Below are 115343 nucleotides of genomic sequence, written 5' to 3'. Positions count from 1 at the left end.
TTGCCGGGGTTACCGGTTGACCCATCGCTTGCTCGTACGACATATACTGGGGTGTGCCAATCACCATGCCATCGCGTGTCCGCGTCACGCTGGAGAGGACTTTGGCGATGCCGAAGTCGATGATTTTCACCCCATGATGCACCGAGAGCATAATATTCTCGGGTTTGATGTCGCGGTGAATGATCTTGTTCCGGTGGGCATACTCCAGTGCCAGCAAAATCTGCCCCGCAATGATCAACGCGGTCTCGATGGGAAGGGGGCGTCCGTTCAAGAGTTTGTAGAGACTGATCCCCTCGACATATTCCATCGCGATATAGGATCGGCCATTCACTTCACCAGCATCGTAGATCCGGGCAATATGCTGATGGTCAAGTTTGATCGCTCCTTCCTGGCGAAATTTCTGCGTCAGGTAATCGTCGGCTGTGTTGAGCAGTTTCAGCGCGACCAGGCGCCGGTCGCGCTGATCCTGGGCCAGCATGATCTTGCCAAAGCCTCCTTCCCCAAGGCTCCGTACCACGGCATAGTTGCCAAAGAGTTGATGACTGGTATTGCCTCCTGCGCCTCCGGTTGACGGGCCTGGTTTGCCCATCGGTCGGGATTGGGTGACAACCTGACTCGGGTTGAACCCGGCCGGTACCACGAGCGTGATCCGGGCCGGGCCAATTTCGATCATATCCCCCGGTTTGAGGCGCGCCCCCATAACCGAGCGTCCATTCAAGAAGGTCCCGTTGGCACTCTCGGTATCTTCGAGAAGCCAGGCATTGCTCTCGACCATGATGCGTGCGTGCCGACGCGAAACCAGATGGTGTTCAACGGGAAGCGTACAGCCTGCATCACGTCCAATCGTCACCACCCCACGTCTGGGCAGGGCGATCGCTCGCACTGGTCCATTGGCGAAAACCACCTGCAGGTGGGCGCGTTCGCCTGATGCTGCGCCTGCATGCGATGCTTTCTGGCTCATCCAGATCGCTACGCCTACCGCAGCGCCTGCGATGATAAGCAAGAGCACCAGAAGAATGACAACGACGGCTCCCATAAACTTCTCGCTCTCCACCAGAATGTAGTGGCTACGGTGTCGCCGGACTAATCTTGATCGTCAAAAGATAGCTGTGTTGCGACGCTGATCGTGTGTACTGCAAGACGCGTATGTAGTGCAATCGGTCATTGATTGTGTCCTCATAGAGGTAACTGACCGACTCGGTTGTTCCCTGTTCTCGGGTCACTGATCGAGCAACCGAAGTGGTATTGCCTGGCGTGTTGTTGTCATAGAGATAGAGATCGTAATCGGCATCAGCAGCTAATTCGCTGATACTAAATACTAAGATGTCCCCACTATTCAACTGTGTTGAGTAGTAGTTACTTCGCCCTACGTCACGATCCGCGAGGGTGCCTCTGCATCGCCATCCCTCAGTGCCAATAAGCTCTGTGCGGGGGATATACTTTGGTGCTTGAGCAGTACTGTTATTGATGTCCTCGCACTCTGGAATAACCGGTGGTGCAGGTGGTTCAGGATCAGTGCCAATGATTGGCATGTAGATCTGCTGAGTAACGACGGTCTGGACACTCCCCGTCGCCAGCACATCGGCATCGTAGTCGTTGTAGATGTCGATCAATTCAATCCGGGCCGTGACCTCGAAGGTGCCACCGATCAGATACTGATGGGTCGTGGTCATCGTGGTGGTACCTGTAAGAATCCTAAGCCGCTCGAAGCTATCGATGGCATCACCGTACTCGATCACGAGATTGTAGACCGCCCCCTCACTGGCACCGGCGGCGCGCAGTTCTGGCATCGTCACCACAAAGGTCGTCGGTTCAGCTGTCGACACAGCCGTGCGGGTAATATCGAGGGTGCCGGTCACTAGCACCTGACGGAAGGTAGTTGTCAGAATTTTGGTTCCATCGGTGAGTTTTGACGCAATGATAAACCGACCAAGCTCGCCGAAGGTGTAGGTCTGGGTGAAGGTTGCCGCCCCATCCGCAGCGGTCGCCGTATCCGTCAAGGTTGTTGTTCCATCAATCGTCCATGCATGCGTAAACGTGCCATCGGCAAGCCCGGTCGCACCGACCTCAAATGGCACTGGCGTATTTACTGTGGCACTTGTTCCTGGTGAGACCCAGTTCAACGTGACATTCGCCAGACTCTGGGCACTGGCGCTGCTCAGTACGATCCAGAAGAGCAAGCCAAGCCCGATCCCTGTGAGGGTGAAAATAAGCGCTGTCGGGTGCGCAAGCAACCTTCGCTGTCGGGTGTGGGTTGCCAGGTTATGGGTACTGTTTTTCATCGCTCTCTCTTTCTCACTTAACTAATCCACTGGCGGTTCCGGTTCCGGTTCCGGTTCCGGTTCCGGTTCCGGTTCCGGTTCCGGTTCCGGTTCCGGTTCCGGTTCCGGTTCCGGCGGACGGTTGGTTGGCAGTGGGCTTGCTGGCGGGTTGGTCGGCGGCGCGGCGGTCGGCGGCGCGGCGGTCGGCTGCGGTGGCGCTGCCGTCGGGTTGGTCGGCGGTACTAGGGTGGGCAAACTCGTTACGCCTGGTGCCTGTGTTGGGGGCACGCGGGTCGTCGGCACGCGCGTTGCTGGCACCCGCGTTGCACCTGGGACTCCCGTTGGTGGTGGTGGTGAAGTTGGCCTCGGTGGAGATGTATTCGTTGGAGGCGGGGTTGAGGTTGCCGGAAGGCTCGTTGATGTTGGCCGACGAGTCTCGCCAGGTGCCGGCGTTGGTTCTTCGATTGGGGGAACCGTCGCCCCAACGCTGCTCGATCCAGGAGTTCCTGTGATGGCGGGTGGTGTTGCGACGCGTGTCTCGTCATTGCCACCAGAAATAGCCAGGACACTGGCTGTGAGCAGCGCAAGGAGGACTGCTGCTGCGCCGCCGGCCAGCCAGATCCAGCGTGGCAAGCCGCTTGCTGCGCTGACGGGGGGGCCATACTGTACCACCACAGCGGTGGCATTATCAGTGGTGCGACGTGTCTTGGCCCGTGCGACAATCTGTGACGCAGCCTGTGAGGCGTCGCCATTCACTGCCAAGCGCGCTAATTCATGGGGTGGGACAACCCCAGAAACCCCATCAGAGCAGAGCACGAGCGCGTCACCTGGTTGCAGATCGACTTGAAAGCTGAATTTGCCGTCGGCCTGGCCGCCCAGCGGGATCTGCAGATTGGCCCCCTGCCCGAGCACATGGGTCAGCAGCGGGGCATTTTCATGCGCAAAGGCTTGCTCGGCGCTGAGTCGCCCCAGTTCGATCTGCTGATTGGCCCAGTTGTGATCCTTGGTCAACAGGCGTGCCTGCCCATCCCTGATCAGATAGGCCTGGCTATCGCCAACATTGACCAGATAGGCTCGTGAACCAACGATCGCCGCAGCGACCATGGTCGTGCCGACGGTGCCTGACTTGCGGGCATTGACCGTGAAGGCATAGACTGCGCTATTGGCCTGGTTGACCGCACGCTGCAAACTTTGCAACGGATTGTCACTCCCGCTCTCGAAATAGGCCTCACCAAATGCCCCAATCGCGATGCTGCTTGCGGTCTTGCCCGCTTCACCTCCGCCCATGCCATCGGCGACGGCAACGAGCTTGCCAAGATGTTCGAGGCCAGTGCGTGACAACGCCGTCTGCGTGCAGTTGTCTTCGTTGACTTCACGTCCTGCCGCATCGGTACAGCTCCCAATACGCAGGCTCTCACGCTTGTTAGGCAAGGGTTGATGTGGTTGTTGTTTGGCAACAGACATATATTCTTCCTTTCGCCAGATCGGTTCAGTACCAGAGGCGAAGTGTTACAGTTCTACTGGCGGCTCCGTTGGTGGCGGCGCAGCGGTCGGCGGCTGATCCGGTGGCGGCTCCGGCTCCGGCGGCGGTGGCGGCGGCGCGGCGGTCGGCGGCGGTGGCGCGGCGGTCGGCGGCGGTTCCGACGGTGGCGGGGCCGGCGGGTTGGTTGGCGGCGGTGCAGCCGGTGGGTTGGTCGGCGGCGGTGGCGCAGCTGTCGGCGGTGCAGCCGGCGGGTTGGTCGGCGGCGGTGCAGCCGGTGGATTGGTTGGCGGCGGTGGCGCAGCTGTCGGCGGTGCAGCCGGTGGGTTGGTCGGCGGCGGTGCAGCCGGTGGGTTCGTTGGCGGTACCAGGGTGGGCAAACTCGTTACGCCTGGTGCCTGCGTTGGGGGCACGCGGGTGGGCGGCACCCGCGTTGCTGGCACGCGGGTTGCTGGTAGTGACGTTGGCTCGCTGGTTGTGGTTGCCGGGATGGTTGTTGATGTGGCCCGTTGTCCTGGCGGATTGGTTGGTGCAGGGGCAGATGATCGTTCGGTTGGGAGCGTGATATTTGCCAGAGTGGTACTGGTCGGTCTTCGCGTCTCGACTGGCACGGGAATATCTGATGGTACCGGCATCTTGGTGGCGGTTGCGCGAACTGGCGAGGAGATCACGGTCACACCGACCTCTGCGGTCATCGTCGTGAGGACGATCTCGGTAGACCCCACGGAAGCCCCGCCATTCGCCTTCTGGTTCGCCGCGGCATTGACGCCTACTGCGGTCAGCAGAATGATTAACATCAGCACAGCCGTGCTGCTCAAGCCTGCAATCAGATACTCGCGGGTATCCTGGAGCAGCGGAACCTTGACTCTTCCGGGGCGAGGGAGGCCTTGGACGCGATCGAGATCCGCTTTGAACTCCTGGACTGACTGATACCGTTGGGCTGGTTCGGTCGCCAGCGCACGCAGCATAACCCGTTCAAGCTCAGGCGAGATATTGCGATTGAGCGCAGTTGGCCGTGAATGCTCCATAATCCTGGTGCCGGGCACCACGACACTGGTAAAGGGGGTACGCCCTACCAGCATCTCATAGAGCAATACGCCCAGTGAAAAGACATCATTCCGCGGATGGGGATCGCCGCCAGCGGCGCGTTCGGGGGCAGTATAGAATTGACTCCCATACACGGTCGGCAGTTGGCGTCGTTCGGTTGACCAGGCAATGCCAAAATCAGAGACAACGACCTGAGGTACCTGCTTCGACCAGCGTGATAGGCGGTTGCGCAAGAGGATATTGCTATCTTTGATATCGAGATGGACAATCTGGTGGCTATGAATATGGATGAGCGCTTCGGCCACCTGGTTGGTAATTTCTATCCCCTCGGCTGGGCTCAGGTGCTTACGCAGTTGGAGCAATTGCTCAACCGACCCCCCCTGCATATACTCCACAACGATGTAGTACGGTGACTTGGGATCTTTTGGTTCAGCTTTCGCAATATAGATGGGGCGGCCCTGGTTGGTTCCCGCATTGGGAATCGGCAACACCCGCAGCACATGGGGATGGCTCATCCGCTCCATATGTTCTACCTCATACTTGAGGAAGTCATTATGTGAGCCATAGGCCATCTTGAGCGCAACCAGGGGCGGGCTTGAACCGGCATACTTTGGCCGTGGACGAGCGAGATAGACGGCACCCATCCCTCCCTTCCCCGCCGGCAGGAGGGACAGGATCTCATAGGGGCCAATGTGAGTCCCGCGTGGATAAGTCTTCATTTAGCTGTTTCCATTTGCATGCACGACGGTTGATGATGGCTCGACACTATTGGGTGTCATGCTCGTAGGAACGCCCCCGCGCCAGATACATTCCAGGGTAATGCCACCGATCGTGAGTTGATCTTTGGCGTGGAGTTGGACGCGCGCGTTGGGGGTTAAGGGATTCCGGTTGATATATGTGCCATTGGTACTGCCAAGATCCGTCACATAGAGATCGTTCTCCTCGCGATTGATCGACGCATGGCGTCCTGAGACATGAGGATCATCGAGCACAATATCCACCAGGCTTGGGTCGGCTCCCACATAGGTATTCAAATTCGCGAGTGGATACTCGGTACCGGTGATACCACCCTGCTGCACGACGAGTACGAAGTCGGCATTGGCGGCACTAACGGCCGAGGTGGCCGAAATAGGGCGGGTCATCCGTTGAATGACCCCGGTGACCCGACTGGTCATCTGACTGGCGGCAGCCCGACCGCGAGGATTCACGAGCACCACAATGGCCAGAATAATGACGAGCAAGAGCGTGATGAGCGAGATAACGTTATTCAGGATAAAGCGATTGAGCTGATTCAAGAACGTTGGCTCTTCATCGGGTGGCAGCACAACAAACGGACGTTCAGGGGCTGGCGCAACAGGGATATCGAGTTCGATGGCGGCACTGCGGAGCGAGCGTTCGCCCCGTTGATCGGTTGCCTCCACGGCAATCTGTTGCAACCCTGGTTCGATCCCGCTCCAATCCAGGGCAAAGGTAGGTGGGTCACCAGGAAGGGGGACACTATTGTTATTGACGTAGTAATCGACGCGGGCCAGGGGCGACTGGCTATAGATAATCTCGGGCCGGATGATCAGGCGGTCGTTGCTCTCTTCAGCAATCACCGCAACCAGGGGCGGGATGCGTGGCTCTTCAAAGGTGGAGGCTACTTGCAGAGTGCCATCACTCACAACGATCTGGCGTTGTTGCCCGGCACTACCGACCTGCGATGCATAGCTGACCGCGATCTGGTTGCCACGACTGATGATGGGATCGATCATTTGGGTTTTGAATTCCTCACGGACGGTGGCTGACGCTGCTGGATCGGCAGTATAGAATTGGAAAAACCGACTATGCGGAATCTGTTGCGCATAGAGTTGCAAAAGCTCGAAGCGAGCAGCATAGAGAAACCCTGGCTCGGCCCGTTGGGGTGGTTTTGGGAGCGCCTGATTTTCAACTGGTGACCCGAGGCCAACGCTAAAGATCGAAAGGTTGCCGGATCGAACCACATCCTGCAACTTCGTCTGCACATCAAGCGGGATACTACAGGTCTTGCTGCCGCGGGCATCAAGCGTATCATCGCAACTATCGGCAAACACAATGATGACCTTTTGCATCAGCGGCAGATTTTCGCGAATATAGGCGTCGGACGTTTGCGGATTATTCAGTTCATCAATGGCCCGGCTAATCGTCTGAGAAAAAGCCGAGAAGGCTCGCTCGTCATTCCTCAGTTCTTCATCAGTCGGACGACGGTTTCCCGTTGGTTGGATTGGCATCTCGCCGAGGACGTCACTGGTTTTAATGCTATTTTCTACGGCACCGCCATCCACGCGTGAGAGAGGCATAATCGGCACGACGTCGCGGTGGAACGCGAAAATACTGATCAAATCAGTGTCAAAATCCAGCGCTTTTGCCAATGCAATGGCCTGTTCACGGGCATCTTCGAGGCGGTCGGCACTCTCGGGCATCCCCCGCCCGCGCATGCTGCGTGACGTATCAATAACCACGGCAACCGCGACCCCTGTACGCTCGGCATTGGCCTCGATTTCCTCAGCAGCAATTGCTTTCCGGTCTTCCGTGATCTGCAATGACGCGGGATCAGGAAGTGCTCCATTTGGCGCACTGATCAAGAGCTTGACTTGAGGGTAGGCGCTAGTATCAACATGGGTGATCGTCAAGACGGGCGATGTCTGGGTGTGTCCAATTGACAGAGGGAACAAACTGCCCAGGATGAAGAAGAGACCAATCCATCGGAAGAAAGCTTTCATAACCGCTGCTCCTCAACTCGGCCTTGTCAGACATGCTACAGAGCGGGCTGAACCGTACCGTTTTATTGCTCTGCTGGATCGCAACACAAAGAGTAAAGGCTTATGTCAGTACAAAAAAGAGTACCCCTGCTACAACACCTCCAATACCGAGACTCATCAAGACCCAGAGCATGACACGTGCCCATTGATGGTCTGGACGAACCTCTGTTTGCCCTAAAAACCCGACCCTTTTGCCGATAGGTGCATATTTCAAGACCATTACGGTAATATTGTCAGACCCACCATTCTGGTTTGCCAGTTGAGTAAGCTGTGCGACAGCTTTTTCAGGCGGTGTCTGGGTTGCGAGGGTGGCAATTTCGAGATCAGTGACATGGTTGTTCAGACCATCAGAACAGAGGATAAAGATATCTCCAGGTTGGAGGTCAGTGATATGCAACATATCGGGTGTCACAACGCTATCATTGCCCATTGCTCGGGTAATCACATTCTTGCGTTGATGCACACGGGCTTGTTCAGCATTCATCAAGCCAGCCTGCACTTGTTCCTGCACGAAGGAATGATCGAGCGTCAGGGGCTGAATCATCTGCTGACGAACCAGATACGCTCGACTATCGCCTACATGGGCAATCTGAAGCACCTGATCCTGTAACAGCAACGCAACAAGCGTTGCCCCCATCCGCTGGTCATAGCCCTTGACTTGCAACGCCTCGCGACGCACTGCCATATTCGCACTCTGGATGGCCTGGGGCAGACTCACAGTTTCTTCGCCATAGTAGCGAGTGTAGAGGGTCTCGATCGTCAAGGCACTGGCCTGCTGTCCATTGCCATATCCCCCTACGCCATCAGCGACGGCAAATAGATACCCTCGTTCTTGAAGCAGCAGAGGACTGGTCAACGGGAGGCCGTAATTGTCCTCGTTTTCCTCCCGTACCATCCCGCGATCGGTGCAGGCACCAACAATGAAGGGTCCAAAACGGGGCATATCTATTCCTCACTCGACCACACACAGCGAAGGATGCATGCTTTACTCACGATGAGTGCCTTATCCGCTCGTTAGCTGATGCTAATCTCTTGCTACCCGCCCCACTCGACTCTGTTTTACCCCCGACATCCTCATCTGTACCAATTCCCCCTTTTTGACTCTTGCTTTTTTTGGTTAAGATTTTTTAATCTTCGGAGTGGCGGTTGTATGCTCTATGGGTTTGGGGAATGTGCCCTCAAAATATCTGCGTGTGCTACCTAGGGCGATTGCATCATACGAAACCGGATGCAAACATATATGCTATTTGGTGGCATGTGCCTGCAACCAGCGGCGCAAACGCCGGCCCCCGGCCCTGTAGGGGCACCCCTTGCGGGTGCCCCTACAGGGCCGGGGGCCGGGTCCGGTGTACGGGCACCCCTTGCGGGTGCCCTGGTGGGGTGCATACACGGAAGATGCAATCGCCCTAGTGTGCTACCGAAAACGACCAGCAAAGCTGGTCGTTTTCGGTAGCACACGCATTGGCTGTAGCTTCCTCTTAACCCCTCCTTAACCACGGTTAGATTCTTGTAACCTTTTGGTCATATGTTGGTAATGGCTGACATATATGCTATGATTAGGTCTATGACGAGGTTGCGGTGCTGGCGTGAGCCGCCCTGACTCCTGGTACGCCACTCCTCCTGTCAGATGACTTGTTTCTGTTCACTCGATCCTTCTGTAGCAAGTCGGAGCCTCTGATGGAGCCGTGTGATTCCCCTGGTGTGCGTTGTCTCGCTGTGGTACGTCGTGTGGTGGTGGCTGAACAATGGCTGTTGACTGAGGCTGAGCAATTGGCGCTCGCTCAACGCGTGGCGATCTGTGTCTCACCTGATTGCAGCGATGAGGACGTGCGCTCGGTGGCGTGGAATGTCTATTGCGATGCGCCTCTCGTTGATGCGTTGCGTTCGCGTGATGCGACCGACCACGAAGCTGAGTGGTTGGCATGGTTTGGGCAGGCGCGGGCGATTCTTCACCATACGGGCCTCGATTGGGTGAGCGATGATGCCGTCGATCTCGATGATCTTGCGCAGGTGGCTCTGGTTGAACTGCTGCGCTCGCTTCCTTCGTTTCGCTTTGCTAGTCGCTTTTCGACCTGGGCCTATCAGGTGATTTCCAATGCGGTCAACCGCCATCTGCGCGATCTGCACGCACGCAAACGCTCTGGTACGTTTGATCGTACTGTTGATTGGATGACGCTGCCGGTGGAAGATCCTGATCCCGATACGCCTGAAAAAATGGCGCTTGGTCGGATGCTCGATCGTTTGGTTGAGACTGAATTGATCCGGACAATGGGTGAGCGCAATGCGCGGATTTTTCATCTCTGGGCGTGCGATGATCTTTCCGCTGAGATGATTGGCCATCGGGTGCATCTGAGTACGGCCCGCATCCACGCGATTATTGCCGAGGCACGGGCTTACCTCCGCGCCAGGCCTGATCTGCGCCATTGGCATGATGGTGGAATCTATTAAGCAACCGTGTCGTACACCGAAAAAAGCCAGCTAAGCTGGCTTTTTTCGGTGTACGACACGGTTTTTCGCCGTACACCCGTGGCGCGGTTCGGGTGTGACGAAAACAAGAGTCAATTGGCGCGATTTGGTACAGATAGGGTAGAATGAGTTACGTGTTTTTGTTGTTCGGGTGGTGTTGCACACTCGGACGAAGGTTATACTATGAATCTTCCCTCTTGTAACGATATCCGTGAGGCATTGCTGCTGACGCTTACCAGTACCCACAAGCCGCTGCAGACGCCCGCGATTGCCCGCCATATGCGTCGTTGTCCCGAGTGCATGGCTCTCCGTACTCACATTCTTGGCCTGTTGCTCCCCGGTGCCGATGAGCCTCGCGGCGGTTGTCAGGCGTGCCATGATGCCCTGGCCGCGTATGTTGATCGCTCGCTTGATGCCGGTGCCCGCGCCGCCGCCGTGGCCTTCCCTCAGGTCTGGTGGTATCTCTGGGAGTGCGCCGATTGTACCGAGGTGTTTGTTCGTACCGCTGCGCTCGCGACGGCTGAACGTGAAGGTCAGTTGCTGCCCCCTTTTGCCTCCCGCGTTCCGATACGTCGCCCCGTCCCGTCACCCCCACGTTCGCATCGTCTCCTTGGGCGCATCGCCGTGCCTTCACAAATGGTTGTGCGGATGATTCAGGCCCGTGAGGCGCTGAGTGTGGCCTATGGTGAAGATGAAGATCTCTTCATCACCGAGGTTGAGCAAGAGGGCTATAGTTTTCAGCTCAGCGTGCATCCCCAGACCGATGGCACCTGGGCGATTCGTGTCTGTGTTATTCCGCCCGTTGTCGGCCATGCCGTGGTGCAGCTCGGGGCTAATCGTTATCAGGCCCCCTTCGATGCGCAGGGCATTGCCCAGGTGATCGATCTCTCGGCTGAACAACTGCGCCAGGATCAGGGTACGCTGATGGTGATGATTGAGATGGAGGAGTGAGGTTCGGGTCAGGGTCTGATGCGCTCGAAGACTTTGTACTGGCTGTCTTCCAGGATCAGCCGGAAGGCACCACGTTCGATAACTGGCTCGTAGAGGCGATTCTCGCGTGCAAAACGCCCGACAACCAGGTAATCAGGGTCGTTCTTCAGCGGGTCATAGTCAATCACCACCTCTTCGCCCAGCAGGCTGCGCCGATTCAGTTCGACATGCAGTTGATCCGGCGGGAAGGTGTAGGGCTGGTTGAGCAGAAAGTGCAACTCACTCTCGTAGGTCTCGATGCGCGTCCCCGGTGGCTCGGCGTTGAGCAGCGCGGCGACCCGGAAGGCGGCCTGGTCTTCGCCGGGATAGTAGCGCACCATGGCCTGGATCGTCAGGGCCAGGGCCGTTGTCGTCATAATGATGGCAACCAGTGCCCCGACACCTTGCCAGCTCGGGCTCCGTAGCGTCACAAGATCAGTCAGGCGGCGCATGCTCTGGCCCAGGGCAAAGTTTGCGGTGAAGTCGCGGAGCATTGTCGCGACAAAGATGCTGCCGATTACAACGGGGGGGGCAATATAACGTGGCACCCCTACCGAAAGCAGCACAAACCAGCCGAGCCAACTGCCGATAAAGGCGAGTAACGCCAGCCGCATATACCAGCGGGCCAGGTTGTCATGCGTCGCTTGCTGGTCTGCTTCAAGCGTGCCGTACGTATCTCTTTCCTTGCCACCCGCAGCCATCCCTCGCTGCTGCCACAGGCTCCGTAGCCCCCATCCCAGCGCTACCAGCGTTGGCAACCCCAGAACAAGGAGGACGGTCAGGGCAAACTGGCGGTTAAAGGGGTTCAGGACAAGCGCAATGACCCCAAGGAGACCCTCAACCGGATCGAGGGGCAAAGCTGGATCAACTGGGAGCCACCCGCTCAATAGCCCAAGGAGGCGGGTCGTTCCATAACTGCCAAGCATGGCAAGCCCGACCATCCCGGCGACCCGCCACTGCCGCCAGAGCAACGCGGCGACCAGCGTTGTCCCGAGCGAAGCGAGCAAAAAGGGCGCGGTCTGCCCTTTGCTGATCCAGGCGAGCCCGAGGCCAAGCATGGCGGGCAGCAAGGCCAGCCAGTGGCCCCGCAAGGCCCACCAGAGTGCGAGATAGCCCGCCAGCAGATAGAGCAACATGGGCATCTCGGCGAGCACCTGGCGTCCCTGGAGCAACGGGTGGATCTGGGGATGCATCGTCAAAAGCAGTGCCGCAAAGACGGTTGCCCAGGCTACCTGTCGGCCAAAGAGCCGGTCGGCCAGCGCGGCAAGCAGTAGGATCACCCCAACCGCACAGAATACCCCGAAGAGGCGGCCCTGCCACAGACCCACTCCAAACAGCTTCATACTGAGGCCAACCGGCACCGTCACGACAAACGACGCCTCGAGTCCGCCGCGGGCCAGTTCGCCATCACGCAAACGCCCGTAATGATCCAGTTCGACCCAATGCCGCGCCACCGACAGCGTCCACTCCTCGTCCCACCACATCGGCGGCCCGTCCAGATTCCAGAGGCCAAAAGCGAGCAAGACGACGGTGAGGAGGAGGCATTGAAAGGAGGATGTCAGTCTGGTCTTGGCAGTGTGATCAGTTTGGTGCCCGTTGTTCATAGAGCGGTTTCACTAGACTGGTACAATAGAGTAAGTTTGATAGCGCTTGTCACGTTGTGCGCCCACAATAAGGATCCTGGTTGTGCCTTATTCACGATCAACTCAGCAAACCACACTGATGCGCTTAGTCGCAATGAGCGCTCTTCTGGTTCTCTCATGCGTGCATATCGTCCTTGTGATGCGCTATGCTGTGACTGTCATTCCTCTGGGTGGTGATGCTCGTTCGTATATCGCCGCTGCACGGGTCTTGCGTGAAGGTCAGAACCCAGTCGAGGTGCAGCTTGAACGGTTTCTTCCCGAGGCCGAGGCTGAGATTCCGGTGTACCTCTACCCACCCTTCCTGGCGCTGCTCTTGCTTCCCCTTGCGCAGTTGCCCTATCCTACCGCGCTTGCGCTCTGGATGATTCTGGTTGGCGTAACAACGCTTGTGCTCATCATTGTACTGCAACGTCTGGTTCCATGGTATGTCGCGTTTTGCGGTGTGCTCTTCTTTTTACCAACCTGGCAGTCGCTCTGGCTTGGGCAAATTAACGCGTTGATTGCGGTACTTCTGACGCTTGCGCTGCTGGCTTGCTTGCAGCATCAAGATGTGCGTGCTGGCGTTGCTTTAGCTATTGGTGCCCTGTTGAAAATCACACCAGGCTTGAGTTTGCTTGTCCTGGCTGTTCACCAACGGTGGCGTGGTCTGGTCGCTGCTGCCGTAACCGGATTGATCGTGGTGGTTGGCTCACTCCTTCTTACCACCATTGATGTCTGGTATACCGGATCGCTCTATGCCGCAACCAGCACGTGGACGTCACCCCTTTTGCTCTCGTGGACAGCCATCCTGCGTCAGCAGCCTGGAAGCGTAGCTACGGTTGGGCCACTTGTTGTGACCGCGATCATGCTGCTCGTCAGCCTGCTCCGCATGCGTCAGATCAGTCCGGCCATGGGTTTTGCCGTGAGCATCATTCTGCCCCTCCTGATCGCAGGGGTGGTCTGGCACTACTCGGCCGTCACGGTGCTCCCCGCTCTTGCCGTGCTGTGGCAGCATAATGGACGCGCACGCCTACTTGCGCTGGTCACGTGGGCTATGATCTCGCTCATAGGAGGGGTCTTTCAACCGATCATGCTTACGCTCTGCTGGCTTGTTTGTTGCTGGCCGGAACTGCTAGGGTCTGAGGCGTAAGTGAGTTGCTCGCAATGCCTTCCTCTGGATCATCGTCAAGCTCGACGTTGGCATTGAGGATACTACTCTTGGGCTATCTTCCTTGCCACAATCACCAGTTGCCCACAGGTCAGTTCATCACGGGTATACGCACTGAGTTCTGCCTCGAGTACGGGGGTGAGCCACTGTTCGCCTTCGCGTAGATTGCAGGATACCTTGAGTATTTCAAAATGTCGTGCAAAGGTTTCGAGATACTGGTGTTTGCGCCATTGGTTGAGAGGGACGGTAAACGGTCGTCGCCGCTGGCGTAGATGATCCCAGGGTTCGGCCCCTTGTGGGAGCGTCCGTAACGGGTATTGCGTGAAACTGACATTATGCCCACCCGACGGGCTCGTAAAGAGATGGATGCCAATCCACAGCATGCCTCCTGGACGCACAACACGGGCCAGTTCTTGGACGACCGCAGGTACATCCAGAAAATGCTCGAAGGCTGCTTGCGAAACAGCAAGATCAAAACTATCGGCAGCAAAAGGTAGAACCGTAACATCGCCTCCCACTAATCCTTGCGCGGCCATGGCCGCTTGGTTTAGACCCAATTGCGCCGCAAACATCCGCCGCAAAACCTGGTACGCACTTCGCTTCCAACTGCTACCTGGTCGATTGACATAATCAATGCCGGTCACCTGATGGTGTGCCTTGCGCAACAACGCATACTGTGGGCGCAAACTCCCGTTGCCAACATCGAGGATCGCACGCGGTTGACGGAGATCAAGCCAGGGCTCAAGGTCACGGATGCGCTGGGCATAGGTCTCAGCCTCTTTCGCGGCCCGTTGACCGGACAGCATCTGCCAGGCATAACGTGGGTAATCGCTGGGAAGGGGGCTCATAGGGGTTCCTGGTACAACGGTATCTCACTGCATACGGTACGTTACAAATGGCTGGCATATGTACCGCAAGAATCCATCGGGTTTAGGGTTTATGGATATCACGCATCTGCTCTTGGGGAGGCACCTGATTGCCTCGAATACCGAGGTGTAGCGCGAGGAGGCCCCCAAGTAAGCCAAAACCTATGATAAGCGTTCTGATCACGAGCGCAACCGAGAGCGCTGCAGCTGTTTGTATGCCATAGTTGACCAGGACGAGCACATAGACACTTTCCATTACCCCAAGACCATTGATGCTAATTGGGATCAGCATTGAAAGCGAACCCATGACAACGAGCCAGATGGCTGCTGCTGGCAAGCTTCCCTGATCAAAGGCTATGAGGATACACATATGGGTGAAGACTAGACAGAGAGCCGAAAGAAGAGCGAAGCTATAACCAAGGATGAAAGAGTGCGGTTGGATATCCGTTGAAAACTGTTTCAGGCTTTGCGACAAGGGCGTGAACCACAAGAATCGTGTCCACCAACTGGTTATGAGTCCCAGGATCAACCCGATCAGGATCAACCCTATGGTAAGGCTATAGGGGAGGCTTGAAAAAAATTTGGCAAAGTAGGCGGTTATGCCAGGCGGAAGACCAAACACGAAACCTGGTACGACGAATGAGAGCAACCCAACGAGGCCTAAGATGCGATCACTGCCAACAGATAGCAGGCTGGAGGAAAGCGAAGCCTGTCTGCTCAGCAGAACTGCGCGAACGCCATCTCCGCCGATGCCTGTGGGTAGAAAATTGTTACTAAAAATCCCCGCTCCATAGTAGCGTAAGAGTAAAACAAAAGAGACACCTGACGGAGGAATGAATAGTTTCCATCGAAATATATTAATCCAATGGCTTACCAGTACGAATAGTGTGCCTAAGAAGATCCAGTTCCACTGGGCATGACCTAGAATATGTCCAAGATCCGTCCAGTTTGCCTGCCAACTGAGCCAGACAATCAGCCCAAGGGTTACGATTACTTGAATGTTCCGAAGCCACCGTTTGCTGTGCATACGCTCCCACTAAAGTATAGAGTACTCCCATCCTGATTGTGAAACTTTCTCATGCATCAAACTTTCGTTCAGCCAAAATGAAAATTTCATCACCAATACGAGAAGAATTGAATAAAAAAACCATATAAATTAAATTCGAAATAATCTTTCTTGTTAATCCAAACTTGCCTGTTGTACCTCGCATATCAGTTAGATCGAGATAATCTCGGTAAAGAGGGGAATAAAATGGAAAGCCCCATTCTATGACCCGCTGCACCTTGAGACCAGCCTCTTCAACCTTGCGTACCAGTTCACCGTAGCCATAGTTACGGACATGTCCGACTTCGCCTGCCTCGAAGCCCCGCATGCGCCCCTGCACCGTTGAAATGACTACATACTTGCCCGTCATTGCGGCGAGATGGCGCAGTGCTGCCTCATCATCGACAATGTGTTCAAGCACCTCACTACATACAACGAGGTCAAATTGGCGTTGGAGATGATCGCGTTCGAGGTCGAACACACAAAACTTTCCATCAGGCACCTGTTGTCTTGCCATCAGGACAGCTGAAGTAGAAAAATCTGAGCCAAATACTTCGACATGTGGAAACTCGTGGTGGATTTCAGCTAGCAATGAACCTTGCCCACACCCAATATCAAGTACACTTGTAAATGCAAGTGATCTGATGAGCAGCTTGATATTTCGACGAATATGGCGTGACATTGGGCCATATCTTTTCACATCGTCCCATTTGGTTTCCCAACCATAACTATACTTATCCAAAGACATCGCGGGAAGAGGTTTGATATTTTGTTGTTTATTCATGTTTCTCGCTGGGTCAAGACTTCAGGTTGCTTTCCTATTCGGAGAGGTGCATCTTGTCAGGATGCAAGCGACTTATTCCTTATCGCCTTGCGTAAAAATAAATTCGTTAATTCCAGTGGGAGCTGAGTCTGATGCGATTTTGCGTAGATGGAAGCCAAGAGGTATAACGAAAATCTTAACTTCTTGAACTGTAGCATACTCATAAGGGTAGCCCCCCACCCAATCAATCACATCATACCAAAAATCCATACCGCGTTGCTTCTCTAGGGGGTTGCGTTGGGTGACCAGCAACTTGGCTAGATAGATAACAGCAGCGAAGAATGGAATCATAATACGTTGCATGAGAGGTGGTACTCGATTGTAGAACCATTTGATCCCCTTCCAGATGGGCGAGGTGCTGTGGCGCTTGTAGAGGCCCAGGACGAGCGTCCCACCTGGTGCAACTCGTTGGGCTGTGTTGGCAATTGCTTGCCACATTGCCCCAGTATGGTGCAACGACCCCCAGGCATAAACAAGATCAAATTGTCCAAGACCTGTCAGTGCATCCTGGTCAAGTGCCGACATCTGGTAGAAGGTAATCGGGGCTGTGGGGCTTAACCGGGCTTTGTTGTGTTCTGAAGCAGCAATTGAGCGCGGATTGATATCAATCCCAATAATTTCTTTGGCTCCAAGTTGATGTGCCGCAATGGCAAACAACCCGCTTCCACAACCGACATCAAGTACGCGCAGATCTTGCAAATTATCACGGCCAAGGAGTTGCTGAAGCGATTGAGCTGCGATGATAAGTCGTTCTTCATCAACATATTGAGCAGAGAACGCTTGCCAATTTGCGCCGAAATCAAAGGTAAGCATGACGTACTTCCTGATCCTGAGTCTTATCAGGCGAGGCAATCTCGAAACAGATACCACTACATACTCGTTGCGCCCTCGCTCTCCACTTGCCACACCGCCTCTATTGTAGCAGATGGGCATTACCGATGTGAGACCTTACTTAGAAAAGCCGCATGCGCATCATCAAAAACACCATAACCCGCTGCACACTTGCTTGTTGCCACAGCACGATGAGCAAGGCTGGAAGGTAGACGAACATCAAGAGGTATGGCTCGCTATACCACAGCGAAGGATGTTTGTGCCAGGTAGACAGGATGCCGATCCATGCCGTAAGGGTTAGAATGAGCATCTGCCGTCGTGTTTGCGGGATCATCCATAACAAGAGTTGGTCGTAGAAAAAGTAGTGCTGCGGGGTGATCGTCAGCAGAAACAAGATGCGCGCTTGCCGGTTACGCCAGAAGAAGAGGCTTGTGAGCAATAGGGGCCCGGCCCATGTGAAGACAGGAATGAAGCCCTGGTACTGGCCTGTCTGCGCAATCCAGCGCACCGGCCAGTCAGGCATCACAAGCAGTGATAGTCCCACAATGACCCCTGTGCCGATGAGCGCGTATCGGTTCCAGCGCATGGTCAGCGCGACCGGCAGCGCCAGCGTTGGCTTGGCAAGCAGCAGGGGAGCGAGCATCGGGAAGAAGAAGACCGCCATCAAGAGCGGACTCCACTGAACAGTTCTGAGTGCTAGAAAGTACGAAGGTGAGACAAAGACAATCAAGCGCCAGTACTGCCCATCACGAAGCAGACCATAGGCAAGGAGGGCGCTGCTACCCCCAAAGAAGAGCATGATGCCGAGGTTGTCGGGCAGCAAGGCCCATGGCATGACGACGATGGCGGCGGTGAGGGGGTAGGGTACAAGATTTGGTGACACGGGATGCCGGTAGGGATCACGGTTGGCAAGCAGATCACGGGCAGCTTGAAAGGCCCATCCGATGTCGGTCAAGACTTGGTCAAAGTTGGGGTGAATGGCATTGATGAGCAGGCCAGCAATGATTCCGATGCTGCAGGCAAGCCACAAGCGTGGTGAGGCCATCATGGTTTGTGAGGGGCTTCGCATTGTTCGTCTGTCACTATTTGATGATCAACCCGACGCCCGCGACGACAAATAAACCTATCAATACGGGCGTATGATCAATCGTTGGGTATAGGATCGCTGTCCACGACATAGTGGACATCAATGCTAACATCCACAATTGATTTGGGCCATGCCAAAGCAGGACTTGATCGTGCCAGGGCCGTTGGGGTGTAAGGCAAAAGATCAAAAACCAGAGCCGTTTACGATTCAATCCTCTGTAGTGTAGCAGAATGGCTAGTAGGCCTCCAAGAGCGAGTGGAGCATAAAGTAGGGGGAGAAATCCATCATATGAATCAACCTGTGCGAGCCAACGGGTCGGCCATCCAGGATCAGCGAGCCAGGTGAGCGCAAGAAAGAGGCTGGTGTACACTATTTGTCGCCATCGCACGTTGGCGAGAAAAATCCCCATCCCAAGTTGTGGTTTGATCGGTGCCAGCCACGTGAGCTTTGGCACCATCAGTATCGCAAGAAAGAGAATTCCCCATTGGGCATAGATGACGTTGTACCAGAAGGGCCAACTTGCGAGAACCCAGAGTTTTGCCAGGTTGCCACTTTGCACAATTCCATAGACGAGGACACTGGTTGACAATGCGACCATGCCTGCGCCAACAATATCCAGGGGCAACCAGCAAGCAAAGGGTAGTAAGACAAGAATGGTTGTCATCGGGTTGGAAGGCCATCCGTTGGTTGGATAATCATAGGGTGGTTGCCCTGCCCACCAGAGTTGGGCAGACCCGTACGCGAGCCAGAGATCATTTGTTTGCCATCCCTGGGTCAATCGGGTGCTGCCTACGATGAGTCCAATCGTAAGGGCAAATAATAGTTTTTTTATCATATTTTTAAGCTAATAAAAATTATTCTTATCGCCCAATCCCCTCACCACCATCCTGCCCTGCGCCGCCATGCTTGCGATGATGATCGATGAGGCGAGGCGATCCTGGGGCGAACGCGCCCTTTCGCGCTGGCCTCTATTGTAGCAGATGGGTAGAGGCGTGCGAATACGGGCCTGAGGGCTACGCTCAGGGCGATTGCATCATACGAAACCGGATACAACCATACGCGCTCTGGGGCAGCAGGTGCATGCAACCAGCGGCGCAAACGGCGGCACCCGCCCCTGTAGGGGCACCCCTTGCGGGTGCCCCTACAGGGGCGGGGGCCGAATCCGGTGTACGGGCACCCCTTGCGGGTGCCCTTGCGGGTGCCTTGGCGGGGTGCATACACGGAAGATGCAATCGCCCTGTCGCGCTCCCCGTTGCCTTTTTCGTAATGCGCCTCTGCTATGCTAGATCCAAGACCTTTCCAATAAGCTCACGCCAAGCCGCCAAAGCGCGAAGGATGAGCGTGCCTCCGCTCAAACCGTTGCGCCTTTGCGTCAAAAAAACTTTGCGCCTTTGCGCCTTTGCGTCAAAAAAACTTTGCGCCTTTGCGTCAAAAAAGCTGTGCGGAGGTGGTTCGATGCGGTCTGATGCGAATCCTCGTTTGCCCCGGCCTCGCCCTGGTTTGGAACACTTTAATCGTGATTGGTTTCATCGGCGGCGCTTCTGGATCTGGGGTGCCGTGGCTGTTATTGTTCTGCTCGAGTTGCTGCTGGTGCTGCGGTTGCTCTTTCCCGCTGCCCCCGGTGGCCTCGATGGGTGCCTTGCGTCGCCCGAGGGTGCGCCCGTGACGGCGATGGTGACCGTTGGTACGCAGCGCAAGGCAACCTATGCTGATGGCTGTTTCTTTTTTGCCGAGCTTCCGCCGGGTCGTCAGCAGGTGGTGCTTGAGCCAGTCGTTGGTGCGCCGGTGCGCTTTGAGGTGGAGATTGTTTCCGATCAGGCCCTGACACTTGGGACGCTGATGATTCCGTGATGCTGCGCAGAGGTGGTGTGTGATGCTTCTACATCCAGGAAAAACAGGCCAAGGCCAGTCGCTGGTTGAATATAGTCTGTTGCTCGCGCTGGTGGCCCTGGTTGCCCTCGGTGCTCTGGCGCTGCTGGGGCGCGGCGTTTCGCGGGCGTTCGAGCAGGCCGCAGGTGCGCCGTCGGTGCAAGATCTTACCGCCGATTTTCTCGGTCGGATCAATGCGTTTTATCAGCTGAATGATCGCTGGCCGCGTAGCTGGGGGGACGCCCGTTTTACCGATCTTGGGCTCGATCCGGCTGATTGGAGTCAGCCGGTGGCCGGGGTTGTCTGGAATCCGAATGGGCCGCGGATCGGGTTGGCGAATCGGCCCGGCGATAATTTGCAGATCTATGTCACTGATCGGGATAATAAGGTGCGGAAGCTCTATGATGGCTGGAATATCTGGTGCGAGGCGGCTGATGGCAAGTGCTATTACCATACTGTCGCCCCCGAAAATGAGGTCGATCTGAGCACACTGGTGGTGCGTGAGGAATAGGGTACGATATGCCAACAGGCCAGCTAAGCTGGCCTGTTGGCATATCTCTTACCGTGATACCTATTCGTAGAAGACGAGCGATTCGCCGTCAACGACGGTTTCACCGTTCTGGTTGACGACGCGGGTTGCGAGGGTGGCGATTGGTTTGTCTTCGCGTAGTTCGGTCACTTCGACGGTGGTGGTGATGGTATCGTTGATGTAGATTGGTTTGCGGAAGTTGAGACTCTGTTTGAGGTAGATGGTGCCTGGCCCCGGGAGCCGCATGCCAAGTACGGCTGAGATGAGCCCTGCGGCAAGCATGCCGTGGGCAATGCGTCGCCCAAAACGTGAGTCCTGGGCGGCGATATCGTCTATGTGTACCGGGTTTTGATCGCCACTTACGCTTGCAAACAGTACCACATCTGCTTCGGTGATTGTTTTGCGCATACTGGCATGTTGTCCGATATGCAGTCTGTGCTCCATTATATTCCTCCAGGATTGCCAGCCATGGGCTGAAGCAGAAGCCGGGGGCGTCAGCCCGTCCGCGCCCCGCCATGTGTATCGTACTCGGTGCAGTTACGTAGCGCGTGTACGGTTACATGCGGCGCATTGGCACGCCCTGTTCGCTGAGGAAGGCTTTGACCTGGGCGATGGTGTATTCGCCGAAGTGGAAGATCGAGGCGGCTAGGACGGCGTCGGCCCTGCCTTCGGCCAGGCCTCGGTACATGTCGTCGGGCGAACCGGCCCCGCCCGAGGCGATGACGGGCACCGGCACGGCGTCGCTGACGGCTTGCAGCAGTTCGAGGTCGTAGCCCTGTTTTTGCCCGTCGGCGTCCATACTGTTGATGCAGATCTCGCCGGCCCCGAGTTCGACGCCGCGTTTGATCCATTCAATCGCATCGAGCCCGGTCGGGCGCGGGTTGGCCCCGGTGTGGGTAAAGACCGCCCAGCGTGGCGGCTCGTCGGCGGCATTGATCCGCCGGGCGTCCACCGAGAGCATGATGCACTGGCTGCCAAAACGACGGGCACCGTCTTCGATCAGCTGGGGGTTGAGCACGGCGGCGGTATTGATCGAGACCTTGTCGGCCCCGGCGCGCAACATGCGGTACATATCCTCGACGGTGCGCAATCCGCCACCGACGGTGAGCGGGATAAAGACTTGGGCAGCGGTGCGTTCGACGACCTCGTACATAATGGCCCGCTCGTCGCTTGAGGCGGTGATATCGTAAAAGACCAGTTCATCCGCGCCTGCGGCATCGTAGTCCGCCGCGAGTTCGACCGGGTCGCCGGCATCACGGTGGTTGACAAACGAGATCCCTTTGACGACGCGACCGGCTTTGACATCGAGACACGGAATGATCCGTCGGGTAAGCATAGTGCCATTCTCCTGCGGTAATGCTTATTTAGGCCGTACCTGACCTTTGCGGCCTCGTTCTTCCCCCTCGCTCACCGCTGTCGGGCCACCGGTTGCTTCTTCCCGTCGCCGACGGGCTTCATCAACAAGCTGCTTGGTCGCTCGTGCGCCCCAGACGGCAAAGAAGCTGAAGGTGAGCATCAGCGGTACGATGATGAGCACCAGGCTTAACCCAAAGAACAAGCCCATCAACACCAGGGTTACCAGCGTATAGATCGGACGGCCCATGACCATCAAGAATGTATTGCGCACAAGCACACGCAGGGTTGGCTCCTCTTGCAGATGCACCAGCGCTGGCGCGTAGATCAGGGTGGCAAGCCAAAAGAGCAGCATGTAGAACCAGAAGACCACCATCAGAACGCTGAAGATGCTCTCACCACCATAAAAATTGAGGTTGAAGATAATCGTGACAAACCCGGTGAGCCAGATGGCGGCCATTATCCAGCCTGTGCGGGCGTAGCGTCGCATCCCCTCAAAATACTCGTTGAGCTTGACGGCGCGCCCATCAACGACCCTGTAGGCCACAAAGGATAACCCTGCCGTCGCAGGGCCGGTCGGCAAAATCCCGGCTAGCACGGTCAATCCGGCCAGCAGTGGCTCACCTTCGCCAAGCAAGAAGTTGGCAAAGATCCAGGTCGGGAGACAGAGCAGTGCCCAGATTAGGTTACAGACGGTCAGGACGACAATCTCGTCAAAGAAATCCCGCACCGCACTGCCAAAAGCTCGAAATGGGTTTGACATGCTTTCTATTATAACAGTTTCTCTAGTTGCGTTCATGCGATGGCCGTGCTAGAATCAGGAGATAGAGGATAAAACAAGCTTACTAATGGGCACCTGCCCCGACAATACGCCTTATGCCAGAGCAGACACTTCCAAATGAACGCCCGCAACTGATCCCCGGACTTGATCCTGAGGCGACGCCTCTGCTCGGGCTTGGGCTTGGATTGACCGGGTTGACCCTTGGTTTGCGCCCTCGTTTCGCCGCCGTGCCGCTTGCGCTCACCGCGCTGACCGCTGCCCTCTACCGCGACCCCGAACGCACCACGCCCTATGAGCCAGCGACGCTCTTTGCGGTCGCCGATGGCGTCGTGCTCAATGTTGATGATGTCTACGAGCATCGGTTTATCCATTCCGATTGTCTGCGGATCAGCATTGGCATCAGCGCACTGAATGTGCCATTTGTGCGGAGTCCGGTTGCGGGGATGGTGCGCCTGGTCGAGCATGTCGCAGGCGAGTTTCGCTCGGTTGGCGATGCCGAGGCCGGTGATCGCAATGATCGCATCTACCTCGGCCTGCACACCGAGTGGGGGCCAATCCTGCTGGCGATGATCGCCGGGCCAATTGGCCGCCGCCTCGTCTGTCGGGTGCGTCCTGGCGATCGGGTTGACGCCGGTGCGCGGCTTGGCACTGCCCGTTTCGGCACCCGCGCTGACCTCTATCTGCAACGCGATTCGGCGCGCCTCCAGGTGCAGAGCGGTGATCGCCTCACGGCTGGGACGAGTCGCCTGGGGATGGTTGTACCTCTGTGATTGTGCCGTATACGCTGCTTTTTGATGAAGACCGGGGCAGTGGCCCTGGTCTTCCTTTGCTTTTCCAGGCGCTGTACGGGAGCGATTGGCGCATGCCGCCCGCGCCCGCCGAACGTCCCTACATCTTCACCAATTTTGTGGTCTCCCAGGATGGACGCATCTCCTTTGATGAGCCGCACCGTTCTGGTGGGGGCGAAGTGAGCCGCCACGCTCCTCATGATGTCTGGCTGATGGCCTTGATCCGCGCCCGCGCCGACGCGATCCTGACCGGCGGCGGGACACTGCGGGTCGCTGAACGCCATCGCTGGACGCCGTGGGAGACGTTTCCGTCTGCCGAGGTGGAACTGGCGGCGCTCCGGGCTGCCGAGGGTCGTCAGCCGTTGCCGATGCTGGTGGTGATCAGTGGCCGCGGTGATCTGCCTGCCAGTGCGCCCGCGTTGCATGTCCCTGGTCAACCGTTGCTCATTGCGACCACCGCCGCCGGCGCGGAACGCGTGCGTGCCACCTTGCCCGACCATCCCAACCTGACGATCGTCGTGGCCCCTGGGGAACGAGTTGAACTCGCCCCGTTGTTCCAGACCCTGCGCGTTGAGCATGGCATCACGACGCTGCTGAGCGAAGGTGGCGCACGGATCTATGGCGAACTGCTGCGAGATCGCCTGATTGACGAAGTCTTTACCACGCTTAGCCCGATCATCGTCGGGAATCGTCCGCCGCCCGAGCCCCCGCGAACCAGCCTTGTCGAAGGCACCGCCTTTAGCCCTGACGATCCCCCGCGTTTGCGCCTGGTTAGCCTGCGGCGGTTTGAGGATTATCTGTTTCAACGGGCGATGATCGTACCCCCGGCTTCTTCGCTGATAAAAAAGCCAGCTTAGCTGGCTTTTTTATCAGCATTTACCCCCCGTGCCCACGCCACAATCACTTCGGCGACGGCTTCGGGTTGTTCCATCGGTACCATGTGGCCGCCGGCGACTTCGGCGAGGTGCGCGTGCGGGGCGTAGCGTTGTAGCTCGACCCAGCTACGATCGATGATCAGATCTGATTCTGTGCCCCGAATGATGAGCAGGGGGACGTGAATATGCCGCAGGGCGTTCCAGGCGTCAATTGGGGCCAGCCCAAAGATGTGTGATTCCCATGCACGCGGCCAGGCGAGTTCGAAGCCGCCGTCGGGGGCCGGGCGCAGGCCGCCTTCGAGGTAGCCGTCGAACGCCGCCGGGACAAAATTGGCAAAGGCGCCGCGCCCGGTGTAGCGCGTGCGGGCTTCGTCGTGACTGGCAAAACGATCCCGTCGTCGCGCTGCGCCCCGTGCCAGCGGGAAGTAGTGTTGCAAGCCGCGTTTGCGCATCAGCCAGAGCACCGGCAAGAGCAGGTGCGGCAGCAAGACCGGGTCGATCAGGACGAGGCCTCGAAAGCGCTCGGGCTGACGGGCGGCACAGTAGAGGCTCAGAATGCCGCCGAGCGAGTGGCCGACGCCAATAATTCGTTCGTTGCCAAGGTAATCAAGATCGGTGGACAGATCCGCTGCCAGATCGTGCCACGAACTGATACTTGCGGGCGGGTGCGTGCCTCGTAGTGGGCGCGGACGGTGGCCGATCACCCGGAAGTGTGGCGTCAGGGCTTCGGCAAACGGACGGTACGTTTCGGGTGGAAAGCCGTTGGCTGGGGCCAGGTGCAGGATCGGCCCCTGGCCTCCAAAGGCAAGGTGATTGGTTGGATGCATAGGTTTTTAGCGTCGCAAGCGACCTCGGCGCAGGGCGATTTCAGTGACCCAGAGGGCCAGGGCAAGACTCAGGAACCAGATCCAGAGACCCGCGCTGCTCGTGGTGCGTTCGGCAGGGGCCTCGGCAAGCGCGGGCGTCAGTTCTTCACGTATGGTACCACCAGTTATGTCAGCGATTTGCGCGAGGAGCGCCTGCCCGGACTCGGGGTTGGCGAGTAGCCGGTATTCGGCGGGCACAGGTTGCACATAGCCAATCTCGCGCACCTCGCGGGTGCCGTCGTATTGCAGGGCCACCGAGAGCACATAGGCGCCGGGGAGGCCGAGCGCCAGATCCTGGCTATAGCGCCCTGGCGCACTCTGTCGGATATCAAAGCTGCGCTGGCTGCCGTCGGGCAAGATCACGCGGGCATTGACGGTCGCCAGATCGAGTGGTTCGCCCCCCGGCAAGACCGCATCAACCACCAGGCGGCTCCCGCCGGGGCGTTGTTCAACGGCGACCTGAATCGGCCCGCTGTCGGGTTCGGGCAGGGTGTAGCGTACCATCTGCGCCCAGAAGCGTTCAAAGCCCTCCCAGGTACGCCACTCGCTGGCCCACGGCGTGCCAACGGTGGGGGTCCAGGCGACCGCACGTCCCAGGCCATACTGCCAGACGGCGAGCAGCGGATCGGCTTCGGGGGCCTCCAGCACCACTTCGGCGGTCTCGCGGGCGGTCGTGGCGACGTAGCCATTGAGGTCGGGCAGTTCGGCGGGCGCAAAATCGCGGAGCATCGGGTGCGGTTGGCCCAGGTTGGCTCGCATCAGCCCTTCGACCGCAGGATCGGCGCGGGCCAGTTCACTCTCGAGCAACGTTAGGCGCGGGATATCCTCGGGCCGATTGGCAAAATAGTAACGCCCACCGCCAAGCCGGGCCAGTTGATTGAGCAGCATCGCATCGGCGTCGTCGCCAATGGCAATCGTCGACAGCGTGATATCGTTGGCGCGGGCGGTTTCCATCAGGCGCTCATAGTTGGCGGGATTGTTGGTGAAACTACGCCCATCGGTGAGCAGCACGGCATGGCGCACGCCTGTTGGTTGCACCGCCAGAGCGGGCAGGCCCGTAGCGAGCGAGAGTTCGATATCGGTTCCCCCGCCAATGGGCAGGTTCAGGATTGCTTGCTGGATCTGTGAACGATTGGTGGTCTCGCCGACGGTCTGAAAATCAACGACCCAGAAGGTGCCGGTATCAAAGGATAGAATGCCAATGCGATCCTCTGGCCCGAGGCTCTCGGTCGCGAGGATCGCGGCTTCTTTGGCCATATCAAACTTGCTGACGCCAAAGGCCGAGGACATGCTGGCCGAGCGATCGACAATCAAGAGCAGGGCGATCTCGCCGCGCTGCGGGCGTGGGGGCGGGTCCATCTGCACGGGCAAAACCTCTTCGAGCGGGGTGCCTTTGTATTCGCCGAGGGTGAAGGAGGTTCGCCCGCCGACAGCGACGAGGCCTTTGCCCTCGCTGCGCACAAACTCGCGGATATTGGCCATCTGTTCGAGCGAGAGCGCCGCCGCCGGGACGTCGATGAGAATCATCCCATCAAAGGCCATCAGATCGGCCAGGCGGGTTGGCACTTCAAGCGGGCTGATCCGCTGGGTGACAAGCGCCTGCCGCCCGAGGGCGTCGGTGAGCAAAAGCGCCTCGTCGGCACTGTTGGCAATGACCAGTACGGCGGGTGGCTCGTTGACCACAGCGATGGTGCTACCGCGATTGTTGGCGTCAAAACTATCGCCTTCGCCCAGATCAAGCTCGGCACGTAGGCGCATCACCCCAGGGGTGGTTGCCTCGTGGCGGAAGGTGAAGCTCTCGTCGCCGGCAAAGAGGGTCACGGTCTCGTCGCCAAGCAGGATCTCATCTTGCCACAGCCGCAACTGGCCGGTCACCGAAGCGGTCGGGCCAGCGGTACCGGGATGGTAGCGGGTATTGATGGTAATCGGGAACTCTTCGCCGACACGGAGACGCGCCGGCGCACTGAGGTCAATGATCGCGGCGTCAGGCTGACGGAGTGGGGCCAGCGGTACGACATCAACGCTCACGCCAGCTTCGGCGGCCATCTGTGCTTCGCGCAGCGGATCAGCGCCGGTTGCCAGGCCATCCGAGAGCACAAGCACCTTGCCTCCACCGGGCAGCAAGGCCCGTGCGGCCTGCAATCCGGCGGCCAGATCGCTGCCCGATCCATCGGGCAGCACCGGCTCGTCCTGGGCGCTGCGCGGCCCACTCACCACATTCGCCCCGACATAGAGCACCCGCGCCTGGTCGCCTCCCTCACGCGCCAGAGTCTCGGCCTGGGCACGGAGCGTCGCACGTAGTTCGGCGGGCAGGCTGTCGGACTGGTCAACGAGCACGACCAGTGGCCCTGGTGGGGCCGGAGGCGTGCCGAAGACCGGATCAGCGAGCGCGACGATCAGACTGGCCAAGATCGCCAGCCGTAGCACCAGGATGACCGGACGCATCCGCCGCTGTTGCCGCCACCAGAAGAGGACGACAAGAGGGAGGAGCAAAAGCAACGAGAGCAACAGAGGGTTACGCAAAAACATTATGCCGTGCTTTCACCCGGCGTGCGCCGCCGGTTGTGAACATAGATCCATTCAAAGAGCAAGACAACCAGGACTAGCCCGAGCAGCCAGGGCCACAAGGGCTGACCAGTCTCATCTTCGACCAGCATCTGCTCAAGGCCTGGTGTTACTGATGCCGGGAGTGTCCGCGGTGTCAGATCTGACTCGGCAGGCGCACCTGCATTGACGGCCAGTTGACCAGTATAAAGCACTTGTTGATTGGCGTATTCTTGCAAGGTGTAGACCCCCGGTAGCGCGAGATCGAGCGCCTGCGTGGACCCTGGCTCGACCATAAACACCTCGGCGCTGCTATCCGGTCGCCCGAGTTCGATGCGGGTTGTCCGTGGATCGGGTGTGACCACCAGCGCTTCGCCGGCCAAGATTGCCCCGGGCAAGGCAGGCGGGGTCAGATCGCGCACCGTGCGCGTCAACAGCAAGGGAAACGCAACGCGGCTCGTCAGATTGCCGCGTTCCAGATCAAAGGCCCAGACCGCGATTTCGCTGGTTCCGGTACGACCGCGGAGCATCAGGGGTTGGTCGCCGCGCAGCAAGAGCGTTGTCGCCCACGCGGGGGGCTGGATCACCGCCACTGGCCCGAACTCGACGCTATCGAGACTCACCCCTTCAAAGAGCGTCGGCTGCGCTGCGGTGACGCGCAGCGCGAGTTGCCCTGGCACGGGTTGGCGTTGCTGCGTGCTCACCTCCAGCAAAGGCGTACCAGCAGGCGGGTTGATCACCAACACCCCGCCAGCGGGCCAGGTCGCGGGAAGGAAGCCATCAAAGATGGTCAGATCAGGCTCGACCGTCGCCAAGGTACGCCCATAGCTCGTCGGGGTCACGGTGCTCACGGTAAGCCTTGGCACAGCACGCAGCGCACGTTGCAGGATCTCGGGTTGCGCCGAGACAATGGTGACGGCGACTGGTCGCGTCTGGTTCAGGCTGAGCGTTGCCACATCATCAATCGGCAGATCATCGTTGCCGTCAAGCTCGGCGCGCAAGATCGCCAGGCCACGCGGCACCGTCCAGGTCAATTCGGTCTCACCGCGTGGCCTGAGCGTGATGACCTGGGCATCAAGCAATTGGTCATCGCCAAAGAGGCGCAAGATCGTCCGTTCTGGCTCATTGCCATAGTTGACGACGCGGGCATAGACTTGCACTGGCCCGTTGCTGCTGCGCGGGCGGGCGGTGAGCGTGACGATGGCGCGATTCGCGCGCGGGCCACCAACCGTTACCCATTCAACCGGCACGCTTGTCGTGCGGCTTGCCAGACTGGCAGCCTGGGTTTCTGGGAGGGCCGCATCGGTCAGGACGACCACCCGAGCCTCGGGGAAGCCCTGGAGCGCTGCTTCGGCGAGGGTCAGTGCCCCCGCGACATCGGTGCCGGTTCCGCCGGCCTGCAACTTATCGAGGGCCATCAGCAGGCGTGGCATGCTTTCGGGATTAGCCGTATCGAGCAGGCGCGCCTGTGGGCCAGCCTCAATCAACGTGATCCGCGTGGGTGCGGTTGGGCTACTGATCAAGCGTCGCGCCTCCTCGCGCGCCGTATCGAGGCGCGAACCGCCGAAGTTGGACGCAGGTGCGGCCATGCTGGTTGACGTATCAAGCACAATCGCCAGATGGTCGGCCTGGCCAAAGAGTGCAAAGCGCCAATGTGGTTGGGCCAGGGCGAGTGCCATCAGCAGGGCCGCCAGCAGATGCAGCAGCAGCAAGAGCGTCAAGGGCAACCGGCGGCGCCGTTGCGCCTCTTGCGGCTGGGGCAACCCTTGCCAGAGCAACAGCGAGGGAACGACAACCCGGCGGCGTCGTTCGCGCAGCATATGCAGCAAGAGAATAACTGGAAGCGTCAACAGGGCAAGTAGGCCAAGGGGCGCGAGCAACGACATGACAGCCTTTACTTTTCAAATAAGCTCACGCGAAGGCGCGAAGGGTTCGCTCACGTACGCTAAAAACGTTGCGCCTTTGCGTCAAAACAAGCGCCTTCTTTGCAAGGTAGTGGGTCTAGTGCAATAACCGACGGGTACGCAGGTAGGGTATCACCATCTTTTCAATCGGCCAGTGGCTCATCACCGGGGCATAGGTTGCGCCGCGTTGTCCACAGATCCGGGCTAGCTCTTCGCGCCAGGCGGCCACTCGGCGCTTGTAGTGGCCCAGCACCTCGTCATTCAGCGTCAACTCGATCCGTTCGCCCGTTTCGCTATCCTGCAATTCGAGCGGCCCATCGAGATCGGGTTGCAGATCGCGTTGATCAAGCAGGTGCAAGACAACCGTTTGCCAGCGCGGCGGCGCAACCCAGCGCAACGCTTCTTCTAAATTATCGGGTGATAACAGATCGGAACAGATGACAAGAATGCCGCCAAATGGCCGACTACGGGCATACTGCTTGACCACATGGGCCAGATGGGTTTCATCCTGGGGCGTAATCTGCTCGATAAACTTGAACATCCGCAGCATATTTGCCTTGCCCTGCACCGGCCCGAATGGGCGCTGGGTCGTTGGGCCAAAGGGCACGATATGCAGGCGATCACTATGGGTAAGCGCAAGGTAGCCGAGCGCACCCACAATCTGTTGCGCCAACCGCAGGCGGGACGGCTGGCCGAGCATCATGCTGCGTGACGCATCGAGCAGCAGATGGATATGCACATCCTGTTCGGCATCGCCGAGCTTGACCAGCACATGTGACTGACGCGCATAGGCGTTCCAGTCAACATACCGCAAGTCATCGCCGCTACTATAGGGACGATGGTCACTAAAAACGGTCGCAGGCAACCGATGGCGACTGGGGTGTTCACCACTCGCCGGGTTGCCACGGAGTGTCCGCTGGGCCTGGAGGCTCATCCGTTGCATGCGGCGCAGGAAGGCTTCATCAAAGAGTGGCCCGTGGGAGTTGGTATGGCCCTGCCCTTGGCTCGATCGCGCCAGGGCATCGGCAGTTCGCTGCTTACGGCGAAAAATAGTCTTGAACCACATCTCGTAGATCCGCCGGGATACGCAACGGGTCGTCACCAATTTCTACCCGTTGACTACTCTGACCGCCACGTTCAAACCCGCCACGCGGATTAGCCGTACCGGCCTCCGTTGCAGCTTCATTGCCACTGCCCTGGGCTGGCTGATTGCCTTCCCCCGCACCATCGAGTTCGAGGGGCACGCCATCCACCCCGAGCCGGTCGCTACTGCGCTCGCGCTGGGCACCTGGCTGCGCCGTCTGCCCAGCACCGCCACCCGCACCGGCAGCGGCGTTCTCCTCCTGCCCATTTGTTTCGCCCTGATTGCCCTGCCCCTGGCCGAGCTGCTCAACCGTATCGGCCAGTTGTTCAAAGCCTGCCTCCGGGGTAGTGCTCCCGGGCGCAAGTGCATCGGCACTTTCACGAATCTGCTCGGCCACCTCGGGATTGGTTGGCGCAAGCTGATCGGCAGCGGCGCGCAAATCCTGCGCCAGTTCGGCGCGCGTCTGACTCGTCAGACCGCTGGCCTGGGTGGCCAAATCGCGGAGTTGTTGGGCGGCCTGGGCCGGATTGCCCTGATCGATTGACTCGGCGGCTGGGCGGGTAAGACCCTGATCGCGCAACGCATTAGCGAGCGCTTCAAGCGCAGCGGCATTCGCAAGTTCATTCTGGCTGGCCTGATTCTGCTGTGCTTCAGCCGCCTCAGGAGGCTGCGGCTCGGGCGGGGCCGCCTCATCGGCAGGGCTACGCACAGGTGGAGTGACCAGCCCGGGCAGCGGTTCTGTTCCAGGTTGGGGAAGGGTAGCGCCCACGCCAGCCATGATCAGCAGGCCCCCGAGCAGCAACGCCAGGGCCACAACGAGGCCCAGTTCAGCCCAGGGAAAGGCGCGATGGGCCATCACGCGGCGCCTGATCTGGTTCATCGTACGGCGTGACTGCTCATTGAGATACGCCGCAACGCCTTCACTCGTGGGATCGACTTCGAGTGCCGTCGCCAGTTGATCGTGCAACTGAAAGCGTCGGTCGAGGCGCCGGGCCACCTCGTGGCTCGACATCCGTGGGCGTAAAACCAGCAAGGCCCCGACCGCCACGCAGATCAGCGTCAGCGTCGAGACCCACGTCCACATCAGCGACCAGCCGAGCAGTAACTGCAGCCCAAGGGCGAGACAGGCCACCGACAGAGCTAGCCCGCTTGCCCGCAGCAAAATCCGCACCCCACGGCGCGCCCAGCGGTCACTGGCGAGGCGTTCAAGTTGTGTCTGAAGGGAAAGGTTACTCACCGTAACAGTATACCTGTCCTGAGTAACTCACGTCAAAGCGAAAAATGCGGTCAAGTCACCAGACTAAAGAGCACGACCCCATATTGCCACTGGGCACGCAGGCGTAACCCGGCCAGGGCAAAGAGGCGATTCACTTCGGCCACTGCGGGAAAGGCTACCCCGCCGGCCCCGAGCAAACCCTGGAGGGCGCGGGCGGGCAATTCCTCAGCCTGGACGAGATTCATTAACACACAGCGGCCTGTGGGGTCGAGGACACGGCGCAGTTCACGCAGGGCGGTCGGAATATCGCCGATCTCATTGAGCGACCCGCCCATCGCCATTGTCGCGGCTGCACCGGGGGCAAAAGGCAACGCCTGGGCTTTGGCGCGCACATAGGTAATGCGCAGACCCTCGGCGAGGGCATACGCACGCGCCTGTTGCAACATTGCCAGCGAATGGTCAATGCCAATCACATGTCCGGGCGTCCCCTGGCGTGCCTGTTCAAGGGTGCGCGCATAGAGGCCATTCGAGCAAGCGACATCAACAATCAGGCCGCCGCGTTCGGGCATCGTCAACCCAACTAGCAGGGGCAACTCGCGGTTATAATCGAACGGCTCACCGGCGAGCAACGACAACGACTGGGGCCGCCAGGTACGCTCATAGCCCCAGGCCGCGACCGGCAGCACATTCGCCAATTGCGCAATGCTCTCGGGCATCAGCGGGGTGCCAATGACATCGACCAGACCCTCACGGACAGTCGCGCGCATCCCGCACGTCGGACAGCGCAACTCACCCGTGATCAGTTCACCCTGGTCATCGTACTCGGCTCCTTCGATCAACTCAAGCAGCACCTCGGGATGCTGCGGACAGGCCAGGTATTCCAACGCCTCAACATACATACAGCAACCAGTTTCCTCTCGCAATTGACCCTACGCGTCCATCAGCAACACACCAACTTCTTTCGGTTCCATCAACTGGCCTTCTTCGACCAGGGCCAGGAAGAGATCGAGCAACTGCGGATCCCATTCACGACCCTGTCCATCACGAAGGCGGCGAAGCGTCTCGGGGAGGCCAAGGGCTTTCCGGTAAGGGCGGTCGGTCATCATCGCATCATAGGCATCCACAATAGCCACAATGCGTGCCCCAATCGGGATCGCCTCACCGGCCAACCCACTCGGATAGCCGCGCCCGTCCCAGCGCTCGTGGTGATGGCGAATAATCGGCCCTACGTCAGCGGCAAAGCGCATCGGTTGAATAATGCGTGCCCCATATTCGGGATGCTTCTTGATCTGCTCATACTCTTCGCTCGTCAACTTGCCGGGTTTGCGCAGGATCGCGTCATCCACCGAGATTTTACCGATATCGTGCAACAGACCGCCAAAACGGATCGCCTTGAGCTGCTCGGCGGGAATATGGGCGGCAACGGCGAGTTGTTCGCTATAACTCGACAGACGGCGCAGATGGCTTTCGGTATACGAGTCTTTGGCCTCGACGGCGAGTGCCAGCATAAAAATGACGTGCTCGGTGCGTTCCAGTTGGTCAGTCAGCCTTTTGACCCGTAGTTGTGAACTGATGCGTGCGCGCAACAGGCTATGGTCAAACGGCTTGGTGAGAAAGTCATCAGCCCCAACTTCGAGACCACGTTGGCGATGCTCGCGATCATCGAGGCCAGTCAGCATCGTGACGGGAATGAGGGCGGTCGCCTCATTATCTTTCAAGCGTTGACACACCGCGAAGCCATCCAGCATTGGCATCGTCACATCAAGCAAAATCAGGTCGGGAGCCTCGCGTTCCACCATTTCGAGTGCTTCTAGCCCATTGGATGCGGTAATTGGTGTATAGTGATCGCGCTTGAGTGTACGTACCAGCAGGTTGACGATGGCTGGGTCATCATCAACAACCAGAATCTTGGCTGACACGTCCGTCCCTTTCTCGAAGGTGGCAGGGAAGCCGCCCCCTACTGCCTGATGAACTTTCCGAAGATCTAGCCGGTATATGTGAGTCTACCATCAGGGTAAGAACATCGGCAACGATATGCTGTATTGTACCCTATGATAGCATGCTCATGATACCACGCTGTAACAGGGAAGCTTCCGGGAAGCTGTTAATGCTCTATGCGGGGAAAGAGGCCAGCCTGGGAGCGCGGGCTTCCTGCTCTCGGGGAGCGTTCGAGGGCGAGGGTAGGGCGATTGCATCATACGAAACCGGAGACAAATATACGCGCTCTTTGGCAGCATGTGTATGCAACCAGCGGCGCAAACGGCGGCCCCCGGCCCTGTAGGGGCACCCGCAAGGGGTGCCCGTACACCCGGCCCGATCCCCGACCTGTAGGGGCACCCGCAAGGGGTGCCCGTACACCCGGCCCGATCCCCGACCCTGTAGGGGCACCCGCAAGGGGTGCCCGTACACCCGGCCCGATCCCCGACCCTGTAGGGGCACCCGCAAGGGGTGCCCGTACACCCGGCCCGATCCCCGACCCTGTAGGGGCACCCGCAAGGGGTGCCCGTACACCCGGCCCGATCCCCGACCTGTAGGGGCACCCCTTGCGGGTGCCCTGGTGGGGTGCATACACGGAAGATGCAATCGCCCTCGCTTCTCAGGCATGTCGGAAAACTTCATTCCCAGATCACTGAACAACCATCAGCACGGGTGGGGCCTCCGATGCCCCGTCATCGAGGGCGTCCATCGCCTGACGGAGCTTGACGAGATCAAGGCCCTGATAGTGACGCGGCAGGCTCAGGAGCCGCTGACGGCTCTTGGCCCAGTTCAGCGCGAGGCCACGTCGGTTGCCCTGTTGCCATTTGACGAGGGCCGCGGCGGTCTGGATGATGGCCTTGTAAAACGTCGCCGCTTCGCCCTCGACCCGCAGCCAGCAATACTCCCACTGTTCGTGGGCATGCCAGTAATGGCCGGCATTGAAGAGCCTGAGGCCCTCACGGTAAGCAACTTCAAGGTGCTCGGTGTCCTCACGCATCGGGACGATCCTATGAATCAGCCAGGGGAAGGCGAAAGCCTTCCCCTGGTATCTGCGTACCCTGGCCGGTCAACTGCGCACTTAGCCGCTACAGCTGCCGCAACCGCCCCCGTTGCTTTCCTCGCCGCCGTCATTGGCCGTACGGAACGAATGTCCACAGCCACAGCTCGAAACTGCATTCGGGTTTTCAATCTTGAAGCCACCACCCATCAGACTATCAACATAGTCAATGGAAGCGCCCAGCAGATAGTTGGCGCTGATCGGATCGACCAGAACCTTCAGGCCACTGGCATTAAACTGACTATCGCCTTCACGTACTTCGTCGTCAAACGTCATCCCGTACTGCATCCCCGAGCAGCCGCCCCCCGACACAAAAACGCGCAGAGAGTATCCCTCGAGTTGCTTTTCGTCCATCATTGCCAGCAGACGGCTTGATGCGGTCTCGCTCACCACGAGCATCGGAGCGGCCTCGGCCACCTCGGTCAGGGTGTGTTCCATCGTTGCCATGTGCAACTCCTCTTCAACCTGATATTTTATGCCACTACCATTGCTCACATGTTTGAGCAGGGAGGTTCGAAGGGAAGTATACCAGAGATCCGCCGCTATTGCTAGAGGTTTCTTGTGAAAGTCGTCGCATCTTTCCTCGTTAGCCAGGGTTTCAGGCTACTTTTCAGTCCCGAGGCGCACACCGTATCCAGATACGCTTGAGCTATTTCCTGTTTTCTATCTCCTAAATCCTTGCCTTACGGCGTCACGACGATGTAGATTCGGCCTCTGGTTGGCTGGGCGGCGTCCATCTGGGCGGTCAGGTTGGTAAAGGCCGCGCCATACTTCTGCTGTAGCGCAGCGATGGCAGGTGCCTCCTCGTGCGGTTCTAGCACACGGGCGTGCCCTTGCAAGGCTGGCCCCTGGACATTGCCGACCTGGTCACTCGGCGCAACCAGCACCGATGGGTTGGCGCGGAGCCGTTTTGCCTTGCCCGCCTGTGCCCCAGTGGTGACGTAGAGTTTACCCCCAGCCTCGGCGAACCAGACGGTCGTCGGCACTGCGGCACCAGTGCGGCGGTAGGTCGTCAGAACGATAAATTCTGCCCCATCCAGGGGCGTAAAATAGGCGTGGGGCGCGGATGTCTCAGCCATACAGTCACTCCTTGTTTAAGCTTCACGGCATTGGTTGCGATGCGCCACGATGGTGCAGGCGAACGATAGGGATCGTGCGTGCCGTGCGACTGCGGTAGCGCTCATAGTTTGGATTCTCGGTCGTCAGCAAGGCCCAGAGCCGCTCGTACTCGGTGCCTTCGACGACCGCAGCGATCACGGGCAGAGTCTGCCCGCGATCGGTCACGAGGGCGTGCGCTCGCGCCTGGAGGTTATGATACCATGCCGGGTGGGCATCGGCACCACCGTACGAGCCGATGACGACATAGGCGTCGCCGTCATGCACACTATAGAGCGGCACCGTGCGCATCTGCCCACTCTTGCGACCAATCGTGGTGAGCAGAATAATGTGGTCGCCGACATTGAGCAGCCGACCGTGCGACAATCGGTAGATCAGTGTGTGGATGAACATCGCCAACTGCAGCAAACGCTTGCTGAAAGACGCCATACGGAAACCTCCAGGTGTAGGGTGAACCTTGCGCTTGATTGCGCTGAAAGCGAGAAATACGCTTGGTAAGGTCAAGGCATATAATATAATTTCAGAAGAAGCAGACCTTTTACGGTCGCTGAGGTAAGAAGCACCGCAGGAGCAAACAATTAAAAATCCGCTCGACCAGACCGGTGAGGTCTGGTCGAGCGGATGATTGAAGGCAAACATCGCTGCAACTACCAGGCCATCACCCGGTCAATGACCATGACGACAAACAAAAGGGCGAGATAGAGCAGGCTGTACTTGTAGAGGCCCCAGATGCTGGCTTGATCGCCGCGCTTCCAGACGTGCCAGGCTGATTGTAGAAAGAGTACGCCGAGCACCGCGGCCCCGCCAAAGTAGATCCACCCCATCGCTCCGATGGCCGTGAGCAAGAGGCTGAGGGCCACCAGGATGACCGAATAGACTAGGATCTGCCACCGGGTCTCGCCTTCACCGGCGACGACGGGCAGCATCGGCACCCCTGCCCGCGCATAGTCCTTTTGCTTGACCAGCGCCAGCGCCCAGAAATGGGGCGGCGTCCAGTAAAAGACAATCGCAAAGAGCAGCAGGGCGGCCACACTCAACTCACCTGTCACGGCGGTCCAGCCAACCAGGGGCGGTAGCGCACCGGCCCCACCACCGATTACAATATTTTGCCAGGTGCTCCGCTTGAGCCACTGGGTATAGAACCAGGCATAGTAGAAGATGCCGAGGGTCGAGACCAGCGCTGCCAGCGGGGTGGTAAAGACGAGCATCACCACAACCGAGAGCGCACTCAAGACGAACCCGAAGATCATCGCATTGCGCCGCGAGATTCGTCCTGAAGGGACGGGACGCCGACTGGTACGTCCCATATTGATATCGATATCGCTATCGAACGCGCAGTTGATGGCCCCGGCCCCGCCTGCTGCCAGATAGCCGCCGATCATCGTCCAGAAGACCAGCCACAACGACGGTGAGCCTGCCTCGGTAAGATACATCGCCCCTGCCGTCGTCACCAGCAGCAACGAGATGACTTTGGGTTTGGTGAGGCTGAGATAATCTTTCCAGAGCGGTGGCGCTTCATCAGTCGCTGGGCGTGCAGCAACCACCGGCATCGTTGCAGGCAACGGGCGGCGCAGCGCGAGCACAGCCAGGGCAAGGGCGGCCCCCCAGACAAGTGCGGCGAGGCCGACGCCCATGCCAGCGGCGGCTGGAGGCAACAGGATCAGCGGTATCTCAATGAGGATCAAGAGCAGCACCGCCGCAGCGACGCCAATAAGCAGGGAGTCGCCTCGTCGCGAACGCCACGTCTGCCAGAACGTCCCGCTGGCAAGCATGCCAGCCATCGCCAGGGCACCCCCGGCATTGATGGGCAATGCTGAAGCGGCACTGGCGGCTGGGTCACCAAGAATACGCGCACTCAGCGCCAGGGCAAGCACCCCCGTAGCCCCTGCCGTCCACCAGGCGAGGCCGCTCAAGCGCCGCGCCTCACGCGTAGCCCGCCCACCTGCGCGTGTCGCAGGCACAGGCTGGAGCAGTGCCGCCGTCCCGACGGCTTGCGCGCCAAGCATCAGCAGTGCGAGCCCCAGGTGGGCCAGATTGATCGCCTCATAGAGACCCAGGGCGACCATGATGCCACCAGCAGCGACCTCGACCAGCCCGAAGAGTGGCGCGATCAGCAGGGGAAGCCGCACCCAGCGCTCCAGGTCAGGACGACGCCAGACCATTGCGGCAATGAACAGCGCCACAACCATCGCAAACGCAACAATGATCCGATGCCCAAACGCGAGCCAGAGGGCCGGCGTCGCCGGGCTGGTGAATAACTCGGCACAGAGCGGCCAGCCGGTACAGACGGCGGCACTTTCGGTGGCACTGACCAGGCCACCCGACACGATGGCGACCAGGGTCAACAAGGAACCGATGACCGCGCTTCGACGTAACAACGTATCTGGCATATTGTCACCGTGGGGAATTACGCGCTGAGCGCAAGAAATGAGCCGTACAACAGCACCCCGGTCAACACGGCCGTTCCGACTGTCCAGGCCAGATCACTGGCCCCGTGGCTCTGTGGAACACCGGCGGGCAGTTCGGTGGTTTGCCGACGTAGCCGCCAGGCGGCGTGGATCAGCAAGGCCTGTCCAATGAGACAAACGGCCACGATGGCCCAGAAGAGAAGAATTTGCATCAGGCTTGCTCGCTTTCTTGTTGTGCGCAATGCGCCGAGGCGACACAGCCCTACCAGGGGAAGGGGTGCAAGTTTGTGGAGTTATTCACAAATTACTGATTTGTTGCGATTATACCACATTTCAGCCAAAATGCCAGCATTGCTGGCATTTTGGCTGAAATGTGTGCTGCGCTTGTGTGCCGCGCTACTTTTTCGCGATGAAGGCTCCCGCAATGGTCATGATGCCACCGACAAGCGCCGTGATCCCGAAGACGAAGGGCAGCACCACCACACCGGCCAGCGGTGACGATAGGATCAAGATACTCAACACAATGGTGAGCGCCCCCCAGATGCCGACCCCAATGCCCCCGCCCTGGAAGGCCTGCACGATGCGGACGCCGCCCATAAAAAGGCCCGTAATGCCCAGCATAATGATATAAAAGGTCGCCACAACGATGCCACCGAGCAGCGGTTGGCTCAAGACGGCCAGGCCTGCCCAGATGCCAATCACGCCACTGAGCAGCGTTAAAAACCACCGCTCGCGACTACGGAACAGACTGATCAGATCTGCGATCCCCGAAATCAACCACGAGGCTCCAATGAAGAGCACAATAAAGAGCGTTGTCAGCAGGGGTTGAAAGAGGAGCAGCAGGCCCAGGATGACATAACTAATACCGAGCACCAACACGAGCCAGAATGGAACCTTCTCTTCTTGCGCAACCGACGGCATCTTCAACATCGCTCTCTCCTAATCCTATAGCATATACACGCTCTCGCACCTTGCTGCTTCGCTAGAAACAAGGCCATAGCAATCCTAGCCGATGTGCGGCTCAGGAGTGCCGGCTTTAGTCGGCTAATGGTTTTTAAGCATGACATCAGCCAGCACTGCTGGAGACAACCCAGATAGCAGTGCTCTAGCTATGCTTGCCTTGTCTCCTGCGAAGCAAAGACTATGTCAGGCTGACTGTGCTTCTATTGTAGAACCAGGGTGATTCAGTTGCACCTATGTTTAAGGATAGTTTTTCGGTTGCCAACAGGACAAGGTGCTGATCATTCGGGGGCGTAGCGATTCATCATGGCGTTGGCGGCCTGTTCAAAGTAGGTGCGCATGACTGAACGAGCCGGTTCGTCAATGCCTACCTCATCAATTGATGCAAGCATATGCTCAAGCCAGGCATTACGTTCAACCGGGCCGATTGGGTAGGGGGCATGCCGCATGCGCAAACGCGGATGGCCGCGGCGTTCCCCATATTCGCCAGGCCCACCAAAATATTGCATCAGAAAGAGGAATTGATGCTCTTTCCCGGGCTCTAGGTCGTCGGGAAACATCGGACGCAACCGCGGATCGTGTTCTACGCGGGTATAAAATGCCTCAACGAGTTGACGTAAAACATCGGCCCCGCCAATTTGCTCGTAGATCGTTGGTGCGTTTTTTTCATTCATAGGATCCATTATAATAGAAATCTCTGGTGTTGGGGCACGGCGCCGCCGTGCCCGTACGGGGGCACGGCGGCTGTAGGGGCACGGCTGGCCCGTGCCCGTCCGGGGGGCACGGGCCAGCCGTGCCCCTCCTGGAAATGGTCTTGTATGTCATTAGGTCGTGGGATCGTCTGGCTCGTTTTTCTTGTGAGCCTGGTTGCGTGTGGGGCTGCACAACCTCCATCGGTTGATCCGGTTCTAGAGGGTGAGCGTCTCTTTCGGGTCTGGTGCATTGGCTGTCATAGCCTTGACCCTGATGGCCCGACGGCGCTGGGGCCGAGTCTTGCGGGGGTCGCTACGCGTGCGGCGAACAATGACGAGGGTCTGACGGCAGCCGAATGGCTCTACCGTGAAACGGTCAATCCCAATGCCGTCGTCACGCCGGGTTATAGCCCGGGGCTTATGCCGTCTGATTATGAACGAGCGCTGCGACCTGATCAGCTTGAGGCGCTTGTGGCCTATATGCTGACGCTCGAATAGGTAGGAGCATTGGACATGCCAAGAGGCGCGGCATTGCCGCGCCTCTTGGCATGTCCACGTTGTTTTTCGCTTTAGTCGTTTTCGATGCCGACACCGAGGAACGGATAGAGCATATCGCCAGTCAGGGCTGCGTGGGCCGATGAGCCACTGCTGAAGCGGTACGCGCCGAGCACCTTCATATAGTTGGCCCGTTCGAAGGCGGCTGGTTCGGCGACGGCTTTCTGGCTCATACTGCCCTGCATCATGGCAATTGATTCGTATTCGTGCTCTTCCATCCAGGCCTGCAGGTCGTGGAGCATATCGCGTACATGCGCTGTCGCATTGCCCACCAGCAGTGCTGATGCCATCATGGCGACCCGTGCCCCCGCCATCATTGCTTTGAGCACTTCTGAAGCCGAGTGGATGCCACTCGTGATCGCAAAATCAACGGGCACGCGCCCGTAGAGGATAGCGACTTCACGCAGCGGCAGCCGCACTTCGTCAGGCGTGCTGAGGGTGAGCGATGGGACGACATTGAGATTCTCGAGATCAAAGTCGGCCTGATAGAACCGATTAAACAGGACAAGGCCATTCGCTCCCGCGTCAGCCAGCCGCATCGCGAGATTGGGCAGGGCGGTGAATTGGGGGCTCAACTTGACGGCGAGCGGGATCGTAATTTCGGCCCGCACGGCCCGCACGAGATCGACATACGTCTGCTCAAGATCGGCACTGGTAATCGCGGGATCCGTGGGAATATAGTAAATATTGAGTTCAACCGCATCGGCACCAGCCTCTTGCATCAACTGGGCATAGTGAACCCAGCCGCCTGGCGAAACACCGTTGAGACTGCCGATGACGGGAATATCAACCGACTTCTTCAACTTGTGCAGTTGCTCGATGTATCGTTCTGGGCCGATACTGTAGCGCCCGGTATCAGGTAGATAAGAGAGCGCCTCGGCAAAGCTATCGGCACCGTGGCTCAATAGGTAGTCGATTTCGAGGCTTTGATGGATGATCTGCTCTTCAAAGAGCGAGTACATCACAATCGCTGCGAGGCCCGCCTCTTCCAGCCGCTTTACCTTATCAACCCGCTGGGAAATAGGTGAGGCCGAAGCCACCAGTGGCGTGCGTAGCGGGAGGCCGAGATAGCTAGTGGTCAGATCGACCATGGGGTGCTCCTGGTTCAGAGGTTTGTAGACACTGCATGTTATATCATACACAATCTGGTTACACATAAACATTCACGCTGTGTGGAGGCGGTAACGCCTCCACACAGCGTGAATGTTTGCTCAACTTTCTTCCTTGGACATCATCTGAAGCAGGCGATGGTAATGCTCGGCATTCGTCCGTTGGGCTTCGCCGATCAGATAATCGGCGCGTTCTTGATCGCTGCGTACCAGGATCTGGAAGCGTCCCTCGCCGGCGATATATTTCTCGGGGCTGATCGAGGGGGGCTTCGAGTCGATAATCAGCGGATTCTTGCCCGCCATCGCCAGCAGCGGATTGTAGCGGTAGAGGGTCCACATCCCTGATTGTACCGCCAGTTTTTGTTGTTCAAGACCACGGCGCATATCAATGCCGTGCGCAATGCAGTGGCTGTAGGCGATGACGAGCGATGGTCCGTCATATGCTTCGGCTTCTTGGATGGCCCGCAGGGTCTGCACATCGTCATAGCCCATCGCGATCCGGGCGACGTAGACATTGCCATAGGCCATTGCAATCAGGCCAAGATCCTTCTTGGGAGTGGCTTTGCCGCTGGCCGCGAACTTGGCGACCGCGCCGAGGGGCGTTGACTTGCTTGCCTGGCCACCTGTGTTGGAATAGACCTCGGTATCGAGCACGAGGATATTGATGTTGCGGCCCGAGGCGAGCACATGGTCAACCCCACCATAGCCAATGTCGTAGGCCCATCCGTCACCACCGATGATCCAGACACTGCGGCGGGCCAGGAGATCCGAGAGTGATCGCAGATCCTTGAGCAGCGACGCATCGCTGCCGACATTGCCTGCCAGGGCTGCATCGATCTGTTGATTGAGCAGTGCAATGCGTTCGCGCTGGACGTTGATGCCGGCATCAGTCTGCTGATCTGCGGCGAGCAGATCTTTGATCAGATCAGGGTTGATATAATTGGCAAGCCTGGGTAACAATTCACGGGCATACTCAGCCTGCTTGTCAATCGTTAGCCGCATCCCAAGACCAAATTCGGCGTTATCCTCAAAGAGCGAGTTGGACCAGGCCGGTCCTCGTCCCTGTTTGTTTGCTGTCCAGGGTGTCGTGGGCAGGTTGCCGCCATAGATTGAGGAACACCCGGTGGCATTGGCAATGACCGAGCGATCGCCATAGAGTTGGCTCACCAGTTTGATATAGGGCGTCTCGCCACAGCCACCACAGGCCCCCGAGAACTCAAAGAGCGGCTCGAGCAGCTGTGAATTCTTGATGCTATTGAGTTGGATCAGCGTCCGATCAACTTCAGGTAGGTTCAGGAAGAAGTCCCAGTTGGCTGCTTCACTCTCGCGCAGCGGTGGCTGCAGGGTCATATTGATCGCCTTGCGGCCTGTCTGGCGTTTATCCTTGACTGGACATGCTTCGACACAGAGGCCACAACCGGTGCAGTCTTCGGGCGCGACCTGGAGGGTAAAGAGTTGTCCTGGCAATTCCTTAAAGCGCGCCGTCGTACTCTTGAAGGTCTCGGGCGCACCCTCGAGGGCGGCAGGCTCATAGACCTTGGGCCGGATCACCGCGTGGGGGCAGACAAAGGCACACTTGGCGCACTGGATGCAGAGATCTGGCTCCCAGACGGGGATTTCCAACGCAATATTGCGCTTCTCCCATTTGGTCGTTCCGGTTGGATAGGTGCCATCAACCGGCATCGCACTGACCGGCAGATCATCGCCGCGCTGGGCAATCATTGGGCCAAGTACGTCGCGAACAAACGCGGGGGCGTTAGCGGGCACCGGGGGCTTGAGATGCATCCCATTGGCGGTGTCATCAGTAGTGGGGATCGTCACCTCGTAGAGATTTTCGAGGGTGCGGTCAACCGCCATATAGTTCTGCTTGATGATCGCATCACCGCGCTTGCCATAGGTCTTCTTGATGCTCCGTTTGATTTCAGTGATCGCCTCATCGCGGGGCAGCACCCCACTGATCGCAAAGAAGCATGTTTGCATCACGGTATTGATGCGCCCGCGCATCCCGGTCGCGGTTGCCACGGCAATAGCATCAATCACCCAGAGGTGCAGGCCCTTCTGCCGGATCGCCTTACGCACCTCGGTGGGCAGATGCCCCCAAATCTCATCAGGCGCATACGGGCTGTTGAGGAGCAACACGCCATCGGGGCTGGCATAGCGCAGCATATCAATGCGTTCAAGGAAATTGAACTGGTGACACGCGACAAACTGGGCCTGCCCATCGCCAATCAGATAGGGTGCACGGATCGGTTGAGGGCCAAAACGCAAGTGTGACGTGGTGATCGACCCCGACTTCTTCGAGTCATAGACAAAATAGCCCTGTGCATCATTCGGGGTCTCTTCGCCGATGATTTTGATGCTATTCTTATTGGCTCCAACCGTACCATCGGCCCCGAGGCCAAAGAAGAGACAGCGTACCGTCCCGGATGGCTCGACATTGAACGATGGATCATAGGTCAGACTGGTGCCACCGACATCGTCGTTGATCCCGACTGTAATCCGCGGACGAGGCTGTGCCTGGCTCAGTTCATCAAAGACGGCCTTGACCATCCCGGGGGTGAATTCTTTCGAGGAAAGCCCGTAGCGCCCGCCAATAATCTTTGGTAACTCACGCTGTTCAGTGGCCCCGCTCGTCTGTGCATCAAGGAAATGGCTGCCACCAAAGGCGTAGACCGCCGAGACGACATCAAGGAAGAGTGGCTCGCCGGTGCTGCCTGGCTCTTTGGTACGATCGAGCACCGCAATGGCGCGGGTCGAAGCGGGCAACGCATGCACAAACGCATCGGCGGTAAACGGCCGATAGAGGCGTACGCGCAGCACACCAACCTTCTCGCCCTGTGCTGCCAGATAGCGTGCCGTCTCTTCAGCGGTCTCACCGCCGGAACCCATAATAATAATGACGCGCTCGGCGTCGGGGGCACCGGCATAATCAAAGAGATTGTAGCGACGGCCAGTCAACGCATAGAACTTATCCATTGCGTCCTGGACAATACGAGGACAAACATCATAAAACGGATTGACACTCTCACGCGCCTGGAAATAGACATCAGGGTTCTGGGCGGTCCCACGCAATACCGGATGTTCAGGCGAAAGCCCGCGCATACGGTGCGCACGCACCAGATCATCGTCAATCATGGCCCGAATGATCATCTCATCAACGGGCGTGATCTTATTTACCTCGTGCGACGTACGGAACCCATCGAAGAAGTGCATAAAGGGTACCCGCGCCTTGAGGGTGGCTGCATGGGCCACGAGCGCGAGATCCTGGGCCTCTTGAACCGAACCCGACGAGAGCAGCGCCCAGCCAGTGGCCCGGGTTGCCATGACATCGGCGTGGTCGCCATAGATCGAAAGCCCCTGGGCGGCCAGTGAACGGGCGGCCACATGAAAAACCGTGGCGGTCAACTCGCCAGCGATCTTATACATATTAGGGATCATCAACAGCAGCCCTTGCGAGGCCGTAAACGTCGTCGTCAGCGCACCGGTCTGCATTGCCCCGTGGAGCGCCCCGGCGGCCCCGCCCTCGGACTGCATCTCATAGACGGTCGGGACTGTTCCCCAGAGATTCGGTCGCTTCACGGCTGCAAACGCATCAGCTGACTCACCCATCGGGGTGGATGGCGTGATCGGATAGATTGCGATCACCTCACTGAGCGTATAGGCAACATTTGCGACAGCCTCGTTGCCATCAATCGTCACCTGTGGGATCGGCTCTATAAGGCCGGTCGCACTATCACGTGCTTGGCGTTCATCCATAACTCGAACGGCTCCTCTCTGAACTTCTCATGTCACATGCTGATAGACTCAGTATATATTGCGCCTGCCGTCACTAGGTAAAAGCAGAACAACCTTTGGTAGCGATTTCTTTTCTTGCGCAACTATTATGAGGGCAAAGCAGCGGGGGGATGTCTGTGGCGATGGTTCTATGCCAAGAAGAGGGTTTGTTTGACGCCAAGGCGCTGAGGCGCGAAGGTTTGATGGCGCTCTATGCGTAGCCTTGGGCCTTGGCGTCAAGTAGGCGAGCGTTAGAGCTGCCGAACGACGCGGGCTGGCATCCCGGCGGCGAGCGAGCGCGGCGGGATGTCACGCGTCACAACACTGCCTGCCCCGATCACACTGCCTGCCCCGATCCTTACACCGCGCAGGATCACGGCACGCACGCCAATCCAGACATTTTCTTCGAGAATGATCGGCGCTGAAGGGGGCATCTCCTCACGGCGTTCAGGTTCCAGGCGGTGAAAATCATTGTCCATGATAATCACATGTGAACCAATGCTGCAGTTTGCGCCGATATGCACGAGCTGACTTGCCGCAATCGAGCAGCCATAATTGACAAAGCTGCCCTCGCCAATTTCCAGGTGCCCATGATGCCCGATAAACAATTCCAGAGGGACAATGGTTGAAACGAGGCGGACGCGGTTCTGTACAATGAGTGTGCCACTATTGTTGATCGCAGGCTTGCCCCAGAGACGTACCCGTCGCCCGACAAATGTCGCGTGGCGCAAATACCACGAAGCGCGTAGCAGCGCCCTCGCGTTCGACCAGATCTCTCTGAGTTTGTAGGATTGAGGTTGGCTTGATCCGGGTAAAAAGACTTCCTCTTCAGGGGTTTCCATAGGCTTTTTTGATCGTATTTTACAGACTGGTGGATGTCTCCAAAAGATAGTAGCTCTTGAACACTAGTCAGCGCTTACCGGTCGCTTTCCAGTAGATTTGTTGCATTGGTTGTAAAAGAGGACTCTCGAAACGCCACATATGGATCGGCTTTGTTGTTGGGGCAAAGCGTAGCTTGTAGGTTTGGACACCTTCTTTGTTTCCACTGGTATTGAAATCAAAGTAACGGTACCCGCGCTTGATTGCATCACGGATAATTTCGGTATCGCCGACGGGCATGACATCATAGCTGAGAAAGTCTCGATGGGCTGTTCCATTCCAGGCTGACGCTACTGCTCCCCAATAGAAGATCAAGGTGCCGCCAACAATCTGCTCCTCTAAGGTAAAGACCCAGAGCTTGATCTCTTCTGGATAGTTTTGGCTAAACTGATAGAATAATTCAAACAGATGCCATTCGTAGCTGGCAAGGGTGCCTTCACTCCAACGATCAAGGGCATCCTGATAAATGCCATAATAGATCCGATATTCTTCAAGGGATTGCGCAAGACGAACGGCAACCCCATTTCTTAGACCACGTCGGTAATCTTTCCGCTGTGTGCGTTGAAAACGACCAAAGACCGTCTCAAAATCGGCGTCAAGCTCAACTAGATACGTTGGCTCGTTATACACATCACTACATTGCGCCTGGATTTCTTCAGGTAACGCTGGTCCAAGTGGGTTGTCAATATTGTAGAAGGTGTAGGTGCTCCAATCAAATATATGTTGATAGATCGCAGTTGCCTCGTGTGGTTCGACGGGTCCATCAGCAATGAAACCACCATAGCAGTTTTCAAATGTAGCCTGAAGCCAGCGGAAAGAACCTAGCTGTCGCGTACTGATCATGGGAAAGACGACACGAACGCCACTGGGAAGAACGACAGCAAAGGTTTCATCACGATGAGCTTGGGGGTTAGCTTGAAGGGCAATATCTCGCCAGAGGGGGGTATGATAAAACGTGGCATATTCACATTGACGCGCTACATTCCACCAAAAGTCTTCGGGTACCGGTTGCATGATTCGCAATGACAATAGGTTCTCCTTGTATTAATCAACGTTCGTGGTATTTATCGATAGGCTGGCATCTTTAATAACTCAGCGACGGTCACAAACTCATAGCCCTGATCGCGCAGCATGGGCACGAGGGTGCGTACTGCCCGGGTTGTCTCGCGTTTCTCCCAGATCTTTTCCCAGGGCTTGGCATCGTGAAAGCAGAAGATCGAACCTGGCTGGGTAGCGTGATACGCATCATGTGCGAGTGTCATTCCGTCAACTTCGGGGATTACCCAGTCGAGCGTGTAGACATCCCACCCGATAATAGTATACCCTGCTTTTGTGAGGCGTTTGCCTTCCCAGGGCGTTAGCCAGCCCCAGGGCGGGCGATAGAAACGAGGCCGTACGCCGATCACTTCGCGGATCGCTTCTTCGCCAGCGGTGATATGGCTGATATTCGAACCGGGCATCAGGCCGGTTTTGCGGCTATGCCATCCCGAATGATTGCCGATTACATGGCCTGCCTGGTACATCTGGAGCAGCAAATCAGGGTGGTAGCGCACATTCATCCCGAGACAAAAGAACGTCCCCTTGACCTCCAGCGCATCCATCGCTTCGATCAACTGCTCGGTACAGGGGCGACTCGGGCCATCATCAAAGGTCAAGGCCACTTTGCGCTGGTCGCGGGGGCCATGGTTCACAAAGTACCCAAACCCCGTTGCCGGCGGGCTGAGTAGTTTGGTGCCTGCGGTGTCAAATAGTTTTACGGCGGCCCGTTTTGGATTTAAGATCGACATAAGGCTTTCTTCTCGGCCCATATGTTGGGCAAGGCGCTTGCGGCTTGCTGCGGTTCTTCAACGCACCATGGTTTGCGCATACAAGTCACCGAGTACCTCTGCGACGCGTTGGGACGAAAAGGACGTTTCAACCCGTTGGCGTGCCGCGTCACTCAGTTGCTGTTGGAGCGCAGGATTCTGGAGGATTTGGGTCACAAAATGGGCAATCGAGGCAGGATTGCACGGTTCGGCACAGAAGCCACTTTCGCCATGGATAACGGCTTCACCCTTGCCCCCAAAGGTAATCACCACCGCACGCCCCATCGCCATCGCTTCGAGGAGACCGATCGACATTGAACCAACGGGCACCGGCAAAACAAAGACATCCATCAACCCGAGAAAGGGCCGCGGATTCGGTTGAAAACCGGTGAAACGCACATAGTCGGCCACGCCAAGCTCGCGGGCCTGCTGTTGCAACGCTTCACGTAGCGAGCCGTCGCCAACCATCAACAGATAGGCATTGGGACATGCCTCGCGGATGGTCGGGAACGCCGCCAATAGGTCGTGCAAGCCTTTTTCTGGCTCAAAACGCACGACTGTCCCGATGATCTGAGCCTGATCGGGCAGATCATACTCTCTACGCAGATCCTGCAAAACCTCTTCGGGCACCGGAGTAAATTTGTCAACATCAACCCCATTGACCACCACGGTCGTCCGTTCGTGGGGCGTATAGAGGTGCATCCCCCGCGCACGATAATTTTTTTCCGACACACAGATAATGCCATCAACCTGGAGGCTGAAGAGATCGCGGAGGAGGCGCATCGGGAGGGGCAGTGGCTCGTCGGGGGCGAGGTGTTCGGTGAGATAGATCTGTTGCACCCCAGCGAGGCGTGCCAGGATTAGCGCCAGCAACTGACCCTTGTAGCCGGTCGAGTGCATGTGCATCACGTCGATTGACCACGTGCGCAGTTGCTTGAACATCCGCCACCCTTCATACACCTGTGCCCAGCAACCATAGCGTCGATCAGGTGAGATCTCACTGACATGATCTGCGGCCAGATGCAGCCTGGTGGTGAGATCTTTCGTCTTTGACCAGTTAGGGCAGATCGCAAAGACCTCAAAGCGGGTGCGATCAAGCTGATGGGCCAGCAAAACGACGTGTTCTTCCATCCCGCCCATTGCCACGCTATTGGTAAAGAGCAGGACGCGCTTGCGGGGTGAAGGTTGCTCTTCGGGAGTCTTGGTGTAGGGCGTGTGTTCAGGCGATGCGATTGTTGCCTGATCCTCGTCGCTTGTCGCTGCTACCGTTGAAGGTTTGTCTTTGGGTTGCATAGATGCCTTTTCCGGTCTTCAGTTCATTCGCCAGGAATCTGCTTACAGCAATACCTCGGTCAGCATTGCGACGACATACTCTTGTTCTTCATCCGTCATCTGTGGATACATGGGCAAGATGATGTTGCGATCCTGGGCACGCTCAGACTCGGGTAAATCATAGCCGTCGTCACGCTGGTACGGTTTTTCGCGGTGGGCGCACATAATGCCGCGGCGTGTCGCCACCCCACGGTCGAGCATGCCCTGCATCACTTCGCGCTGGTCGAGGTGATCAGGCAGGCGCACCCAGAAACTCTGCCAATTAGTGCGTGCCCATGATGGTTCGTGGGGGAGCGTCAGGCCAGGAATGGCGGCGAGCAACTGCTGATAGCGTGCACCGAGGCGGCGGCGGGCCGCCACAATCGTGGGCAAGCGCTTGAGTTGTTCGCGCCCAATGGCGGCTTGGACATCAGTCATGCGGTAATTGTAGCCGATCACCGCGTGTTCTTCAAAGATGACCTGGTTGGCACTGTGGCGGACGCGGTCGTTCACGCTCATTCCGTGCTGTCGGAGCAAACGAAACTGCGCGTTATACTCAGGGTTATTGGTTGTGATCATGCCACCATCGCCGGTGGTGATCACCTTCCGCGGGTGAAATGAAAAGCATGCAATGTCACCGTGGGCCTGGCCAATCTTTTGCCATTTACCCTGCCACAGGATCTCGCTGCCACTGGCGCAGGCGGCATCTTCGATCACGGGTACCCCGTGTTCCTGCGCGATCGTGAGGATCGCCGCCAGATCGCAGGGCATCCCCATCTGGTGAACGCAGAGGATCGCCCGGGTCTGCGGTGTGATCGCGGCCGCGATCTTCGTCGGATCGAGATTGCTCGTGGCTGGTTCGATATCAACAAAGACCGGGGTCGCGTGGCAATAGCGCACCACATTGGCCGTTGCCACATACGAGTGGCTCACTGTAATGACCTCGTCACCGGGGGCAACGCCAAGGGTCAGTAACGCCAGATGCAGGGCGGTCGTACAATTCGACACAGCGGTCGCGTAGGTGGCCCCAGTATAGGCCGCAAACTCTTGTTCGAACGCCGCCACCTCGGGACCCTGGGTGAGCCATCCCGACATAATTGGGCGACGTGACGCCTCGGCTTCGGCCTCTCCGACGAGCGGGCGGGTGAGCGGGATGGTCATCTGCTTCGCTGCGGTCGTCATGCGATCACTCCGCTCTTTTGGCTTTTCCACCAGGCGACCAGATCGCGCAGCCCTGCTTCAAGCCCGACCTGAGCCACGAAACCCAGTTTCTCGCGGGCGGCGCTGATATCGGCGAGGCGGCGGGGCACCGGATTGACCTTGCGCTCGGGGCCATACTCAATCGGCAGATCGACGCCCATCGTACGCATCAGGGTCTCGGCAAGTTCCTGCAAACTTGTCTCGACCCCAGAGGCAACATTGAAGACCTCATCAGAGACATCGGCCTCGGCGGCAAGGATATTGGCGCGGGCAATATCAGGCGCATAGACAAAATCCATGGTCTGGGTACCATCACCAAAAATCACAGGCGGCTTGCCCTCGATCAGGCGATCCATCCAGCGGATCAGCACTTCGGTATAGGCCCCATAGATATCCATCCGCGGCCCATAGACATTGAAATAGCGCAGGGCAACATACTGTAGGCCATACATCTCGTTGAAACTGCGCAGCAGCGCCTCATTATAGACCTTGGTCGCCCCATAGATTGTGCGATTATTGTAGGGATGGTGGCGTTCGGTCGTCGGAAAGATCTCAGCGAGACCATAGACCGAGGCTGACGAGGAAGCAACGACCTTCTTGACCCCCGCCTGGACAGCGGCTTCGAGCACATTGAACGTCCCGGTTGCCAGCACATCGTGGGCCAAGCGTGGATCTTCGGCACACTGGGTAATGCGAATCGCGGCGAGGTGAAAGACGAGATCAACGCCTTGCATCACCTGGTGCATCAAATCACGATCACAAATATCGCCTTCAACGAGCGTGACCTCGCCACGGGCGCGGGCCTCGGCCAGATTCTCGAGGCGACCACGGACAAAGTTATCAACGACAATGATCTCGCCGTACTTGCCCTGGTCGCGGCCATCCATCAACTGGTCAACAATATGCGAACCAATCAAACCGGCGCCGCCGGTCACAAGTACGCGCTGTGGTTGGGGGTTACTCATACGTGATCTTGTCTCCTTACACACTAATTATCCCTGATCGGCCCACATATGCAAGCCTGTCACCACGACATCCTGCTGGATGTGGGTCAATTCGGGGTACATTGGCAGCGAGAGCACCTCGCGGGCGGCTGCTTCGGCGTGCGGGAAAGCCCCCTCGGGGTAGCCCAGTTCCGCGAAGGCGCGTTGGCGATGGACGGGAATAGGGTAATGGATGCCGGTGCTCACACCGTGGTCATGCAAAAAAGCCTGGAGTTGATCGCGTTTCGGCTCACGGATCGCATAGACATGGTAGACATGGCGGCGATCCGGCAGCGTAGCGGGGGTAGCGATGCCGCGTGGAGGTAACTGCGCATCATAGCGTGCGGCCACCGCCCGGCGCGCTTCCGTCCAGGCCTCGATATACTTCATCTTGACCTTGAGCACAGCCCCTTGCACGCCTTCGAGGCGATAGTTAAAGCCCTTGAGATCGTGGTAATACTTGCGTTCGGCCCCCCAATCGCGCAGCATACGCAGGGTACGGGCAAACTCAGGATTATTCGTAGTCACTGCGCCACCTTCGCCATAGGCCCCGAGGTTTTTGCCAGGATAGAAGCTAAAGCAGCCCATATCGCCAATCGATCCAACGCGTTGCCCCTTATACTCGGCCCCGTGCGCCTGGGCGGCATCCTCGATCACGAGCAAGTTGTGTTTACGGGCGATCGCTATGATCGGATCCATATCGGCGGGTTGCCCATAGAGGTGGACGGGCAGCAAGGCTTTCGTCCGCGGCGTAATGGCAGCCTCGAGCAAAGCGGGATCAAGCGTAAAACTGACCGGATCGATATCAACGAAGACAGGCGTCGCACGGGCATAGTCAATCGCCGACACGGTCGCAATGAACGTATGTGGTGTCGTAATGACTTCATCGCCAGGGCCAACGCCACCGGCGAGCAGCGCGAGGTGCAGCGCACTCGTGCCGCTATTCACGCCAATCGTATGGCTCGTTTGCGTATAGGCACTGAAGAGCTCCTCGAAGGCGGCGACCTCTTTGCCCAGCACAAACTGCGTGCTTGCCAGCACCCCCAGCACAGCCTGATCAACCTCTTCTTTTATTGAAAGATATTGAGCCTTCAGATCAACAAACGGTATCATAAAACGAGCTCCTTCTGATCCTCAGGGACAACGCATGGTTGTTGCTACAACTTGATCGGCTGACCGTGCTGAGCCATCGAGCGTGAAGCGGCCTCAAGGATACGCACCACACGAAGACCAGACTCGCCACTCGAGAGCGGCCGTTGCCTGGTGGCAATGCACTCGACAAAATGATTCGCCTCGATCTGCAGCGCCTCCACATTATCAATGCGGGGAGCCCACATATCGCCGGTACGATAGCCAACATGGCGCTGATAGATCTCGGCCTCATCTTCGCTGACGATGATGCCCTTGTCATAGACCTTGATCTTCTCACTGAGCTCCATATCATCGAACACAATCATCTTTTCCGAGCCACCGATCAGCGTCTGACGAACCTTCACCGGGGCCATCCAATTGACGTGGAAGTGGGCGATCAAGTTATCGTCAAAGAAACAGGTCAGATACGCCATATTCTCGGGACGCCCTGGCACGTGGGCCATGCCTGTTGCGGCGACCATCACGGGTTCCTGTTCCACCAGATATTCCATAATCGAAAGATCGTGAACGGCCAGATCCCACAGCACATTGACATCGCTCTGGAAAAGGCCGAGATTCACGCGCACAGAGTCATAATAGTAGAGTGTGCCCAGTGATCCATTCGTAAGCAACTCTTTGATCTTGCGCACAGCGCTCGTATAAATGAACGTATGGTCGACCATGAGCGTCAACCCACGTCGTTCGGCCTCTTCCAACAATTGCTCGGCCTCGGCCACGGTTGACGTGAGTGGCTTCTCGACAAACGCATGTTTGCCGGCCTGAAGAATTTTGAGGGTGAGCGGGAAATGGGTATGGACGGGGGTGGCGACGGCGACGGCATCAACCGCAGGGTCACGCAACATCTCGTCCACGTCGGCATAGGTCTTGATCGCTGGATAGACGCGTTCAACTTTGGCGCGTTGTTCGGCCCGTTGATCGCACACCGCGACGACCCGTGCCCCTTGTGCTTGTGAAAAATTCCGTACGAGATTTGGTCCCCAGTAACCATAGCCGATGACACCGATACCTAGCACAACATACCTCCTTGGCTGTGTGTGGCGAGTGAGCGTAGTGGATTGAGCATGAGCTTGTTTCGAGGATTATGACCAGTGGAGTCTGATGCGGGCATGAGCATGTCCCAATTATGTCTTTGTACCTATCCTATCAGGTGCATACAAAGATCAATATGACAAATCGGTGACATTCTGATCTGTCAATTGTTAACTACTTGGTATGTTTTCCCTCTTCCCCTAGGAGCGCGGGCGGGACGCCCTCACTCGCAGGTTTGCCTGTTACCCCAATAGGGCAGGCGCCTTGCCACATTGTTTGAAGCAGGGCCGTGCCTTGTTATCAAGCGGTGGTTTTGGGGCTATCCTGCGGTTATCTCTTGCTCCGTCAGGGCCTGGGCCTCGGCCTGGGTTGCGCAGCGTACGCCATTGGCACTCACCCAGCCAATTATACGGCCAGGGTTGCCTACGACCAGGGCGTGATCAGGCACATCCTTCGTGACGGTGGTGCCCGAGCCAATCATGGCCCACCGCCCAATGGTGACGCCGGTGACAACCACACTATGCGCCCCAAGCGCAGCCCCATAACAGAGGCGCGTCTGCCCAACCTGCCAGTCGGCGGCACTCTTCAGGCTGCCATCAGCATTGATCGCTCGCGGCAATTTATCATTGGTAAAGACGACATGCGGCCCGATGAAGACACCATCTTCGACCGTGAGCCCATGATAGAGCGATGCATTATTCTGGATCTTGACGTTATCGCCGATGTGAACATGAGAGTCGACATAACTGTTGCGACCAATGATACAGTTCGCGCCAATCCGTGCCCCTTCACGGATCTGCACATGGGCCCAGATCCGTGTTTTGTCACCGATGATCGCTGCTGATGATACATCAGCGGTTGGATGAATCGTTGTCATAGTGCTCTATTTTAGGGTTGCTACCCTAAAATCTATGCGCGTGTTGGTAGCAACGCCCCGTTTTGCTGTTCGTCGCTGCCAGCACGCACGAGATGCTTGGAGGCTGTAGCCCCTGATCGCCCCGATCAAGGCTGATGGTACATTTCAGTACGAGTATACCCTTTTTTCGTTGATTTTGCTAGCCTTGCTGCAGGGTCCTTCAGGGGCGATTGCATCATACGAAACCGGATAAAAAATACACTCTCTGTGGCAGCATGTGCATGCAACCAGCGGCGCAAACGGCGGCACCCGGCAACAACGAGGCACCCGCAAGGGGTGCCCCTACAGGGCCCGGCTCCCGTCCCTGTAGGGGCACCCCTTGCGGGTGCCCCGGTGGGGTGCGTGCATGCACGGAAGATGCAATCGCCCTGCAGGGTCCTGGGTGGGAACGTAGTACAATAGACTCATCAATCAAACAATGAGGAGGCACCGCCTATGCTTGAGAAAATCAGCCTGATCCCAACTTTGCAGCGACGCAAGCATACGCTCGCATCACCTGAGGCGCAGCGCCGGGTACTGGCCCAAGTCCCCGTTCCACGCTTTAGTATGAGGCTCGCCGAGGCGGATCTGCCAACCTTGCGTGCAGCACCGCAGGTCGAGGTTCTGCAGATCAATGTTGGACGCCGCTGCAACCAGACCTGTCACCATTGCCACGTTGATGCCGGCCCTGATCGCACCGAGGTGATGCCTCCTGAGGTTGTTGAGGCATGTCTTGCGTTTTTGGAGCGGGCCGCGATCCCGACGCTTGATATTACCGGTGGGGCTCCTGAATTGCATCCGGCTTTTGATCAGATGGTGCGGCGAGCGCGGGCGATGGGGAGGCATGTGATTGATCGGTGCAATTTGACGATCACACGCTTGCCGAATTATGCCTATCTGCCGGCCTTTCTCGCTGAACACCAGGTAGAGGTGATTGCGTCGTTGCCCCACTATGCGATCGAGGGCACCGATGCGCAGCGTGGCGATGGGGTCTTTGCGCAGTCCATCGCAGCCTTGCAAGAGTTCAATGCGCGTGGCTATGGCCGTGATCCTGCCTTGCAACTCAATTTGATTGTCAATCCGCTTGGCCCCGAGTTGCCGCTTCCCCAGGCGTCGATTGAGGATGAGTGGCGGCGTGAGTTGTTGCAACGCTATGACATCCAGTTTACCCGGCTCTATACGCTCACCAATATGCCCATCAGCCGCTATCTTGAGCATCTGCTCGCCACAGGTGAGTTGCACACGTACATGGAATTGTTGGTCAATAACTTTAATCCGAGCACAGTTGAAGGGCTGATGTGCAAGACGATCCTGTCAGTCGGGTGGGATGGGCGCCTCTACGATTGTGACTTCAATCAGATGCTGGACATGGCCCTGCCGCAGACGATTTTGGCGCTTACGCCTGAGGATCTTGCCGGACGGGTGATCCGTACCGGGGCACACTGCTATGGTTGTACCGCCGCAGCGGGCTCTACCTGAAGTGGTGCGGTTGTCTCGCCGTGAGCGAGCTCTTTACCACTGATCACATTCATCGGCGGCAGCGGCCGTTGCGATGAGTAATGCGGCCCCCCCCAGGCGCGCCAGGGCGGGGGCCGTTACTTCGAGGGTGCGCAGGATGGCCTCGCGCCCATAGGCTGATGTGCGCAGAATACTGGCGAGGATGGATCGGGCCAGCCTGGGATGTTCGTCGGCGAGGGCATAGATCAGCGCGGCAGACGCACGGGCGCGCTCGGCTGGTCGCCGGATTGAGGCGATGACCGTGGCAGCGTTGATCGTGTGGCCCTGTTCGGCCTGGGCTATCCCAATGGCGGCCAGGTAGCGGGCGCGATCTTCGCCAGGTGACAGCACCGATGGCTCGTTGGCAAGGGCAAGCGCCTCGTCGTTGGCTCCAGCGGCGATCAGGTGCGGTGCCATCACGATCAGGGCACGGGTACGCTCGACGGACGAGGTGATGGTCAGCGCTTTTTGCATGGCCAGGCGTGGATCGTCATTCCGGGCCTGTTCGATGCTCAGGTTGGCAAGGGCATGGGCCTGTTGGGCTGGGTCGGGGATGCGTTGGCACAGGGCCATGGCTTCGTCCCAGTGCCCGGCAAGCCCCAGATGACGGGCCCATTCAGTGTAGACCCAGGCCTGCTCATCTACGTCCTCGACCTTTTCCATGAGGCGATAGGCGGCTTCATATGCGCCGGTCTGAACCAGTGCAACGGCGACTTTTGCCATGGCCCGATGGCGTTCTTCGCCTGGGGGCAAGGTGTCAGCGAGCGCGAGCGCGCGTTCGGTACGCCCCAAGGTGGCGAGGGCGGCGGCGAGCGCTACGAGCAGTGGGGCGCGTTCGGCCTCATTCACCGCATCGATTGCGCGGGTTGCCTGTTCCAGGGCGAGCATGGCGACCAGACCGTTCAGGGTGAGGCGCAGTTCGATGAGGGCCGCAATCCGTGTCTCGACGCCAACGATGCTTTCGGCGGCACTGAGCGCAGCCCCATCATTGCCAAGCGCGGCCAGGGTGCGTGCGAGCGCGGCGAGCCCGCGGTCGCGTTGGCTTTGCGTGGTGAGGCGGGCGATCCGTTGACGGGCGGCGGCTTCATTGTGCTCGGCTTCGCTGCATGCGAGTTCGATTTCGGCCCAGGCAACAACCGTTGCGAGGGTGCTTGTGTCGATCAAACGTTTTCCATCGGGGTGACCAGCCCGTACCAGGGCGACCCCGACTTCGGCGCGCGCCCAGGCGCCCATTGTTTCGTGCATCATGCCACAGGCCAGAAGGCGTGCCTCGTCCCAGGCTCCGAGGGTTACCAGATGGCGCACGACCTCGGTCTCGACCATGGCCCGCCGCTCGAGGTGTTCAATCCGTTCGGTAATTGCCAGCGTCGCTTCCACGTCACCGAGCCGTAGGGCTGCCTGGGCAAGGGCCATATGCAGCGTTGCGCGGCTCTCGTGCCAGGTGCGTGAAAAGGGATTGGCTTCGAGATCGAGAGCCCGCGAGAGCAAGCGCATCGCGGTTGGACGCATCCGGTTGGTGTAACAGATCTCGCCGAGACGCCGCAAGATGACAGCTTTTTGGAACCCATCGGGAAGCCGTTCGACGTGTTCCATGACCTGTTTGAGGGCTACCTCCCGCCCGCTGTGCCCGATCGCTTGCACAAACGCTTCAGCGGTCATGGCCGGATCCAGTGTGCGTACGCGGCTGGCTAAGGTTCCCGTACGCAATGCCGTGCTGATCAGGTCGCCTAGCGATCCCAACTCGTCTGTCTGGTGGGTATTCGTTTCGACCAGCATCCGCAACCACCAGCGCACTTCATCATACGCATACCAGAGGGTGCCGTTACGTTCGTGGGTGCTTACCCAGGCCTGGTCTGGCTCAAGCCTGAACTCATGCTGGCTTGCCGCTGGTGGAGGGGCACTGGCTGGTCTAGATCTCACGGTGGGCACTTGTCGTTGCCCAGAGGGAATGGTTGCTGATGCCAGGGCGGCATGTCGTGCATACGCCTGGCGCAGATATGGCCCGGTTGGTTCATCGTGACGGACGGACTGGTGCCCTGACTGATGGTGGCGGGGAACGGTGACGTTGCGTTGTACCGCAAACTCAGCCAGGCTCTGATGCATGTGGGCGACTTCGGTCGGGGCGATGTGGGCAATCAGGGTAGGGATCGCCCGATGAACAAAACGGACAGTGCGCACCGGTGGCAGGGGGGGGCCATTGACATCAAGCCCGACCCGCGCCTCGCATGAAAGCGTAAGTAGCTTGCTTTGTTGCCACCTGGCAAGCAGCGGGATGGGATTATGCTTGAGCACGAGTGCGGCGAGGCTCGGTGGCACCGGTGCATCGGCGGCGGCCAGCAACAGCGCCAACTGACGCTCGGCTGGCGCGAGCCCCGCCCACCAGTGCCGCAACAGGGCCTCCAGGCCCTGCGGCAAGGTCTGAAGGGCGAGCTCTTTTGTTTGCAACATGGCAACGGCCAGCCGAAGATAGAGGAAATTGCCCTGGGCGGCGAGCAGCAAGGGGCCGATCCAGCTTGAAGGGCAGCCTGTGGCCCGCAGGGTCTGGGCCTGCACCAGGGTCGAGTCAGGATCATCACCAGGTAGGCACAAGCGTGCAATCGGGCGCCAGGGCGGGACAGTCCCCGGGCTACAACCAAGCAGGATGGTCACGCCCGGGGGAAGATCGATGAGCAAGGGTAACGGGCCAGGATAGCGAGGTTGGCCGGGCGGTGTAAGCTCATCGAAGGCCAGAACCACCGGGTGGTGAGGGTTGCACCGCACGAGATCGGCGAGCAGGCGTTCGAACGCAGCGGGATCGGTCGTGACGCTTGGATCAACGAGCGGCAAGCTTGGGCGATAGCACGCCACCAACTGCGCATAGAGCAGATGCAGACTATGCGCACCCGCCACATCGGCCCGCCAGAGAGGTAGGGGGCGACGTACCGCGAGTTGGGCCAGCAGGGTACTGACACCGCTGCCAGGTGGTCCTTCCACGAGGATCAGGCCACCTGGCGAACCATCGAGATACTGTTCAAGCCGTGCGCGTAGCCTGCCCCGCTCGTGGGTATGGGCGAGCGTTGTCTTGAGGGCCTCTTTGTGTCGCTGTAGCTCATGCTGGAGGGGGGCTGCCAGCATTGGCAACCCCTCGATGGCGACAAGTGCCGGAGCTACTGGAGCCACAACGCGACCTCACTGCGCTGCCTGGAAGAGGCGTACCGCCCTATGCTGATTCGCCCTTGACGGCCTCTTTCAGCGTACTGCTGGCGCTAAAGCCGGGCGTTTTGGTTTCAGGGATCGTGATCTTCTCACGTGTCTGTGGATTGACGCCTTCACGCTGCTGACGGTGACGAACTTCAAAGGTTCCGAACCCTGTCAACGTCACCTTTTCGCCTTTGGCGAGTTGCTCGGTGATCACATCGAGCGCCGAGTCAATGACCAGCTTCGTCTCCTTCTGCGACACCCCGGCTTTTTCGGCGACGGCCTTGATAAAATCAGTCTTCTGCATCGGTGCAGTCCTCCTTAGGTCTAGCAATGATAGTTTCCACGTATTCTACGGACGTACGATTTTTGCCCTTCGGGACGCAGTATACCGCACTTGTCAAGCCCCATGTCGCATTGTAATGCCTTGAACCCCTTTTTTGACTATACCATGCCTGTTCTAGGGCTTTCTAATGCTGAAAAAGCTACCTGACAATGGTGTAATCAGAAGGAAAGCTTTAACATAAAAGCACAGCCCATCGTATTCTAATACGACAGACTGCGCTTGCGGTGTCAATCTTATTGGCTAGGGAATGAAAGGCGGCCCCTGACGCCTGGTGCGGCACCTTCCCCATTCCCAGACCTATCTCTGTACCGCATTGCTATTGTACGCTACGGCAGGCCATGCTGTGAATAGCCCACAAGGAGGGGAATGGCTTAGTACCAGGAGTGCGGGCGACTAGCGCAATCGGGCTATTGGGACTCCGCACCCCTCACCACCCACCGAAAGCCTGTTCATCGCGGAGCAGCGCGAGGCGATTGGCAAGGCCGGTATAGCGCTCGGGGCTAAGGGCCAGTAGTTCGGCCTTGACCTCTTCGCGCACCGTCAGGCTGGCCACAAACTCGCGGAGCAGTTCCAGGCTGAGGGGCCGCCCGCGGGTCAGAGCTTTGAGGGCTTCGTACGGTTCAGGATAGTTCTCACGGCGAAGGATTGTCTGGACAGCCTCGGCGAGCACCTCGGGGTGAGCCATCAAGTCAGCCTGCATGGTCTCGTGGCGCACGGCAATCTTATGCAGGCCACGCAGAGTGCGCTGATAGCCGAGGAGGCTATAGCCAAACGCGACTCCGAGGTTGCGCAGCACCGTACTGTCGGAAAGATCACGTTGCAGGCGCGAGATGGGCAGTTTCCGGCTAAAGTGTTCGAGGAGGGCATTCGCAATGCCAAAGTTGCCTTCGGCATTTTCAAAATCGATGGGATTGACCTTATGCGGCATGGTTGATGACCCGACCTCACCGGCTTGCAGGGCCTGGGCGAGGTAGCCATCACTGATATAGCGCCACATATCCTGACACAGATCGAGCATGATGATATTGGTGTGTTTGAGTGCATCGCAGAGCATCGCGAGCGTATCGTGCGGTTCGATTTGGGTGGTCAGGAGCACCGGTTCAAGGTCGAGCGAACGTACGAAGGCTTTGGAAAACTTGAGCCAATCGACCTCAGGCAAGGCGGCAACCTGGGCCGCAAAGGTACCGGTCGCACCATTGAGCTTGCCGGTCAGTTTGATCTCTTTGCATGCATTGCTCGCACGCCGCAGACGCATAAAAAAGACATTAATCTCTTTCCCGAACGTCGTTGGCGTTGCGGCCTGCCCGTGAGTGCGGGCGAGCATCGCGGTCGTTGCCTCGGTATCAGCCAGATGGCGCAGGCGCTCGATGATCCGCCCCACCGCTGGCCCCATCACCATATCACGGGCATCCCGCACCAACAGGCTATAGGCCAGATTATTGACATCCTCAGACGTCAGCGCAAAGTGGACAGCCTCCTGCACATGCGTCAACCCGAAGCTTTCAAGTTGTTCACGCAGCCAGTACTCGACGGCTTTGACATCGTGGTTGACCTTGCGATCCCATGCGGCAATGGCTTCGGCAGACTCGTCGGTGAACTCGCGATAGAGGGCACGTAAGCGTGCCTGTTGGTGCGAGTCGAGGGCGGGGACAAAGGCGATCCCCTGGGCCCGGGAAAGAAAGATCAGATACTCAACTTCAACGCGTACCCGATAGCGAAAGAGGGCCGCCTCACTGAAATACCCAGCCAATTCGGCCAGATCACGACGATAACGCCCATCGAGGGGCGAAAGAGCGGCCATAGGAGCAAAAGTTGTAGTCATTCTTGCTGGCTTTCTTGCGACATTAGCCCTTTTGCATGGTTTGCAGCGCGGCGGCAATGCCGCTCTTCAAGCTGCCCTGCATATCGATGTCACTGAGATCAACATCAAGATGCACCAGGGTTTGGGCAATCTGTGGTTTAATACCGGTGAGCATGACGCGCGCCCCGAGCAGTTTCACGGCCCGCGCTGCCTGGATCAGGGTCTGTGCGACTTGGGTGTCGACCATGGCGACCCCGGTGATGTCAACAATGACCAGGGTCGCCTGGTAGCGCGCTACCCCTTCGAGCAGGGTCTCCATGACCTGGGCGGCCCGCTGACGGTCAATGGTGCCGATCAGTGGCAGAACCATAATTTCGTCGGCAATCGGGAGCAACGGGGTTGAGAGTTCACGCAGCATCTCGTGCTGGCTGTTGAGGATCTGTTGCTGGATCTGCTGGTTGTGCAGCGCGACGCCAAACATGACCGCGAGGCTCCGCAAGGTTTCGGCTTCGACTGGTTCCCAGATATGGCTGGTTGTGCAATCATCGAAGCCCATAAAGCCCCACCAGGTGTCGTGGACAAAGATCGGGGCCACGATCAAGGATTGGATATCTTGCTTGACCAGGAGTTCATGTTCATCAACGGGAAAATCGGCCACAATGCCGTACAAGAGTTGATTCTGGCTCAACAGGGTTTCCCATCGGCTATACCCAGCAGCTTCGTAAGGCATGTCTTGCAGATCGGGGTTGTCAATCTGCGGGGGGAAACCTGGGGCTGACCACTCGGCGCACTGGCTTATGGTGCGTTCGCCAGCCTCGTTTTCACCGTTGACAAAGATATAGGCACGGCTCACTTCGAGGGCGCGCCCAATCAATTCTAGCATCCGAGGGGCCTCTTCAAGCGGATCAAGGTGAAGTGAGAGCAGGCGTGATACTTCGGCCATCGCCGAGAGAACGGCGTCTCGTCGGTCGACAAGATGCTGGAGGCGTGTCAGTTCATTCTGAAGTTCGTCTGGAGATAGTGACATAGCTTGGTTCCTCGAATGACGTGTTTATCCGCTCCCTCGTTGGAGCGTGAAGATCGTGGCCTCGGGCGGGCAACCGAGCCGTAAAGGGAGCCCGCCTAGCCCGCGACTGACATAGAGTTGCGTCTCGTTGACGTGAAAATGGCCGCTTGCATAGTGCCAACCAAAGCGGGGTAGGCAGAATGAGCCTAAGCCTGGCAGACACATATGCCCCCCATGCGTGTGTCCCGAAAGCTGGACATCGATCCCGTGCCCACTGATGTAATCAAGCGCGTCGGGACAGTGCGCCAGGAGGAGCCGTACGCTTGCGCCAGGGGCGTGTTGCAGGGTAGCCTCGATATCGGGCACGCCGTCCCACATATCATCAAGCCCGGCCACAACCAGGGTCTCTTTCCCGATTGTAACCGGACGATGCTCGTTGATCAATATTTCGATGTCGAGATTGGTCAGGGTCTGTTTGATCTCGGGCACGCCTTCCCAGTAGTCATGGTTGCCAGGCACCGCGAAACGGCCCAGGGGTGCCCTGGGCAAGCCCTCGAGCACAAACGGGAGTTCGGCAATGGCGTGTTCGTAGCTCACGAAATCACCGGTAAAGACGAGCAGATCAGGCTCTTCGGCGGCCATCTGGTGGACGGCCCAGCGGCTATTTTCGGTCGTATACCGTAGGCCCAGGTGCATGTCGCTGATCTGACCGATCCGGAGGCCGTCAAGCGCCAAGGGAAGTCTGGGTAGGTTCAGGGTGATGCGTTCAAGCTGCGGGCTGCGCGGCTCGTACAAGGTAGCATACGCCAGACTTGTTGCGCCGATGCTTCCCAGCAAGGCGGTGGTTTTCAGGTGACCGGTTGCTAGCGCGGCGGTGGTGAGCACGCCCCCCGCGACTGTTGCGCCGATCCAGCGACGTGAATAGCGGATCTTGCCCGGGCTCGGGTCAAAGCGACGCCCCTTATGGCGGGGTTTTTGTGCAGTATGTGTCATCGTTTTCCTGGGGCATGCGGCCCCATGTGCTGTATATTCAGGGCTGAGGCTCTACAACCTATGTTTGTGCTGGCGAAAACGGCCTGCTTCGCTGGCCGTTTTCGTCAGGACAAACGAGATTCCTGGGGTCTGTAGCCCCAATCCCCATAAAAGGCTCTGTTGTAAGTATACTCGAAATAGATGACAACTCGGTGAAAAGCTGCGGTACAATAGATCATATGCCAGACTTTTCATCTACTGCCATTGCTGATCCAGTCGCCTTTGATGAGCGCCTGCGCCTGGTGCCCGACACCCCCGGGGTCTATCTCTGGAAGGATGCCCAGGGCCAGTTGATCTATGTCGGCAAAAGCAAACGGCTCCGTGATCGGATGCGATCTTATTTTGGGGCACCCCGTGGGTTGAGTGCCAAAACACGGCGGATGGTCAGCCATATCGCCGATTTCGAGATCATTGTGACGCAGAGTGAGCTTGAGGCGTTGCTCCTTGAAATGAATCTGATCAAGCAGCATCGCCCGCGTTACAATATTCTGCTAAAGGACGATAAGTCCTATCCCTATATCAAGGTGACGCTGCAAGATACCTGGCCGCGGGTCTTTTCGACGCGGCGGGTGGCTGATGATGGGGCGCGCTATTTTGGCCCCTATGCAAGCGCTGGCTCGGTGCGCAAGACGCTCGATCTGCTCAATCGGCTCTTTGCTTTTCGCCCTTCCTTCGAGTGCAAGGATGATAAGTTCAAGCACTATCGCAAGCTGGGCCGCCCCTGTCTCTACCACCAGATGAAACGCTGTCTTGGCCCGTGTGTGCCTGGTCTCGTCACTGAGGCCGAATATCGCGCTACGATCGAGGCGGTCTGCCGTTTTCTTGAAGGCAAGACTGATCAGGTTGTGCGCGATCTACGTCGCCAGATGGAGCAAGCCAGCGATGCGCTGGAGTTTGAGCGGGCGGCCTATGTGCGTGATCGGTTGCAGGCGATTGAGAAGATTTCGGAGCGCCAGCAGGTGCTGCGTACGGTGGATGAAGACCAGGATGTCATTGCTTTTGCCCGTGAAGATGGCAGCGCCGTTGTGCAGGTGCTCTTTATTCGTGGCGGCAAACTGGTCAATGCCGAGCCCTTCACGCTGCAGGGTACCGACGACGAGACTGATGCCGATTTGCTTGCGTCGTTTATTACGCAGTTTTATGATCACGCGCCCAACGTGCCGCCGACCCTGCTGCTCGCCGATCATATCGAAGAGCCGATGATCATTGCGTCGTGGCTCGAGCAGAAGGCGGGTCATCGGGTCGAGTTGAGTGTGCCGCGTCGCGGTGAAAAGAAGCAGTTGATCGAACTGGCGGCCACAAATGCCCACCAGAAGCTCGAAGAGGTGCGCCAGCAGTGGCTTAATAGCGAACAGCGGGCGGTGGCTGGCCTCAGTGCGTTACGTGATCTGCTCGATCTTGCGGCACTGCCCCAGCGCATCGAGTGCTACGATATCTCGAACACGCAGGGCCAGCACTCGGTTGCGAGCATGGTCGTCTTTGAACGCGGCGAGCCGCGCCCGTCGGCCTATCGGCGTTTCAAGATCAAGACGGTGGTCGGGGCCAATGATGTTGCCTCGTTGCACGAGGTGCTGGTGCGTCGCTTCAAGCGTGCCGCCGAAGCGCTCTCCAGCGAAGAGTCTGCGACCACCGACGAAGTTCAGCTTGTTCAGGCTGATCTTTTTGGGGGAGCGCGCACCGGCGCAGGCGACCCCGATGATGCTGCAGACAGTGTAGCCTCACCCGGGGCCAGCGATGCCGAGCGCGACGAAGCCTTGGCGAAATGGGCGGATCTTCCCGACCTGCTGCTGGTTGATGGAGGGCGCGGCCAGGTCAATGCGGCCCTTGATGCGCTCAAGGGGCTCGGCTTTGACCGCATCCCGCTTGCCGGTGTCGCCAAAGGCCCTGACCGCAATCGGTTTGATCTGGTGCTTCCTCATCAGCCCGAGGTGATTGTGCTTGAGCGCAATAGCCCTGTGCTTGGCCTGGTGCAGCGCATTGATGAAGAGGCGCACCGGTTTGCGATCACCTACCATCGCAAAGTGCGCAGCAAAGCAAGCCTCAGTTCATCGCTCGATACGATCCCTGGCATTGGCCCCAAACGTAAAAAAGCCCTGATCAAAGCGTTTGGCTCGCTTGATGGCATCCGTAAGGCCAGTGTCGAAGAGCTGGCGGCTGTGCCGGGGATGAACCGCAAAGCTGCCGAAGAGTTGAAGGGGATGTTGTAGCCTTTGGGGATTCTGCGGCTGCCCCGCCTCAGCGGGGCGTGTTACGCCCACGACGACCGGAGGGCCGAAGCACCGCGCTCATGGCCGTGCCATGCACGGCCATGAGCGCGGTGCTTCGGCCTTACGAGGGGCCGGTGACGCCATCGAGCGGCGCCGCAGCACCAGGGCAGGGAGGGGATGGCGGTCGCGGTCGCGGGTATCCAGGCCGTTCCATGGGTGGACGTGGGGGTGAAAGCCTTGAGTGGTGCGGGCCATACTGTGTTGGGCGCAGGCTGGCCCAGTGGCCCTGGGTTCTCACGTGCGCGAGAACCCAGCACGCTAGCGAGGGCTAGCCGAGGCAAGCCAGCAGCGCAGGATCGACGTTGCCGCCGCTGATGATGACACCGATGCGCTGACAAGTCGGGGGAACCACGCCCGTCATCACGGCGGCGAGGCCGACAGCACCGGTTGGTTCAACGACCAGCTTCATCCGCATCAGCAAAAAGCGCATGGTTTCCAGGACGGCGGTATCGGGTACAACCAGGATTTGCTCGACATACTGCTGAATGATTGGAAAAGTGAGATACCCAGGGGCGGTGGTGCGGATGCCATCAGCAATGGTGGTAGGCGGATCGATCGTCACCCGTTCACCGCAGGCGAGCGAACGCCGCACATCGTCGGCCCCTTCGGTCTCGACGCCAAAGATACGGAGCGTCGGGTGATGGGCTTTGGCGGCGATCGTGCAGCCACTGATCAGCCCCCCGCCCCCAACCGGCATGACCAGGGTATCAAGCTCGGGAACCTGGGCCAGCAGTTCGTGGGCAGCGGTGCCTTGCCCGGCCATAATCTGCGGATGGTCATAGGGTGGGATCAGGGTGAGGCCACGCTGTTCGGCAAGGGTACGGGCAAAGGCCTCACGGTCGGTAGTTGCCCGTTGATAGATCACCACCTCGGCCCCATAGTCACGGGTTGCGGCCAATTTGACGGGTGGAGCATCGTCGGGCATACAGATCACGGCGGGCACCCCGGCGAGTTGGGCCGCAAGGGCGACACCCTGGGCATGATTGCCACTGCTAAACGCGATCACGCCACGTTGCCGTTCGTGCGCACTCAACCGGCTGATCGCATTGTAGGCCCCGCGGAACTTGAAGGCCCCACCGCGTTGAAATTGCTCACACTTGAGAAAGATCGCCCGCCCGGTCACTGCATCCAGCGTACGACTCGTCATCACGGGGGTCACATGGGCCACCCCGTGCAACTGCGCGGCGGCCTGTTCGACATCAGCGAAGGTAACGGCAAACATCAAAAAACCAGCCGCTTACTACGGAGGGCAATGCTCTGGAGCAGACCAATCGAGATAAGCGTAATGATCATAAAACTACCGCCGTGCGAGACGAGGGGCAAGGGCAGACCGGTGACGGGCAAAAGACTCATATTCATGCCAAGATTGATCACCAGATGGCAAAAGAGCATGCCAAAGATCCCAAGGGCCATCAGGCGACCGAAGGTATCACGGGCCTGGTTGGCAATCGAGAGTGCCTGCCAGAGCAGGAAGGCCTGGAAGGTAATCAGCACGACGCCACCGAAAAAGCCCATCTCTTCCCCAATGACTGCAAAGATGAAATCGGTATGTTGTACGGGAACATAATTACCTTGACTGAAGAGCCCATTGGTCAAACCGGCCCCAAACAAGCCGCCCTGCGTGAGCGCGTTCATTGCCTGCACAACATTATAGCTATCATTGAAATCAACGAGTGACGGATCGTTCAGCAGATAATAAAAGGTGAGCAGGCGACGTTTCTGATAGTCATCAAGGAACGAATCAGATTGCCAGCCGATGTAGACAAGGGGCAGCATAATAACGGTGAGCGTCAGGATCTGTTGCCAGCGGATACCTGATCCCCAGGCCATCATGACCCAGATCGACGCGATCACAATTGCCCCGCCGAGATCGGGTTGTACGAGTACCAACAACCCGAGCAGCCCTGCAATCACCAACCCCCCGAGTTGCACCAACCAGCGGTCGTTGATCTGTTCAAAGCGCTGCCAATAGGCGGCAAGCACAATGATCAGTGCGAGTTTGGCGAGCTCAGTTGGCTGAAACGTACGGGCACCAATCTCAATCCAACTGCGTGCACCTTCACTGGTACGCCCAATAAAGAGTACCAGGATCAGCAAGAAGACTCCGATCAGATAGATCGGGCGCGCCAAACTCGAGAGCAACTGATAATCAAAGAACGTAAACGCGACCATCAAAGTGAGCCCAAGGCCCATATTGATCAAATGATCGGGATAGATGATATGCAACGGCACCCCTGTGCCGGTAACCGCCGTGAGGGTGGCGCTATAGACTGCCAGTGCGCCGAGCACCAGCAAGACAATCACACAGACCAGCAACGGCCAGTTATACTGACGCCAACGACGTATTTCCATACACTCACAACGTAACGATGCAAGCCATCTCAGGATGCCATTGGGCGCTCCATCGCGGTAGCGATGCGGGCGACCTGTTCCATCATGGCGACAAAACGATCAGGTACCAGCGACTGTTGCCCATCACAGAGGGCAAAGGCTGGATTATGATGCACTTCAACAATCAACCCATCGGCGCCGGCGGCAATGGCCGCCCGTGCCATTGGCAATACCTGATCCCAGCGTCCACTCGCGTGGGAAGGATCAACAATGACGGGCAAATGCGAGAGTTGCTTGATCATCGGCACTGCACCGAGGTCGAGGGTAAAGCGGAGCGTATCATCAAAGGTACGGATCCCGCGCTCACAGAGCACGACATCGGCATTGCCTTCATTGAGCACATACTCGGCGGCGAGCAACAGATCTTTCACGGTTGCGGCAAAGCCTCGTTTGAGCAACACCGGGTAACCCGAGCGTCCGACGGCGCGGAGCAGCGGATAATTCTGCATATTGCGGGCCCCGATCTGCAGCATATCGGCATACTCACAGACCATAGGGAGCGTTTCGACATCCATCACCTCGGTGATGACGGGCATGCCGGTCGCCTCACGTGCCTCAGCGAGAATACGCAACCCCTCTTCGCCGAGCCCGTGGAAGGCATAGGGTGACGTACGCGGCTTGAACGCACCGCCGCGGAGCATTGTTGCGCCGGCCTCACGGACAGCGTGGGCAATCGTCAGCGTCTGTTCACGGGTCTCGACGGTACAGGGGCCAGCGATGATGGTCACAGCGGGGCCGCCAAAAACAACCGGGCCGACCTGGACAAGGGTATCGCCTTCGTGAAACTCACGACTGACCAGTTTATAGGGTGATGTTACGCGAATAAGCTGGGCGACCCCGGGCATACGCTGGAGTCGGGTTGCCTGTTCAACCGGGCCACGATTGCCGGTGATGCCGATGGCGGTACGGGTTGGACCGGGCATTGGATGGGGGACATAGCCCATGGCCCGAATTTCAGCACAGACCGCCTCGATCTTGGCCGCATCGGCATGGGCTTCCATAACCACGAGCATACAATTTCTCTTTTGCAGCAGCGCGGTTTGCGCGAGAACTACCTCCGCAAACCACGCTTCTTGACGGGCAAAAAAGCCAGGGCAGTTCGCTTTTTGGCCCGTCCAAGCTTATTCGTGAATCCAGATATGGATGGCGCGCTCCCATTGACCTATGAGTTCTTCAGATTTGAAGAAGATCTCCGTTTCGCGCTCACCGTTTTCGGGCGAGTCAGAGGCGTGGATAAGGTTACGCCCGATTTCGAGGCCAAAATCACCGCGGATGGTGCCTGGTGCCGCTTTGGCCGGATTGGTTGCGCCAACCATGGCCCGCACCAGTTCGACGGTACCGGCTTTGCCTGTGACGACGAGCACCAGGACTGGTGCTGAGGTGATATAGGTGATGAGGCCGCTAAAAAAGCTTTTGCCTTCGTGCTCGGCATAGTGCTGGCAAGCCATATCTTTCGTCATCTGAATCAGCTTGAGCCCCTGAAAGCGCAGCCCACGTTGCTCGAGGCGTGAAAGGATTGGCCCGATCAACCCACGTTGGACTGCATCAGGTTTGAGAATAATCAATGCACGTTCCATAAGTTCCTCATTCTGTGTAGCAAGAATAATCGAGACCAGTATACCACACCCAGAACACACGGGGTAAATCTCCCTGCCTGTTCTGGGTATAATATCATGTCGCGGTGCGCCCAAAAGCCAGCATTGCTGGCTTTTGGGCGCACCGCAGGATTGCATTGGAGGGCGCTAACTTTTAGATCGGCACCGCTTCGCTGATGCGCTTGGCTGCCCGGCGCATCTCCATTTTCACGAGGCCGAGATTGACGGTACGCTGGGTAATGACGACCAGGATCAATTCCTTGGCTTCAAGGAGCAGTATCGAGCCATCTTTGGCGTCAATGATCGAGTCGACCAGCGTGCCGATGCCAATGCGTTTCGTTGCTTTGTCAATCTCACCAAAGACGGCGGCCGACATGGCACCAAGAATTTCGGCATCCTCTTCGTCGAGCAGGGTGCTCGAGACGACAAGCCCATCTTTACCAACCAGGAGGCTTCCAATGACCCCTTCAACGCGTAGCAGGTCTTCAACGATGCGGCGCATACCTTGACCTCTCGTAAACTTATGTTGACCAAACATGTCTGTGCTCTAGACAGGCGGCCTGATAGTGGATCCTGTTCATTGGGTGAACGTGGCGCCATACGCTTGCATGGCGTCGGTATACCGACCTTGTTTGGAATAGGCATCGCCTAGCAAGCGGGTCAATGGTTGTTTGATCGCCGGTTCTTCGATGCTTCCCATCAAGGTTTCGAGTTCGGATACCATCTGTTCAAGGCCTTGCCCGGCGCGAACAACGCGCTTGAAGGCCCGGGTCATAATTTCTGGCCGGTTCGTTTGTGCGCAGAGATGACCGATTGCCATTGCCAGGCCGTAGTTGTCTGGTTCTTCGTCGAGTTGTCCAAGATAATCATCGAGCAAGGGATCACCAGTTGGCACAAAGCCAGCAAATTCGGCGGTGGTAGCCAGGGCTGCCGTTGCTTCGGCTTGCCGGAAGCGCCGAGGTTGCCGCTCTTCCTCACGGTAGCGCCGTGGCGCTCCTTCTCGTCGGGCATACCGCTCTTCATCACGACTCAGTTGAGGCGATGCAGGTGGCACGGTAGGCGTGATACTTGCCGGACGTGGCGGCGGGGGTGGTTCGGCAAAGCGTTCGCTCATTGGTGGCAAGATGACGCGCGCCGGTGTGAGAAGTTCGGCTTCCTCTGTCGACGCGTCCCAGATATCATCCAGGTTATCGAGTGGCTCGGGCTCAAAGTCAGTATCAGCTGGATCTGCCTCGGTCACTGGCTCTTCAACCCGCGGCTCGGTGCGTGCGGTGACTCTTTCAACTGGGGTTGCTTCGGCCAGATCGAAGTCGAATTCGTCGTCGTCAACAGCCTCGGTTGCGCCTGGCCCGTCTTCGCCTGTCGCGTCAACCGTCGGGGCTACTGCCTCCTCATCACTAGATACGCCCAGGAGGCTAGCCTCCTCGACACTCGCTTCGAGCATAGCGATCTCATCGGGGGTGAGGCCAAGATCGCTGAGCGAGAAGGGTTCCAGTTCGGCTTCAGGCTCGCCTGTTGGTGCCATAACCGACCCTGGTTCCTCGGTTTCCTCAATGATATCGGCCTCGAAGAGTGCGATCTCATCGGGGGTGAGGCCCAGGTCAGCGAGTGAGAAGGGGGTCAGATCGGCCTCTTCGCCCGCTGGTGCGCCAGGTGCAGCGGCTTCTGGTTGACCGAGACTATCGAGCCCGAGGGCGGCAAGTTCGTCATCGCTCAAGCCGAGTTCGTTGAGCGAGAAGGGTTCAAGCTCGGTGGAAGAGGGTTGGCTTGCGGCTAGCCCAGCTTCGGCGTCAAAGACATCACCGATGGCTTCAAGTGCTTCGCTTTCGGCTTCACCTTCGAGGTCAATGACCTCATCGCCATCACGAATCTGGATGCCAGCATGATGGAGTGACCACGCCATCTGTTCGATCTGGTCGGCTTCGGCTTCAGGATCAGAGACCATGCTGATAATATCGGTCAGATCCACATAGCCTTGCTGCTGACCCAGGGTTGTCAGATGCCCCAGGGCAGCCTCTGGATCGTCGGCGATCTTGAGCGACGGTCTTTCGCCTGTCATTGACTCGAGGTTGCCAAGGTCAAGACCAGCCAGTTCTTCGCTGGTTACGCCCAGTTTCCGTTCTTCGGCATCGGGGGCAAACGCATCAAGATCACCGAGATCAAGATCATCCAGCGAGAAGGGCTGTACATCGCCACTGATGCCTTCGTCGTCGTGCTCGAGCGTGCGTGGCTCACCTGTCTCAAGGTCAAATTCATCAAATGAGAAGGGTTGGACGTCGCTTTCAAATATGTTGGTGAAATCAGTGTCGCTCTCGGTGGGTAGTTCAGCTGCTGCTTGATCTGTCTCAAGCATGTCTGGCGTTGCCTCTGCTGGTGCTATCGGCGGTTCAACCTGGGGGCTAAACGGGATTAATTCTGGTTCTTCACCGCGTGACCACCCGGGCACGATCGTCTCACCAGTGACTGGCAGATTGAACTGTTCCTGATTTGCTGCTTCGAGCGCGGCAATCTCTTCGGGTGAGAGGCCCAGATCGGCGAGCGAGAAGGGCGTTAGATCCACGTCCTCCCCGAGCGTCGCTTCAGGCAGTTCAACGCCCTCAAGCGCGGCAATCTCTTCGGGTGAGAGGCCCAGATCGGCGAGTGAGAAGGGCGTTAGATCCACGTCCTCCCCGAGCAAGCCCATTTCACCACTGGCAGTCATGGCTGCCCCTTCTGCAGCTTCGGCTTCCAGGGCGGCAATCTCTTCGGGTGAGAGGCCCAGATCGGCGAGCGAGAAGGGCGTTAGATCCACGTCTTGCTCAGGTGGGGGTGAAAGGGTGAATGCGGCAGGCTCGACCTCGGCATGTGCTTCAGCGGCGCGTTCTTCACCTTCACGAGGCAAACGAAAACCTGAAACGAAACGCTCTGGCTTGCCCGACGTCTCTTCACGCAGGGCGACATCATCATCCGAGAAATACCCAGCTGCTTCGGCCTCTTCATCATCAACCGGAGCCAGTGGTGGCGGTTCATGAGGGGGCCGCTCGGCGGCTTGCTGGGCCAATTTGCCAAAGATGCTGACGCCTGATGGCTCTGGTTCTTCTTGTTGACCAAAGCTCGTCCGTTCACGGGCTGCAGGTTCTTGCCAACTGAAGATTTCTGGCTCGTCACGCTCTGGAGCCTCTTTGTCGCCTGGCGTGGCCGTTGCCTCGTCTAACGAGAAGGGCTGTAGGAAGGATGGTAGTCCCTCAGGGTTCTCTTCGAAGTTGCTGAGGTCGAGATCATCAAGCGAGAATGGCTGCAGATCATCGAAGTTAAGATCAAGATCGGTCATCTCACTGAATGCTGCCGTTCCCTCTTCCTGAGAACCTTGGGTCTGGCGCATTTCCTGCCCTTTGCTTGCCTCTTCCGCGGCGATGGCAGCTTCAAAGTTAGCGAGGTCACCTTCGCTGAAGCCGAGGTCATCGAGCGAGAAGGGGGTCAGGTTGACGTCGTCCTCGGTGGCGGGGGCGGCGTCTTCGGCAGGGACGGCGGCTTCGAGTTGCGCGATTTCGTCGGCACTGAGGCCAAGGTCATCGAGCGAGAAGGGGGTCAGGTTGACGTCGTCGTCGGTGGCGGGGGCGACCTCTTCGGCAGGGACGGCGGCTTCGAGTTGCGCGATTTCGTCGGCGCTGAGGCCAAGGTCATCGAGCGAGAAGGGGGTGAGGTCGACGTCCTCGTCGGTGGCGGGGGCGACTTCTTCGGCAGGGACGGCGGCTTCGAGTTGCGCGATTTCTTCTGGGCTGAGACCAAGGTCATCGAGCGAGAAGGGGGTGAGGTCGACGTCCTCGTCGGTGGCGGGGGCGACTTCTTCGGCAGGGACGGCGGCTTCGAGTTGCGCGATTTCGTCGGCACTGAAGCCGAGGTCATCGAGCGAGAAGGGGGTCAGGTTGACGTCGTCCTCGTCGGTGGTGGGTGCGACCTCTTCGGCAGGAATGGCGGCTTCGAGTTGGGCGATTTCGTCGGCGCTGAGACCAAGGTCATCGAGCGAGAAGGGGGTGAGGTCGACGTCCTCGTCGGTGGCGGGGGCGGCGTCTTCGGCAGGGACGGCGGCTTCGAGTTGGGCGATTTCGTCGGCGCTGAGACCAAGGTCATCGAGCGAGAAGGGCTCGAGGTCGACGTCGTCTTCGGTGGTGGGTGCGACCTCTTCGGCAGGAACGGCGGCTTCGAGTTGGGCGATTTCGTCGGCGCTGAGACCAAGGTCATCGAGCGAGAAGGGGGTCAGGTCGACGTCCTCGTCGGTGGCGGGGGCGGCGTCTTCGGCAGGGACGGCGGCTTCGAGTTGGGCGATTTCGTCGGCGCTGAGACCAAGGTCATCGAGCGAGAAGGGCTCGAGGTCGACGTCGTCTTCGGTGGTGGGGGCGGCATGCTCTACAGGAGCAACATCTTCCGTAAACGCAAAGGCTGATGTTGACGGCTCAACATCAGAAGGTGCAACAGACTCAGCCAGAGGAGGCTGCTCATCAAAACTGAACGGCGTCACCCCACTCGCTTCAGCGAAAGCGGTCTCTTCTTCAAAGCCAGCCTCCATCGCCAGCAGACTAGCGAGGAAATCATCTTCATCATCAAAATCGCTGACAGCAGGGGATGGGGGCAGTTCCGGCAGCACCTCCTCAGCGGTCTCGACCGGCTCTACTGGGGGAGCGGCTTGCGCGAAGATGGCATCGGGTTCTTCGCCGAGCATCGTCTCGGGCATTGCTTCGGCCTGATCACGTCGAGCGAGCCAAGCAGCCTCGTCCCATGCGGGCACAACAAGTTCTGGGCCAACGATCCCAGGCATCGGATCAAAGAGCGCATGGGCGACCAGTTCATAGGGGTCGAGGGCCTGAGCGCGCTGCCAGTAGGCTTCACCGGCGGGATCGCCGCCAGCGAGGAGGATATAACCAAGGAGCAGATTTGCCTTGAGCACCTCGGGACGCTGGGCAAGGATCGCCTCACACAACTCGACCACGGCATCTTCCTGCCCATCGCGCCAGAGAGCCTCAGCGAGGCCAACGCGGGCATCGAAGCGATCGGGATGCTCCTCAATCACGCCACGGAACTCTTGAATAGCCTGAGGGAGCATATGGCCCTTGGCATAGAGGCGTGCGAGCCCGGGGCGGCTCAAGCGGAGGGTTGCGCCCTCGGCCCCCCAGAGATCGGTATAGAGGCGAAGCAACTGCCCGCGCAATTCGGGCATATCGGGCCGAATCTCGAGGGCCTGTTCAAACTCAGCGATCGCGTGTTCAAGCTTCCCCTGGCGTTCAAACGTAATCCCGAGGCCAACGTGAGCGGGAATGCTCTCGGGATCAACAAAGAGCACGCGGCTAAAGGCAGCCTCGGCCTGATCGAACTGACGTCCAGCGAGATAGGCCTCACCAAGAACCCGGTGAGCTTCAAGATTTTCAGGAAAGTGGTCAAGGATCTGCTGAGCCACACCAATCGCCTGATCGACCTGATTGGCCTCAAGATAGTTGCGGGCCTGATCATATGCGGCTTGCAGGCTCATCGTAGCCATGCGAACGCCTCCTGCTATACTTTGCAGAGCGGTGGGGGAGGAAACATCCTGAAGGTGAGCAGGGTACAACACCAGCTATCAGCATACTACCCCGCCTTTCATGCGTTAAAGTATATGCTGAATACAAGGCTGATGTCAAGGGGAAGCGAGCGTACGCCAAAAGACAGCGGCCATGAAGATACGACCGAGGGACGTGAGCACAAAGAGGAACGCGAGACCGGTCACTGTAACCAGCCCGAGACTGAGATGGATCTGGGCAAACCAGAGCGCGAGGCTTCCACCGAGGAGGCCAGCGATCAAGGTTCCGAAGCCAGTCACGGCCCCATAGCCAGCGATAGCGGAACCGCGATGGGCGGCGGGAGCGCATTCCATCAAGACATTGGCGAGTCCTTGGGTCAGGCCGGGCCAGAAGACGCCTGTAAAGATCGCGGCGAGCCAGATTGGCAAGAGATTCGTGGGGGTGGCGACGACCCATGCCAGGGGCAGCGGCACCGTCCCGATCATACATCCAACGAGCACCAACCGCGAGCCGAGGGTATCCTGCAGCCGTCCAATCAGCGGATTAAAGACGAGCGAAACCGCGCTGGTGACAATCACCGTGAGGCTAAGGGTAGCAAAACTGATGCCAAGGACGGTCAAGCCATAGGCAAAGAAAAAGGGCGAGGCAATGCCAGTCACGAGTGCCCAGCCGACATTCGCCATCACAAACGAACGAAACGGACGTTCCTGAAAGGGCGCACTGAACATCTTGGTGAGGCGCATACGAGGTTTGGGTTGCACAGGTGGTTCAGCCTGGCGATGGATCAGCAGTGCGGCACCGATGGCCGCGAGCACAGCAACCGCAAAAATCAGGGCATAGCCTGTTGCCTCACGGCCTTGAAGGCGAAAATGGTCAATCGTCAGGCCAGCGAGGAACGTGGTAATCATGGCCGACAGCGTCGCAACGGTATTGCGGATCCCAAAGTAACTCCCACGGCGACGAGGGGGCACAAGATCGGTCATCCAGCTCAGCCAGGCATTGCCGGCGATGCCATTGGCGGCATACGAACAGGCTAGCAAGGCGAAAAAGGTCAACAAGCGCGTATCTTCGGTCAGCGCGAGGAAGGGCAAGGTCAGGAGTGCGGCCCAGATCAAACGACCGACGAGGGTGCCGGCCAGCACTAGGCGGCGGCGATGCCCAAAACGATCTTCGAGATAGGCCGCGACAAACTGGGTCAACTGCCCAATGAACGGTAGCGCACCGAGGATCCCGATGTGCAAGCTATTGGCGCCGAGCAACACGGCAAACCCGGTCAAAAAGACACTGCCACCGATGGCCCCGGTGATGGCAAGGTGGACATTAGCGACCGCGCCTTCAATGGTTGAAAGGCGCAGGGCCTCCCGCACTTCGGCCTGAGAGAGGCTTGAAGAGGGAACTGATGCAACGCTCATAGTAGCCTGTTCAGGCTCGGAAGGGGCCGCAGCGAGGTTGTCGTGCGGCATCGCTGCGTGATCTACCCGATGCAGCGGTGGCAGTTCGGTTGGCGCATCAATCAACGGGGGCACGGCAACCGAAGGATCGATCGGAGGCTCGTCGGTGAGGAGATTGGCCTGAAGTGCTGGCTCGACATTGAGGGCATCAGAGGGAAGCGGAGCGGAACAAGATCCCGTGGCAAGGGCGCTCATAGGTACATATCCCCGAAATCAAAACCCTGGAACCATGTGTGAGAAACAAAACCCGCATGAGGTCTGACGGGCGCTCAACGGCACATGGCATGAAACCATCTCTTCTATGGTAATACCTGGGCGAGCGGTGTCAACTGTCTAAAGACTGAGATCGGGCTGAGGAGGCGCTATGTTATAATCCTTGCGCACATACCTACCCGATTAGGGAAGAGGAGCGCGGCATGAATTTTATCGATCTGGTACTGATTCTTCTCTTCATCGGAGCGATTGCGGCTGGTTTTTTTCAAGGCATGATCCGTCTCCTCATCGTCATTGTCTCGCTCTATCTTGCCATTGTGCTTGCCAGTCTCTATTATGCTCCGCTGGGAGAATTTTTTGTGCGCAGCTTTGGGACTGAGCGTTTTGTTGGTCAGTACATTGGTTTCACGATCGTCTTGATGCTTGCCTTTATGTTTCTCACGGCGGCCGGGATCTACACCTTTCGGTACGCCCAGTTACCGGGGAGCCTGGAATACGTTGATCGCATGGTTGGCACACTGCTTGGCATGCTCTTTGGCATCATCCTGATCGGGATTTTATCGACTCTGATGTGGAATCTGATGATTGCGCGGGGTGGGCAAGATATCGGACTGCCCATCTTTAGCATGCTTGGCAACAGCATTGCGAACTCATTTGTCTTGCGCTATTTTGCGACCGTGTTATTGCCATTGACGTACAGCTATATTGACCCCATTTTGCCTGAGGCGGCGAATTTACTGTTCATTGTCAGGTGAAGCTTGCTGAGGCGCTGATCCGCCCACCAGCAACGCTGGCGGGCGGATCAGCGCTCTTTACCCCTGGGCATCGACCGCGGCAAAGGCGGCGAGGTTGACGATATTGCGCACCTCATCGTCGGGGAGCAAAATATGCACCGAGCGATGCATGCCCATCAAAATCGGCCCAATCGCCTCGGCCTCACCGAGGCGCTGGGTCAACTGATAGGCGGTATTGGCGGCATCGAGATTGGGGAAGATCAGCACATTGGCCTTTTTGACGCGACTGAAAGGATAGAGTTGCTCGGTAATCTCAGGGACGAGGGCCGAATTGACCTGCATTTCGCCATCGACGGCGAGATCGGGGTGGCGTTCTTGCAGAATGCGGGCAGCCTCGGCCATGCGCTGCGGACCTTCTTCGTGGGGAGCGCTGCCAAAATTAGCAAACGAGAGCATCGCGATGCGTGGCGTGATGCCAAAGCGGGTGGCGACTCCGGCGGCAAGTTCGGCAATATTGGCAAGTTCTTCGGATGAGGGCGTGACATTGATCGCGGTATCGGCGAAGAAGACGACGCGGTCGTGAACGATCATCATCTCGCAGCCTGCGGCGCGGCGGACACCGGGGCGGGTTCCAATGACCTGGAGGGCGGGGCGCAAAGCTTCAATATAGTTCGAGGTAAGGCCAGAGAGGAAGGCATCGGCTTCACCGCATGCAAGCATCAGCAGGCCGTGATAGTTGGCCCGCATCGCCAATTGACGGGCCTCGATATGGGTTAGCCCCCGGCGTTTCCGTCGCTCGAAGAGCACCTCGGCATAGTGTTCGAGGCGGGGTGACTCACGGGGGTTATAGACTTCGGGCTGATAATCAAGGCCAAGGCGCTGGATATGATTGGCAATGACCTCGGGCCGACCCAGCAAGATGGGCCGACCAAGGCCCTGGGACTGAATCGCAGCGGCGGCGCGAATAATGCGATCCTCCTCACCTTCGGCAAAGACCAGGCGTTTTGGATTGCTGCGCGCCTTATTAAAGATCGACCGCATCAACGTCCAGCCCTTGCCGAGACGGCTTTCGAGAGTATCGCGGTAGCTCACAAGATCAACGTGACGGCGCGCCACGCCTTCTTCCATCGCCGCCTCGGCAATCGCCGGGGGAACCCAGAGCAAGACACGGGGGTCAACAGGTTTGGGGAGGATATACTCTGGACCAAACCGCAGACTATCGAGGTGATACGACTTGAGCACCGAGTCGGGGACATCCTCGTGGGCGAGGGCGGCGAGGGCGTGGGCGGCAGCGAGTTTCATCTTATCGGTAATGCGGCGGGCCCCGACATCGAGTGCGCCGCGGAAGATGAAGGGAAAACCGAGGACATTATTGACCTGATTGGGATAATCGCTGCGTCCGGTAGCGACAATCGCATCAGGTCGGGCGGCCCTGGCCTCGGGATAGGGGATCTCGGGGTCGGGATTAGCGAGGGCAAAAATGATCGGTTTTGGGGCCATGCCCTGGATCATTTCACTGGTGACGGTATTGGCAGCCGAGAGGCCAAGAAAGACATCGGCCCCGACGAGCGCATCGGCGAGCGTCCGGGCTGTTGTTTCTTGCACAAAGCGTGCTTTGAAGGGATCGATGGTGCCGGGGCGACCGGCGTAGATCACGCCTTTGGTATCACAGAGGGTAATATTGCCACGGGGCAACCCAGCGAGCACCAGCAGTTCGGCGCAGGCAATGCCAGCGGCGCCGGCCCCGGCAATGACGAGACGGGTTGCGGCCATGGTGCGGCCAGTCAACTCGAGGGCATTGATCAGGCCTGCGGTGGCGATAATTGCGGTACCATGCTGATCATCGTGGAAGACCGGAATATCGAGGAGTTCGCTGAGGCGTTGTTCGATATAAAAACACTCGGGAGCCTTGATATCTTCAAGGTTGATGCCGCCGAAGGTGGGGGCCAGGGCCTGGACAACCTGAATGATCTGGTCAGGATCGGTCAAGTCCAGCTCAAGATCAAAGACATCAATATCGGCAAAGCGTTTGAAGAGCAGTGCCTTGCCTTCCATCACAGGCTTGCTCGCCAGGGCACCCCGGTTGCCCAGACCGAGCACAGCGGTGCCATTGGTGATCACGGCGACGAGATTACCTTTCGCGGTATACTCGTAGGCGAGTTGCGGATCGTTGGCAATCTCGAGGACAGGAATGGCAACCCCTGGCGTATAGGCTAGGCTCAAATCGTACTGGGTTAAACTTGGTTTGGTTGGGACGACAGCGATCTTGCCCTTCCGTCCTTCGGAGTGATAACGCAGCACTGAATCACGCGAAATATCCATAAGATGGCTCCTGATCCTGATCATTGGCACGTACGTGTGGTAGTGTACCACGCCTTGGTGACACAAAAATGCGAGGCAAGCCATGCTTGCCCCGCATTGTGTGCGGACGATGGGGAATTATACAGCGATCAGGAGCTACGCATACTCTTCTTCAAACTCACGCCAGCGCAACGCACCGATGCCAACTGTACCTGCCGTTGCCCGTTCCTGGAGCATATGCACCAGGTTGAGATCTTCGGCCTCGCGGAGGGAGTGCAACACTTCGCGCCACAGATCAGGGCTCAACACAACCGAGGTGATGTTGTTGCGGGAGTCAACAGTAAACTGCACGTTGCGGGCGAGTTCTTCCGTTGTCATGAGAGCTACCTCCATGGTAGAGAATATGGGACGGCGCCTGGTAAAAGTGAAGACGGGTCGGGCTATGATGCAGGCTGTGATTATATGGTGCGCCGCTGTTTCTCATTGTAGAGGGGCGAGATACAAAGAAGGTTCAAACATTTGCGCTCACGACAATTGGTCCTCATTGGCTTGATGTTTGTCGGTTTTATCAGTCTGGGCCTACCTGATGGTCTGTTGGGGGTCGCGTGGCCTTCGATTGCCGCCACCCAGGAGGTTGGGCTTGGTGCGCTGGGGTATCTGCTTGCTGCGGCTTCAGTTGGCTTTTTGACGGTGAGTATGTTGAGTGGCCGCATCCTGGCTCGGCTGGGGGTTGGGGTCTTATTGGCCGTGAGTTGCCTGGTGACAGCGCTGAGTCTGCTTGGCCTGGCGCTGGCCCCGGCGTTCTGGATGCTCTTGCCGATGGCGATGTTGCTGGGGGCGGGGGGCGGCGCGATTGATGCCGGGTTGAATACCTATGCCGCCGCCGCGACCAGCCCGCGGGTACTGGCCTGGTTGCATGCCTGTTATGGCTTGGGGGCAGCGGCGGGGCCATTCTTGATGACGGGCCTGCTGGTGCGTGACCAACCCTGGCAGATCGGGTATCTGCTGGTGGGAGGTGGGCAACTGGTGCTGGCGCTCGCCTTTTTCTTGAGTCGGCAGCGCTGGGTTGCTGATGGGCCGGTCACACACGCACACGCTGTGCGTAGTCCCGTCGCGTTACGTACCACTGCCAAGTTACCGACAGTCTGGTTGAGCATCCTGGTTTTTGCGCTCTACACAGGGCTTGAGGTGAGTGTTGGGCAATGGACTTACACCCTGTTTAGTGTCGGGCGCGGGTTTGACCCGGCCAGTTCAGGGCAGTGGGTTGGTTTTTACTGGGCTGGGTTGACGTTAGGACGGGTAGTCGCGGGCATCGTGGCGGGGCGTTTCAGCCAGACGACCCTGCTCTGGGCGGGGAGTTTGGGGGCCACGGTGGGGGCTGGTTTGATTGGCTTGCTCGCGGTGCCGTGGGCGGGCTTGATGGGCATGCTCTTGATGGGTTTTGCGCTCGCGCCGATCTTTCCTGCGTTGATCGCGACGACGGCGCAACGTGTGGGGAGCGTGCATAGTGCGAATACGATCGGCTTTCAGATTGCGGCAGCCAATCTGGGGGCGGCGTTGCTGCCGTGGGGGATTGGTTTAGCCGCAGGGCGTTATGGTGTCGCTCTGATCGGCCCATTGATCGTAGGCGCGGCGCTCATCTATCTGGTCGTTTTTGGAGTGATGATGCGGAGCGGGGGTGGTGAGCGCCCCGTGGAAACGTCCGTGGGATAGGTCTGGTTAAGCCACGGGGTCGCTGATGGTTGGCGTGGGATGGGCCGGGGGTGCCTGGGCGATCTTCAAGACGGCTGTGACGCGCTGGTCGCTGGCGGCCTCGGCTGATCGCCTTCATGGAAGCGACTGGTTGCCACATAGTAACGTAACAAGGCTTCGATCGCTAGCTCGAGGTGGGTCACGGTGTCGCCCCTGGCGGCGTGATGCCAGGCCGCCCGGATATTCGCGAACTGGCGGCCCAGTTGCTGAACGGCATCACGAGGCGCGGGTCCAGCAAGGGCGTCCAGGCTTGCAATGAGCAACTTGAGGTAATAGCTACTATGCGCCATACGTACAGCGCCCTGTTCTGGGTCATTGGCGAGTTGTTCGTTGGCGTAGTAGCGCAGCATCTCGTGCAACTCGTAGTAGCCCTGATCGCTGGTACGCAACAGCGATTTGCCGAGGAACAGATCGAGCGCATAGCTTGACGTACCGGCAACGCTCCGCGCCGCTTCGGCGGTGAATGATCCAGAGAAGATCGCCAGACGACGGTAGCTACGTTGCTCAAAGGGATCGAGCCGTTCCCACGAGCGTTCAAACACCGTGCGGAGGCTCTGGTGACGGAGCGGGGCATCGTGGAGGGTGGATTGCAAGCGATCACGATCATGTTCAAGGAGGGCGGCAATCGTTGTGCAATTGAGGTGTGGGGTGAGGCCGGCCGCCAACTCGATGCCAAGTGGCAACCCTTCGAGGATGTAGCAAATCTGGCTTATCGCGAGCAGTTCTGAGGAAGGAGGTGGGTCGGCATATTCAAGGTGAGCGAGACGGAGGAAGAGTTGGATCGCGCTATAGGTTGTGATGGTGACGGCTGGATCGACCTGTGCGAGGGGATAAGCGAGCCCTTCAACCTTGAGGCATACCTCGTTGCTCAAGCTCAGGCGTTCACGTGACGTAACGAGGAGTTGCACGCCTGGGGCAGCCGCAAGAAGCGCCTCGACGAGCGCAAGGCCCTCATCCCGGACGTGCTCGAAATTGTCGAGCACCATCAGCATCTCGCGGTTGGTCAGGAAATTGAGGAGATCCTCGTGCGGGTTGCGTTGGCCAGAGAGCGGAAGTTGGAGCACCTCGGCGATCGCCTGCCCCAGATCGGCCCCACTGGTGAGATTCGCGAGGGGCACAAAGCAGACTCCATCGCGCCAGGCGTAGTGCTGGTGGGCGGCCGTTGCCAGGGCGATGCGTGTCTTGCCAACGCCTCCTGGCCCAAGCAGCGTGACCAGGCGAAGGGGGGCAACAACCAGATATTGGTAGAGCAGACCAAGCTCATGTTCGCGTCCGACAAGGGGAAGGGTTGAGGCAGGGAGGGGCGGCGGGCCACGCAGGCGCGCTATGCTGATGCGTGCATAGAGCGCATCAGTCTCGGGCATAGGGGTCAGCCCCATCCGTGCATGCAAGATCGTCTGGCAGGTCGCGTACTGTTCGAGGGCCGCCGTATACGCGCCTTGCTGGGCGAGCAAGTGCATCAGTTGGCGATGTGCCTGTTCGCGGCATGGATCAAGGGCAAGGAGCTTGCGGGTGGCCGTAATAGCCCTGGGCCAGGCACTGTGGCGGGTTGCCGTGGTGATCAGAGCATCGAGGGCACCGAGCACCCGCCCGTGGTACCAGGTGCGCCGTTCGTAGAGCCATTCAGCAAAGGCGAGCTCGTGCTCGATCGCAACTCCGGCCATAAACTCGCCACGATAGAGCTGGATGGCCTGATCGAGCGTGTCAAGACTAGTTGGGTTGTCGAGATCATGAACAGTGCTGAGGAGTTCTTCAAACTGCTCGCTATCAAGTTTGACCAGACCCTTGGGATCGAAGGCCACACTCTTGCGATCGGACTGGACATACCCGGCGGGGAGCGTTTTTTGGAGATTATAGAGCGCCATGCGCAGATTAGCCTGAGCACGTTCTTCGGCCATGTCGCCCCAGAAGAGCCCGGCGAGGGCACGGCGCGAGTGCATACCACGATGAGCGGCCAGATACCCCAGGAGTGCAAGGGATTTTTCGGGGGTAAAGAGGGCTGCTTTGTGTCCATCCACCACAAGTTGCATGGCACCCAGCAGAAAGAGCATAACAGCATTTTAGCATGAGTCTTGCTTGTATTGACGTTGCGTTGACGGAACCTCCGTAAGATAGAAAGCATCCACCTTTTCTCGGCGTGACGCTTCATGCAAGGCATGAGTAGTGTGTGAAGTAAGTTTTCTGCTCTCGGTATTGGCTTCGACAAACTCAGCCAACGGCGGACGATGGGCGTTGCGAACGGACGGAGGCTGAGCTTGTCGAAGCCTAGTGCCGACTTCAGTTGGCTGAGCCGGAAGCCGACTGAAGTCGGCACTACCTGGTTTCATTCTTAAAAGCCATGAGCCGGCTGAAGCCGGCACTCCCTTCGGCAGCAGAGCAGAAAACGTACGTTACAGACTACTAATCAGAAGGAACATAACCTATGCGCTTGATTATGAGGTTGACCCTGGCGAGTCTGTTCTTTTTCACGCTGGTGGGCAGCGTGCCACTGGCACCACCTTCGGCTTCAGCGCAACAGGGTGGCTCGATTCCGTTGCATCGTCCTGGGCAGCCTTCGAAGTTGACGAATCTTGAAGAGGTACTGGCCCAGAACCCTGGGCTTGATCCGCTTGCTGGCAGCGCAACGCTCCTTGATGCGGCCGACATTGTGTTGTTTTGGAATGGACCGACGCCAACAAGCACGACGCCGGATGATGTTGCCTACCACACCTTTTACGATGCGGCAGGCCCGGTCTTGCCGGTGACAAGTCCCTTAACGAATACGATCGACGCTGGATGGGCGATCACACCAACCGAGGCCCTGAGCCGTAACGTTGGCCCGGATGTTGGTCGTTTCCAGCGTAGCCCGATGGATGTGGTCACCTTCAACCTTGATGGCAACCTGCGCAGCAATGTGGTTGGTGCGTGGCCTGATCGTGAGCGCCGGGTGATCCTGTTTGTGCCCGAGTTGCAGGGGGGCGAGCAGGCTTTTACCTGGGAGCGGGCGTACACTGCTACGTCAGGCATTACACTGACGCGGTGGAGCGACGAGATGCGGCTGGCTGCGGGCGATCTTGATGCTGATCGTTCTGACGAAATTGCGCTGGCGTATCAGGGGGAAGACGGGCAGTTGCATCTCGAGATCTTTGATGGCAACGGGGGCCTCGAACTTCGTCGGCGTGCGGCGATAGCGGTGCAGGCTCCCGCCTCCACTTCCTCTAATATGCTCAATTTTGATCTGGCGGTTGGCGATTTCAACGGCAACGGGCAGAGCGAACTTGCGCTTATTGCGGTCGAAGAGAATGTGAACGAGAGTGGCTACTGGGGTATTTATGTTCAATTCTTCACCCTGGTGAACGATACGCTGGAGCCGCGCCTGAAAACGTATCTGGTTGGACCAGAGGTGGTCGAGACGCTGGTGTCGAATGCTTCGCCTGGCAATCTGGCGGTGGCTGCCGGCAATTTCGACGACGACGTCGCGCTGGAGCTTGCTTTTGGCTATGGGATCAATAGCAGTGACAAGCGTGAGAGTTTCGCCGGCATTTTCGATGTACGCGCCGATCTTGGGGCGGTCACGGAACGTGATCGTCAACGGGTTGATCAGAATGGAGCCTCCTTTCGCACGATCGCCGTTGGTGATATGAATCTCGATGGCAAGGATGAACTTGTTTTTTATATTGAAAACAACCTTCGGCTCTATCGGATCGATGATCAAGGCAAGCTTGCCCTGGTTGATAGTCTGACGTCGCTTGGAAATCGGGGGAGCAGTCGTCGCCCGGTGGCAATGGCCGATCTGAACCGCGATCTGCGGGCTGAAATTGTCGCGGTGAACTATCGCTACAGCACTGGCAACCAGCGTCAAGAGACCCAGGTTATCGTCTATGGGGCCGACCTTGACGTGGGAGGCAACATCAGCAGGGTTGTCGAGCGTACGCAACTTACGCATGCGACGGTCAATCAACCTTGTTGTTCAACGGAATATGCATTGGCGCTTGGCGATTTTGATGGCGACCGCGTGCGGCTCGGCCCGCCGGTCTATCGGCGTGAGACGAACGTGGGCCAGGTACTGGCGATCATCAACGCGCCGCCGAGTCATTTTGACATTCTGCCTGACGGCACCGAAATCAGCGTCAACGTCTGCCAGAACCCGAACATCCCCAGTGAGTGTGCGACCAGTGTCTATTACGAGACAAGCACCGCGACCAGCGAGATTGCGGTTGACATTCAACGGAGTTGGACCCTGGGGAGGAACAGTACAGAAGATGTGCAGGGACCGTCGGTGATTGACGAAGTCATCAACGAGATCAAGCGGATCAATGCGGCCCTCGTCCCACCAACTGATCCTTCGGCTGAAGATCTGATTCGTTATATTGAGCAAAATGTGATCAATCTGAACGGGCCTGAAATTGTGACGCGGATGATTGATCTGCTCAACAGCGGCAACAACGTGCTTGGCTCGCATGTTGCCACGAGCATCGAGCGCAGCTATGGCACCAACTTTGAGAAAGCCACCACGAGCATCGAGACGGTACGCCTGCGGCAATCGATTCTGGCGGGGCGTGACGACGTCATCATTCGTACCGAGAGCGACTATGACACCTGGGAATACCCGATCTACACTGATGAAAGCAACACCGTAGGCGGGCATTTGCTGGTCGTTTGGCCGGTCTGTGACAACAACCAGTGCAACGTCAGCGCCGAGACGATTGTGCCGGGCAAACGGCTTGCGTCGGGCTACATCCCTAGCCATGAGCCACTGAATCTCTTGTCGTACCCTCGTGAGGCGCCACCGAACTATCGCCTGTACAACCGGATTGCGCAGTTTCGGCGGGTCAGCGTGGGCGAACAAGTCACCGAATTTGAGTTGACATTGAGTAAAATCCGCGAAGACCGGGGCAGCAACAGTCGTTCGCAGAACATCGTCAACGGGCGCGAGGTCCAGACAGGCGGTGCCGAAGGCTCAGTCGAAGTGAGTGCCGGTTTAGATTTTGGGTTCTTTCAGATCGGCGGCTCGGCCTCGTCAGATTACAAGCGGCCCTACTTTGTCGAGCGCTACAGTGATGAATACGGGTCGGAGCGGATCTCGAACCACGAATTCCGCCTTCAGGAAGATACCGTCGTGCGGATCAGGATTGGTGCATTGACCGGCGAGGCGGTGCGCTTCCCGTATCGGGTCGAACCATTTGTCTACTGGTCACCTGGCTTCAACGCCTTTGTGATTGACTACGCTGCCGAGCCCATTGTTGAGCCGGGCAATGGCTGGGATCAGTATTACAACCAGCCTGATCCGGCCTTCAACCTCCCGTGGAGGCGAGGCGATCAGGGCGATGCGCTGCGGCGCTACACCCGCGAGATCCGAGTGCTACCGGCCTTGCCTGAACCGAGAGAACAGGTACGTGTGCAGGTACCGATCCACAACTATGGCCTACAAGATCAGAATCAGAGCTTCAGCGTAGCCTTCTATCTTGCCGACAGTGGTTCGACGAACCCACAGAACCCGCCTGGCCCGGATCGCCTGATTGGGCGCACCGTTGTTGACGGCATCCCGGCGCGAAGTTCGGTGAACGCAGAGGTGAACTGGATCACCCCGGCAGAGCGGGGGCTGTATACGATATACGCCGTGATTGAACCTACCGCAGGGCAACTTGTGCAGGTTCGTGACGACAATGATGCGGCCTACGGGTTCATTAGCGTTGGCAGTAGTGGACAAGGCCCCCTGGTGCCACAGGCTTATCTCCCGTTTGTGCGGCGCTAGAGACGTTGTCATACTTGCAAAAACGCGATGATAAAGGCCAGCTTCGCCGGCTTTTATCATCGCGTTTTTGCATATAAATTCTAATCAGACTTCTCCATCAGCCAGCAGGCATCTACGGGAAAATGGATCGCGAGCGTCTCACTGATGCGCGGCAGCTTGAGCGTATGTTCGTTGAAAACATCGAGCGAGAGCGGATGATGCTCGATGCGTAGACCGATACGAACAATTGACCCCAGGTAGGTGACCGATTCCACCTCGCCGTTGAGGGTATTAGCGTCGGGCTTTGCCCCAAGATTGATCTCTTCGGGGCGGACAGCGAGTTGCACTGGTCGCCCATTGAGCTGACCAAAGCGCCCGGCGCGCAGGGTCTGGCGACCGAGGCTTACGACCCCATTGGCGGGATTGAGCACGGTGACCGGCAGCAAATTGATATGCCCAACGAAGCGAGCGACGAACTCGGTCGCTGGTGCATTATAGATTTCAGTTGGGGTACCGACCTGTTCAATCTTGCCCTTGCTCATCACCACAATGCGATCGGAGAGCGAGAGGGCCTCTTCTTGATCGTGGGTCACATAGATTGTCGTAAGGCCCAACTGGCGTTGAATACGGCGGATCTCGTGACGCAACTCGAGGCGAATCTTGGCATCAAGCGCCGAGAGCGGCTCATCGAGCAAGAGCAACTTTGGGCGAATGGCGAGGGCGCGGGCGAGGGCCACGCGTTGCTGCTGACCGCCTGAAAGTTGGAACGGATAGCGCTGGGCAAACTCCTCCATCTGGATCAGCGCGAGCATCTCGTGGACGCGCTGCATCATTTCGGTTTTGCTTTTGCTCGTGATTTTCAGGCCATAGCCTACATTGTGCGCGACCGTCATATTTGGAAAGAGCGCGTAGGACTGAAAGACCATCCCCACATTGCGTTTATTGGGAGGCGTATTGGTAAGATCGGTGCTATCAATCGTAATGGTGCCTGCTGTGGGTAATTCAAAGCCGGCAATCATACGCAAGGTGGTTGTTTTGCCACAGCCGCTTGGCCCGAGGAAGGAGATAAATTCCCCCTGGGTCACCGCCAGATTAAAATCCTCGACGACAACAGCTGGGCCAAACGCCTTGCGGATATGGCTGAGTTCAAGATGAGTCATGTCTTCTCCCGCACCTTATCTTCCAGTCAACTGTCGGGTTGTGCCGCCCCGACTAACGAGCTGGAGCAACCCGAGGCTAACCCAGGTAAGGGCGTAACTAATAATGGCCAATGCAGCCGGCTCATAGGCTTTGGTCAACCCCAAGAGCGCCATATAAGGAGCGAGGGCGGGGCGTACCAGGAAACTGGCGAGAATAAGTTCACCCATCACCGTCGCAAACGAGATGAGGGCCCCACTGAGGATCGCAACGCGGAGATTCGGCACAATCACATAGACCAGCACCTGGAACCAATTTGAGCCAAGGCTTTGGGCGGCTTCGGTGAGGGTTCGCACATCAAGAGCGCGCATGCCGACATCAATCGCCCGGAACATAAAAGGCATCGAAATCACCACATACCCAGCCACAATCAGCATATCAGTCGTCAAGGCATGGAGCGTCAATTGGAAGGGAGGGCGTGAAAACGTCCGAATCAACCCGAAGACATAGACGATGGTCGGAATGACAAAGGGCAAAATCGTGATAATCTCCATGATGGGACGGGCCTGGGGCACCTTCAGATACATCCAATAGACGGTTGGCACAAACAGGATAATGCTGACAATAATCGTGATCAGGGCCATAAGGGTCGAGTACCGAAACCCCTGCCAGAAGCGAGGATCGGCAAAAACGATTTCATAGGCCTTCAGACTAATGGTATTGCGTTCCATGCGCAACGAGAAATCGAGCGTTCCATACATCGGCAAGAAAAAATAGAGTGCCGCCAGCACGATCCAGAAGATTGCCCACCAGTTGATCGGTTGTGCTTTCATACTTTCATCCACCGTGACGCCTGACGCTGCAACATACTGTAGGCCACGATGGTGATGGCCATAACGACCACCATGCCTATCGCCATCGCATACCCTTCGTGAGGATTGCCGAGTACATCCCCACGGATCTGTTGACCGACAAAGATTGTGACCAGCGGAATGCTACCGCCCGTCAACGCCTGAGCGGTCGCGTAGGCGCCAAAAGCATTGCCAAAGAGCAGAATACTTGCCCCGAGGATCGAAGGGGTGAGCACCGGCAGCGCAATATCGCGCCAGTACTGCCAGGTAGAAGCCCCCAGATTCGCCGCCGCTTCGCGCCATTCTTTGCGCATCCCTTCGAGCGCGGGCGTGATGGTCAGCACCATCAACGGGAACTGGAAATAGGTATAGGCCAAGACGAGGCCGGTCAGACTATAGAGACTGAAGCCGTGGTCATAGGGATTAAAGGGGCAGATTTGCGTGCCATCCGGGCCAGCAAAGCAGACCTCTTTGAGCAGCGCCGTCACAAAACCAGTGCGTCCGAGGGTGGCAATAAACGCAAAGGCCAGTGGCACGCCACCAAAATTGGCTGCCAACCCGGAAAAGGTCATAATCAGACTACGCATCCAGCGTGGGGGATGACCAAGGGCCACGGCTGCCGCTACGAAAAACCCAAAGAGGCCGCCGATCACGGCGGTGAGCAAACTCACCTGGAGGCTCGTCATATAGGCTTTGAGCACAAGAGGATTGCGGAAAACGCTGAGATTTTCGAGGGTAAAGAGACCTTTATTGGTGACAAAAGCACCAGTAAAGAGATTCAGCGAAGGAATGATCAGAAACAAGAAAATGAAAAGAAAAAACGGCACGAGGCCGACCCAATTCCAGAGCGGATGCTCGCGCCAGGCATTGTTACGATAGCGCGGTGGGGGGGAAGTGCTCATAGCAACGTTTGTCCCTTTGCAACGTGGAGGCACAGCAAAACACAGAAGGACACGGATGGACGAAAACCGCCCCATCCGTGTCATCCGTGGATTGTCACCAACACGATCTACTTGATATCGAGACCAACAACGCTATCCCACTGGGTCTTGATCAACTCACGGGCCGCGTTCAACTGGTCGGCATTGGGCACCACAGCGCTACTAATGATCGCGGGGTCGGGCAGTTTGGCTTTGAGGTCATCGGGTACGACCCCACGTTCGAGCATATCGGCAAGGCGTGCGGGGGCGCAGTAGCCCTGCATCCAGATCGTATGACCTTCGTCTGAGTAGAGAAACTCTTGCCAGAGGCGGGCCGCAGCGGGGTGGGGCGCATACGCGCTGATCGCCTGGAGATAGAAACCGCCCCAGTTGACCGACGCAGGATAGATAATTTCGAGCGGCGGATTGCCGTTAAAGGACTCGGCATTGGCGAGGGCCAGGTAATTCCACTGGAACGTGATTGGTGTTTCGCCCTTGGCGATCGAACCAGTATTCGCTATCAGAGGCAGCAAGTTGCCATTGGCATTCAATGTTTTGAAAAACTCCAGACCAGGCTCGATATTATCGAGCGAACCGCCATTCGCAAGCGCCGCGGCATAGACACTCTGGGCGGCCTGGTTGGAGGCGCGAGGATCGCCAGCGAGGGCTACCTGGCCCTTATATTTCGGATCGAGCAAATCGGGCCAATCCTGGGGCACATCTTGAATCACATCCAGGTTGACCTCGAAGACCATGACGCCGTTGTAATCGGTGTAATAGTAGCCATCGGGGTCTTTGAGCCCATCAATCGTATCCCAGGTCATGACCTTATATGGTGAGAGGAGACCTTCATCCTTGGCGAGCGGGCCGAAAGCCGGGCCAACGTCAAGCACATCGGGGGCCTGGGGGCCTTTGTTTTCGCGATTATCGCGGACAGCCTGCAATTCATCAGCGGAACCGGCTTCGGGGTTGATTGAATTGACCTTGATGCCATACTTTTCGCTAAACGTTGCCATCATCGTGCCATAGTTGCACCAATCATCAGGCAAGGCAATGACATTCAATTCGCCTTCTGCCTGTGCGGCCGCAATCAGAGCCTCCATCCCACCACCTTCCGTGGCAGAGGTCATGGTGCTCCAGTCAATCGCAGCAGGGGCGTTTGTTGAGGCAACCGGGGCGGCAGGAGTTTGTGAACCACAGGCTACGAGGAGGATCGTAGCTACCAGCAGAAGGGCCAGGCCATGGGCGAAACGGGCGACTTTCATACGCTCTCCTTAACTTGGATGCAAGTGAGGTTTCTCACCTTGCAATTGTAGTGATCTTGTAGATCAGATGTGTTAAGGAGGCATGGTTTTTCGATTAAGTCTTGATTAACCTTTGGCTGGCGAACGATGGTGCCATCGTTCGCCAGCCGAACCTTGGCGTAGGGCGGCCGCCCTACGCGTTACTACGCCAGCACTCCTCCCAAGGCCAGTCCTGCTAGCACCAGGATGGCAAGCATCGTGATGATGCAGAGACCGATGATACGGGCTTGTTGAGCGCGTTGCCGCCGTGCAGTGCGCAGGTCGACGGCTGGCAGGGTTGGCACTGGTTGCGCACGGCGGCGACGGTTGCGTTGGGCGATGTCGACAACCCGGCGGATATCGGCAAGCCCTACCCGGCGTCTGGCTTGCAGTGGTTCCTGGGCCTGAGCCAGGACGACATGCACGACCTCGGGCACATTCAGGTCGGCAAAGAGATCGGTCAGCACCAGGCTCAAGGCATAGATGTCGCTCGATTGGTCGAGCGGCAACCCGGCATACTGTTCAGGGGCAGCATAGCCGGGTGTACCGATACCGCGCAACTCGGGCGGGTCGCTGGCACATGGGCGGGCGAGGCCCATATCGAGCAAGATCACGCTGCCATCAGCCTGAACCATCACATTGCCGGGATGCAGGTCGCCGTAGATCAGATTGGCCTGATGGACGAGGCTGAGCGCCTGGATCAGCGACGCGGCGATGGTGAGGGCTCTGGCTTCGGTGAGCGATTTGGCCTCAAGGATTGCATCAAGCGTCTGGCCTTCGATATAGGTTTGCACCATATACCAGTGAGCCTGCTCACGGTTGATGGTGACGAGCCTGGGAAACGGCCCGTCAAGCTGGGCGAGCGTTGCCGCCTCGCGGAGGAAAGCGAGCAACGCATCATCGGGGGGCAAGCCTCGCGCGGTGGGCGCGAGGCTTTTCACGACACAGACGGTACCCGTGTGACAATCGTAGGCGCGAAAGACGTGACTCATTGCCGTGCGGGCGAGTTGCGCCTGAAGGATAAAGCGTCCGCCAATCATCAGATCAAGGGGGCGTTCGTTGGTATAGAAGCCGGTTTTGTGTTCTTGTTCCACAGCTCTACCCCCTTTCTGTTGTCTTGAGGTCACGTAATCATCAGGACCCGTCGTTGTCTTTGCGTCGACATCATCTCGGCCTGGCGTGACATAATCATCGTCCGAAGCAGCGTAAAGTCTCCGAGTTCATGCATTGTCAGCGGGCTTGCGCCTGCCCCGACGTGGATCGTGCCATAATCGAGCATCCGCGCTATGAACGGTTGGTGATAGTCGGGCGTACATGTCCAGAGCGGCAGGCTATAGGTGCGCACTGCCAGCACCCCATAGCGGAAGATCAGCAGGTCACCCTGGATGCAGACCGCTTCGGTGCGATAGCGAAGGAAGACGAGCAGCGCCAGGGCCAGCGGGATCAGGGCTACCGTTGCGAAGACGACCTGTTCGACCACGGCGGCCACGCTCACGATGATGACGGCACACCAGAAATAGGCCATCATCCTGAGGGCAACCCAGGGCATGTAGCGACGAAACACGTACGTGGCACTTGTGTGACGGTTGTGACTTGGCATCGCGTACCCCTTTCTCTTCTTCCCGATACTTAACTGCCATGCGAACCTGACCCTCGTTGCCACGACGCTTTCTAAGGCTATCTGTGGCTCAGTCTAAGCATACCGTACAGGGATAAAGATACCCTCGTAAGCTGCTACGATTTACCATCGTAATGCTCACAAGGGCAGGGATTTTCCTATGCAAAAACTCACAAGACGCTCTCAGGTGGTGTGTGTGCCACCAGGCCAGCTCCGCTGGCGTGGTGGCACGCAGAGGGGAGGGCCGCCGCCAGGGGAGGGCACCCGCCAGGGGAGGGCCGCCGCCAGGGGTGCCCGTACAGGGCCGGGGGCCGGGGCCGGTGTAGGGGCCGCCGCCAGGGGTGCCCGTACAGGGCCGGTGGCCGCCGCCAGGGGAGGGCCGCCGCCAGGGGTGCCCGTACAGGGCCGGGGGCGGGGGCGGTGTAGGGGCCGCCGCCAGGGGTGCCCGTACAGGGCCGGTGGCGGGGGCCGGTGTAGGGGCACCCCTGGCGGGTGCCCTGGCGGGGTGCTGGCCTAGAGTTTGAGGCGATAGCCGCTCGAGCGGACGGTTTCGAGGTAGATGGGGTGCTGAAAATCGGGTTCGATCAGTTGACGCAGGCGCGAGATGAGATTCTGCAGGGTGCTTTCATTGCGCTGCACATCAGCCGAGGTTTCAATATCTGGCATTTCGAGGGCTTCACGCAGCAACTCTTTTTTGGTGCAGACCTTGCCGCGGCGCTCGTAGAGATAGACAAAGAGGCGCAAGAGTTGGGGCGTAAGCGGAACTTCGCGGCCATGGATGGTCACGATGCGCTGATGCTGATCAACGGTGACATGCTCTTGTTCACGGGTCAGATCGTCATAGATGAGGGCGGCACAGAGCAGACTATGCACCAGTTTGATTAGGATGCCGGGATCTTCTTGATTTTCGACGGGCGTGGCAAGGAGATGGCGCAGTGCCGCGAAGAGCACGCCGGCGTGATAGGCTTTGAGGTCACGGATGGGGCTGAGGGTACCGGCGAGGTAGCGCACCCGGGTGATCGCACGCATCAATTTCTGCACCTCGGGGTCGAGTCCGGTCATATCGGGAGGTGTCGTGAGATTGGGCATCGCGAGCAGGGCGGTTTCGCATTTGAGCCGGGTGCTGAGATTGATGGCGGACGAGAGTTGGAGGCGCAGACTATGCTCGAGCAGGGCGTAATCGGCGCAGAGGGGGCCGCGCGTCGCGTGCGCAAATTCAATGAGGGTACACCCTTTGCGTTCGGGGTCAACCAGCACCGTTTCGAGGTCAACGGCCCCATTCACCGTGCCGACCAGATGCTCGCTCCCCGAGATCAGATACTCGACGCGCAGGGCATTGGTTGGCAGGGCCAGGCGGCGCACGGCGGGTTCGGCATCGGGCAGGTGGAACTCGATCGCCTGACCGACCAGATTGATCCGAAAGGCCCCCAGGCGCAGGGTTGCCTGGGCGAGGGTTGCCATGCACTGTTGCAACTGGCGTTCTGCCGAAGTTGGGCTGTCTGTGTGCAGCCACGTGCGAAAGAAGGCGGCGGCTTCTTTGGGATTGGTCACAATGGGTGCACGTGCAGACCAGGGCTGGACGACATGGCGCAGCAGGTCGTCGAGCATCTCGGTCATACTTGCGGCGTCGGCGGTGTGGTAGAACTCACGGAGCGACACGCTCGACGCGAGGCGCACCCCGTGGAGCAGATAGGCATAGGCGGTGTATCCGGGGATGCGGGCGGTGAACTCACGATGCAAAACGCGGGCATCGCCATCTTTGGGGGCATAGTGCTGGCGATGTTGTTCATAGACCGTAACATCCGCTTCGCTTCCATAGACCACCAGGTAGTGTTCATGGCCACGTTCGGGGTGATTGCCGCGCACTTCAAGGGCGACGCGCCCGTGCGTCGCACTGATGACCCGTTCGATGGTAATCTCTTCGTGCTTGCGGAAGAGCAGGCGTAATAACTCGTCAATCTTTTGCGCTTCGACCATGGGATCTTCTGACGTCGGGACAATCAACTCGGTCAGGCGGGCGAGCGACAGGCGTTGCCAGACGGGGAAGCGTTCACTAAAGCGGATCTTCAATTGCCAGTTAATCGGTGCATGTTTCGTCAGGGCATCCTGGATGCGCCTGAGCAGATGCTCGAACCCATCCAGCTTGAGCACATAATCAACAATGAACCCATTCTCGCCGGCAGCAGGGAGCGTACTGTAGAGGGTATCAAAGGAGGGGAACTTGGTAATAATGATTTTAGGGATGGCGGCATCAAGTGTTTTCGCCAGATCGAGCCCACCGTCTGAGGGGTCGCCATCCCCAGTCAGGCAGAGATCAAGCAGGACAAGATGAATGTGTCTTGTCTCAACAATCTGCCGAGCCTCATCCGGGTTGGTTGCGGTATAGACGTGAAAGCCGTGCAGCGCAAGCAACTCACCGATGGTCTTGACCGTTTCTGGTACATCATCCACAATCAGAAGGCTATAGTTTGACATAGGTCTCAACCCCTCCTGCGGTCGCTTCGCTTATGTTGACTCCTCGATGGGCAACTCAAGCATCATCGTCGTACCCTCGGGCCCGGTCTTGACCAGATCAACCCGTCCCCCATACGCCTCAATAATGGCGCGTACCATCATCAACCCGGTGCCCCCGACGCGGCCCCCCTCGGGACGTAAGACCTGCTCTTTGAAGATGAGCGGCTTGATGGCTGGTGGGATGCCGGGGCCACTGTCTTCGACTGTCAACTGGACATGCCGATCGCTGCGCCGGGTGGCAAGGCGCAGATGGCGCGTCGGTGCCTCACGCATCGCGTCAATTGCATTACGGATCAGCATTTCGATCGCAATGCGTAAAAGTTCTTGATTCACTTGCACACTCGCCTGGGCATGCAGATCAAGTTGTGGTGAGGCAATCGTCGCGGTATATCGTTCGAGAATCCAGAGTTTGTTGACACAGCGACGGACAAAATCATCAAGCGGGGTTGTTTGCACGCCTTCGTCGGCTTTGAGGGCCGGGGTTAGCGAGCGATCAAGGATTCGTCGGGCATTGACATCAATTTCACCGAGACGCACCTTGATCCAGGCCTCGAACGACTGGCCTGCGGGAGGCCGCATTGCGGCCCCCTGCACCTGGTTGCGGATATTCTGGGCATAATCTTCGATTTCGTGGCGCCAGACATTCACCATTGTCCGCATCCATTCGAGGCTGGTGCGCCCGCCGACGATGCCTCGCATCGAAGAGAGGGCCTCGATATGGTCGGCGTTGTGCAGTGCTGACGCAATTTGCCCGGCGATAATGCCAAGCAATTGTTCATCATCGTGAGCAAAGGCGGCCTGCCGCGGGCTTTGCACATCAATGACCCCGAGCAGGTCTTCTTGCTCATTGCCCCAGGTGATAGGGACACAGAGTTCCGAGACCGTGCGGAAGGGCTTGTCGGGCACGAGGTCAAGATAGTCTGGTTCACCTTCAAGTTGATGGACGTTGGGGCAATTGACCACACGGCGCTGTACGGCCACATACCCACAGATGCCTTCGCCAAAGGCTTGTGTGATCGTCCCCCCGTGGCTCTGCGGTGAACTCCAGGTTGGCTTGAAGGTAAGCACCGGGCGTTCATCATGGTGGTGAGCGGCCAGGCGAACGGAAACCAGGCACCCGCGGAAGATTTCGGTTGCGAGGCGATGGCAGAGCTGGTGGAGGAAGAGGTCAATCGGCTGGTTCATCGCGACCCGACGGCCCATCTCTTGGACCAGTTCGAGACACGCATAGAGGCGGTTGTGTTGCAAGGCAGTTGCGGCATAATCGGCCAGCAACTGCAACGCGTGCTCATCTTCCTCATCGAAGGCGGCCTCACTGGGATGTTCCAGGTTGATGACACCGAAGACCTGGTTGCCCAGTTTGATTGGCACAGCTAATTCGGAGGTCACGGCGGGATCGTAGCTAAGATAATCGGCATCATACTGAACATGATCAATGCGAATGACCTCTTTGCGTTGCACGGTGCGCCCCGTGATCCCAATCTGAGGTCCGTCCAGATCAATCTTGCCAACCTGATGGTGCAGTTGCTCCAGATAGCTTCCCGGATGGGCCGCGGTGAACCGCAGATAATTGCCTTCGACCATCGCCAAGTGGCTGAAACTCCGGTCGCGCACTTCGGGCGAGATCAGCAAGAGCGATTGCTCGGCGATGCAGTCGAGGGTCAGTTGCAGCGAGGCCGGGTTGGGTGTGGTGTGGACAAGCGAAGCAGCGACGGCATGGCCGGCCTGGCGCAGGGCTTCAAAGGTTGAGCGTTGGCGCTCACGTTCACGATAACACTGATCACTTCGGATCGCAATAGCTGCCTGGTTGGCGAGCAGGGTCAGATGCTCAAGCTCTTCGGCGCTAAACGGGTGTGGCTTGCGGTAACTCACAAAGAGCGCCCCGACGCGCATGGTGCCACAGATCAGCGGGGTTGCAATCGTCGCGACAATCTCTTCGCGGCGCACAAAATGGGAAATCCCAAAGCGCGGATCGGTACTCACATCATCGATGATCAAGACCCCGTCGTGATGGATCACCTGGGCAACCAGGGATTCGCGGAGCACCCGCACTTTCTGGGCCACACTGCGCGGATCGAGCACCCCGCTTGCCACCGGGGGATAGGTCAGTTGGCGTTGTTTGGCGTCACAGACATAGATGACCGCCGTATCGGCATTGAGGAGGGTTCTGACTCCTTCGACAATCGAACGCAGCGCCTCTTCGGGATGTTCAAGCATACTGGCACTGGTCACGAGGCGCATGGTTTCTTGGGCGGCATCGAGGCGACCCTGCGAGAGCCGCAGCCGATCGAAGAGCGCAGCTTTGCTGAGCACCATCGCTGCCGAGTTGGCAAAGAGCCGGGCCTTGTTCCGGTCTTCGGCGGCGAAGCGTTGCGGTCGTTTATAGACGACGGTCAGGAGACCGAGCAGGATCCCACGATGTTGCAACGCTACGATTTGCAGGGCACGGGCACTGGTCTGTTCAAGCAAGAGCGCCATTGGTTGATCGGGGGCTGTGGCTCCCACCGGGCCGCGGAGATCCGACTCGGCGTACCATCCTCCACTCAGGGCCTGATTGAGCAGGCGATCGGTACGAGGGGGCTGCAACTTGAGTTGATGCCAGACATCGCGCGCCAGTTGGTAGCCAGCCGAGCGGGCTGGCTCGATCTGCCCACTGGCTGCATCGTATGACCAGACGACGGCTGCGGTGCCGCCAAGCAGGATGCACCCGTGGCGGGCGACCTGCTCAAGCACATCATGCCAGGTCTCGGCCCCACCGATGCCTTCGGCGGCATGCCGGATCTGCTCGAGCAGCCTGATCTGGGCGGCGTGTTGATAGGCCAGCGCCACCTGATTCAGATAGAGGCGCACCGCTTCAAGCTCGGCGGGTAGACTCGGGTGGGCTTCGTGCCAATGGATCCAGAGCACCCCAAAACGCCGTTCGCCTATCATCAAGGGCAAACAGGCTGCGGCACCAACGCCACGCTTGAAAATGACCGGTTGCAAGCGATCCTGGTACTGCATCGTCTGATCAAAAATCTGGGGCTCACCACTCCGCAGCACCTCCATCGAAACTCCATCTTCACGCACGATGGACTGTGCTTCAAAGATGCCGTCGCGGCTCGAGATGGCGCGGGTCACTTCACCGAGATCATTGATCAGGATGATGCTGACCCACATTGCCTCAACGACCGCACAGACCTGGTGGACCGCAGCTTTCAGTACTTGTTCTGGGGTTTCTGCTCCCCCCGAGACCGCTTTATGGCTCCCTTCGAGCAGGGTATGGAGGCTCTGTTGGGTTGCTTGATACTGGCTGACCAGATTCTGGTTTTTGAGGGCTACGGCGATGGTGTGGGCAAAGGTCAGCAACGCTTCACTATCATCTTTGGTGATGGTGGCCTGGGTAAAGGCATTGTCAACGATGACCATGCCTTGGATCTTGTCACCGACCATCAGCGGCGCGATCGCCGTTGGCCCGCGAGGTGTCAGCACATCGAGCAGGTGTGGCGGCAAGAAATGATCGAGTTCGCTGCCAGCCAGCGTGATCGTACGTGGTTCAAGCAGAATCGTGCGTAGCAGGTCGGGCTCATCACGTGTGAGCGGGATGCGCAGCGCATTGATGCGCGCAAAGAGCGGTGTGGGCGGCAATTCCTGCGTGCTCAGGTGCTCCAGATAGGTCTGGAAGGTCGTCATCCCATCCTGTTCAAGGGTTGCCCAATCCTCGTTGGCCTCTTCAAGGCTGACATGGCCGATGCCCATGTGTCCGATCAGATAATCCTGGCGTTCATTGACCAGAAAGACCATGCCACGATTGAAGCGTAGCCCGTAGCCAGCGGTAATCGCGGTCAGAAAGGCATGCAACATCAGGTCTTTCTGGGTGGTTTCCTGGCAAAAGCGACTCAACTGGCCGAGCAGGGCCATGCGCCAGACAACGCGCTGTTCACGACCTGACAACTGGGCGGTTTGCAAGACCGAGGCGGCTTGCCAGACAAAGCGCTTCAGCACCGTCAGGTCGATCGTTTGCCGGGCGTTATCGCGGCGTACGCCCCCGACCAGCACGACGCCGACCAGTTCACCCCCGCACTCGATGGGTGCGGCATACGCGTTGTGCCAGCGATAGAGGGCCAGTGGATCAGCCGGGTCATCGGCAAAGGAAGCGCTGACTAGGGGCGCACCGCTTTGGACCACACGCCCAGCCAGCCCGATGTTGGCCTGCTGCACATAGCCGAGCAGGGCTTCGGGTAAGCCACAGACGTGGGCGATTTCGATTTCACCGAGGTGGGGCCGTACCAGATAAAAGACGCCCATCGTCTGGCGCAACATATCGACGGCCAGCCGGAGGATTTCATTGCGCAGTTGACTCGCATCATGATCGGCCCGCAACGTGCGGACAGCGCGTTCCATCTGATCGAGCCGGTTCTGATGGTATTCGTTCAGTTCTTGCTGGCGGATGCGGTCGATTAGCGGGGCCGTATGGGTGGCAAGATCCTCGATCAAGGCACGATCGGCTTCGGCAAAATCTGACGTGGGCGTAGCCACGCCTCGTCCTAGTTCAAGCAGACCCACCAGACCATCACGATGGCGCAGGGGCATCAGCACGACGCTGCGCACACTAGAGGGAAGCCCGGTTTGGCGGCCCCATGTCTGAGGCTGATTGATCACGGTAAGCCCCGTCTGCTGAACGGCACTGGCTAATTCGGGCCATGCGTTGATTACCATCGTTGTCCCGAGACCGGGATGCCAGGATAGGCCGGGCACGGCCTGACTTGCCTGGAGGATCAGTTGTTCAGCGGTGTCGGCAAGATAGATCCGGCAGCAGGCCAGATTCAGGCTCTTCACCAGTCCATCGCCGAGGCTCCGCAAGGCCTCAGGCAGGCCATCGGCCATCGTGAGCAATTTGCTAGCCTGCACGAGCAACGCGTGGTGGGTCTGCGCTGTTTGCAGGGGGCGCAATTCTTCGAACGTGATGATGATCCCGTTTTGCGCTTCCCCCGGGAGGCGACACTGGCGCGCACGCAGCTTGACCGGCAGTGCTTCGTGGCGAGCGTTGTAGAACCCGATCTCTTCAACGTGGCACGTATCAGGCTTGCTAGCGAGTGAGCGCATTAGACGCGGCATGGCTTGAGAATCAACCATAAGGTCGGCGAGGGTCTGTTCAGCGAGGGTTGCCTCGGTGTAGCCCAGCAAAAGGGCGGCACAGGGTGATGCGGCAATCAGTTTACCGGCGTGATTGGTCAGCAGCATGGCCCCGGGAGCCTGAGCGACGAGCGCCGGCCAACCAGTGTCGGGTGTGGCTTGGGGCGGGGCGGCGGTCGGGCGGATGAGCGTCGTGCGGACATTGGCAAAGAGTTGGTTGATCCGCTGCGTGAGTTGGGGATCCTCGTCGCGTTGTTTGGGCAAGGGAAGGGGCGGTTCGGGCAGCGGCGGCGGTGTCGCAAGCTGATTGGCGATGGACGGCACCTGTTCGTCAAGGCCCGGGCCACGCATCGTCTGCACAAGCGTTTCGAGACCGGTGAGCACGTGTTCGAGCTGCGCCGCCGTGACCTCGCGGGTATGATGCAAAAGCGCATTGCCAAGGGCAAGGGCGGCATAATCAGCAAACAAGCGCAACAGACTGGCATCCTGGGTCGTAAAGACGCGCCCACGTTCGGCATCAACAAAGAGTACCCCAACGGGCTGCATCTGCCAGCGAATTGGCACCGCAATCACCGCCTCGAAGGGGCTCACATCGTGATAGGTGCTGACCCGTTCGGTCCAGTTGGCATAATCAGAGACAATCAGGAAGGGGAGATCTTCGGTGACCAGCATGCCAACGATGCCTTCGTGTTGATGTACAGTAGCCGCCAGCGGGGAATCGGCATGCCCATAGACCCCACCGAGAGCAAACGTCTGCTGGTGCGCATCATAGACATAGATTCCGCCACCGTGGGCATGCAACTGTTGTGCCGCCTGCATCACAATCAACTCAAGCAAGAGCCGCTGATCGTACTCAGAGGTAAGGGCAGTGGTCATCGTCCGCAGCATTGCGGCCTGTTCCGCGTGCTGTTGAACTTCACGTACAAGCCTGGCCTTATCGAGGGCATTCGCAATATGTGCGGCAAAGACGCGGCACAAATCAATATCCTCATCGGTAAAGGTATACGCACGTTCGATCGCATCGAGACTAAACGAGCCAATGACGCGGTCCTGGCTGACCACGGGTACCACGAGGATCGCACGAATCGCAAAGCTCGCAAAGGTCTGGGCCACAGAACCAAGTTCTGCCGGGGGTGTCTCGGGCACGGCATTGAGCAAGATCGGTTCTTGCTGATAGATGAGCCGCTCTTCGGCAGGAATGCCGCGTACTGGGATCCGCGTTCCGAGCGTCCCCAGATCAGGGAATTCAGCCACGACCTTGCCACTATCACCATCGTTATCAAAAAGCACGAGCCCGCTATGATCAACATCGAAGAGTTGCACAGCACCCTGACAGATCTGCAACAAGACCTGATCAAGATTCGTAGTTTTATTAATTTCTGATGCTGCGGCTTCGATACTAATAAGCACATGCTCTGACCGCTTCATAGGCACCCCATTCCCTGCGGATGAAAACATCTAGCGTAGCATAGCAGATCTGCTACGCTGCTTCCTCGTAATTTCCTCTCAATTTGGGGTTGCATGGTCGCAAACGAGGCTTGTTTGGCCGGCTTTGGCGCGGCCCGTGCCGGCAAGTTTACTGGTTTGTGAATGAAGCTTTCTGGCGTCCTCAGCCGTCCACGAATGGGGGCCACGAAGCAACGAAGACGTGCGTCACCACGCCTGTCTTCGTCTCTTCGTGAGGGTTCGTCGTGGTCGGCGGCGCTACCGGGAAATGTAGTTCCCAGACTATCAGGTGAACTTGTGGGGTTGGGCGAGGCCTTGGTGGACGAGGAAGAGTTGGTTGACGAAAGCCGCAGCCAGATTACTCTAGGCGGAAACTCGCACAGCACGCTCATATCGCTGAAGGCGAGAGATTATGATCAAAGAGCAGTTTCATGCGTGGGCCACAAGCAGATGACGCTCCCGGTCAGCGGCATAGCTGAGACACGCCTGAATATCCTCTGCGGTGAGGTAGGGAAAGTCATGCAAAATATCCTGGGGCGTCATGCCCGCCGCGAGGTAAGAAAGCACATCATAGGCGATCAGGCTACTCAACCCAGACCGGCTTTTTGACGCAAAGGCGCGAAGTTGCGCAGGGTTGCTCACCTACGCTAAAAACTTTGCGCCTTTGCGTCAAAATAACCACCTTATTTGCAAGGTATTGCACCTAGGCCGGCGGGCCGCCCGCGCGCTGCCAGATTTCTAGGATTGGGTACAGGCGCTTCAGATCGACGCCCTCCCAGGGCACGTAGCCATCAAAGCCCTTCTGGAGTTTGAAGATGCCGAAGCGACAGCCTAGCGGGTGGGCGCACAGCGGCGGCGCGTGCTGCAAACCGGTGAAGCAGCGCAGTCCACAGGTATGCACAGGGAAGATCGCTGCCAGGTCGCACTCCACGGCGCCTTGCCACCTCGACAGGGTGACCTCCAAGACGCTGCGCAGCAATTGCTCGCGTGCAGGCTCAGCGGCAGGTAGCGCCGTAGCGGCAATGATCAGACTCACATCAAGGTCTGACTCAGGGCGTGGTCTCCCGCCGATCCCGCGGGACCCAGAGAGAACCAGGCGCTCGACTGCCGGGTGGAGCACAAGGTTGGCCGTGTCGAGCAGCGCGGCCGTGTTTGGCAGATACTGGGTCAATCCGGGTGCGAAGGTCGTGATCAGCAGAGCGTCTGGCTCGGGATCGGGCCGCTCAGTAACCATCTTCATCCCTCCTTGAGGGCCTGGCGCAGGTGGACGAGCGAGCTGTTCCCGCCTGAGCAAACCAGGCCGACCTTCCGCCCTGCGAGGCGCTCGCGCAGGTGGAGAGCCGCCGCCAGCGGCGCTGCCCCCGCCCACTGAAGTCGGCATTCCCTGATTTCATTCTTCAAAACGATACTCCTGAAACAAAGATCGAGCCGGCTTTTCATGCCACATTGTCATCCAAATACAAACCGGTATCCAATCTCCCCAGTTCTTCCCGGCGCTGCTTGATCAATTCCAGCAATTCGCTCTCGGTCTTGCCTTCACCTTGGGCTATCGCGAGCAATGTCTCAATCATGTCGGTAATGCGAATATCAAGCTGCTCTTCGCTGTCTTGATCGATCAGGCGGGCATGATCGCCAACGAGTTTTTCGAGGAGTTTGTCTCTCAACTCAATCCCTTCGAGTTTCCGGGCCGTATGTGCCACGCCTGCAACATATGCAACGGATTGGTCCCGAATAATTCCGCTGCGCGGCTGCCTAAAATCAGTTGCGTCTTGATCGCGTTTCGCCCTGTTGCAGCGGTAGCAAAGCGCCTGAAGATTTCTTTCGTCATCGACGGGCATCATGATATTGTCTTTTGCCACATAACCGTGCTTGTCAGCCTGGCTTTTGGGGACGATATTATGTTTCGTCAGCGTTATTTTTGGCCAACGCATCAAAATTTTGTCGTAATACGCCTGCACGCCCTCATCATAGCCACTTAACGTTTTGGCTAATTCAGCCCTCGTCGATGTGCCACCTCGCTCAAGCAAATGCAGGATGACTGCGGGCTGATACACGTCAGTCATCGACATTGTGCTTTTTATGAAAGAGATAAGCTCTGAGATGTTGCGCATGGGCGTTTTTTTCGTTGGCTGCGCTGGTTAAAAATGAAGAGGCGTCATCTGGTAGCCATCGAGAAAGACATGACAGATGCGACCACAGTGGCGGTAGGACAAGTATATACGACGTAGAGATACTTTTGTCAAGTGAGAATGAAGTCCTCTGCGAAGGCGATTGCATAACTAATCTTCCAAGCACCGATGCCAACGATTCCTCGCTGAGGGCGGGGCCTCGCGGCGACGCAAGCAGCGCCGTGTCTGTGCGCCCTGGCTTGCTTATGGTAACGCAGAGCCGCCGAGGCGGGGAGACGTAGAGGTTGGCGCACCACCTCTCTGCGCTTCTGCGCCTTTGCGCCTCTGCGTTAAACCGAGCGGGCAATCCTCGTCCCACCTGACAGGTCGGACGAGGATCGCCCGGCCCCTGGCTGATGCAACGTCCTCCTGATCATCTGCGTCATCTGCGGACACTATCGAACCCTACCGGGACTTTGCATCAGCTCTGCTGCACGGCATGGGGTGGCCCGCTGTTTCGGCAGGAGCGTGGTAGACTAGAGGTGGAAATACAAGATGGAGCGCCATACCGAACCGATCTTCCCGGCCGCTATGCAAACGCGGCTCCAGGTGCTGCAGGCAGCGATCTGGGTCGCAGCACCCGAGGCCGAGGAGGTCATCAGTTACTAGATGTTCCGTCTCCACGGCAATCTCGTTCCCTTCGCTGCGGTGCTGGAAGCCGTTGCAAGCCAGGATGGTGAGGTGTAACTGGTATGGACGATGTGTTTGCAATGATGTTTTGGATGGGCTTTTTGTGTTGTTTGCCGGTGCTGGTCATTGGCGGATCAGTTGGTTTTGTGGTGTACCGCAACACGCAGCGACGTGCGGCGAGCGCAGCGATTGCTCAGGGGTTGGGCTTGCAGCCAACGGCCAGGGCCAAGCAGATGCAGTGGTATGAGGGGCGGTTACCCAATGGTCGGTTGTGCGCCTATGTCCCTATCATCTTCAAGCGTACCTCTTACAACTATGAGGGACAGCGGCGCGGTAGCTACGTCTCGGCGGCGCGGCTGGTGCTAGAGGTCAAACGGGAACAGCCTTTGCATGTCAATGTCTTCCGTCATGAGAACTGGAGCCAGAAGAGAGCCCCGCTGGACAGTTTTGCGACCGCCTTCGCAGCCGACAATGGCAGCAAACTCACCAGTAGCCAGCAAGCAGCCCTGCTCGGCTTTGCCCAGACATACCCCAGCGCGACGATTTGGCTGGGTGACCGCGCAGGAGCTTCCACCGATGTGTTCAATGCCCCAGAGGTCATGGCGGGCTCTACCAGTTTCTTGCTGTTTGAATACCAGGTGGTCAACCCGTCGCCGGAAGAGATTCACGTGAAAGTGGTCGAACTCAGCCAGTTAGCGAGTCTGTTCGAGACATGATACGCTTGGAGCATCTCTATGCCTTACCATAGCCAACGCAACTACCGTGGTGATGCCGACCGCGCTGCCACCCTGGATCTGTGGCTGGCGGCTAGGGCTATTGGCCAGGGTGATCCCTGGCCTGGTTTGCACATGCTGGCAGCGGCCCTCACACAGCCAAGCGGTGCGCAGCTCTGGTTTGATCAGCACGACGAACTCGTAGCGGCGTCACTCCTGCTCGAAGGGAGCGTCCTTGTCTGGGCGATCCGTCCGGGTGCCGATGACGAGGCCATCGAGGCGGCACTGATCGACTGGGGGCGGAGGCAGGCCCATGGCGGGGGACTCTTTGTGCCAGTGCGCGACGACGACCTGCGATTGGTGCATCTGCTTGAGCGTAGCGGCTTCGAGGAGGAGCCGTGGCAGATGCTGCGCATGGTTCGCATGGTGCTCGATCCACTGGCGCCGCCCAGTCCGCCGTCAGGCTGCACGATCAGGCCTCTCACCCCTCCTCAAGACCTTGCGGCGGCTACTGCTCTGCACAGCACGATCTTTGCTGGCGATCGCAAGCAGATCAGCGAGCGCCAGCAGCTTATGGCCGCGCCGGGCTACCATCCCCAGCTCGACCTTATCGCGGTCAGCCCGCAGGGCGAACTGGTTGGCTACTGTCTGGGCATGCACGGCCCAGGCGCGGCGCAGCACCATCCGACGCCCCCTGGCTGGCTCGAACTGATCGGCGTGGCCGAGCCCTGGCACGGGCGCGGCCTTGGACGGGCCTTGACCCTGGCGATGTTGGAAGCTATGCGTGCCGAGGGTCTGAGTCACGTGTTGCTCAGCGTCAGTGACAGCAACCCCAGCGCCCGCAGGGTGTTTGAGCACTGCGGCTTCCGAGTGCGTCACCGCATCCGCTGGTATGTTGATGCAACAGGGTAGCTGACCCGTCTTGACGCAAAGACGCAGAGGCGCAAAGTATCATATGCAAAGAGCCCTCTGCGCCCTTGCGCCTTGGCGTCAAAAACCGGCACCGGGAAACTCAGACAACGCGAGGATTTGCGACGTCTGATGAAGGTGGTGCTGTAAATGGACAACAATGATGCGGAAGGTGTCAAGGAGACTGTACGTGACAAACCATGCCGCAGGCGACGTGATGATGATCGAGCGCAGATCCAGATCGCGGCAGCGCTCCATCAGGCTGATCAGTTCACGCTGCTCGGCGGCAAAACGCACCATCACATCACCAGAAATAGTGGTCGTGCTCGGAAGGAAGACCTTCGGTGCCTCAACCCGCCCTTTGGCTCCGGGTACCAAGGCGCGAATGAGCAACGGGCCAAACAGCCCCGGCAGCAGCGGCACCTGCTCCCAGAAGGTAGGCTTCCTGGTTCCCGCGAGGATCTGCTCAATCGGCGCAAAGTAGCATCTATTCACGGTCATCACATGCTCAACGCAATAGCCGATGCTCCATTCCTCGGGATTAGGCTGCCAATTCAACTGCGCTTCATTCAGATGGCCAAAGCGCCGCACGAACTCGGCGCTTACGGCGGTTGCTTCGGCGATCAGGGCGGGCAATTCAGCGGTCTCAATCGTGATTGACATACGCCCTCACTTCATTGTCTCCCTTGATCAGCGCGGCGGCGGCAGCGGCTTGCCGGTAACCAGCACGAGCGCCAGGCCATCGTACCCCTTGCTGCCTACGGTCTGAAGCGCGGTCGCACGTACCCCAGGGTCATCAGCCAGCGCGGCGATCAAGGTGCGTACGCCTTGCACATTTGGATCGGTGCTGTTCGCGTCGACCACGGCCCCACGGCGCACGACGTTGTCGGCAATGATCAAGCCGCCTTGCCTGGTCAGCGCCCGCGCCCAGCGGAAGTAGGCCGGCATGTTGGCCTTATCGGCGTCGATAAAGACCAGATCGAACAGCGGCATCCCCGCCAGCGTGGGCAGCGTTGTCAGCGCCGGACCGACGCGCACCTCGACGACGGCGGACAGCCCGGCACGCTCCAAGTTGGTACGCGCTACCTCAGCATGGCCTGGATCAGCCTCAAGCGTGATCATCTGTCCGCCGGGAGGCAATGCTCGCCCCAGCCAGATCGAGCTGTAGGCACCGAGTGTGCCGAGTTCGAGAATGCGCTGCGCCTGCAGCGTGCGGGCCAGGAGGTACAGCAATGCGCCTTGGGACGGCGAAACACTGATCGTCGGCATGCCCGCAGCGTCACTCGCCGCTAGCGCGGCCTCGAGCGCAGCATCCGGTGGCATCAGCATGTCGCTGAAGTATTGATCGACGGTACTCCACTGCTCGTTGGTCATTCGTATGATCCTTGTTCATCAAGAGAGCGCAGGAACGATTGCGCCAAGCGTTCATTGTTCCCGAGCCCATATGCTAGCTTATTCTACCACGCCAACGTGGGCGCGGCACGCCAAGGCGGATTGGTAACAGATGACTATCTCGACTTCTGCACAGAGCTGACCACGCAGACGAAGAACTCGACTTCATCATCAACTACGACATCAAATACCGCATGGGGCGAGAAGCGAGCGACGGCGGGGAGGATTGACGCAAAGACACAAAGACACAAAGAATAATATGCAAATAAACCTTTGCGCCTTTGCGTCAAAAAAAGCCGTCCAACCCACCCTCCCTTGCCATGCACTGGCAAAAGAGGGTATAGTTACCGCAGTTTCCACACCTTGATTAAAGAGAAGACCAAGTATGGCCAAGCCTGTTATCTTGACGGTTGATGATGACCCGAATGTGCTCAGTGCGGTGGCTCGCGATTTACGGCGTCGGTATGCGGAACAGTATCGCATTGTGCGCGCTGATTCGGGGGCGGCTGCGCTCGAGGCGACCCGTGAGTTGCGTCAGCGCGGTGAGGCGGTGGCGCTCTTTCTGGCTGATCAGCGTATGCCGGGGATGAGCGGCGTTGAGTTTCTGGCGCAGGCGTTGCCGCTCTTTCCCCAGGCGCGTCGGGCGCTCTTGACGGCCTATGCCGATACCGAGGCGGCGATCCAGGCGATCAATAGCGCCGCTGTGCATTACTATCTCTTGAAGCCCTGGGATCCCCCCGAAGAGCAACTCTATCCGGTACTGGACGATCTGCTGGAAGAGTGGCAGGCGAGTCATAGCCCGATCTTCGAGGGCATTCGCCTTCTCGGGCATCGCTGGTCGCCCGAGGCGCACGCGCTCAAGGATTTCCTGGCACGCAACCATGTGCCCTATCTCTATTTTGATCTCGAAACTGATCCGCAGGCCCACGAGTTGCTCGAACAGTATGGGCAACCCGCGCCGACACTGCCCCTGGTGCGCCTCGTTGATGGGCGCTGGTTGGTGGCACCGACGGTCGCCGAACTCGCCGATCAGGCCGGTCTGTTGCGCCAGGCCGCGCAGACACACTATGATCTGGCGATCGTCGGCGGTGGGCCAGCCGGTCTGGCCGCCGCTGTCTATGGTGCCTCGGAAGGCCTGCGCACCGTCTTGATCGAGCGCGAGGCTCCGGGCGGGCAGGCCGGGACGAGTTCGCGGATCGAGAATTATCTCGGCTTCCCTTCAGGTCTCAGCGGGGGCGATCTGGCCCGGCGGGCCGTTGCGCAGGCGCGCCGTTTTGGCGTCGAGATCCTCTCGCCCGTCGAGGTGATTGGGATGCGCATTGATGGACCATACCGCTTTCTTCAGCTGAATGACGGATCGGAAATCAGTACCTTTGCCGTTGTGGTTGCGGTCGGGCTTTCGTACCGCAAACTCGATGCCCCCGGGGTCGAGCAACTGACCGGGGCCGGGGTCTACTATGGCGCTTCGTTGACCGAAGCGCTCTCGTGCCAGGCGCAGCCGGTCTTCATTGTGGGGGCTGGGAACTCGGCGGGTCAGGCGGCGATCTATCTGGCTGAGTATGCCGAACGGGTGATCATGCTGGTGCGCGGCGACTCGCTGGGGGCCAAGATGTCGCAGTACCTCGTCGATCGCATTGAGGCGAGCCCTCATATCGAAGTTCGCCTCAATAGCACAGTGCATGCGGTGCATGGCAGCGACCACGTCGAGGCGGTGACGGTGCGTGCCCCGGATGGGAGCGAAGAGCGGTGCCCGGCGGCGGCCCTCTTTATCTTTACCGGTGCCATGCCGTGTACCGAGTGGTTGACCGATATCGTTCATCTCGACCGACAAGGTTTTATTCCAACCGGGCCACAGGTGTTCGAGGATGGTCGGCGGCCAAAGGGGTGGGATGTTGACCGTGAACCCTTCTTGCTCGAAAGCAGCGTGCCTGGCGTCTTTGTCGTCGGCGATGCCCGCGCCGGCTCGGTCAAACGAGTAGCCTCGGCGGTTGGCGAGGGCTCGATTGCGGTGCAGTTTGTCCACCAGCACCTGGCGCGTCTGCGTTAGGTCGGGGGAAGGTCAGGGCTGATGCAAAGTCTTCCTGATTGTCCGCAGATTACGCAGATTACGCAGATGGGGAAGTCATAATCTGCGTAATCTGCGGATACTTAGCGGTATGAGGTTCAGCAATGCTTACGAGCAGTGAATTGGCCGGTTTGCCCCTCTTCGAGGATCTGACCGATGATGAGCTTGCGTGGGTCTTGGCCAATAGCTACGAGCAGGCGCTTGTGGTTGGTGAGGTCTTTATGCATGAAGGCGATCTGGCAGATCGTTTTTATGTGGTGCTTGAGGGTGAACTGCAAATTGCGCGGATGCTCGATGGTACCCGCAAGGTCATCGGCACCACCCCGCGGGGCATTATTGGCGGCGAGATTTCGCTCTTGAATGCAGTGCCGTCAATGGTGACGATCCAGGCGATTGTGCCATCACGCGCACTGGTGATGGGGGTGCAGGCCTTTCGCCAGATGTTTGCGGCGGCTCCAACGCTTGGGTCGAAGGTGCTGCAGATCGCGTCGCAGCGGATGTACGGCTTTGCCTCGATGCGTCAGCAGCAAGAGAAACTCGCGGCACTGGGCCAACTCTCGGCAGGCCTCGCGCACGAGTTGAACAACCCGGCTTCGGCCGCGCGCCGCGCTGCGGTCTCGCTCCGTGAAATGTTGCCCTCGCTGCAGGCACGTGCGTTGCGTCTTGGCGTACACCATCACCACCTACCGCTTGAGCGCTTGACGGACTTTCAGGCTCTCTTGATCGAACGTCAAGAGAACCTGCCGCCCCTGTCGAGCCTCGAACGCTCCGATTACGAAGATCAGTTGGGTGATTGGCTTGACGACCACGGGGTTGCCGAGGCGTATGCGTTGGCGGCCCCGCTTGTTGCGGCAGGCGTCACAGTTGATGAACTTGCCGGGCTGATCAGCGGGCTCGATGCAGCCACGTCCACCGAAACGCTCGGCTGGATTGCCGAGGCTGCCACCGTTGATGGGCTGCTGGCCGAGCTTGAGTTGAGCACGCGCCGTGTCGCGGAACTGGTCGCAGCGGTGAAAGCCTACTCGTATATGGATCAGGCTCCTATTCAAGAAGTTGATCTAAATCGCGACCTCGCCCACACCCTCGTCGTCCTGCGCCATCGCCTCAAAGGGATCACGGTGATCAACGAGTATAGCCAGGATCTACCGATGCTCATGGGGCGCGGTGGCGAATTGAACCAAGTCTGGACCAATCTGATCGTCAATGCCGCCGACGCGCTAAAGGGGAGCGGCACAATCAAGATCATCACGCGCTGCGAGCACAACTTTGCGATGGTCGAAATCGCCGACGACGGCCCCGGCATTCCCCCCGACGTCTTGCCGCGTATTTTTGAGCCCTTTTTCACCACCAAAGGCGTTGGTGCCGGAACTGGCCTGGGACTTGACATAAGCTACCGGATTATCACCCAGCACAACGGCACCATCGAGGTCCAATCGCAACCCGGCGCGACCCGTTTCATCGTGCGGTTACCAGTGAGTGCTTCCGGCGCGAGCGCGTAGGGGTGTATACTATTCCTGGAGACAACGATGAGCTCCTTCAAATAGCCTAGTAGTGTGTAACAAAAGTTTTCGGCTCTAGGGCTTGGCTTCGACAAGCTCAGCCAACGGCGGACGATGGGCGTTGCGATAGGGCTTGGCTTCGACAAGCTCAGCCAACGGCGGACGATGGGCGTTGCGATAGGGCTTGGCTTCGACAAGCTCAGCCAACGGCGGACGATGGGCGTTGCGATAGGGCTTGGCTTCGACAAGCTCAGCCAACGGCGGACGATGGGCGTTGCGATAGGGCTTGGCTTCGACAAGCTCAGCCAACGGCGGACGATGGGCGTTGCGAATGGACGGAGGCTGAGCCTGTCGAAGCCCCCGCAGAGATGCTTCGCTGCGCTCAGCATGACAAGGCTGCGAGCATGTCAGAAAATGTACTTCCCAGACTACTAGATAAGGATGAATCGATGCGACGAACAATGCTTCTCTTCTTTGCGCTCTTGGCCGCCTTTGGGTTGGCGGGATGCGGCGCAACCACGACCCCTGCTGCGGCCCCACCGCCTGCTGCTCAGGTTCCGCAGGTGGCCGAAATCAGCGTTCAGCAACTCAAGACCTCGCTTGACGCCGGCAACCCAATCTTTCTGCTTGACGTACGAACACCCGCCGAATTCGCGGGCGACGGACACATCCCCGGATCAGTGCTAATCCCCGTCGAAGAACTGGCCTCGCGGATGGCCGAAGTGCCCAGCGATCAGCCCATTGCCTGCGTCTGTCGTTCTGGCAACCGGAGCCTGACCGCGTGCAACATGCTGGCGGCCAACGGCTTCGACGTTGAACTCTACAGCATGGCCGGCGGCATGCGCGCCTGGATTGCTGCCGGTTTCCCGTACGAGTAGACCATAACCAAAACGGTCGGGAGGGTCTCAGGGAGGGCAAGCCCTCCCTGTTCTTATCTCCTCGGCAATGCAGCAAGCGCAGCTTGCAAGCATTTAAGGCACCCAATACGGGTAGATGTCATTGCCCGTGTCGGCAAAGATCTGTTTGAGGTTGCTGCCGTCCCGGTCGATGAGGTAGATCTTGCTCAGGCGCTCGTCGGATGTTTCGCGCATGGCACTGAACATCAGGCGTTGCCCGTCGCTTGACCACGAGGGGGTGGCTGCGTTGCCGAGCCCGTTTGTCACGCGCTCAGCCGGCCCGCCCTGCACGGACATGCGATAGATGCTGCTCTCGCCATTGCCGCGACGCTCCGCAAAAGCGATCATGCGCCCGTCGGGTGAGACCGCCGGTGCGTTGAGTCGGCCCTCGGTGCGGTAGATCTCGACCGGCGCTCTGTTCGCGTCGAGCGGCAGAAGCATCAGCGCCGAACTGGTTTGTTCCTGCACCACATAGACCAGCGCTGTGCCATCGGGAAGCCATGCCGGGTGGTAGTCCTGGCCGGGACTGGCCGCAAGGACGCGGGCGTTGCTTCCATTTGCATCCATCACATAGAGATCAAGATTTTCCAGTGGCCCGGCATTGTAGGCGATGCGTCGCCCATCAGGGGAAGGCATCGGCGTGCCGTAATTCCAGCCTGGACTCGGCGGCATCAGTTCCCGCCGCTCCATCGTGGCGAGATCGAGGCGCGCAATGCCATACGCATCCCTGTGCTTGAAGAGGTAGACGAGATAATTCGCAGCAGGCGCAAAGACGGGGGCCAGTTCATCCTGGGGGCTTCGGGTCAAGTTCCACGGCGGCCCGCCTCCCGCATCCGCCAGAAAGAGGTCGTAGCCACCCTCACGATCCGAAGCAAAGACCAGCCGGCCCGAGGGAAGTTCGACCAGGGGGATGAGTGGTGGCGGCTGAGGCGTGTCTGGGCCATTTCCAATGACAAAAAAGATGATCACGCACATCAAAACGAGAACCACCAGACTCGCCAGCATGTCGGCGGGCGTCATCGGTTTCCCTGACGAGCGCTTGATGAGCGGGGGGGGATCGCGCAGGATCAGCAGCGCTTGCGCGGCGCTGGCCGGGCGATCAGCGGCCCGGAGTTGCAGCAACGCCATGATCGTCTTCTCTAGGCGAGGCGGGACGTTGGCGAGGTGACTGCTTGGAGGTGTAAGCGCAGCACCACCGAGGCGTGCGTACACGTTGGGTGGACTTTGCCCAACGAGCAACTCGTAGGCAATCACGCCCAGACTGTAGAGATCGCTCTGGGAGCTGGTCGTTTGACTCTGAGCTTGCTCTGGTGAAGCATAATCAGGTGTTCCAATGCCCTTGGCCATTTTCTGCGTCACATTATCCAGTTTGGAAATGCCAAAATCAATCAGGATATAGTCGCCTGTGTTGTTACGGATAATATTGCGTGGTTTCAGATCGCGATGAACCACCTGGTGCTCGTGGCATTTCTGGAGCTGATCTAGCATGACGCTCAAAAAGCGCTCGACACTCTCGGGTTTCCAGGGGAGTGCGCGCACCTGATCGAGCGTCTTGCCCTCGATATACTCCATCACCAGGTAGACTTCAGAGCCCTCCTGGTAGGCCCCGTAAAACCTGGGCACAAAGCGCAGCCCTGCGAGGCGCTGACTGATCGTCTTGATCTCATTTTTGATCAACTCTTCCTGCGAAAGCGTCCCAGGCACGAGCTGTTTCACGGCCACATGTCGATGTGACTTCTGATCGTGTGCATAAAAGACAGTGCCAAAACCGCCTGAGGAAATAGTCCCGCTCAACAGGTACTGGCGATTCACGAGTACCACCCGCCGACACTTCTTACAGCGCCCCTCGCGAGTGTAGCTGAGGGGGGCGCGACAGTGGCAACAAGTTGTGGTTTGCGTCACCATATAGTTCGAGGGAAAGGTGCTGTGTTTTGTGGAGCGAGCACGCACACAACGGCTTATACCAACTCATGATGTTTGCTATAGAAGGCTCGTTTTTGCCGTCTCATTAAACTATACTATTCAACGTACCGCGAATAGTATGCATGACAGCAGTATACCAGTTATCTTCATCAAGATACCCATCCTCATCTGGATCATCGCCCTAAGGTAGACTACAGGGCGATTGCATCTTCCGTGTATGCACCCCGCCAGGGCACCCGCCAGGGCACCCGCCAGGGCACCCGCCAGGGCACCCGCCAGGGCACCCGCCAGGGCACCCGCC

90 protein-coding genes (1 of these 90 running past the window's edge) are annotated in these 115343 nt (G+C 58.4%); 18 read left to right on the top strand and 72 right to left on the bottom strand.

The annotated features are described in order from the left end of the window. The 6 genes from A9Q02_RS14640 to A9Q02_RS14615 form a co-directional block, all read right to left on the bottom strand. Positions 1 to 1036 carry the 5' portion of a protein kinase domain-containing protein gene (locus A9Q02_RS14640; protein WP_097653830.1) on the bottom strand. It extends 659 nt beyond the left edge of the window, so 1036 of the gene's 1695 nt are visible here — the first part of the coding sequence; it begins with the start codon at positions 1034 to 1036; the stop codon falls past the left edge of the window. 31 nt (positions 1037 to 1067) lie between these two features. Beyond that, positions 1068 to 2282, bottom strand: a complete 1215-nt coding sequence (locus tag A9Q02_RS14635) for a hypothetical protein (RefSeq protein WP_097653829.1) — start codon at positions 2280 to 2282, stop codon at positions 1068 to 1070. Positions 2283 to 2303: 21 nt separating this feature from the next. After that, on the bottom strand, positions 2304 to 3725 hold the full coding sequence (locus A9Q02_RS14630; protein WP_097653828.1) for a PP2C family protein-serine/threonine phosphatase: 1422 nt from the start codon (positions 3723 to 3725) through the stop codon (positions 2304 to 2306). 45 nt (positions 3726 to 3770) lie between these two features. Continuing rightward, positions 3771 to 5507, bottom strand: coding sequence for a protein kinase domain-containing protein (locus A9Q02_RS14625; RefSeq protein WP_097653827.1), 1737 nt, complete (start codon positions 5505 to 5507; stop codon positions 3771 to 3773). Continuing rightward, positions 5508 to 7529 (bottom strand): FHA domain-containing protein, encoded by a 2022-nt coding sequence (locus A9Q02_RS14620; RefSeq protein WP_097653826.1) that lies wholly within the window; start codon positions 7527 to 7529, stop codon positions 5508 to 5510. Positions 7530 to 7629: 100 nt separating this feature from the next. After that, positions 7630 to 8511 carry a PP2C family protein-serine/threonine phosphatase gene (locus A9Q02_RS14615; RefSeq protein ID WP_097653825.1) on the bottom strand — a complete coding sequence of 294 codons (882 nt, stop codon included), beginning with the start codon at positions 8509 to 8511 and terminating at the stop codon, positions 7630 to 7632. Positions 8512 to 9245: 734 nt separating this feature from the next. Here A9Q02_RS14615 and A9Q02_RS14610 point away from each other — a divergent pair. Continuing rightward, a complete protein-coding gene (locus tag A9Q02_RS14610; RefSeq protein ID WP_097653824.1) occupies positions 9246 to 10016 on the top strand; it encodes a sigma-70 family RNA polymerase sigma factor in 771 nt (256 codons plus the stop codon). Between the two features lie 201 nt (positions 10017 to 10217). Continuing rightward, entirely contained in the window at positions 10218 to 10985 is a 768-nt protein-coding gene (locus A9Q02_RS14605; RefSeq protein WP_097653823.1) for a hypothetical protein, read from the top strand. An 8-nt stretch (positions 10986 to 10993) separates the two neighbouring features. Here A9Q02_RS14605 and A9Q02_RS14600 read toward each other — a convergent pair whose 3' ends face one another. Next, the gene (locus tag A9Q02_RS14600) at positions 10994 to 12607 is read right to left on the bottom strand and encodes an ArnT family glycosyltransferase (RefSeq protein ID WP_097653822.1); all 1614 of its coding nucleotides are present in this window, start codon (positions 12605 to 12607) and stop codon (positions 10994 to 10996) included. 190 nt (positions 12608 to 12797) lie between these two features. Here A9Q02_RS14600 and A9Q02_RS14595 point away from each other — a divergent pair, with 190 nt between their 5' ends. Beyond that, positions 12798 to 13775 carry a glycosyltransferase family 87 protein gene (locus A9Q02_RS14595; RefSeq protein ID WP_172450997.1) on the top strand — a complete coding sequence of 326 codons (978 nt, stop codon included), beginning with the start codon at positions 12798 to 12800 and terminating at the stop codon, positions 13773 to 13775. Between the two features lie 62 nt (positions 13776 to 13837). Here A9Q02_RS14595 and A9Q02_RS14590 read toward each other — a convergent pair whose 3' ends face one another. The 6 genes from A9Q02_RS14590 to A9Q02_RS14565 all read right to left on the bottom strand — a co-directional run bounded on the left by A9Q02_RS14590 (position 13838) and on the right by A9Q02_RS14565 (position 19280). Next, positions 13838 to 14641, bottom strand: coding sequence for a methyltransferase domain-containing protein (locus A9Q02_RS14590; protein WP_097653820.1), 804 nt, complete (start codon positions 14639 to 14641; stop codon positions 13838 to 13840). An 82-nt stretch (positions 14642 to 14723) separates the two neighbouring features. After that, positions 14724 to 15686 carry a lysylphosphatidylglycerol synthase transmembrane domain-containing protein gene (locus tag A9Q02_RS14585; RefSeq protein WP_097653819.1) on the bottom strand — a complete coding sequence of 321 codons (963 nt, stop codon included), beginning with the start codon at positions 15684 to 15686 and terminating at the stop codon, positions 14724 to 14726. Between the two features lie 49 nt (positions 15687 to 15735). Next, the gene (locus tag A9Q02_RS14580) at positions 15736 to 16488 is read right to left on the bottom strand and encodes a class I SAM-dependent methyltransferase (RefSeq protein ID WP_097653818.1); all 753 of its coding nucleotides are present in this window, start codon (positions 16486 to 16488) and stop codon (positions 15736 to 15738) included. A gap of 72 nt (positions 16489 to 16560) precedes the next feature. Then, positions 16561 to 17340: a methyltransferase gene (locus A9Q02_RS14575; protein ID WP_172450995.1), complete on the bottom strand. Its 780-nt coding sequence runs from the start codon at positions 17338 to 17340 to the stop codon at positions 16561 to 16563. A gap of 139 nt (positions 17341 to 17479) precedes the next feature. Then, entirely contained in the window at positions 17480 to 18406 is a 927-nt protein-coding gene (locus tag A9Q02_RS14570; protein ID WP_097653816.1) for a hypothetical protein, read from the bottom strand. Between the two features lie 34 nt (positions 18407 to 18440). Next, positions 18441 to 19280 carry a hypothetical protein gene (locus A9Q02_RS14565; RefSeq protein WP_097653815.1) on the bottom strand — a complete coding sequence of 280 codons (840 nt, stop codon included), beginning with the start codon at positions 19278 to 19280 and terminating at the stop codon, positions 18441 to 18443. A 620-nt stretch (positions 19281 to 19900) separates the two neighbouring features. Between A9Q02_RS14565 and A9Q02_RS14560 the strand changes: the two genes are divergently transcribed. Together A9Q02_RS14560 and A9Q02_RS14555 are read left to right on the top strand one after the other, a co-directional pair. After that, positions 19901 to 20296: a peptidase associated/transthyretin-like domain-containing protein gene (locus tag A9Q02_RS14560; protein ID WP_097653814.1), complete on the top strand. Its 396-nt coding sequence runs from the start codon at positions 19901 to 19903 to the stop codon at positions 20294 to 20296. Between the two features lie 22 nt (positions 20297 to 20318). Next, on the top strand, positions 20319 to 20825 hold the full coding sequence (locus tag A9Q02_RS14555; RefSeq protein ID WP_097653813.1) for a hypothetical protein: 507 nt from the start codon (positions 20319 to 20321) through the stop codon (positions 20823 to 20825). Positions 20826 to 20885: 60 nt separating this feature from the next. Here the strand turns inward: A9Q02_RS14555 and A9Q02_RS14550 are convergent, their stop codons facing one another. The 3 genes from A9Q02_RS14550 to A9Q02_RS14540 form a co-directional block, all read right to left on the bottom strand. After that, on the bottom strand, positions 20886 to 21287 hold the full coding sequence (locus tag A9Q02_RS14550) for a MaoC family dehydratase (RefSeq protein ID WP_097653812.1): 402 nt from the start codon (positions 21285 to 21287) through the stop codon (positions 20886 to 20888). Positions 21288 to 21399: 112 nt separating this feature from the next. After that, a complete protein-coding gene (hisF, locus tag A9Q02_RS14545) occupies positions 21400 to 22179 on the bottom strand; it encodes an imidazole glycerol phosphate synthase subunit HisF (RefSeq protein ID WP_097653811.1) in 780 nt (259 codons plus the stop codon). Between the two features lie 24 nt (positions 22180 to 22203). Next, positions 22204 to 22959, bottom strand: a complete 756-nt coding sequence (locus A9Q02_RS14540) for a YesL family protein (protein WP_097653810.1) — start codon at positions 22957 to 22959, stop codon at positions 22204 to 22206. Between the two features lie 113 nt (positions 22960 to 23072). Between A9Q02_RS14540 and A9Q02_RS14535 the strand changes: the two genes are divergently transcribed. Further along, complete coding sequence (locus A9Q02_RS14535) at positions 23073 to 23747, top strand: phosphatidylserine decarboxylase (RefSeq protein ID WP_097653809.1); 675 nt, start codon at positions 23073 to 23075, stop codon at positions 23745 to 23747. Beyond that, positions 23744 to 24622 carry a RibD family protein gene (locus A9Q02_RS14530; protein WP_097653808.1) on the top strand — a complete coding sequence of 293 codons (879 nt, stop codon included), beginning with the start codon at positions 23744 to 23746 and terminating at the stop codon, positions 24620 to 24622. Before A9Q02_RS14535 ends, A9Q02_RS14530 begins: the two co-directional genes overlap by 4 nt. Here A9Q02_RS14530 and A9Q02_RS14525 read toward each other — a convergent pair. The 15 genes from A9Q02_RS14525 to A9Q02_RS14455 form a co-directional block, all read right to left on the bottom strand. After that, entirely contained in the window at positions 24619 to 25467 is an 849-nt protein-coding gene (locus A9Q02_RS14525; RefSeq protein WP_097653807.1) for an alpha/beta fold hydrolase, read from the bottom strand. The two genes, A9Q02_RS14530 and A9Q02_RS14525, sit on opposite strands and share 4 nt — an antisense overlap. Positions 25468 to 25473: 6 nt before the next feature. Then, positions 25474 to 28035, bottom strand: a complete 2562-nt coding sequence (locus A9Q02_RS14520) for a glutamine amidotransferase (RefSeq protein ID WP_097653806.1) — start codon at positions 28033 to 28035, stop codon at positions 25474 to 25476. After that, positions 28035 to 29936: a vWA domain-containing protein gene (locus A9Q02_RS14515; RefSeq protein ID WP_097653805.1), complete on the bottom strand. Its 1902-nt coding sequence runs from the start codon at positions 29934 to 29936 to the stop codon at positions 28035 to 28037. Before A9Q02_RS14515 ends, A9Q02_RS14520 begins: the two co-directional genes overlap by 1 nt. 115 nt (positions 29937 to 30051) lie before the next feature. Next, on the bottom strand, positions 30052 to 31020 hold the full coding sequence (locus A9Q02_RS14510; RefSeq protein ID WP_097653804.1) for a DUF58 domain-containing protein: 969 nt from the start codon (positions 31018 to 31020) through the stop codon (positions 30052 to 30054). Continuing rightward, the gene (locus tag A9Q02_RS14505) at positions 30992 to 32275 is read right to left on the bottom strand and encodes a hypothetical protein (RefSeq protein ID WP_097653803.1); all 1284 of its coding nucleotides are present in this window, start codon (positions 32273 to 32275) and stop codon (positions 30992 to 30994) included. The genes A9Q02_RS14510 and A9Q02_RS14505 overlap by 29 nt, the downstream gene beginning before the upstream one ends. 50 nt (positions 32276 to 32325) lie before the next feature. Continuing rightward, a complete protein-coding gene (locus A9Q02_RS14500) occupies positions 32326 to 33153 on the bottom strand; it encodes a class I SAM-dependent methyltransferase (protein ID WP_097653802.1) in 828 nt (275 codons plus the stop codon). A gap of 30 nt (positions 33154 to 33183) precedes the next feature. Continuing rightward, the gene (locus A9Q02_RS14495) at positions 33184 to 34173 is read right to left on the bottom strand and encodes an HD-GYP domain-containing protein (protein WP_097653801.1); all 990 of its coding nucleotides are present in this window, start codon (positions 34171 to 34173) and stop codon (positions 33184 to 33186) included. A gap of 707 nt (positions 34174 to 34880) precedes the next feature. Continuing rightward, positions 34881 to 35228 carry a DUF309 domain-containing protein gene (locus A9Q02_RS14490; RefSeq protein WP_097653800.1) on the bottom strand — a complete coding sequence of 116 codons (348 nt, stop codon included), beginning with the start codon at positions 35226 to 35228 and terminating at the stop codon, positions 34881 to 34883. Positions 35229 to 35309: 81 nt separating this feature from the next. Further along, positions 35310 to 35735 (bottom strand): iron-sulfur cluster insertion protein ErpA, encoded by a 426-nt coding sequence (gene erpA, locus A9Q02_RS14485; protein ID WP_097653799.1) that lies wholly within the window; start codon positions 35733 to 35735, stop codon positions 35310 to 35312. 236 nt (positions 35736 to 35971) lie between these two features. Continuing rightward, positions 35972 to 36367, bottom strand: coding sequence for a PPOX class F420-dependent oxidoreductase (locus A9Q02_RS14480; protein ID WP_097653798.1), 396 nt, complete (start codon positions 36365 to 36367; stop codon positions 35972 to 35974). Positions 36368 to 36389: 22 nt separating this feature from the next. Next, positions 36390 to 36833 carry a nitroreductase family deazaflavin-dependent oxidoreductase gene (locus tag A9Q02_RS14475; protein WP_172450993.1) on the bottom strand — a complete coding sequence of 148 codons (444 nt, stop codon included), beginning with the start codon at positions 36831 to 36833 and terminating at the stop codon, positions 36390 to 36392. Positions 36834 to 37051: 218 nt separating this feature from the next. Then, complete coding sequence (locus tag A9Q02_RS14470; protein ID WP_097653796.1) at positions 37052 to 38794, bottom strand: heme o synthase; 1743 nt, start codon at positions 38792 to 38794, stop codon at positions 37052 to 37054. Between the two features lie 17 nt (positions 38795 to 38811). After that, positions 38812 to 39024, bottom strand: coding sequence for a hypothetical protein (locus A9Q02_RS14465; protein ID WP_097653795.1), 213 nt, complete (start codon positions 39022 to 39024; stop codon positions 38812 to 38814). A gap of 184 nt (positions 39025 to 39208) precedes the next feature. Further along, a complete protein-coding gene (locus tag A9Q02_RS14460; protein ID WP_097653794.1) occupies positions 39209 to 39742 on the bottom strand; it encodes an HdeD family acid-resistance protein in 534 nt (177 codons plus the stop codon). A 311-nt stretch (positions 39743 to 40053) separates the two neighbouring features. Next, positions 40054 to 40446 carry a globin domain-containing protein gene (locus A9Q02_RS14455; protein ID WP_097653793.1) on the bottom strand — a complete coding sequence of 131 codons (393 nt, stop codon included), beginning with the start codon at positions 40444 to 40446 and terminating at the stop codon, positions 40054 to 40056. A 144-nt stretch (positions 40447 to 40590) separates the two neighbouring features. Here A9Q02_RS14455 and A9Q02_RS14450 point away from each other — a divergent pair, with 144 nt between their 5' ends. After that, complete coding sequence (locus A9Q02_RS14450; protein ID WP_097653792.1) at positions 40591 to 40962, top strand: c-type cytochrome; 372 nt, start codon at positions 40591 to 40593, stop codon at positions 40960 to 40962. 71 nt (positions 40963 to 41033) lie between these two features. Here the strand turns inward: A9Q02_RS14450 and A9Q02_RS14445 are convergent, their stop codons facing one another. From A9Q02_RS14445 to A9Q02_RS14395, 11 genes are all read right to left on the bottom strand, one after another. Continuing rightward, positions 41034 to 42110 carry a dihydroorotate dehydrogenase-like protein gene (locus A9Q02_RS14445; RefSeq protein WP_097653791.1) on the bottom strand — a complete coding sequence of 359 codons (1077 nt, stop codon included), beginning with the start codon at positions 42108 to 42110 and terminating at the stop codon, positions 41034 to 41036. A 120-nt stretch (positions 42111 to 42230) separates the two neighbouring features. Further along, on the bottom strand, positions 42231 to 45884 hold the full coding sequence (nifJ, locus tag A9Q02_RS14440) for a pyruvate:ferredoxin (flavodoxin) oxidoreductase (RefSeq protein WP_097653790.1): 3654 nt from the start codon (positions 45882 to 45884) through the stop codon (positions 42231 to 42233). Positions 45885 to 46153: 269 nt separating this feature from the next. Continuing rightward, positions 46154 to 46744 carry an acyltransferase gene (locus A9Q02_RS14435; RefSeq protein ID WP_097653789.1) on the bottom strand — a complete coding sequence of 197 codons (591 nt, stop codon included), beginning with the start codon at positions 46742 to 46744 and terminating at the stop codon, positions 46154 to 46156. 67 nt (positions 46745 to 46811) lie between these two features. Then, the gene (locus A9Q02_RS14430) at positions 46812 to 47810 is read right to left on the bottom strand and encodes a GNAT family N-acetyltransferase (protein WP_141508927.1); all 999 of its coding nucleotides are present in this window, start codon (positions 47808 to 47810) and stop codon (positions 46812 to 46814) included. A gap of 35 nt (positions 47811 to 47845) precedes the next feature. After that, positions 47846 to 48568 (bottom strand): polysaccharide deacetylase family protein, encoded by a 723-nt coding sequence (locus tag A9Q02_RS14425; RefSeq protein ID WP_097653787.1) that lies wholly within the window; start codon positions 48566 to 48568, stop codon positions 47846 to 47848. Positions 48569 to 48625: 57 nt separating this feature from the next. After that, positions 48626 to 49879, bottom strand: a complete 1254-nt coding sequence (locus A9Q02_RS14420) for a glycosyltransferase family 4 protein (RefSeq protein WP_097653786.1) — start codon at positions 49877 to 49879, stop codon at positions 48626 to 48628. Between the two features lie 42 nt (positions 49880 to 49921). Further along, entirely contained in the window at positions 49922 to 51079 is a 1158-nt protein-coding gene (locus A9Q02_RS14415; protein WP_097653785.1) for a DegT/DnrJ/EryC1/StrS family aminotransferase, read from the bottom strand. Next, positions 51076 to 52062, bottom strand: a complete 987-nt coding sequence (locus A9Q02_RS14410) for an NAD-dependent epimerase/dehydratase family protein (protein WP_097653784.1) — start codon at positions 52060 to 52062, stop codon at positions 51076 to 51078. Before A9Q02_RS14410 ends, A9Q02_RS14415 begins: the two co-directional genes overlap by 4 nt. Positions 52063 to 52089: 27 nt before the next feature. Next, a complete protein-coding gene (locus tag A9Q02_RS14405) occupies positions 52090 to 53193 on the bottom strand; it encodes a DegT/DnrJ/EryC1/StrS family aminotransferase (RefSeq protein ID WP_097653783.1) in 1104 nt (367 codons plus the stop codon). A 44-nt stretch (positions 53194 to 53237) separates the two neighbouring features. After that, positions 53238 to 54245, bottom strand: a complete 1008-nt coding sequence (locus A9Q02_RS14400; protein ID WP_097653782.1) for a Gfo/Idh/MocA family protein — start codon at positions 54243 to 54245, stop codon at positions 53238 to 53240. A 335-nt stretch (positions 54246 to 54580) separates the two neighbouring features. Next, positions 54581 to 55138 (bottom strand): acyltransferase, encoded by a 558-nt coding sequence (locus A9Q02_RS14395; RefSeq protein WP_097653781.1) that lies wholly within the window; start codon positions 55136 to 55138, stop codon positions 54581 to 54583. 474 nt (positions 55139 to 55612) lie between these two features. Between A9Q02_RS14395 and arsS the strand changes: the two genes are divergently transcribed. After that, positions 55613 to 56635: an arsenosugar biosynthesis radical SAM (seleno)protein ArsS gene (arsS, locus tag A9Q02_RS14390; RefSeq protein WP_097653780.1), complete on the top strand. Its 1023-nt coding sequence runs from the start codon at positions 55613 to 55615 to the stop codon at positions 56633 to 56635. 33 nt (positions 56636 to 56668) lie between these two features. Here the strand turns inward: arsS and A9Q02_RS14385 are convergent, their stop codons facing one another. The 5 genes from A9Q02_RS14385 to A9Q02_RS14365 form a co-directional block, all read right to left on the bottom strand. Then, positions 56669 to 59812: an ATP-binding protein gene (locus A9Q02_RS14385; RefSeq protein WP_141508925.1), complete on the bottom strand. Its 3144-nt coding sequence runs from the start codon at positions 59810 to 59812 to the stop codon at positions 56669 to 56671. Positions 59813 to 59852: 40 nt separating this feature from the next. Beyond that, entirely contained in the window at positions 59853 to 60137 is a 285-nt protein-coding gene (locus A9Q02_RS14380) for an HU family DNA-binding protein (protein WP_097653778.1), read from the bottom strand. Between the two features lie 466 nt (positions 60138 to 60603). Continuing rightward, the gene (purB, locus tag A9Q02_RS14375; RefSeq protein WP_097653777.1) at positions 60604 to 61998 is read right to left on the bottom strand and encodes an adenylosuccinate lyase; all 1395 of its coding nucleotides are present in this window, start codon (positions 61996 to 61998) and stop codon (positions 60604 to 60606) included. A 22-nt stretch (positions 61999 to 62020) separates the two neighbouring features. Continuing rightward, entirely contained in the window at positions 62021 to 63004 is a 984-nt protein-coding gene (locus A9Q02_RS24900; RefSeq protein ID WP_097653776.1) for an STAS domain-containing protein, read from the bottom strand. 24 nt (positions 63005 to 63028) lie between these two features. Next, positions 63029 to 63976, bottom strand: coding sequence for a metallophosphoesterase (locus tag A9Q02_RS14365; protein WP_097653775.1), 948 nt, complete (start codon positions 63974 to 63976; stop codon positions 63029 to 63031). 218 nt (positions 63977 to 64194) lie between these two features. Here A9Q02_RS14365 and uvrC point away from each other — a divergent pair, with 218 nt between their 5' ends. Next, the gene (uvrC, locus tag A9Q02_RS14360; protein ID WP_097653774.1) at positions 64195 to 66222 is read left to right on the top strand and encodes an excinuclease ABC subunit UvrC; all 2028 of its coding nucleotides are present in this window, start codon (positions 64195 to 64197) and stop codon (positions 66220 to 66222) included. Between the two features lie 328 nt (positions 66223 to 66550). On the opposite strand, the gene A9Q02_RS14355 is transcribed toward uvrC, so the two are convergent. The 7 genes from A9Q02_RS14355 to A9Q02_RS14325 form a co-directional block, all read right to left on the bottom strand. After that, positions 66551 to 67504, bottom strand: a complete 954-nt coding sequence (locus A9Q02_RS14355; RefSeq protein ID WP_097653773.1) for a threo-3-hydroxy-L-aspartate ammonia-lyase — start codon at positions 67502 to 67504, stop codon at positions 66551 to 66553. Then, positions 67504 to 68634 (bottom strand): FtsW/RodA/SpoVE family cell cycle protein, encoded by a 1131-nt coding sequence (locus A9Q02_RS14350; protein WP_097653772.1) that lies wholly within the window; start codon positions 68632 to 68634, stop codon positions 67504 to 67506. The genes A9Q02_RS14355 and A9Q02_RS14350 overlap by 1 nt, the downstream gene beginning before the upstream one ends. A gap of 29 nt (positions 68635 to 68663) precedes the next feature. After that, positions 68664 to 69686 carry a 3-deoxy-7-phosphoheptulonate synthase gene (gene aroF / locus A9Q02_RS14345; protein ID WP_097653771.1) on the bottom strand — a complete coding sequence of 341 codons (1023 nt, stop codon included), beginning with the start codon at positions 69684 to 69686 and terminating at the stop codon, positions 68664 to 68666. A 108-nt stretch (positions 69687 to 69794) separates the two neighbouring features. Next, positions 69795 to 70250 carry a nucleoside-diphosphate kinase gene (gene ndk, locus A9Q02_RS14340; protein WP_097653770.1) on the bottom strand — a complete coding sequence of 152 codons (456 nt, stop codon included), beginning with the start codon at positions 70248 to 70250 and terminating at the stop codon, positions 69795 to 69797. Positions 70251 to 70422: 172 nt separating this feature from the next. Then, positions 70423 to 70770 carry a roadblock/LC7 domain-containing protein gene (locus A9Q02_RS14335; RefSeq protein WP_097653912.1) on the bottom strand — a complete coding sequence of 116 codons (348 nt, stop codon included), beginning with the start codon at positions 70768 to 70770 and terminating at the stop codon, positions 70423 to 70425. 75 nt (positions 70771 to 70845) lie between these two features. After that, positions 70846 to 75780 (bottom strand): tetratricopeptide repeat protein, encoded by a 4935-nt coding sequence (locus tag A9Q02_RS14330; protein ID WP_097653769.1) that lies wholly within the window; start codon positions 75778 to 75780, stop codon positions 70846 to 70848. A gap of 135 nt (positions 75781 to 75915) precedes the next feature. After that, positions 75916 to 77445, bottom strand: a complete 1530-nt coding sequence (locus A9Q02_RS14325) for an MFS transporter (RefSeq protein WP_245860554.1) — start codon at positions 77443 to 77445, stop codon at positions 75916 to 75918. 221 nt (positions 77446 to 77666) lie between these two features. Between A9Q02_RS14325 and A9Q02_RS14320 the strand changes: the two genes are divergently transcribed. Further along, complete coding sequence (locus A9Q02_RS14320; RefSeq protein ID WP_097653768.1) at positions 77667 to 78218, top strand: CvpA family protein; 552 nt, start codon at positions 77667 to 77669, stop codon at positions 78216 to 78218. Between the two features lie 57 nt (positions 78219 to 78275). Here the strand turns inward: A9Q02_RS14320 and A9Q02_RS14315 are convergent, their stop codons facing one another. After that, entirely contained in the window at positions 78276 to 80519 is a 2244-nt protein-coding gene (locus A9Q02_RS14315; RefSeq protein WP_097653767.1) for an NADP-dependent malic enzyme, read from the bottom strand. A 135-nt stretch (positions 80520 to 80654) separates the two neighbouring features. Further along, the gene (locus A9Q02_RS14310) at positions 80655 to 80876 is read right to left on the bottom strand and encodes a hypothetical protein (RefSeq protein WP_097653766.1); all 222 of its coding nucleotides are present in this window, start codon (positions 80874 to 80876) and stop codon (positions 80655 to 80657) included. A gap of 141 nt (positions 80877 to 81017) precedes the next feature. On the opposite strand from A9Q02_RS14310, the gene A9Q02_RS14305 reads away from it, so the two are divergent. Continuing rightward, positions 81018 to 82211 (top strand): MFS transporter, encoded by a 1194-nt coding sequence (locus tag A9Q02_RS14305; RefSeq protein ID WP_097653765.1) that lies wholly within the window; start codon positions 81018 to 81020, stop codon positions 82209 to 82211. Positions 82212 to 82276: 65 nt separating this feature from the next. On the opposite strand, the gene A9Q02_RS14300 is transcribed toward A9Q02_RS14305, so the two are convergent. Next, a complete protein-coding gene (locus A9Q02_RS14300) occupies positions 82277 to 84301 on the bottom strand; it encodes an AfsR/SARP family transcriptional regulator (RefSeq protein ID WP_097653764.1) in 2025 nt (674 codons plus the stop codon). Positions 84302 to 84672: 371 nt separating this feature from the next. Between A9Q02_RS14300 and A9Q02_RS14295 the strand changes: the two genes are divergently transcribed. Further along, positions 84673 to 87984 (top strand): FG-GAP repeat domain-containing protein, encoded by a 3312-nt coding sequence (locus A9Q02_RS14295; RefSeq protein ID WP_097653763.1) that lies wholly within the window; start codon positions 84673 to 84675, stop codon positions 87982 to 87984. A gap of 80 nt (positions 87985 to 88064) precedes the next feature. On the opposite strand, the gene A9Q02_RS14290 is transcribed toward A9Q02_RS14295, so the two are convergent. The 11 genes from A9Q02_RS14290 to A9Q02_RS14235 all read right to left on the bottom strand — a co-directional run bounded on the left by A9Q02_RS14290 (position 88065) and on the right by A9Q02_RS14235 (position 104958). Beyond that, positions 88065 to 89123 carry an ABC transporter ATP-binding protein gene (locus A9Q02_RS14290; protein ID WP_097653762.1) on the bottom strand — a complete coding sequence of 353 codons (1059 nt, stop codon included), beginning with the start codon at positions 89121 to 89123 and terminating at the stop codon, positions 88065 to 88067. Between the two features lie 15 nt (positions 89124 to 89138). After that, positions 89139 to 89933, bottom strand: a complete 795-nt coding sequence (locus A9Q02_RS14285) for an ABC transporter permease (RefSeq protein WP_097653761.1) — start codon at positions 89931 to 89933, stop codon at positions 89139 to 89141. Then, the gene (locus A9Q02_RS14280; protein WP_097653760.1) at positions 89930 to 90853 is read right to left on the bottom strand and encodes an ABC transporter permease; all 924 of its coding nucleotides are present in this window, start codon (positions 90851 to 90853) and stop codon (positions 89930 to 89932) included. Before A9Q02_RS14280 ends, A9Q02_RS14285 begins: the two co-directional genes overlap by 4 nt. A gap of 107 nt (positions 90854 to 90960) precedes the next feature. After that, positions 90961 to 92136 (bottom strand): ABC transporter substrate-binding protein, encoded by a 1176-nt coding sequence (locus tag A9Q02_RS14275; RefSeq protein WP_097653759.1) that lies wholly within the window; start codon positions 92134 to 92136, stop codon positions 90961 to 90963. 182 nt (positions 92137 to 92318) lie between these two features. Then, positions 92319 to 93248, bottom strand: coding sequence for a serine/threonine-protein kinase (locus A9Q02_RS14270; protein WP_097653758.1), 930 nt, complete (start codon positions 93246 to 93248; stop codon positions 92319 to 92321). Positions 93249 to 93277: 29 nt separating this feature from the next. Then, entirely contained in the window at positions 93278 to 93754 is a 477-nt protein-coding gene (locus tag A9Q02_RS14265) for a PH domain-containing protein (protein ID WP_097653757.1), read from the bottom strand. Between the two features lie 531 nt (positions 93755 to 94285). After that, positions 94286 to 96247, bottom strand: coding sequence for a DNA-binding response regulator (locus A9Q02_RS14260; protein WP_097653756.1), 1962 nt, complete (start codon positions 96245 to 96247; stop codon positions 94286 to 94288). Positions 96248 to 96277: 30 nt separating this feature from the next. Then, positions 96278 to 102829 carry a GAF domain-containing protein gene (locus A9Q02_RS14255; RefSeq protein ID WP_172450989.1) on the bottom strand — a complete coding sequence of 2184 codons (6552 nt, stop codon included), beginning with the start codon at positions 102827 to 102829 and terminating at the stop codon, positions 96278 to 96280. A gap of 447 nt (positions 102830 to 103276) precedes the next feature. Next, complete coding sequence (locus A9Q02_RS14250) at positions 103277 to 103489, bottom strand: DUF433 domain-containing protein (RefSeq protein ID WP_245860553.1); 213 nt, start codon at positions 103487 to 103489, stop codon at positions 103277 to 103279. Positions 103490 to 103550: 61 nt separating this feature from the next. After that, entirely contained in the window at positions 103551 to 104081 is a 531-nt protein-coding gene (locus tag A9Q02_RS14245; protein WP_097653754.1) for a hypothetical protein, read from the bottom strand. A gap of 202 nt (positions 104082 to 104283) precedes the next feature. Next, positions 104284 to 104958, bottom strand: a complete 675-nt coding sequence (locus A9Q02_RS14235; RefSeq protein WP_097653752.1) for a hypothetical protein — start codon at positions 104956 to 104958, stop codon at positions 104284 to 104286. A gap of 749 nt (positions 104959 to 105707) precedes the next feature. Here A9Q02_RS14235 and A9Q02_RS14230 point away from each other — a divergent pair. Then, a complete protein-coding gene (locus tag A9Q02_RS14230) occupies positions 105708 to 106361 on the top strand; it encodes a hypothetical protein (protein ID WP_097653751.1) in 654 nt (217 codons plus the stop codon). An 18-nt stretch (positions 106362 to 106379) separates the two neighbouring features. Beyond that, on the top strand, positions 106380 to 107270 hold the full coding sequence (locus A9Q02_RS14225; RefSeq protein WP_097653750.1) for a GNAT family N-acetyltransferase: 891 nt from the start codon (positions 106380 to 106382) through the stop codon (positions 107268 to 107270). Between the two features lie 78 nt (positions 107271 to 107348). On the opposite strand, the gene A9Q02_RS14220 is transcribed toward A9Q02_RS14225, so the two are convergent. Together A9Q02_RS14220 and A9Q02_RS14215 are read right to left on the bottom strand one after the other, a co-directional pair. Beyond that, a complete protein-coding gene (locus tag A9Q02_RS14220; RefSeq protein ID WP_097653749.1) occupies positions 107349 to 107930 on the bottom strand; it encodes a DinB family protein in 582 nt (193 codons plus the stop codon). Between the two features lie 27 nt (positions 107931 to 107957). After that, positions 107958 to 108641 (bottom strand): O-methyltransferase, encoded by a 684-nt coding sequence (locus tag A9Q02_RS14215; RefSeq protein ID WP_097653748.1) that lies wholly within the window; start codon positions 108639 to 108641, stop codon positions 107958 to 107960. A gap of 403 nt (positions 108642 to 109044) precedes the next feature. Here A9Q02_RS14215 and A9Q02_RS14210 point away from each other — a divergent pair, with 403 nt between their 5' ends. Both A9Q02_RS14210 and A9Q02_RS14205 read left to right on the top strand, forming a co-directional pair. Beyond that, positions 109045 to 110706: a response regulator gene (locus A9Q02_RS14210; protein ID WP_097653747.1), complete on the top strand. Its 1662-nt coding sequence runs from the start codon at positions 109045 to 109047 to the stop codon at positions 110704 to 110706. Between the two features lie 122 nt (positions 110707 to 110828). Next, positions 110829 to 112223: a sensor histidine kinase gene (locus tag A9Q02_RS14205; RefSeq protein ID WP_097653746.1), complete on the top strand. Its 1395-nt coding sequence runs from the start codon at positions 110829 to 110831 to the stop codon at positions 112221 to 112223. Positions 112224 to 112298: 75 nt separating this feature from the next. Here A9Q02_RS14205 and A9Q02_RS14200 read toward each other — a convergent pair whose 3' ends face one another. After that, positions 112299 to 112532, bottom strand: coding sequence for a hypothetical protein (locus A9Q02_RS14200; protein ID WP_097653745.1), 234 nt, complete (start codon positions 112530 to 112532; stop codon positions 112299 to 112301). 140 nt (positions 112533 to 112672) lie between these two features. Between A9Q02_RS14200 and A9Q02_RS14195 the strand changes: the two genes are divergently transcribed. Next, a complete protein-coding gene (locus A9Q02_RS14195) occupies positions 112673 to 113101 on the top strand; it encodes a rhodanese-like domain-containing protein (protein WP_245860552.1) in 429 nt (142 codons plus the stop codon). Positions 113102 to 113194: 93 nt separating this feature from the next. Here A9Q02_RS14195 and A9Q02_RS14190 read toward each other — a convergent pair whose 3' ends face one another. Further along, complete coding sequence (locus A9Q02_RS14190; RefSeq protein ID WP_097653744.1) at positions 113195 to 115024, bottom strand: protein kinase domain-containing protein; 1830 nt, start codon at positions 115022 to 115024, stop codon at positions 113195 to 113197. Between the last annotated feature and the right edge of the window lie 319 nt (positions 115025 to 115343).

It is taken from the genome of Candidatus Chloroploca asiatica (assembly GCF_002532075.1).
Lineage (GTDB): Bacteria > Chloroflexota > Chloroflexia > Chloroflexales > Chloroflexaceae > Chloroploca > Chloroploca asiatica.
Note: the sequence above shows the minus strand (reverse complement) of the source record. Positions and strands in the feature narration are given on the sequence as shown.

Bases quoted from the DNA above. Each gene is read 5' to 3' on its own strand.
- A9Q02_RS14410 (WP_097653784.1), bottom strand. From the start codon at position 52,062: ATGAGTAACCCCCAACCACAGCGCGTACTTGTGACCGGCGGCGCCGGT.
- A9Q02_RS14225 (WP_097653750.1), top strand. From the start codon at position 106,380: ATGCCTTACCATAGCCAACGCAACTACCGTGGTGATGCCGACCGCGCT.
- A9Q02_RS14285 (WP_097653761.1), bottom strand. From the start codon at position 89,933: ATGAAAGCACAACCGATCAACTGGTGGGCAATCTTCTGGATCGTGCTG.
- A9Q02_RS14365 (WP_097653775.1), bottom strand. From the start codon at position 63,976: ATGACACATACTGCACAAAAACCCCGCCATAAGGGGCGTCGCTTTGAC.
- A9Q02_RS14235 (WP_097653752.1), bottom strand. From the start codon at position 104,958: ATGCGCAACATCTCAGAGCTTATCTCTTTCATAAAAAGCACAATGTCG.
- A9Q02_RS14460 (WP_097653794.1), bottom strand. From the start codon at position 39,742: ATGTTGAAGATGCCGTCGGTTGCGCAAGAAGAGAAGGTTCCATTCTGG.
- A9Q02_RS14470 (WP_097653796.1), bottom strand. From the start codon at position 38,794: ATGCCAGATACGTTGTTACGTCGAAGCGCGGTCATCGGTTCCTTGTTG.
- A9Q02_RS14565 (WP_097653815.1), bottom strand. From the start codon at position 19,280: ATGATAAAAAAACTATTATTTGCCCTTACGATTGGACTCATCGTAGGC.
- A9Q02_RS14220 (WP_097653749.1), bottom strand. From the start codon at position 107,930: ATGTCAATCACGATTGAGACCGCTGAATTGCCCGCCCTGATCGCCGAA.
- A9Q02_RS14435 (WP_097653789.1), bottom strand. From the start codon at position 46,744: ATGGAAACCCCTGAAGAGGAAGTCTTTTTACCCGGATCAAGCCAACCT.
- A9Q02_RS14380 (WP_097653778.1), bottom strand. From the start codon at position 60,137: ATGCAGAAGACTGATTTTATCAAGGCCGTCGCCGAAAAAGCCGGGGTG.
- A9Q02_RS14550 (WP_097653812.1), bottom strand. From the start codon at position 21,287: ATGGAGCACAGACTGCATATCGGACAACATGCCAGTATGCGCAAAACA.
- aroF (WP_097653771.1), bottom strand. From the start codon at position 69,686: ATGCTCGTGGTTATGGAAGCCCATGCCGATGCGGCCAAGATCGAGGCG.
- A9Q02_RS14280 (WP_097653760.1), bottom strand. From the start codon at position 90,853: ATGAGCACTTCCCCCCCACCGCGCTATCGTAACAATGCCTGGCGCGAG.
- A9Q02_RS14450 (WP_097653792.1), top strand. From the start codon at position 40,591: ATGTCATTAGGTCGTGGGATCGTCTGGCTCGTTTTTCTTGTGAGCCTG.
- A9Q02_RS14210 (WP_097653747.1), top strand. From the start codon at position 109,045: ATGGCCAAGCCTGTTATCTTGACGGTTGATGATGACCCGAATGTGCTC.
- A9Q02_RS14215 (WP_097653748.1), bottom strand. From the start codon at position 108,641: ATGACCAACGAGCAGTGGAGTACCGTCGATCAATACTTCAGCGACATG.
- A9Q02_RS14560 (WP_097653814.1), top strand. From the start codon at position 19,901: ATGCGGTCTGATGCGAATCCTCGTTTGCCCCGGCCTCGCCCTGGTTTG.
- A9Q02_RS14465 (WP_097653795.1), bottom strand. From the start codon at position 39,024: ATGCAAATTCTTCTCTTCTGGGCCATCGTGGCCGTTTGTCTCATTGGA.
- A9Q02_RS14195 (WP_245860552.1), top strand. From the start codon at position 112,673: ATGCGACGAACAATGCTTCTCTTCTTTGCGCTCTTGGCCGCCTTTGGG.
- A9Q02_RS14425 (WP_097653787.1), bottom strand. From the start codon at position 48,568: ATGTCGATCTTAAATCCAAAACGGGCCGCCGTAAAACTATTTGACACC.
- A9Q02_RS24900 (WP_097653776.1), bottom strand. From the start codon at position 63,004: ATGTCACTATCTCCAGACGAACTTCAGAATGAACTGACACGCCTCCAG.
- A9Q02_RS14590 (WP_097653820.1), bottom strand. From the start codon at position 14,641: ATGAGCCCCCTTCCCAGCGATTACCCACGTTATGCCTGGCAGATGCTG.
- A9Q02_RS14395 (WP_097653781.1), bottom strand. From the start codon at position 55,138: ATGACAACGATTCATCCAACCGCTGATGTATCATCAGCAGCGATCATC.
- A9Q02_RS14245 (WP_097653754.1), bottom strand. From the start codon at position 104,081: ATGGTTACTGAGCGGCCCGATCCCGAGCCAGACGCTCTGCTGATCACG.
- A9Q02_RS14525 (WP_097653807.1), bottom strand. From the start codon at position 25,467: ATGCATCCAACCAATCACCTTGCCTTTGGAGGCCAGGGGCCGATCCTG.
- A9Q02_RS14275 (WP_097653759.1), bottom strand. From the start codon at position 92,136: ATGAAAGTCGCCCGTTTCGCCCATGGCCTGGCCCTTCTGCTGGTAGCT.
- A9Q02_RS14265 (WP_097653757.1), bottom strand. From the start codon at position 93,754: ATGCCAAGTCACAACCGTCACACAAGTGCCACGTACGTGTTTCGTCGC.
- A9Q02_RS14320 (WP_097653768.1), top strand. From the start codon at position 77,667: ATGAATTTTATCGATCTGGTACTGATTCTTCTCTTCATCGGAGCGATT.
- A9Q02_RS14190 (WP_097653744.1), bottom strand. From the start codon at position 115,024: ATGGTGACGCAAACCACAACTTGTTGCCACTGTCGCGCCCCCCTCAGC.
- hisF (WP_097653811.1), bottom strand. From the start codon at position 22,179: ATGCTTACCCGACGGATCATTCCGTGTCTCGATGTCAAAGCCGGTCGC.
- A9Q02_RS14255 (WP_172450989.1), bottom strand. From the start codon at position 102,829: ATGAAGCGGTCAGAGCATGTGCTTATTAGTATCGAAGCCGCAGCATCA.
- A9Q02_RS14570 (WP_097653816.1), bottom strand. From the start codon at position 18,406: ATGATGGCCTCACCACGCTTGTGGCTTGCCTGCAGCATCGGAATCATT.
- A9Q02_RS14445 (WP_097653791.1), bottom strand. From the start codon at position 42,110: ATGGTCGATCTGACCACTAGCTATCTCGGCCTCCCGCTACGCACGCCA.
- A9Q02_RS14315 (WP_097653767.1), bottom strand. From the start codon at position 80,519: ATGGATATTTCGCGTGATTCAGTGCTGCGTTATCACTCCGAAGGACGG.
- A9Q02_RS14405 (WP_097653783.1), bottom strand. From the start codon at position 53,193: ATGATACCGTTTGTTGATCTGAAGGCTCAATATCTTTCAATAAAAGAA.
- A9Q02_RS14510 (WP_097653804.1), bottom strand. From the start codon at position 31,020: ATGTGGTTCAAGACTATTTTTCGCCGTAAGCAGCGAACTGCCGATGCC.
- A9Q02_RS14625 (WP_097653827.1), bottom strand. From the start codon at position 5,507: ATGAAGACTTATCCACGCGGGACTCACATTGGCCCCTATGAGATCCTG.
- A9Q02_RS14520 (WP_097653806.1), bottom strand. From the start codon at position 28,035: ATGTTTTTGCGTAACCCTCTGTTGCTCTCGTTGCTTTTGCTCCTCCCT.
- A9Q02_RS14620 (WP_097653826.1), bottom strand. From the start codon at position 7,529: ATGAAAGCTTTCTTCCGATGGATTGGTCTCTTCTTCATCCTGGGCAGT.
- A9Q02_RS14455 (WP_097653793.1), bottom strand. From the start codon at position 40,446: ATGAATGAAAAAAACGCACCAACGATCTACGAGCAAATTGGCGGGGCC.
- A9Q02_RS14335 (WP_097653912.1), bottom strand. From the start codon at position 70,770: ATGCGCCGCATCGTTGAAGACCTGCTACGCGTTGAAGGGGTCATTGGA.
- A9Q02_RS14610 (WP_097653824.1), top strand. From the start codon at position 9,246: ATGGAGCCGTGTGATTCCCCTGGTGTGCGTTGTCTCGCTGTGGTACGT.
- uvrC (WP_097653774.1), top strand. From the start codon at position 64,195: ATGCCAGACTTTTCATCTACTGCCATTGCTGATCCAGTCGCCTTTGAT.
- A9Q02_RS14415 (WP_097653785.1), bottom strand. From the start codon at position 51,079: ATGACGACCGCAGCGAAGCAGATGACCATCCCGCTCACCCGCCCGCTC.
- ndk (WP_097653770.1), bottom strand. From the start codon at position 70,250: ATGGAACGTGCATTGATTATTCTCAAACCTGATGCAGTCCAACGTGGG.
- A9Q02_RS14600 (WP_097653822.1), bottom strand. From the start codon at position 12,607: ATGAACAACGGGCACCAAACTGATCACACTGCCAAGACCAGACTGACA.
- A9Q02_RS14615 (WP_097653825.1), bottom strand. From the start codon at position 8,511: ATGCCCCGTTTTGGACCCTTCATTGTTGGTGCCTGCACCGATCGCGGG.
- A9Q02_RS14580 (WP_097653818.1), bottom strand. From the start codon at position 16,488: ATGAATAAACAACAAAATATCAAACCTCTTCCCGCGATGTCTTTGGAT.
- A9Q02_RS14260 (WP_097653756.1), bottom strand. From the start codon at position 96,247: ATGTCAAACTATAGCCTTCTGATTGTGGATGATGTACCAGAAACGGTC.
- A9Q02_RS14355 (WP_097653773.1), bottom strand. From the start codon at position 67,504: ATGTTTGCCGTTACCTTCGCTGATGTCGAACAGGCCGCCGCGCAGTTG.
- A9Q02_RS14515 (WP_097653805.1), bottom strand. From the start codon at position 29,936: ATGTCGTTGCTCGCGCCCCTTGGCCTACTTGCCCTGTTGACGCTTCCA.
- A9Q02_RS14290 (WP_097653762.1), bottom strand. From the start codon at position 89,123: ATGACTCATCTTGAACTCAGCCATATCCGCAAGGCGTTTGGCCCAGCT.
- A9Q02_RS14635 (WP_097653829.1), bottom strand. From the start codon at position 2,282: ATGAAAAACAGTACCCATAACCTGGCAACCCACACCCGACAGCGAAGG.
- A9Q02_RS14540 (WP_097653810.1), bottom strand. From the start codon at position 22,959: ATGTCAAACCCATTTCGAGCTTTTGGCAGTGCGGTGCGGGATTTCTTT.
- arsS (WP_097653780.1), top strand. From the start codon at position 55,613: ATGCTTGAGAAAATCAGCCTGATCCCAACTTTGCAGCGACGCAAGCAT.
- A9Q02_RS14555 (WP_097653813.1), top strand. From the start codon at position 20,319: ATGCTTCTACATCCAGGAAAAACAGGCCAAGGCCAGTCGCTGGTTGAA.
- A9Q02_RS14420 (WP_097653786.1), bottom strand. From the start codon at position 49,879: ATGCAACCCAAAGACAAACCTTCAACGGTAGCAGCGACAAGCGACGAG.
- A9Q02_RS14605 (WP_097653823.1), top strand. From the start codon at position 10,218: ATGAATCTTCCCTCTTGTAACGATATCCGTGAGGCATTGCTGCTGACG.
- A9Q02_RS14350 (WP_097653772.1), bottom strand. From the start codon at position 68,634: ATGGAAATACGTCGTTGGCGTCAGTATAACTGGCCGTTGCTGGTCTGT.
- A9Q02_RS14300 (WP_097653764.1), bottom strand. From the start codon at position 84,301: ATGCTCTTTCTGCTGGGTGCCATGCAACTTGTGGTGGATGGACACAAA.
- A9Q02_RS14585 (WP_097653819.1), bottom strand. From the start codon at position 15,686: ATGCACAGCAAACGGTGGCTTCGGAACATTCAAGTAATCGTAACCCTT.
- A9Q02_RS14490 (WP_097653800.1), bottom strand. From the start codon at position 35,228: ATGCGTGAGGACACCGAGCACCTTGAAGTTGCTTACCGTGAGGGCCTC.
- A9Q02_RS14330 (WP_097653769.1), bottom strand. From the start codon at position 75,780: ATGGCTACGATGAGCCTGCAAGCCGCATATGATCAGGCCCGCAACTAT.
- A9Q02_RS14205 (WP_097653746.1), top strand. From the start codon at position 110,829: ATGCTTACGAGCAGTGAATTGGCCGGTTTGCCCCTCTTCGAGGATCTG.
- A9Q02_RS14475 (WP_172450993.1), bottom strand. From the start codon at position 36,833: ATGGCGTCTTTCAGCAAGCGTTTGCTGCAGTTGGCGATGTTCATCCAC.
- A9Q02_RS14630 (WP_097653828.1), bottom strand. From the start codon at position 3,725: ATGTCTGTTGCCAAACAACAACCACATCAACCCTTGCCTAACAAGCGT.
- A9Q02_RS14535 (WP_097653809.1), top strand. From the start codon at position 23,073: ATGCCAGAGCAGACACTTCCAAATGAACGCCCGCAACTGATCCCCGGA.
- A9Q02_RS14230 (WP_097653751.1), top strand. From the start codon at position 105,708: ATGGACGATGTGTTTGCAATGATGTTTTGGATGGGCTTTTTGTGTTGT.
- A9Q02_RS14575 (WP_172450995.1), bottom strand. From the start codon at position 17,340: ATGCTTACCTTTGATTTCGGCGCAAATTGGCAAGCGTTCTCTGCTCAA.
- A9Q02_RS14325 (WP_245860554.1), bottom strand. From the start codon at position 77,445: ATGAGCGCCCTTGCCACGGGATCTTGTTCCGCTCCGCTTCCCTCTGAT.
- A9Q02_RS14480 (WP_097653798.1), bottom strand. From the start codon at position 36,367: ATGGCTGAGACATCCGCGCCCCACGCCTATTTTACGCCCCTGGATGGG.
- erpA (WP_097653799.1), bottom strand. From the start codon at position 35,735: ATGGCAACGATGGAACACACCCTGACCGAGGTGGCCGAGGCCGCTCCG.
- A9Q02_RS14295 (WP_097653763.1), top strand. From the start codon at position 84,673: ATGCGCTTGATTATGAGGTTGACCCTGGCGAGTCTGTTCTTTTTCACG.
- purB (WP_097653777.1), bottom strand. From the start codon at position 61,998: ATGACTACAACTTTTGCTCCTATGGCCGCTCTTTCGCCCCTCGATGGG.
- A9Q02_RS14500 (WP_097653802.1), bottom strand. From the start codon at position 33,153: ATGTATGTTGAGGCGTTGGAATACCTGGCCTGTCCGCAGCATCCCGAG.
- A9Q02_RS14310 (WP_097653766.1), bottom strand. From the start codon at position 80,876: ATGACAACGGAAGAACTCGCCCGCAACGTGCAGTTTACTGTTGACTCC.
- nifJ (WP_097653790.1), bottom strand. From the start codon at position 45,884: ATGGATGAACGCCAAGCACGTGATAGTGCGACCGGCCTTATAGAGCCG.